Below are 115343 nucleotides of genomic sequence, written 5' to 3'. Positions count from 1 at the left end.
GTCCCGGTCGTCGCTCGATGTCGCGCTGGAGGCAGCGAACCCCGGGTTCCGGGACCGGGTGATCGGTCGCGGGGCCATCGAGGTGGCGCCCGACGCCGATGTGGTGCTCGACGACACCGCCGAGTTCACCGTCGTCGCCTGTCCGGTCTGCGGCGGCATTCTGAAACCGGACATCGTCTACTTCGGGGAGAACGTTCCGGCCCCGGTGGTCGCCGCCGCCTTCGCACTGCTCGACGAGTCGGATGCGCTGCTGGTGGCCGGATCGTCATTGACGGTGATGTCCGGGCTCCGATTCGTCCGGAAGGCCGCCGCACAAGGCAAACCCGTGGCGGTGGTCAACCGTGGCGCCACCCGCGGAGACGAGCTCGCCGAGCTGAAGATCGACCACCGCTGCGAGGTGATCCTGCCCGCGGCGGCGGCAGCGCTCACCTACCCCGACTGACCCGACCTTCGCCCTACTCCCCCGTATAGCGTCACTCACCCACGTATGCGCGCTCAGTGTCGCTATACGACGAGTCTGGGTCAGAGCATCAGAACGAGACCAGGTCGTCGGCGTGAATCACCGGGCGGCGCAGATCGGCGGGCAGTTCGTCGGTGGACTTCCCCACCATCTCGCGCACGTCGTGGGCGTCGTAGGAGACGACGCCCCGTGCACAGGTGACGCCGTCCGGTCCGGCGAGTTCGACGACGTCACCGTCCGAGAACTCACCGGACACCGCGGTGATGCCGGCGGCCAGCAACGACCGGCGACGATGCACGATCGCCTGTACGGCTCCGGCGTCCAGACCGATCCGCCCGTGGGTCTCGGCGGCGTGCCGCACCCAGAAGCGGCGCGCCGACAGCCGGTCCTCACGTGCGGCGAAGACCGTGCCGACCGACGCGCCGGAGAGCGCCTCGTCCGCCTGGGAGGCGGCGGCGAGCAGCACCGGGACGCCGGAGTCGGCGGCCAGCCGTGCCGCCGACAGCTTGGAGGCCATGCCGCCGGTGCCGAGTGCGCCGCCGGATCCCGCGATCACCCCGTCGAGGTCGTCGGGTCCGTCGACCTCCTCGATGAACCGCGCCGGCTGCCCGTCGGGGCCCGGCTTGCGGGGGTCACCGCTGTACAGCCCGTCCACGTCGGACAGCAGGATCAGCGCGTCGGCGCTCGCCAGATGGGCGACCAGTGCGGCGAGACGGTCGTTGTCGCCGAACCGGATCTCGTTGGTGGCGACGGTGTCGTTCTCGTTCACCACGGCCACGGCATGCAGGGCACGCAGGCGGTCCAGGGTGCGCTGGGCGTTGGCGTGATGCGCACGATTGGAGATGTCGTCGGCGGTCAGCAGCACCTGCCCGACGGTCCGGTCGTAGCGCGCGAACGACGTCCCCCACGCGTGCGCCAGCTTCAGCTGCCCGACGCTGGCGGCGGCCTGCTTGGTCGCCAGGTCGGAGGGACGCTTCTTCAGGCCCAGCGGCGCGATTCCGGCACCGATGGCACCCGAGGAGACGACGATGACGTCGGTCCCGGACTTCATGCGGGCCTCGAGGGCGTCGACGAGCCGGTCGAGGCGGTCGGTGTCCAGACCGGTCGTCAGATCGGTCAGCGCGGACGAGCCGATCTTGACGACAATGCTGCGGGCAGCGGCGATCCCCGACCGGGTCTCACTCATCGCCGGTCCATCCCAGCGACTCCTCGCTCTCGTCCTCGGCGCGGGTGCGCCGCAGGCGGCGGGCCTCCTTGCGCTCGGCGGCGCCGATGCGATCGTTGCGCTCCAGGCGGATGTCCGTGCCGCGGCCGGTCAGCGGCACCTCGTCGCCCATCGGCGTCGACGGTTCCCAGTCGAAGGTGACGTCACCGATGGTGACCGCGGCGCCGGGCCGGGCACCCTTCTTGACCAGTGCGTCTTCGACGCCCAGCCGGTTGAGGCGATCGGCGAGGTAACCGACGGCCTCGTCGTTGTCGAACTGCGTCTGCCGGATCCACCGCTCCGGGCGCTCGCCGCGCACGATGAAGCCGCCCTCGACGGCCGGGTCCTCGACGACGCTGAACTCGGTGCGGTCGACGGACTTCGGCCGGATGACGGCGCGACGCGCGACCGGCTTCTCGTGGTCGCGGCGGTACTGGGCGACCAGCTCGGCCAGCGCGAACTTCAGTTCCGGCAGCCCCTGATGGGTCACCGCCGAGATCCGGAACACCGGCCAGCCGCGTTCGGCGATATCGGCCTCCACCAGGTCGGCGAGATCAGCGGCGTCCGGGATGTCGGTCTTGTTGAGGATGACGATGCGGGGACGATCGGCGAGATCGCCGAGCGAGTGGTCGCCTTCGAGTGCGGGCTGGTAGGCGGCCAGCTCGGCTTCCAGCGCGTCGATGTCAGACACCGGGTCGCGTCCGGGATCGAGCGTCGCGCAGTCGACGACGTGGGCCAGCACCGCACAGCGTTCGAGGTGGCGCAGAAAGTCGAGGCCGAGGCCGCGGCCCTCCGACGCTCCGGGGATCAGACCGGGCACGTCGGCGATGGTGAACACCTCGTTGCCCGCCTCGACCACGCCGAGGTTGGGGACGAGCGTGGTGAACGGGTAGTCGGCGATCTTCGGCTTGGCCGCGGACAGCACCGAGACCAGCGACGACTTGCCGGCCGACGGAAAGCCGACGAGGCCGACGTCGGCGACGGACTTCAGTTCCAGAACGAGTTCCCGCTCGTCACCGGGTTCACCGAGCAGGGCGAAACCGGGTGCACGGCGCGCCTTGGAGGCCAGCGCCGCGTTGCCGAGGCCGCCGCGGCCGCCGTGGGCCGCCACGAACTCGGTGCCGGCACCGACCATATCGGCGAGGATCGTGCCGTCCTGATCGAGGACGACGGTGCCGTCGGGAACCTTCAGGACCAGGGACTCGCCGTTGGCTCCGTTGCGGTTGCCGCCTTCGCCGGGCTTGCCGTTGCCCGCCTTGGCGTGCGGGCGGAAGTGGAAGTCGAGCAGCGTGTGCACCTGGGGATCGACCACCAGCACCACGTCGCCGCCGGAACCGCCGTTGCCGCCGTCCGGACCGCCGAGCGGCCGGAACTTCTCCCGGAACACCGAGGAACAGCCGTGGCCGCCGTTGCCGGCGAGTGCCGTGATGGTCACCCGATCGACGAATCGCGACATCGTGTGCACCTCCTCGTGCTCAAGGGACTGGTCAAACGCAGACAGGGCGGGTCAGGATCGCTGTCGACCCTGCCCGCCCTGCCGGCGTGGTTTACGTGTGAACGTCCGGGTCAGACCGACGCCGAATCCGGGACGATGTTCACGGTCTTGCGGCCGCGCTTGGTGCCGAACTCGACGGCACCGGCAGCGAGCGCAAACAGCGTGTCGTCGCCACCGCGGCCGACGTTGACGCCCGGGTGGAACTTGGTGCCGCGCTGGCGGACCAGGATCTCGCCGGCGAGCACCTGCTGGCCGCCGAAGCGCTTCACACCGAGGCGCTGGGCGTTGGAATCGCGACCGTTGCGCGAGCTGGATGCACCCTTCTTATGTGCCATCTCATTGACTCCTTCGAAAAGTCCGGGTGAAGCGGATTACTTGATGCCGGTGACCTTGAGGACCGTCAGGTTCTGACGGTGACCCTGGCGCTTGTGGTAGCCGGTCTTGTTCTTGAACTTGTGGATCTTGATCTTCGGGCCCTTGACGTGCTCGACGACCTCGGCGGTGGCGTTGATCTTCGCCAGCTTGTCGGCGTCGGTGGTCAGGTTCGCACCATCGACGACCAGAGCGACCGGCAGCTGCACGCTGGTGCCCGGCTCGCCCTCGATCTTCTCGACCTTCACAGTGTCGCCCTCGGCGACCTTGTACTGCTTACCGCCGGTCTTGACGATCGCGTACGTTGCCATCGCTGATCCCTCTTACTCGTCTCATCGGGCCGCGACGCAGCTCTTCTGCGTCCGGCGAAAATCTTCGTTCGTGTGTCCCGGTCTCCCTCCGGGATTCCCTCACCCAGGGCGCGCACCAGCGCACTCCTCGGGGTGAAGGCGACCTGTCAAGGTTACGGCAGCGCCGATATCCAGGTCAAACCAGGCTCGCCGGGCACCGTGAGGCGCCGATCACTCCGCGGACGGGGCGCCGGGCGCACGCCGGGTGGCGCGACGCCGGGGCGAACGCTTCACCTCGACCACCGGTTCGGAAGCCTGCTCGGCCACCGTGGTGACCGGGGTGCGGTCGACGGTGATCTCGATCGGCTCGGCCGGGGCCGACGGCGCGGAAGCGCGGCGAGCGGTGCGACGGCGACGCGTCGTCACCACCGCGACCTCCGGCTCGGGTGCGGTCTCGACCTCGACGGCCTCCACCTCGACCACCTCGGCCTCAGGGGCCTCGGTCGTCACAGCGGTCTCGGCTGCCTCCGTAGTCTCGGCTGCCTCCGCGTCCTCGGACGCCTCAGCGGGCTCGACGACCTCCGTGGTCTCGGCTGCCTCGGTGTTGCGGGCACCTCGACCGCGACCGCCTCGGCGGCGGCGACGACCCGTGGCGGGTGCGTCGTCGGACTGCTCGGCGGCCGCCGGCGCGGCGTCGTCGGTGACGGTCTCGGCGCTCTCCTGCGGCCCGTGGCCGTCGGGGTGCTCGCCGTCCTCGTGATGGGCCATCGCCTTGAAGAGCGGATGCTCGGCGGCAGGCTTGTGCGGCGGGATCGACTCGACGGCCGGCTGTTCGGGCTTGTCGCTCTTGCGCTTGCCACGCTTGCGCTTGCCGCCGGTCTCGCCGCCGTCGCCGGAGCGGACCTCGACCGGAGTCTGATGCACGATCAGGCCACGGCCCTGGCAGGCGGTGCAGGTGGTCGAGAACGCCTCGAGCAGCCCGGTGCCCAGGCGCTTGCGGGTCATCTGGACCAGGCCCAGCGAGGTGACCTCGGAGACCTGGTGACGGGTGCGGTCACGGGACAGCGCCTCGGTGAGGCGTCGCAGGACCAGATCGCGGTTCGACTCGAGGACCATGTCGATGAAGTCGACGATGATCATGCCGCCGATGTCACGCAGACGCATTTGGCGGACGATCTCCTCGGCCGCCTCCAGGTTGTTGCGGGTGACGGTCTCTTCGAGGTTGCCGCCGGAGCCGGTGAACTTGCCGGTGTTGACGTCGACGACGGTCATCGCCTCGGTGTGCTCGATGATGAGCGTGCCGCCGGACGGCAGCCACACCTTGCGGTCGAGGGCCTTCGCCAGCTGCTCGTCGACACGGTAGGTCGCGAACGAGTCGGGACCGTTCGGTCCGTCCTTCTCGTAGCGGGTCACGCGCTCGGCGAGGTCGGGGGCGACGTTGCCGACGTACCCGGACACCAGATCCCAGGCCTTGTCGCCTTCGACGACGAGCTTGGTGAAGTCTTCGTTGAAGAGGTCGCGAACCACCCGGACCAGCAGGTCCGGCTCCTCGTAGAGGGCTCGCGTGGTGCCCGAGCCCTTCGAGGTGTGCTCCTCGGCGGCGGCCTCGATGGCCTTCCACTGGGCTTCCAGCCGGGCCACGTCGGCGCCGAGGTCCTCTTCGCTGACGCCTTCCGAGGCGGTGCGGATGATCACGCCGGCATCGTCGGGGACGACCTTGGCGAGGATCTGCTTGAGGCGCTTGCGCTCGGTGTCCGGGAGCTTGCGGCTGATACCGGTGGAGGTGCCGCCCGGCACGTACACCAGGTAGCGGCCGGCGAGCGAGATCTGCGTGGTCAGCCGGGCACCCTTGTGTCCGACCGGATCCTTGCTGACCTGGACGAGCACGTTGTCGCCGGGCTTGAGCGCCTGCTCGATCTTGCGGGAACCGCCGTCGAGACCGGCGGCCTCCCAGTTGACCTCACCGGCGTAGAGGACGCCGTTGCGGCCGCGGCCGATGTCGACGAACGCCGCCTCCATGCCGGGCAGAACGTTCTGGACGCGGCCCAGGTAGATGTTGCCGACCATCGACTGCGACGTCTCGGTGGTCACGAAGTGCTCCACCAGGACACCGTCCTCGAGCACCGCGACCTGGGTGTAGTCCTCGGTCGGGGCGTGCGGATCGGCGGCCTTCTGGGCCGGGTCGACCTGGTGCTCACGCACCACCATCACGCGTTCGACGGCTTCGCGGCGCGCCAGGAACTCGGACTCGGAGAGGATCGGCGGACGGCGACGGCCGGCGTCACGACCGTCGCGGCGGCGCTGGCGCTTGGCTTCGAGCCGGGTGGAACCGGAGATGCCCTGCACCTCGTCGCGTGCCCGCTTGGCGCGCGGCTCGCGTTCGTGCACGACGGTGTTCGGCGGATCGTCCGGCGACGCATCGTCGGCGTCACCGCCGCCCTTGCGCCGGCGCCGCCGGCGACGGCGCTTGCTGGACGGGGTGGTGTTGTCGTCGCCACCGGTCTCGTCACCGTCGTCGTCGGCACTGTCGGAGGACTCGGCCTCGGAGGACTCGCCGCCGTCGGCGGTGCCGGCGTCGTCGGTCTTCTTGGCGGTCTTCTTCGCGGCCGTCTTCCGCGGCCGGGAGCCGGCCGGCTTCTCACCGTCGGTGTCGGCGGCCTCGGTGTCGGAGCCGGACTCGGCGGCCGTCTCGTCCGCGGAGCCGTTCTCGTCGTTCTCGTTGTCCTCGGCACCTTCACCACGGCCACGCCCGCGACCGCGGCGTCCGCGGCGGCGACGGCGGGGACGTGCGGCGCCCTGGTCGTCGTCGGAGGCGGTGTCGTCGCCGGCCTCGTCGGTGCTGTCACCGTCGGTCTCGTCGGCGTCACCGGTGACGGCGGGCTCGACCGGAACGGCCTCGGCGGCACTCGGCGGCATGAAGAGCGGCGCCGTGGCGTCGACCGCAGCGGCCGGAACCGTCGGATCCTCGACGGTGACGGCGGAGAAGAGGGAATCGCCCGCCGCGGCAGCGGCCGGAGTCTCGGGTGCGGCGTCGGCGCCGGCGGCGTCGTCACCGGCGGTGACGTCGATGCCGGCGCGGTCGGCGACGGACTGCGCCTCCTCGCGGCTCACCGAGGACGACGCCGAGCGCGCCTCGATACCCAATCCCTCCAGGTGTGCCAGCACTTCCCTGCTGGTCAATCCCAGCGTTCGGGCGAGCGCGTGCACGCGAAGTCGGAGGGGAAACTGTTCTGCCGTCTGATCCGCCGAATCGGCGTCAACCGGCGACCCGTTTTCGGTCACGTGGTCTCCTTGGACCCCCGGGCGCGTCGGCTGGTCAGCCAGACGCGGCCACGCGAGGGCCGTTGCGTATGTGTGCGGCCGGAGAACCGGCCGGTGTTGTGTGGTCTCTGCGTCGTCTCGACGCCTTGCTTGTCACTATTCGGTGTTCTGGCGAACACCTTGGTTGTCTCGACGTCACCGCGCCGGCCTCTTGTGCCGTTCGCCTGGCGGTCGTGTCCGCTACGTCAAAGTGTGACGCGGCCGACCTGACGAGTATCCCACACGTTCACCCGGATCACCCACACGCCTGGCGAACCGGCCGGGGCGCAAGACCCCGGATCCGGCCGTTGATCAGGACTTCAGTGCCGGAAACCAGAGTGCGATCTCGCGCGCGGCGGATTCCGGAGAGTCCGAGCCGTGCACGATGTTGTACTGCGTTTCGAGTCCGAAGTCGCCGCGGATGGTGCCCGGAACGGCCTTCTCGACCGGATCGGTGCCGCCGGCCAGCTGACGGAACGCCGGGATGGCTCGCTCACCGGAGACGACCATGGCCACGACGGGCCCGGAGGTGATGAAGTCAAGCAGATCGTTGAAGAACGGGCGCTCGGAATGCTCGGCGTAGTGCTCGGAAGCCTCTTCCTTGGTCACCTGGCGGAGCTCGAGGGCATCGAGGCGCAGTCCCTTGCGCTCGATGCGGGCGATCACTTCGCCGACCAGGGCGCGCTGGACGCCGTCGGGCTTGATGAGGACGAGAGTCTGTTCAGTCACGAGGCATACGATAGCGGCCCCGGGTGGACGGACGGCCAACCGGACGGGTCAGCGCGGGCACCAGTGCCGGTCGATGGCCCAGAACCCGTAGTCGAACAGCCCGAATTCGGTGCTCGGATCGAAGATCAGCTGAATGCAGGCACCCGGGGTCTTGACAGCCTTGGTGAGTTCGCGCTTGAGTGCGGCGGCCATGAAGTCGTTGGACTGCCGGTACTGCGCCGGCACGGGCAGCGCCTTGATGGCCTGGTCGGGCTTGAGGGATGCCAGCCACAGCGTGGTGGGCCGGTTGAGGATCTGCGCGAGGGCGCCGGGCGCGACCGGCATCGGATCCGCCGGCGGTGTCTCGGGGTCGTCGATGGCGATCAGGTCCTCGCCGCCGGTGTCGATCACCTCGTCGGTGCCGGGCTCGGTGTGGACGCCGTCGGTCGAGTGCTCGACGTCGGCGAAGTGCCGCAGCGGGGTGGACGGTGACGCCATCGCGGGCGCCGCACTCGCCACGAGGCACGCTCCGATCGCGATCGCCGCTCCGATCGTCCGGACTTCACGCTTGTGCACCAACAGTTCCATTCTCAGCTCACGGGCCCCGTCGATCACCGGATGTGAACGCTCCGTTCACCGCAGCATAACTCACGTCACAGGCGTCACGGCAGGGTGGGATGAGTCACTCCCGGGGCGGCTGCTGGCTCGGCAGGGCACCACGCTCGATGCGTCGCTGCACGTCGCGCTTGATGTAGGCGATGTAGATCCAGACGCACAGGAAGATGACCCCGACCACTGCGATGGACCAGTGGAACAGTCCGCCGGCGATCACGAACAACTGCAGGATCAGGTCGATCTGCAGGGCCCGCGGGTGGCCCTGCCGGCCGGACAGCAGGATCATCACGACGAACAGCACACCCAGGTAGATCCCGGACACCCACGTGATGCCGTGGCTGCCGAGGGTGGCGACCACCGGGAAGGTCAAGCCGACGACGATCGCCTCCAGCACCAGGGTGCCGGCCATCACGCCGCGGAAGCCCTTCCACGGGTCGACGGCGGGTGCGGGGACGCCCTCGGTGCCTTGACTGTCGGTCATGACGGCTCCTTGTTGAACAGGGTGCGGCCCGCTCCCGCGGTGACGACGGATCCGGTGATCACGACGCCGGCGCCGGACAGGGTCTCGTCGTCGCCCTCTTCGGCCAGACCGATGGCCTGCGCGACGGCGTCGGGCAGGAAGGGTTCGGTGACGACGCGCTCCTCGCCGAACACCTCGACCGCGATGTCGGTCAGGGTGTCGGTGTCCAGGGCGCGCGGCGAGCCGTTGTTGGTGATGACGACGACGTCGAGCACCGGTTCGAGTTCGGTGAGCAGGCCGCGGGCATCCTTGTCGCCGAGGACGGCGATGACGCCGATCAGCCGGCGGAAGTCGAACTCCTCGGTCAATGCGGTCGCGAGCGCCCGGGCACCGTGCGGATTGTGGGCGGCGTCGACGAACACGCTGGGGGCGCTCCGGACCCGTTCGAGGCGACCCGGGCTCGTCACGGTGGCGAAACCCTCCCGGACGGTGTCGAGGTCGAGCTGCTTATCGACGCCGGCACCGAAGAACGCTTCCACCGCGGCCAGCGCGAGTGCGGCGTTCTCCGCCTGGTGCGCGCCGTGGAGGGGCAGGAACACCTCGTCGTACACGCCGCCGAGCCCCTGGATGGTGAGCAGTTGGCCGCCGACGGCGGTCGCCGAGTCGAGGACGGTGAACTCGGAGTTCTGCCGGGCGACGATGGTCCCCGCGTCGGCGGCGGCACGGAGCAGCACGTCCATCGCTTCCGGCTGCTGCACACCGATCACCGTGACCGGATCGTTGGGGACCAGGGCGTCCGGGTCGCCCTTCTTGATGATGCCGGCCTTCTCCCCCGCGATCTGGGTGAGCGTGTCGCCCAGATAGTCGGTGTGGTCGAGTCCGATGGGGGTGATCACGGCGACGGCCGAGTCGATGACGTTGGTGGCGTCCCAGCGGCCGCCCATCCCGGTCTCGACGACCGCCACCTCGACCGGCGCCTCGGCGAAGATCGCGTACGCCATGGCGGTGAGCACCTCGAACTTGCTCATCCGCGGTCCACCCTGATCGGTGGACGAGTCGTCGACCATGGTGATGTACGGCTCGAGTTCCCGATAGGCGTCCACGTAGGTGCGGGGTGACACCGGCGCGCCGTCGACGGCGATGCGTTCGGTGACCAGCTGCAGGTGCGGGCTGGTGATCCGGCCGGTGCGGCGATGGAAGGCGCGCAGCAGCGAATCGATCATCCGGGTGGTGGACGTCTTGCCGTTGGTGCCGGCCAGGTGGATCGACGGGTACGCGTTCTGCGGGTTGCCGAGCAGTTCCATCAGCGCGGTGATGCGGGACAGCGACGGCTCGATCTTGGTCTCGGGCCACCGGGTGTCGAGTTCCGCCTCGACGGCGGCGAGCTCGGCGAGATCGGATTCGCGGTCGGCCGCCGAGGCGTCCCCTCCGGCGCCGGTCACGAGGCTCCCAACGCTTCCAGCTTGGCCTGGAGGCGTTCCACCTCGGCCTCGGCGAGTTCCTTCCGGGCCTTGATCTTGGCGACCACGGCGTCGGGGGCCTTCGACAGGAACTGCTCGTTGCCGAGCTTGGCCGTGGTACCCGCGAGTTCCTTCTCGGCGGCGGCGAGGTCCTTGGCGGCGCGCTTGCGCTCGGCCTCGACGTCGACGGTGCCGGAGGTGTCGATGGCGACGGTCGGGGTGCTCGACGAGAGGCGGACCTCGACCGTGGCGGTGGCGGCGAAGTCGTCGTCGGCCGGGGTCAGCCGGGCCAGTGCGTCGACGTACGGGCGCAGATCCTCCAGGCCGTCGTCGAGACCGGTGATCTGCGCGGCGACACGCTGACCGGGGTTCAGACCTTGATCGGCGCGGAAACGGCGGATCTCGGTGATGAGCTTCTGCAGGTCCTCGATCCGGGTGGCGGCGTCGGTGTCGGTGTCGTCTCCGGACGGTTCCGGCCACGATGCGATGACCACCGACTCGCCGCCGGTGAGGGCCTTCCACAGCACTTCGGTGACGAACGGCATGACCGGCGACAGCGCGCGCAGCAGCTTGTCGAGCACGGCGCCCAGGACCAGCGCAGTGGTGTCCTGCCCCTGGTCGGGACCGCCGCTGATCTGGACCTTGGCGAGCTCCAGATACCAGTCGCAGACCTCGTCCCACGCGAAGTGGTAGAGCGCTTCACACGCCTTGGAGAACTCGTAGGATTCGAAGCCGGCGTCCACATCCGACAGCACCTGGTCCAGACGGTCCAGGATCCAGCGGTCGGCGACGGTCAGCCGGTCGCGGTCGGGCAGTTCACCGACCCGGGCGCCGTTCATGAGCGCGAACTTGGTCGCGTTGAACAACTTGGTGGCGAAGTTGCGGGAACTCTGGGCGTGGGACTCGCCCACCGAGATGTCGCTGCCCGGGTTGGCGCCGCGTGCCAGCGTGAACCGCAGTGCGTCGGCGCCGAACCGATCGACCCAGTCCAGCGGATCGATGCCGTTGCCCTTGGACTTGCTCATCTTGCGGCCGTGCTCGTCGCGCACCAGTCCGTGCAGGAAGACGTCCTCGAACGGCACGGCGGCCTTGCGGCCGGACAGTCCCGCGTCGTCGAGCTGCCCGACGAAGGTGCCGAACATCATCATGCGGGCGACCCAGAAGAACAGGATGTCGTAGCCGGTGACCAGCACCGACGTCGGATAGAACTTGTCGAGTTCGGGAGTCTCGTCCGGCCAGCCCATGGTGGAGAAGGGCCAGAGGCCCGACGAGAACCAGGTGTCCAGGACGTCGGGGTCCTGCTCCCAGCCGTCGGGAGCCGTCTCGTCCGGGCCGAAGCACTCGATCTCGCCGTCCGGGCCGTACCAGATCGGGATGCGATGCCCCCACCACAGCTGGCGGGAGATGCACCAGTCGTGCATGTCGTCGACCCAGCCGAACCAGCGCGGCTCCTGACTGGCCGGATGGATGACGGTGTCGCCGTCGCGGACGGCGTCGCCGGCGGCGGACGCGAGGCTGTCGACCTTCACCCACCACTGCATGGACAGACGCGGCTCGATGCTCTCACCGGAGCGCTCGGAGTGACCGACACTGTGCAGGTACGGACGCTTCTCGGCCACGATCCGGCCTTGCTCGGCGAGGGCTTCGCGGACCTTGACGCGGGCGTCGAATCGATCCAGGCCGTCGAACTCGGTGCCGGTGTCGGCGATCCGGCCGGCCTTGTCCATGATCGTGAGCATCGGCAGATCGTGCCGCAGGCCCATCTCGAAGTCGTTGGGGTCGTGCGCCGGCGTGATCTTGACTGCGCCGGTACCGAATTCGGGGTCGACGTAGTCGTCGGCGATGACCGGGATCTTCCGGTCGAGGAACGGATGATCGAGTTCGGTGCCTACCAGGGCCGCGTAGCGCTCGTCGTCGGGATGCACGGCGATCGCCGTGTCGCCGAGCATCGTCTCCATCCGGGTGGTGGCGACGACGATGTGCGGCTCGTCGTCGTTCATGGAGCCGTAGCGGAACGAGACGAGTTCGCCCTCGACCTCCTCGAACTTGACCTCGATGTCGCTGATCGCGGTCTGCAGCACCGGCGACCAGTTGACGAGGCGTTCGGCGCGGTAGATCAGGCCGTCGTCGTAGAGCTTCTTGAAGATGGTCTGGACGGCGCGGGACAGGCCCTCGTCCATGGTGAAGCGGTCGCGGCTCCAGTCGACACCGTCGCCGAGACGCCGCATCTGTCCCTGGATGGTGCCGCCCGATTCACGCTTCCACTCCCACACCTTGTCGATGAAGGCGTCGCGGCCGAGGTCTTCCTTGGTGATCCCCCGCTCGGCGAGCTGCTTCTCGACGATCGTCTGCGTCGCGATGCCGGCATGGTCCATGCCCGGCAGCCACAGCACCTCGTATCCCTGCATCCGCTTGCGGCGTGTGAGGGTGTCCATGAGGGTGTGGTCGAGTGCGTGGCCCATGTGCAGCGAACCGGTGACGTTCGGCGGGGGCAGCACGATCGAGTAGCCGGGCTTGTCGCTCTCCGGGTCGGCGGTGAAGTAACCGGCGTCTACCCAGCCCTCGTACAGGGATTCCTCATGCTCGGCGGGGTTCCAGGCAGCGGGAAGCTGGGCTGTCGGCGAGGCGCTCGCGTCAGGGGTAGTCACAGACTCGATTCTAGGGGCTGCGGTCAGATGGTCTGCGCCGGGCGTGGACACCGGGCCTCATCGTCTTCCCCTTTCATTCTAGCGCGTGGACCGGGGCTTGCGGCAAGGGCCGATGCGCGGTGCATAATCGCTGGTCATCGTCTACCGAGGAGCCGCCGAATGCCGCAGTCACCGTTCGCCGAACCCGGTCGTCTCGACCCCGGACTCGCCGCCGCGCGCACCCCGGACCCGCAGCTCGATCCGGGACCGTTCTTCCACGGCACCAACGCCGATCTGCAGGTCGGCGAGCTCCTCACCGCCGGCCGGCGATCGAATTTCGTTCCGGAGGTGACGATGAACCACATCTATTTCACCGCGGTCGTCGACGGCGCCGGCCTGGCCGCCGAGATCGCGACCGCCCTCACCGGCCGCGGTGCACCGCGCGTCTACCGGGTGGAACCGACCGGCCCGTTCGAGAACGACCCGAATCTGACCGACAAGAAGTTTCCCGGCAACCCGACCCGCTCGTACCGCAGCACCGCGCCGCTGCGCGTGATGGAGGTGGTCGACGGCTGGACGCGGCTGACTGCCGAACAGCTGCAGGCCTGGCGTGAGCGGCTGGCCGAGCGGGTGGAGGCCGCCGAGATCATCAATTGACGGTCAGCACGTCGGCGAGTTCAGCCGAACGGATGACGGCGGTCAGCCGACGGTGAAGGTGGCGCCGCCCGGGATCTGCCAGGGGCCGCCCTCGGCGCTGATGTTGATGGTGCCGATCACCTGCCCGGAGCCGGGATGCAGCACCACGCTGGTCGGGACCGACGAGACGGTGCCGCTGCACGGTTTGACGGTGCCCGAGCCGGTCTTGCCGGTGGTGACGTTGGTGTAGTCGAAACGCACCGTCTTGCTCGACACCCCGTAGCTGCTGCACTGCGCCCCGCCGGGTGCGCTGAGCTTCACTTCGCCGCGCTCGGACCCGGTGTCGATACGGATGGACGCCGTGTAGAGCCGCCAGTCGCCGAAGCTGTTGGCGACGATTCCGGTGGCCGGGACCTGCTGAACCCCGATCACCGCCGCCTGCGCGGTTCCCGCCGCCATGCCGGCCAGGAGTGTCGCGGTCGCCGCGGCACCTGCCAGGACCGTCACACGGCCCTTCCGAATGATCAATGCCATGACGAACCCTCCGGTCCGGCGGCGGGGTGCCGCCTCGTGACGGGTATATCGCTCCGCCGCAGTGTGTGTTACATCACACCGCACACGGGCGGTCAGGCGCCGGCACGCAGCCTATGCAGGTCTTCGGGAGCGTCGACGTTCGTCAGCCACGCAGGATCGCTGACGCCCACCCGGTAGGTAGTGACGGCCTCGAGCGCGTTGGTCATCAAGACGTCACCCGAATCGAGCTGCGCCTGCAGGGCGGGCAGGGCCCGCACCCGGTAGATGCCGGCCAGCGGATGGTCACGACCTCCGTCGTGCACGATCACCACGTCGGGTGCACTCGTCATCGCCCCCAGCAGCTCGTCGATCAGTTCGGGGGCGAGCAGCGGCATGTCGGTGGCGCACACGAAGGCGGCCGACGCGTCGGCCGCCTTCGCCGCTTTGAGTGCGGCCACGATACCGGCGAGCGGACCCTTGCCGACCTGTTCGTCGGTGATCCAGGTCAGTTCCGGATCGTCGCCGAGCTCGTCGTGGGCCTGTGACGAGGCGGGCGCCGCGATCAGGACGGGTTTGCAGCGCTCCCCGACCGCCTCGGCGATCACCTTCACCATCGGCCGCCCCTCCCAGTCGAGGGAGGCCTTGTCCTGCCCCATGCGGCGCGAGCGTCCACCCGCGAGAACGATTCCGGCCAGTCCGTGCTGCGTCGCCTCAGTCATGTCCGCCATTGTGGTCGAGCCGGCGGCCCGGAGTAGCGGATCGGACGAACCGGGCGGCGCCTGGACCCGATTCCCGGTTCCCTCAATACCCTCCAAAGTTTCGATTGAAACGTTGGAGCAATCCCCTCCCCGGGCGGGCCGGAAATTGTCGTAGGCCTTCGTAAACTAGAAAGTAGTCGAACACCTGTTCTAGTCAGCGAAAAAGGGGGTGTGGGCATGAGTCGGCGACGCAAGGCCTCGCGTACTCCGAAGCGCTGGCGTGATGCCGACCTGACACCCCTGGGCTTGGGACCGGTACCGGCCGGCCTGTCTGATCATGACGCTGATGTGGCAGCGATCAATCAACTGGTCGCGACCACCGAGGGTGAGTCGTATCTGATGTGGCGGCGCCTGAACGCGGTTGCTGACCTCCTCGAACGACGCGCACCGATTGATCCAGCAACCGCCGAGGACTCGGTCGAGTTCACCCGCTTGTGCGACCCGCGTACGAAACTGGCCACCAGTATCGCCACCACCCTGGCGATCAGCACGTACCTGGCCGAGAAACTGGTGACCGAAGGCGAAGCGCTGCGTCATCGCCTCCCACACACCGGGGTGTTGTTGAGGGATGGGATTGTGAGTCCGCGAGCATTCTCCGCCGTGGTGTTCGAAACCACCGCGGTCATCGACCCGGCCCTGATGGTGCAGATCGATCACCGGATCGCCGACGAACTCACTACCTCCGGCATACGCACCGTCACCGCCGTCGCCGACCTCGCCCGCCGGATCGTCGCCGACGTCGACGCCGAAGCAGCCCGCGCCGAACGCGAAGCAGCCAAAAAGAACGCCGGAGTCGTGAGCTATCCGATCCGCGGGGGCATGGCGGTTCTGGAAATCACCGACACCGCAGAACGGATTGCGGTCATGGACGCCGCGATCACCGCCGCAGCTCAAAAGACCGGCGAGACCGACACCCGCAGTAGTGGCCGCCGCCGCGCCAATGCCGCCTACGACCTACTCACCGGAGACGGCACTGGACCTGGCGCGAAGGTCATCGTCAACGTCATCACCGACAGATCCACTCTCGAAGGCGGTGATAAGCCCGGGCACCTCGACGGCCACGGAACCATCTCCGCCGACCACGTCCGGGACATCGCGTCGACGCCCGGCACCGTCGTGCGGCCCCTGGACTTGACCACGCTGGCTGATCACACTGCGCAAGCGGCGGATCCGTACCGGCCGACCGCCCTGCTGGACACAGTGGTGCGCGGCTTGTTCGGAACCTGCACCTGGCCGGGTTGTTCACGCCCCGCCAGCCGCTGCCAGCTCGATCACGTCACCGAATACAACCACCAGAACCCCGACGCGGGTGGTGCGACGTGTTGGTGCAACCTCAACCCCAAATGCGTCTTCCACCACCAGATCAAAACCTTCGCCGACGGCTTCCTCGACGATCAACTCATCGACGCCCACGGCCAGATCTGGACCGAAATCACCACCCCAGAAGGATTCACCACCCGAACCCGGGCACCCAACACCTGGCTACTCCCCGGCCTCGGATTGATTCCCTGCCGGCACGGACCACCGGGACTCCTTTCGACAGGCTCAAGGAGCGTTCAACCCCGCTCCTTGAGCTTGTCGAAAGGAGCCGAACCCACACGCGCCCGCACCCGCACGGAGGCCAAACACGCCTACCGGATGCAGCTGCGTGCCCAGAACCGGCGAGCTCGCTTCGACAGGCTCACCGAGCGGACGAATCAGCTCAACGAGCGAATCGATGAGCAGGCGACGATCCCGGCTTTCGCCGACGACGGGCTACCGCCGTTCTGACCCGACTGGTCAGGCCGACTTCTCGCTGCGCTCACGCGGAGGCTTGCGCGGGACGATGGTCGGCAGCACGTTGTCGCGCACGGTCTCGCCGGTGACGACGACCTTCGCCACATCGGTGCGGCTCGGGATGTCGTACATCACCGGCAGCAGCACCTCCTCCATGATCGCGCGCAGACCACGAGCACCGGTGCCGCGGTGGATCGCCTGGTCGGCGACCGCCTCCAGGGCGTCCTGGGTGAACTCGAGCTCCACGTTGTCCATGTCGAACAGCTTCTTGTACTGCTTGACCAGAGCGTTCTTCGGATCCGACAGGATCGACACGAGAGCGGTCTTGTCCAGATTCGTCACCGAGGCGATCATGGGCAGACGGCCGATGAACTCGGGGATCAGACCGAACTTGATCAGATCCTCGGGCATCACCTCGGCGAAGTGATCGGTGGTGTCGATCTCGTTCTTGCTGGGCACCTCGTTGCCGAAGCCGATACCCCGCTTGCCGACACGCTCGGACACGATCTTCTCCAGGCCCGCGAAGGCTCCGGCCACGATGAACAGCACGTTCGTCGTGTCGATCTGGATGAACTCCTGATGCGGATGCTTGCGGCCGCCCTGCGGCGGAACCGACGCCTGCGTGCCCTCGAGGATCTTCAGGAGCGCCTGCTGCACGCCCTCACCGGACACGTCGCGGGTGATCGACGGGTTCTCGCTCTTGCGGGCGACCTTGTCGACCTCGTCGATGTAGATGATGCCGGTCTCGGCGCGCTTGACGTCGTAGTCGGCGGCCTGGATGAGCTTGAGCAGGATGTTCTCGACGTCCTCACCGACATAGCCGGCCTCGGTCAGCGCCGTGGCGTCGGCGATCGCGAACGGGACGTTCAGCATCTTCGCCAGGGTCTGAGCCAGGTAGGTCTTGCCGCAACCGGTCGGGCCGAGCATCAGGATGTTCGACTTGGCCAGCTCCACGCTCTCGCCGCCGCGAGAGTCCTTCTTCTCGCCGGCCTGGATGCGCTTGTAGTGGTTGTAGACGGCCACCGCCAGGGTGCGCTTCGCCGTGTCCTGCCCGACCACATAGGTGTCCAGGAACTCGCGGATCTCGGCGGGCTTGGGCAGCTCGTCGAGCTTCACATCACCGCTGGTCTCGGCCAGCTCCTCTTCGATGATCTCGTTGCAGAGGTCGATGCACTCGTCGCAGATGTAGACACCGGGACCGGCGATCAGCTTCTTGACCTGCTTCTGGCTCTTTCCGCAGAACGAGCATTTGAGCAGGTCACCGCCGTCTCCGATACGTGCCATGTGCTCTGCACCCACTTCCTGGTCTGCGCGTACCACCAACGGTACTCGCGCTTGAGGCCCTGCACACGCTTTGCCACGCGTGTGGTCAGAGGGCTGAGAACTCCGAGATTACGGGGCGGACACGCCGTCGCGCGGCTGCGCGCACGGCGTGTCCGAAACCCTTCGCCTGAACCGCCGGATCAGGACTTGCGTGCCGACTTCTTCCGGTATTCGAAGACCTCGTCGACGATGCCGTACTCCTTGGCCTCCTGGGCCGACAGGATGTTGTCACGGTCGGTGTCCTTGCGGATCTTCTCCGGATCCTGGCCGGTGTGCCTGGCGAGGATCTCGTCGAGGCGCTGGCGGATGCGCTCGATCTCGGCCGCCTGGATCTCCAGATCGGACACCTGGCCCTGGAAGGCTCCGCCGGTGCGGGGCTGGTGGATCAGCACGGTCGCGTTCGGCAGTGCGGCGCGCTTACCTGGGGTTCCGCCGGCCAGCAGGATCGCCGCCGCCGATGCCGCCTCACCGAGGCACACGGTCACGATGTCGCAGTGCACGTACTGCATGGTGTCGTAGATCGCGAGCATGTCGGGCACGCTGCCGCCGGGCGAGTTGATGTACATGGTGATGTCACGGTCGGGATCCTGGCTCTCCAGGACCAGCAGCTGCGCCATGATGTCGTTCGCCGACGTCTGGTCGATCTGGGTGCCGACGAAGACGATCCGCTCCTCGTAGAGCTTGGCGTACGGGTCGTACTGCCGCTGCCCGTTCGGCGTGTTCTCGATGAACTGCGGCAGGATGTAGCGCGCCTCGATCTGGCTCAGCGCCAGGGCCGAGTCCGGGATGCCGGCACGCACGTCCGCCGGGAGTTCTGCGTAATGGTCGATGTTCATGGGTTCTCCGATGAGTTGTCTATGGCGGGCGGGGCCGGGATCAGGCGCCGGTCTTGGCGACGCTGGTCACCACGTGATCGACGATTCCGTAGTCCTTCGCCTGGTCGGCGGTGAACCACTTGTCGCGATCGGCGTCGGCCTCGATCTTCTCCAGCGGCTGCCCGGTGAACTCGCTGTTGAGGCGGTTCATCTCCTTCTTGGTGGAGGCGAACTGCTCGGCCTGGATGGCGATGTCGGCCGCGGTGCCGCCGATGCCCGCCGACGGCTGGTGCATCATGATCCGCGCGTGCGGCAGAGCGTGCCGCTTGCCCTTGGCGCCGGCGGCGAGCAGGAACTGGCCCATCGAAGCGGCCATACCCATCGCATAGGTGGCGACGTCGCACGGCGCGAGCTGCATGGTGTCGAAGATGGCCATGCCGGCGGTGACGCTGCCACCCGGCGAGTTGATGTACAGGTTGATGTCGCGTTCCGGATCCTCCGCGGCGAGCAGCAGGATCTGCGCGCAGAGACGGTTCGCGATCTCGTCGTCCACCTGGGTGCCGAGGAAGATGATCCGGTTCTGCAGCAGCCGCTCGAAGACCGAATCGGTCAGGTTGAGTCCGGCGACGCCCGACGCCATGGTGGGCGTGCTCAGAGCGGGCGGGGTGTAGAGAGTGCTCACTGTTTCGATGTCCCTATCTGTTCGATGGGCCCGTCGTCGTGCGGCGGGTCCCCGGCGCGAATCTTCCGCGAAGCTGTCACCGACATTAATCAAAATCCGGTCCCCGGGTGTTCCCCACACGCGGGGTATTCGCTGACAGCGGAAACCTTTCTCGGCCCGGCCGCGCACCCGCGGATGCGACGACGGCCGGGACCGGTGTTCCGGTCCCGGCCGTCGTGGCCGTCACGGTGCTGGTCGCACCCTGCGAACGCCTATTCGGCGTCCTTCTTCGGGGCGGCCTTCTTGGCCGGAGCCTTCTTGGCGGCCGTCTTGGTGGCGGCCTTCTTGGCTGGAGCCTTCTTGGCGGCCGTCTTCTTGGCGGCGGTCTTCTTGGCCGGAGCGGTCTTCTTCGCCGGCTCGTCGCCCGCCTCCGCGTCGTCGTCACCGAAGAACTCGCTGGTGTCGATGGCGGCACCCGTGGTGTCGGTGACGTCGGCGCCCAGGATCGCGGTCGCGAGCGCCTTGTTGCGGCGGACGTCGGCGTACAGCGCACCGATCTGGTTGGCGTTCTGCAGCTGCTGGATGAACTCCTGCGGCGGCATGCCGTAGCGCTGAGCCTGCATGACGATGTGCTGGGTCAGCTCCTCCTGGCTGACCTCGGTGTCGTCGGCATCCGCGATCGCGTCCAGCAGCAGCTGGGTGCGGACCGACTTCTCGGCCTCGGCCTTCGACTCGGACTCCCACTCGTCGCGGGTCTTGCCCTGCGCCTCGAGGAAACGATCGATCTGGGTGTCGTCGTGACCGAGGGCGTGGACGAGCTGGTGCTGGGTGGCCTCGACCTCGTCGGCGACGACCTGCTCGGGCAGCGGGAAATCGGCCTGTTCGATGAGTGCGTCGAGCACGGCGTCGCGGATGGCGCCGGCCTGCTCGTACTTCTTCGAGTCGGCCACGCGCTGCGAGACGTCGCCGCGCAGTTCGTCGACGGTGTCGAACTCGCTGGCGAGCTGGGCGAAGTCGTCGTCGAGCTCGGGCAGCTCGCGCTCCTTGACCGCGGTGACGGTGACGGTGACCTTCGCATCCTCACCGGCGTGGTCGCCGGCGATCAGCGTGGTGGTGAAGTCGGCCGACTCACCGCTCTTCAGGCCGACGACGGCGTCGTCGAGGCCGTCGATCAGGTCGCCGTTGCCGACCTCGTGGGACAGCCCCTCGGTGGTGGCGTCGTCGACCGGCTTGCCGTCGACGGTGGCAGACAGGTCGAGGGTGACGAAGTCGCCCTTCTTGGCACCGCGGTCGACGGCGACGAGGGTGCCGAAGCGCTGGCGCAACGCGTCGAGCTGCTCGTCGACATCCGAGTCGGCGACCTCGATCGGGTCGACCGAGACGGAGACCTTCGAGTAGTCCGGCAGGGTGATGTCCGGCCGCACGTCGACGGCCGCGGTGAAGGTGACGGGCTGGCCGTGGACCAGGTCGCCGACCTCGATCTCGGGCTGGCTGATGGCCTTCACGTCGGCCTCGGTGACGGCCTGCGAGTACTTGGCGGGCAGGGCGTCGTTGACGACCTGCTGCAGGACCGCGTCACGGCCGACGCGGGCCTCGATGATCTTGGCGGGCACGTGACCCGGGCGGAAGCCCGGGACGCGGATCTGCTGAGACAGCTGCTGGTAGGCGCGATCGAAATCGCCGGAGAGCTCCTCGAACGGGATCTCGACATTCAGCTTGACTCGGGTCGGGCTCAGCTGCTCGACAGTGCTCTTCACGACGTAGTGCTCCTTAGTTACGTACTTCGGTCTTCAGTGGCGGCCGGATCGTCGTCCCGTGTTCCGCCGGTCAGTCGGGATGACAGGATTCGAACCTGCGACCCTCCGCTCCCAAAGCGGATGCGCTACCAAGCTGCGCCACATCCCGGAAGCGACCTGTTCGCGCCGGCCGGAGCCGGCGCCGATTCGCAAGTCACGACCGACTGCACATAGTACGGGTCACCTGCGGCGCGACACGAACCCGGGCACGGTTTTGAGGTGGCGGGCACACCTGCCGTAGAGTCGTCCCCGCACGAGAAGAGAAGCCTCTTCGAACGCACGCGGGTGTAGCTCAATGGTAGAGCCCCAGTCTTCCAAACTGGCCACGCGGGTTCGATTCCCGTCACCCGCTCGCGGAGCGCATGAGCCGCGATGTCCCGTTCGGGAGCATCGCGGCTCATGTCGTCTTCTCAGTGATCTAGTTCATAACTCCATGTCACCTGCGGTCGGCCCCGAACGAATCGAGCGCTCACCTGCCCGTTTCCGGCGAAACGGTGAGCGCGGATCGCACCGGTACACCGCGACGCGACGCGCGAACCGCTTGGTGAATGGGCAACGGTTATGTAACGATGAGTTCCATGCGTCTCGGGGGACGCAGTCCATGACCACGAACGAAGGTTTTGACCACAGTGTTTTCAGCCAAGTCTTCGAGCCGACGTAAGAGCTTGACCGTCAAGGCAGTCGCTGTCGCCGCAGGCGCAGCGTCCCTGGCCGTGGCGGCTCCGGCAGTCGCCGACGCGAGCCCGGCCGCCAAGGTCACCGTGTTCCCCGGCGGACCCACCCTCGACGTTCCGGCCGTTCCCGAGCTCCCGAACATCGAGATCCCGGGCGTGCCGAAGCCGACCACTCCCAAGAAGTCGAAGCCGAAGGCCACCAAGGAGGCCCCGGCTGTTCCGGCCGCTCCCAACGTGAGCACCCGCACCGGCTACATCGGCCTGGCGCTGGACTCGACCCACACCCTGTACTGGTACAAGGACGGTCAGTTCATCAAGTCGATGCCGACCTCGATGGGCAGCAACGAGCACCCGACTCCGAACGGTGTCTTCCACACCATGGAGAAGTACCGCGACATGTACATGGACAGCTCCACGTACGGTGTCCCGGTCGACTCCCCGGAGGGCTACCGCACCTACGTCGAGTACGCCACCCGCCTGACCAACGACGGCATCTTCATCCATGCCGCTCCCTGGTCGGTCGCTCAGCAGGGCGTCACCAACGTCAGCCACGGCTGCCTGAACGTCAGCACCGAGAACGGCAAGTGGGTGTACGACAACATCGGTCGCGGCACACCGGTCGTGATCCGCGGCACCGTCGGCGGCCACGCCTCGAGCTAGGCTCCGACGCAAGACCCAGAGTGGCCCCTCCCGTTCGCGGGAGGGGCCACTCTTCGCATCGGGGCCGTCGTGCGAGGGGGTCAGGCGGCGCCCGGAAGATGGGCCGGCGGATGCGCCGGTGGATGCGGCAACGCGGTGAACGGCTCGTCGTGCAGCCCGAGGGTGGCCTGCACCTGCAGCCAGTGCGCGAGGTCTTCGCAGCCGGTCACGTCCGGATCGGTGAGCGGCGCATGCCCGTACGGTTCGCTGGCGTACGAGACGTGACGCCCGCCGAGCGGGTTCCGGATCATGCCGAGTCCGCGGGGCAGCCAGCCGCCCGCCTCGCGGGCGGCGGTCAGCAGACGGTGCACGTCGCGCCGCCACTGCTGCGGCGCGATCCGGGTCGACGTCGCGTTCTGCGTGGCCGCACCGAACGCGCGGGCCGCCGCATCGGACAGCCATTCGGGGAGATGGCGCGCCGACAGGGTGCCGGTCAGGTCGGCGAGGTCCCGGATCAGCGAGTCGGGGCTCGCGTTGCAGATGACGTCGTCGGGGGTTCCCACCCAGTAGGCGGGGACGTCTTCCGGGATCGCCGGTCCGGGTCCGGCCACTCCCCAGCCGTCGCAGCCCGGGACCACACCGGGCGGCTGGTGGGGATCGGCCACGAAGCCGACGGCCGCGATCCGCGAGCGCAGTCGTTCCGCGGACGGGTGCGACAGCAGGGTGCGGATGACCACGGCACCCTGCGAATAGCCGATCAGCATGACGGGGTGCTCACCGGAACCGGAGGCGGCGTCGATGGCGGCGGACAGGTTCGCGACACCGCGAGCCACCGACAGGCGGTAGCAGTCGGCGTCCCGGCCGCTGACGGGACCGTAGGAGGCCGGATAGGGCACCCAGCGGGCCGTGAACCGGTCGTCGAGGGCGTCGGTGACCGAGGAGAGCATGCCGCTCACCGTCGTGCGGGTGTCGTCGGGGTACGACTCCCCCGTTCCGCCGACGGCGAGAACGGTGATCTCTCGCGTGTTCATGTGTCCTACAGTGCCGACGGCTCCTGGGATCAGCCTGAGTCGCGCACTGAGGGATTTCTGAGAATCGCGGCTTCTGCCAGTGGGTCCTTCTGAGGATCGGACCCTTCGGGCGCCCGGGTCAGTGCTGACAGGCCGGGCACCAGAACAGGTTGCGGCCTTCCAGTTCACGCCCGGCGATCGGCCCGCCGCAACGCCGGCACGCCTCACCCGTCCGCCGGTACACGTAGGTGCGCGGCCGGTCGGCGGCGTAGGCGGGGGCACCGTGGTCGTCCTCGGGCCGCACGACGTGGATCGTGCCGCGGCGCACCCCGATCGGCATCAGCTCGACGAGGTCGTTCCACATCGCGTCGTATTCGTCGCGGGTGATGGTGGTGCCCGGCCGCAGCGGGTCGATGCCGTTACGGAACAGGACTTCGGCCCGGTAGATGTTGCCGACGCCGGCGATCACCTTCTGGTCCATCAGCAGAGACCCGACCGGGCGGCGGGACCGGTGGAGCCGTTCCCAGCCGGCGGCCGGGTCCGCGTCACCGCGCAGTGGATCGGGCCCCAGCCGCGCCACCAGGTCGTTCAGACCCTCCGGCGTGATCAGTTCGCACGTGTTCGGGCCCCGCAGGTCGGTGCCGTCGGCGTCGCCGACGATCCGCAGCCGTACCTGTCCGGTGGGCGGATCCATCGGTACCGGCGATTCGGTGAAGAACCCGTAGATGCCCAGGTGGATGTGGACCATCCGGCGGGGATCACGCCGCGGATCGCCGTCGTCGTAGAAGTGGACGAGGTGCTTGCCCCACGCCTCGGCGCGGCGGAACACGAGTCCGTCGAGGAGGGCCGCTTCGTCGCTGAATCGTCCCTGCGGGCTGCTGACGCGCACCCGCTGCCGGCCGAACAGCCGTGACTGCCGCCGCGCGAGACGGTGCAGTGCATGCCCTTCGGGCACGGCTCAGGACTCGGGGAGCTCGATCTTGCCGGTGTCCTCGTACTCGCTGAGGAGGTCGATCCGGCGCTGGTGACGCGGCTCCTCCGACCACGGGGTGGTGACGAAGGCGTCGACGATGGCCAGCGCCTCCTCCGTGGTGTGCATACGCCCACCGATCCCGAGCAGCTGCGCGTTGTTGTGCTGACGGGCGAGCTGCGCGGTCTCCACGCTCCAGCCCAGGGCGCAGCGGGCGCCCTTCACCTTGTTCGCGGCGATCTGCTCGCCGTTGCCGCTGCCGCCGAGCACGAAACCGAGGCTGCCCGGGTCGGCGACCACACGCTGCGCGGCCTCGATGCAGAACGGCGGGTAGTCGTCCTGCGCGTCGTAGGTGTGCGCACCGCAATCGATCACTTCGTGACCGGCGGCACGCAGATGTTCCGCGATCTCATTCTTGCGTTCGAATCCGGCATGGTCGGCACCCAGGTAAATCCGCATGACGGTCACTATAGATTGGAGGGGTGGACAGCCACGCGCCCATCCCCTCAGTTCCCGGCATCGACGACCCCGCGGTCCCGACGCCTCCCTCCGACGACCCCGGCCCCGGTGCCGTCTGGTTGCCGCCGGCACGTTTCGCCGGACCGCCGCAACGTCATCCGTGGGAGATCCCGATGCTGGTGATCGTCGCCCTCATCAGCGTCCTCGCCTACCTCGCCTGCGTGGTGTTCGTGGTGCTCGGCGACATCAGCGACTACGCCCTCCTGGCGTTGCTGCTGCCGTTGATCGTGTTCGCCTCCCGCGGACTCATGTACGCCTCGCAGCGCGTCAACGGCGTGCAGATGTCGCCCACCCAGTTCCCGGAGGGCTACCGGATCCTGGTCGAGACAGCGGCGCGCTACGGCCTCGAGTACATCCCGGACGCCTACGTGGTGACCGGCAACGGCCAGATCAACGCGTTCGCGTCCGGGCACGGCTTCCGCCGCTTCATCGTCGTGTACTCGGACCTGTTCGAGATCGGCGGCAAGGCCCGCAGCCCGGAAGCACTCAAGTTCATCATCGGCCACGAGGTGGGCCACATCGCCGCCGGACACGTGTCCTACTGGCGGCAGCTGGTGACGAGCACGGCCATGTCGATCCCGATCCTCGGATCCACGCTGTCGCGCGCCCAGGAGTACACCGCCGACAACCACGGCTACTACTCGTGCCCGGCCGGTGCGCCGCCCGCGATGGGGGTCCTGGCCGCCGGCAAGTACATGCTCGGGGCCGTCAACTTCGACGAGTTCGCCGACCGCGCGACGCATGAACGCGGCTTCTTCGTCACCGTCGTCAACGCCCTGGCCTCGCATCCGGTGCTGACCTGGCGGGCCGCCGCCCTGCGGGACCGCACCCGGGCCGGCGCCATGCTGCTGCGCCCGAAGCAGGTGACCCGCGGCACCGGCAGCGGCAACGCCGTGGTGATCCCGACTCCCCCGCCGCCCACCAGTGTGCCGCCGGGAAGCCTGCCGAACGGGCTCGGCGAGCCGCCGTCGTTCTAGTCGAACTGCGGATCCTCGTCGCGGGAGCGCTTGAGTTCGAAGAAGTGCGGGTAGCCGGCGAGGGCCACCACGCCGTCCCACACGGTGCCGGCGTCGTCGCCGCGCGGAATCCGGGACAGGACCGGGCCGAAGAACGCGACGTCGTTGACGTGGATGGTCGGGGTGCCGACGTCGTCGCCCACCTTGTCCATGCCCTCGTGATGGCTGGTCCGGATCGCCTCATCGAATTCGGTCGACGTCGCCGCAGCGGCGAGATCGGGTTCGAGCCCGGCCTTCTCCAGCGCGGTCGCGATCATCGAGGGCAGGTCCTCGTTGCCGTTGTCGTGCAGTTCGGTGCCCATCGCCGTGTACAGGCCGGCGAGCACCTGGTCGCCGTGGCGTGCCTGGGCGGCCGCCAGCACACGCACCGGTTGCATGGCGTCCTTCAGATGTTCTCGGTAGGCGTCCGGGATGTCTTTGCCCTCGTTGAGGACGGCCAGACTCATGATGTGGAAGTTCACGTCGATCGGACGGACCTTCTCGGCTTCCAGGATCCAGCGCGAGGTGATCCAGCACCACGGGCACAGCGGGTCGAACCAGAAATCAACACGATCAGCCATGCCCTCCATTCAACCACCGTTCGCGGGGCGACGATCTACCCTGGAATCAGGTCGGACAGACGTTTTAAAGGGAGGAAACGTCATGAAACGCCACACCACTCTCGCCGCGGTCGGTGCCGTCGCCGCCGCGACCGCCGTCACCGCGTCGATGCTCGCCGCGCCGAACGCGTCGGCGGGTCCCATCACGCAGATCCCGGCGGTCGGGTTCCAGGTCAGCGGCCTGGTGATTCCCGGTGCCGCCGTCGTCAACGTGTTCGCCACCCCGCTCGGGAAGGGCAAGACACGATTCTCCGCGCCGCTCGACCCCGGCACCTGCGCGTCGTCGGCCGGTGGCGCCCTGGTTCACATCGACTACGTCAACACCGGTTCGGGCCGGCGCGGCGGCGTCACCGTGAACCCGTGCCCCAACATCCGGGTCGGCTCCGCGACGGCGACCGCCACGACCGGCGCCGGTCAGGTGGTGACCACCTCCTTCATCCAGGGCAGCGGCTACAAGCCGAACGCGGGTCAGCCGTCGCTGCCGGGTGTGGGCACCTTCACGGCGCGCTGACGCTGCCACGTCACTACAGTCGTCGGTGTGACTGCACCGAATCTGACGCGTGCCGCCGCCATCGAGCGCGCCGCACTGCTTGACGTCCGCAACTACCGCATCGACCTCGACCTCACCACCGGTGGGGACACGTTCCGGTCGACGACGACGGTGACGTTCACCGCGACGCCCGGCGCGAGCACGTTCATCGAACTGGTGGCGCCGACTCTCGTCTCGGCGACCCTGAACGGGACCGAGCTGGACGTCAGCGGCTTCGACGAGTCGACGGGTCTGACGCTGCCCGGGTTGGCGGCGCAGAACGAGTTGACCGTGGTCGCCGACTGCGCGTACTCGAACACGGGTGAGGGACTGCACCGGTTCGTCGACCCGGCGGACGGCAACGTCTACCTGTACAGCCAGTTCGAGACCGCCGACGCCAAGCGCATGTTCGCGTGCTTCGACCAGCCGGACCTCAAGGCCACCTATTCGGTGACGGTGACCGCCCCCGAGGACTGGAAGGTCGTGTCGAACGGCGCGCCCACCGGGACGAGCGCCGGACCGAACGGGTCGGTGGTGCACGAGTTCGCGACGACCGAACCGATGAGCACCTATCTGGTGGCGCTGATCGCCGGAGCGTACGCCACCTGGTCCGACGAGTACACCGACGAGCACGGCACCATCCCGTTGGGCCTGTACTGCCGCGCCTCGCTGGCCGAGTTCATGGATGCCGACCGCCTGTTCACCGAGACCAAGCAGGGCTTCGGCTTCTACCACCGCACGTTCGGCGTCCCGTACGCGTTCGGCAAGTACGACCAGCTGTTCGTGCCCGAGTTCAATGCCGGAGCGATGGAGAACGCGGGCGCCGTCACGTTCCTCGAGGACTACGTCTTCCGGTCCCGGGTGACCCGCTACCTCTACGAACGGCGCGCGGAGACGGTGCTGCACGAGATGGCGCACATGTGGTTCGGCGATCTGGTCACCATGCGCTGGTGGGACGATCTGTGGCTCAACGAGTCGTTCGCGACGTTCGCGTCGGTGCTCGCGCAGGTGGAGGCCACCGAGTACACGAATGCGTGGACGACCTTCGCGAACGTGGAGAAGTCGTGGGCGTACCGGCAGGATCAGCTGCCGTCGACCCACCCGGTGGCGGCGGACATCCCCGACATCGCCGCGGTGGAGGTCAACTTCGACGGCATCACGTATGCGAAGGGCGCCTCCGTCCTCAAGCAGCTGGTGGCCTACGTCGGCCTGGATCCGTTCCTGACGGGTCTGCGCGAGTACTTCACCGAGCACCGCTTCGGCAACGCCACGTTCGCCGACCTGGTGGGTGCGCTGGAGAAGGCGTCCGGCCGCGACTTGAGCGGTTGGGGCGACCAGTGGCTCAAGACGACCGGCATCAACGTGATGCGGCCGGACTTCACCGTCGGCGACGACGGCGCCTTCACCTCGTTCACCGTGGTGCAGGAGGGTGCCGAGCCGGGTGCCGGCGAGACCCGCGTGCATCGGATGAAGATCGGTGTCTACGACGATCAGTGCGGCAAGCTGGTGCGCGCCCACAGCGTCGAGATCGATGTGGAGGGCGAACGCACCGAGGTGCCCGAGCTGGTCGGTGTCGATCGCGGCGCGCTGGTGCTGCTCAACGACGACGATCTGACGTACGCGTCGATCCGGCTGGATCCGGAGTCGCTCGCCACCGCCACCACCCGGATCGCGGACATCACCGATTCGATGCCGCGCACCCTGGTGTGGTCGGCCGCATGGGAGATGACCCGGCAGGGCGAGATGCGTGCCCGCGACTTCGTCGCGCTGGTCTCGGCCGGGATCGGTGCCGAGACCGAGGTCGGTGTGGTGCAGCGGGTGCTGCTGCAGGCCACGACCGCCTTGGAGAGCTACGCCGACCCGGAGTGGGCGGACCGGACCGGCTGGCCGCAGTTCTCGGCGCGTCTGCTGGACCTGGCGCGTGGTGCGCAGGCCGGTTCCGATCATCAGCTGGCATTCCTGAACGCCCTGCTGGGCGGGGTGATCACCACCGACCAGCACGCGATCTTCCAGTCACTGCTCAGCGGTGACGATCCGGCGAGCGCCGGACTGCCGGGACTGACGGTGGACACCGAGTTCCGCTGGCGTCTGGTGAAGGCGCTGGCGTCCGCCGGCGCGATCGATTCGGAGGACGCCGCCTCGACCCCGGTGATCGACGCCGAGGCCGAACGCGACAACACCGCGGCCGGCGCGCGGCACGCCGTCGCCGCCCGCGGGGCCCGCCCGCTGGCCGCCGCCAAGGAGCAGGCGTGGACCGCGGCCTTCGATGACGACTCGATCGCCAACGTGACGGTCCGGTCGATGGTCGAGGGCATCGTCCGGCCGGGCCAGGGAGCGCTGCTCGCGCCGTACACCCAGCGCTACTTCGATCAGGTGGGCGAGCTGTGGGCCCGCCGGTCCAGCGAGGTCGCGCAGACCGTGGTGATCGGTCTGTACCCCGGCTGGGAGATCAGCGAGGCCGGCCTGGCCGCCGCCGACGCATTCCTCGCCGGCGGGGACGTTCCGCCGGCGCTCGCCCGGCTGATCTCCGAGGGCCGGGACGGCGTCGCACGGTCGCTGCGCAACCGGACGGCCGACGCACAGGAATGATAATTCAGGGGCGGGCGACCGCGGTGGCCATCACGCGCAGGGCGGAGACCAGGCCGTCGACTAGCTGATTCTGCTTGAAGGAGCTCAGTGCGGCCGAGACGCCCAGTTCGGCGATGCGGTCGTTGACGCGGCCGGCGACCTGCGAACCGGACACCACAGCGATGTCCTTGCTGTTCGGCGACACGGCGATCAGCGCGGCGTGGGCGGGCTCGGGGGCCGCGGCCAGCACGTCGCGGGCGCCGGCGACGGCGTCCTTGCCGAGGTCACCGATGTACACCGAGAAACGCACGTCGGCCAGGTTGCTGGCGTCACGGAGCGCATCGTCGAGGGCGATCAGGTCCTCGCGGCTGAACGGAGGCGTGTCGAAACCCTCGCCGGGGAACAGTGCGCTCGAGATGCGGCCGCTGGCGGTGACGGCCGAGCCGAGAGGCAGACCGGAGGCACCGTCGACGCCGGTCAGGCCGCGGACGCCGGTGCTCTGCGAGATCTCACCATGTGCCATGTGCGGCACCTCCTTCGGTGTCGCTCGGCTCGAAGTGGCGAGCCAGAGCCATCGGTTCGATGTCGGTGGCGCTGAACAGCACCGGAGCGCGGTCCCACTGCTGGTCGAGGGTGTACTCGTCGTTCTTCGGACGCTTCACGCCCGACGAGAAGAACATCGACAGCACGCAACCCAGGACCGTGAGGACACACAGGACCGTTACGACAATGCCGACGGGGACAATCAAGCTCTCCACGTCTCGCCCTTTCCGCGCGCGGCTCACCGGTCTGCGAGCCGTCGTTACGCGTTCTAATCTAACCCACTGATCGGCCCGGTGTGCACGCAGGTCCGACAGCGCGTCGTACTTCGATGGACGGTGTCCGGTCGGCGCCGCTCGGCAACCGGCGATCCAATGGGATACTGCGATCATGAGCACGTTCTACGAGCAGGTCGGCGGCGAATCGACGTTCCGCGCGATCACTGAACGCTTCTACGCCGAGGTCGCCGAGGACGACCTTCTGCGGCCGATGTATCCGGAGGAGGATCTGGGTCCGGCCGAGCGGCGGCTGCGCCTCTTCCTGGAGCAGTACTGGGGCGGCCCGCACACCTATTCCGACGAGCGCGGACATCCGCGTCTGCGCATGCGTCACATCCCGTACAAGATCGGTCCGCTCGAGCGTGACGCCTGGCTCCGGTGCATGGACATCGCGGTCGCCTCGGTCCCGTCCAGCGTTCTGGACGACGAGCATCGGGCACAGCTGAATCAGTACCTGCACGCCGCCGCGAACTCTTTGATGAACAGTCCGGTGTGACAGAATCTCCCCTCGTGAGGGGAGAAGACGTGAACGAGTGGTGGCGGGACGCCGTCGTCTACCAGATCTATCCGCGATCGTTCTCGGACGAGAACGGCGACGGGGTGGGCGATCTGGCCGGCGTCATCGACAAGCTGGGCTATCTGGAGTTGCTGGGGGTCGATGCGATCTGGCTGTCGCCGATCATGCGCTCCCCGATGGCCGATCACGGCTACGACGTCTCCGATCCGCGTGACATCGACTCGCTGTTCGGCGATCTCGCGACGTTCGACGAATTGATCGAGGAGGCGCACGCCCGCGACCTCCGGGTCACCATGGATCTGGTGCCCAACCACACCAGCAACCAGCACGCCTGGTTCTCGGCGGCGCTGGCGGCGGGACCGGGCAGCCCCGAGCGGGATCGATACATCTTCCGTCCGGGCCTGGGCGAGGACGGCAAGCTGCCCCCGAACAACTGGACCAGCGTGTTCGGCGGTTCCGCCTGGTCGCAAATCCGGGAGGCCGACGGCTCGCCCGGCGAGTGGTATCTGCATCTCTTCGCCCCCGAGCAGCCGGACCTCAACTGGGACAACCCCGAGGTGATGGCCGATCTGGAGACGACACTGCGGTTCTGGCTGGACCGCGGGGTGGACGGCTTCCGCATCGACGTCTCGCACGGCATGGCGAAGGCCCCCGGGCTGCCCGACATGACCACGCCGGCGGTGATCCTCAAACACGAGGACGACGATCCGCGGTTCAACAACGAAGGCGTGCACGAGATCCATCGCCGGATCCGCGCCGTGATGGACGAATATCCGGGCACCGCGAACGTCGGCGAGGTCTGGGTGAACGCGAACGAGGAGTTCGCCAAATACGTCCGCCCGGACGAACTGCATTCGGGCTTCAACTTCCGGTTGGCCAGTGTCGACTTCGATCCGTCGGCGATCCGGGAGGCGATCGACGAGTCGATCGCCGCGGTCAAGACCGTGAACGCCACCCCGACCTGGACGCTGTCGAACCACGACGTGGAACGCGAGGTGACCCGCTACATGCCGGCCGCCGCCCCGGACGGCGTCACCGATCCGGACGAGGTGGCCCGCTTCCGTCTCGGCGTCGGCATGGCGCGGGCCCGGGCGATGGCGCTCGTGGAGCTGGCCTTGCCGGGCACCGTCTTCATCTACAACGGCGCCGAGCTCGGTCTCCCGAACGTCGACCTGCCGGATGAGGTGCTGCAGGACCCGGTGTGGCGTCGTTCCGGTCGCACGCAGCGCGGCCGCGACGGGTGCCGAGTGCCGATCCCGTGGGAGGGCGACGAGCCGCCGTACGGGTTCAGCACCAACCCGAAGACCTGGCTTCCCATGCCGAACGGCTGGGCGGGACTGTCGGTGGAGGCCCAGCTCGAGGACCTCTACTCGACGCTGTCGCTGTACCGGCAGGCCATCGAACTGCGGCAGACGCGTCCCGAGTTCGCCGGCGACGTCGCCTGGTACGACGACGCCCCCGACGGCTGCATCGCGTTCCGTCGCACCGGCGGGCCCGAGGGCGCCGGCCTGATCTGCGCGCTCAACACCAACGACACCCCGGTGCCGTTCCCGCCCGGGCAGATCCTGCTGGTGAGTCTGCCGCTGGTGGACGGCATGCTGGCGCCGAACTCGGCCGCCTGGCTGATCGGCTGACCCCGAACCGCCACGCCCCCTAGGACACGAACACGGTCAGGGCCGCACCGCGCTGATAGACCGAGCCGTAGCGGGCGTCGATCCGGATCCAGGAGGCGTTACGGCGCACCCGGACCGGTTCGGCCGGGTCGATCGCGTCGATCGATGAGTCCTCGGTGATCTCGTGGCCGTGCGCGTCGCGCACGAAGCCCATGGCGGTCAGGGCGAACACGGCGCGCATGCTGATCGCGGCACTGTCCGTTCCGTCATCGGTCGACACCTCCAGCACGTTCTGGTCGAGCAGCGAGTGGGCCGGACCGAGCGCTCCGGAGTCGTCGCGCGCCACCTGCGCTCCCTTACGGCTCAGGGCGATCACCTCGCGGGCCGGAACGTCGTCGAGATGGGTGAAGCCGCTCGAACCGGGCAGTGCCCCCTGCCAGGCCGCCGGCAGCGCGAAGCCGACATCCACCGGTTCGTCGCCCGCCGCCAGTGACGCCTGGGTGGTCGCGACGTCGCACACGACGTCCGTCGGTTCGCACGAACCGAAGACCGATCGGGTGGCGAGCACGTCGAATCCGGTCCGCACCCACAGCCCGATGCTGCCGTCGGGACGCTGTTTGACCCGGATGACGCCGGAGTCGTCGACGCGGGAGGCGCGTGCCAGGAAGGCACCGGCGTCCGCCCGGTCGTCGGCGGTGGCGAGTGCCAGTCCCCGGACCTCGACGGTCACTCCCGCACGCGCTTCGGACCGTCGACCCGGAGGAACGACTCCAGGTACTCCTTCTCCTCCGGCGGCATGCGGCGCGGCCGTTGCGTGTCGATGTCGAAGGACACGAGCTGGGTGCTGGCCACCACGGCCGGCTTGGAGTCCGGGTCGGCACCACTGGGGCGCACCTCGTAGCCGACGGTGAAGTCGCAGGCCCGAACCCGCTCGGTGAACATGGTGACCTGGATCGGCGACTCGTCGTGCCGCACCTGACCCTGGTACTTCACGTGAAGGTCCGCCACCAGGCAGCCCTCCCGCATGCCCGCCGTGGGCTTGTCGTCGTAGAACAGCCAGGGGATGCGCGCCTCTTCGAGGAGCGTGACCATGCGGGCGTGGTTGACGTGCTGGAAGACGTCCATGTCCGACCAGCGGACCGGTACCTCGACAACGTAGCCGCGGTCGGTGCGATGACCGCCGCCGGAGAAGAGTCGGCGATCCGCGTCGGAGTTCGTCACATCGGTCATAGGACAACCCTACGCAACGCTCCGACCGCCACCGTCAGTGCGGCGAGGTCCGGTTCACCGTCACCGGCCACCTCGTCGAGGAGCTCTTCGGCCCGTTTGAGGGCCACCCCGCGTGAGGACACCCAGTCGGCGATCATCTCGACGGCGGTCTCCCCCGGCATCGACGCCTGCAGGATCGCGAGGGTCAGTGCCCGGGTCAGATCGTAGAGGTCGCCGCGGAGCAGGGTGCGGGCCTGCCGCGGCCAGTGACCGGCGGTGTCGAGGTCGTCGACGGCGGTGAGCAGCTCGTCGATGCGGAAGTGTTCGAGGACCGCGAACGTCAGGTCGCCGACCTGCAGCGGGTCGCGCTCGGTGATCTCGGCGATGTCGACGATGTCCAGCAGCGGCACCTCGTGGGGCACGCGGGCGAGCGTCTGTGCGAGGTCGGTGGGGACGCCCCGGGCGCGGAGACCGTCGGCGGTGGCCGCCATCTGTCCGGCGACCCTCGGCCGCGCCCAGCTGTCGATGGAGTCGCCGAGTTCGCGGGCCGTCCGGTAGCGGCGGACCTCGGCGGCCACCGCCAGCGGCTGGGGCCGGTTGTGCAGGAACCAGGCCGACGCCCCGGCGTAGAGACCCCGCACCGTGATCGTCATGGCGTCGACGGTCGCCACCGGCACGGAGGTGTCGCGGATCCTCTCGATCAGCGCCGACAGTCCGAAAGCGCCGTCGGCGGCCATGGTGGCGCGCACCGCGTCCTCGGTGCCGGCGGAGGCCGATTCGGTGGTGCGGAACAGGTGTGTGGTGCCGGCGTCGTCGACGATCCGGTTGACCAGCACGGTGGCGACGATCTCCGGCCGCAGACGCAGCGCGGTCATGCCGTCGGCGAACCGGTCGCGCAGCGGCTGCGGAAAGTAGTCGACGACCATCGGGTCGAAGTATTCGTTGGCGAGCAGTCCGGTGGCGAGCAGGTCGCTCTTGGTGAGGAGTTTGACGTGCGCCATCACCGTGGCCAGTTCGGGACTGGTGAGGCCGCGGCCGGTGGAGTCGGCGCGATCACGCAGCTCGTCGGCGGTCGGCAGGGCGTCGAGCGCGAGCTCCACACCGCGGTCGGCGAGCCGGGTCAGCAGACGGCCGTGAAGGTCGACGTCGTGGTCGGCGCGGGCCCGCGCCGCGCCCAGCTCGGCGTTCTGTGCGATGTTGTCGGCGAGCACCAGCTCCGCGACCTCGTCGGTCATCGACTCGAGCAGGGCGGTGCGGTCCCCGGCGTCGAGCGCGCCGGCCGAGATCTGCGCGTCGAGGAGGATCTTGATGTTCACCTCGTGGTCCGAACAGTCCACACCGGCCGAGTTGTCCATGGCATTGGTGTTGATCCGGATACCGGCCAGGTCGGCTTCGACCCGTCCGAGCGCGGTGACCCCGAGGTTGCCGCCCTCCCCGACCACCCGGACCCGCAGGTCCCGGCCGTCGACGCGGACGGCGTCGTTCGCCTTGTCGCCGACCTGCTGATCCGATTCGGTCGACGCTTTGACGTAGGTGCCGATACCGCCGTTGAAGAGCAGATCGACCGGGGCGCGCAGGATCGCGCGGATCAGGTCCGGCGGCGAGAGTTCCACGACGTCGGCGGGCATGCCGAGGCAGGCCCGCATCTCCGGTGAGACGGGAATCGACTTCACCTCCCGCGACCACACGCCACCGCAGTCGCTGATCAAGTCGCGGCGGTAGTCCGCCCAGGACGACCGTGGAAGGGCGAACAGCCGTGCCCGCTCGTCGAACGACGACGACGCGTCGGGGTCCGGGTCGACGAACACGTGCCGGTGGTCGAAGGCGGCGACCAGCCGGGTGCATGGCGAAAGCAGCATGCCGTTGCCGAAGACGTCGCCGCTCATGTCGCCGATTCCGACGACCGTGAACTCGTCGCGCTGGATGTCGGTGCCCAGCTCGGCGAAGTGCCGCTTGACGGCCTCCCAGGCGCCCCGCGCCGTGATGCCCATCGCCTTGTGGTCGTAGCCGATCGATCCGCCCGAGGCGAAGGCGTCGCCGAGCCAGAATCCGTAGTGTGCGGCCACCCCGTTGGCGATGTCGGAGAAGCTAGCGGTGCCCTTGTCGGCGGCCATCACCAGGTAGGGATCGTCGCCGTCGCGGCGGACCACCGCCGCCGGGGGCACCACGTCGCCGGTGTCCGGGTGCAGGTCGTCGGTGAGGGCGATGAGGGCCGCCACGAACGCCCGGTAACAGGCGACGCCCTCCTCACGCTGGGCCGCCTGGCGTGCCGCGGCGTCCCCGGTGGCGACCGGCGGGCGGCGCACCACGAATCCGCCCTTGGCGCCGGCCGGCACGATGACCGCGTTCTTGACGGCTTGCGCCTTGGCGAGACCGAGGATCTCGGTGCGGAAGTCCTCGCGGCGGTCCGACCAGCGGCAGCCTCCGCGGGCGACCGCCCCGAAGCGCAGGTGCACGCCTTCGACGCGGGGCGAGTGCACGAAGATCTCGAAGAGCGGGCGCGGCTCCGGGGCGACGGTCAGCCGGTCGGTGGCGATCTTCACGGCGAGCACCGGCGAAAACTCGCCGTCGAGGGCCCGGCAGGCGGGGTCGTCGGCGCGGTAGTAGTTGGTTCGCAGGGTCGCCTCGACCGCCGCGGCGAGGGCGGAGAGGACGCGGTCGGCGTCCAGGCTCAGAACACCGGACAGCGCCTCGCTCAGGTGATCGGTCGCCGCGGCCGTCAGGCGGGGGCGGGCGGTGTCGTCGAGAGCCGGGTCGAACGAGGTGGTGAACACGCGGATCAGTGCCCGTGTCACGTCAGCATGTTCGCCGAGCACCTCGGCGGCGTGGGTGACGCTGCCGATCGCCTCGCACTGGCCGAGATAGCGGACGTAGGTCCGCAGCATCGCGACCTCGCGGGCGGTGGCGCCGGCGCCGAGGATGAGCCTGTTGAGATCGTCGACGTCGACCTCCGCCAGCCACATGCGGCGCAGACCGTCGGCCAGACGACCGGTGAGGTCGTCGCCGTCGGCCACCTCGACGCCGGGTGCGGGCCGGACGGCGAACTCGTAGATCCGGACGCCCACCCCGTCGGCGCGGTCGACGCGGAACGGGCGCTCGTCGAGCACCGTCAGCCCGAGACTGCCCAGCATCGGGAGGACGTCGGTGAGCGCGGCGTCGCGACCGGCCAGGTAGAGGGTGAGCGTCCACGGCTCGCCTTCGGCGACGGTGATGTGCAGACCGTCGGCGGCCAGTCCCGCGACGATCGGCAGGTCGCGAGCCGCCCCCGCCGGATCGCGTTCCTCCCGGTAGCGGTCGGAGACGGCGGGCAGGAGACCGGCGACGGACGAATCGGTGGCGGTCAGATCGCGGACGTCGTCGTCCCAGGACCGGACCGCGTCGATCACCGAAGCCTGCAGACCGGTATGCAGATCCGACCCGAACTCGAAGCCGGCGGGATCGGGAGTGCGCCGCAGCCGGACGGTCACCTGCAGCTGTGCCAGCGGCGCCTCGGTGATCCGGGTGGCGAACTGCGGGTCGGCGCCGTCGAGCGCCGTCGTGACCGAGTCGATCACCCGGTTACGGACGGTGCTGTCGTAGCGGTCGCGCGGAACGAACGCCATCACGCTGGCGGTGTGCCCGTCGGCGCACAACCGCAGGAAGAGCCGGACCGTGTGCTCGACGTTGGCGGCCAGCAGCTCGCTGACCCGGCGGGTGAGCGACGAGACCGGGGAGGCGAACAGTCCAACCAGCGGATAGGTCTGCAGGATGTCGATGGCGGCGAGACCGTTGAAGGAGTCGGCGGACACCCCGAGTGCCTTGAGCACACCGGCCACCTTGGTCCGCACGAGTGGAATCTCCTGCACCGACTGATAGGTGCCGGTGGGGGTCAGGGTGCCCACGAACTGGTGCTCGACCGATCCGTCCGCGAAGCGCAGAACCAGCGGATACCGGGTCCGCAGGACGTCGGTCTCCAGGTAGGCCCGGTCGATCACCGGGCGGCCCGGTGCGGCAACGGGCTGCAACCGGACGGTGTCGTCGCCGGACCAGACGCCCAGTCCCGGTCCGCCGTCGCTGGTCGCGTATCCGACGAGGTGGAAGTTCGCGGCTTCGGCGAACCATTCGATGAGCGCGTCGTATTCGGCGTCGTCGCCGCCGGCCGAACCGGCTCGCGCCCGCAGGGCGTCGCGCATGGCGTCGCCGTCGGCGGTCACCGCGTCGAGGGTGGCGACGGCCCGCCGGACGTCGGTGGCCAACCCTGCCGGGTCACAGGACGCGGAGGCGAAGGTGTGCACGCAGATCCACGACTCGTCGACCGCATCGTCGCCACCGAATCCGGTCAGCCGGCCGCGGCCGTCGCGCACGGCCCGCATGATCGGGTGGTTGATGCCTTCGACGGTGAGTCCGGCGTCGGCGATGACGGCGAGCACCGATTCGACGAGCAGCGGAACGTTCGCCGCGACGACGAAGACCTCGATGGTGCCGTCCGGTCGCCGATCCACGCCGACGCGGGTGCCGCTCGGTTCGCGGTCCTTCCCGACCGCCAGGTGCCGGGACAGCTGATCGCGATCACCCCCGTCACGGGTGTACGGGACAAGGGCTTCGTCGAGCAGCTTCCGGGTCATCGGCGCCTCCTGTCTCGGAGGCTAGTCCGGCACCACCGGAGAAGTCTCGGATCGGCCGGAGTGTCTCGAGGATTCGTCGTCACGTCCGATAGGCGCCGTGTCGGGCAGCGGACGCCACGCCAGCACCAGTGCGGCACCGAGGATGCCGAACACCGTGCCGACCAGGTAGCCGCCGAAGTTGGAGGCGGGGAACGCGACCAGAGCCACGACCATCGCACCGAGTCCGGCCGCCACCCGCGTGTGCAGCCAGAGCAGGGCTGCGACGCCGCACAGCGCCATGAGGACGCACAGCACGACGGTGGAGACGCCGGAGATGGTGGACACGGTGAGCACCAGGTCGCCGATCCGGGCGCCGTTGATCGCCGGGAGGGCCAGGAAGAGCGCTGAGATCAGCAGGCAGACGGCACCGGCGAAGGGCCGGCGGTGCGCCCATTCCCGGAATCGGTGCAGGCGCCTGGTCACGGCCGCGGTCCGCAGTGGTCGGTGTCGCGCTTCAACCGGACCTTGACGTCCTTGACGGTCACCGAACCGATACGGATGGCTTTGACGATGGTGCCCACGTCGACGGCGACCGCGGTGTCGGCGGAGATCGATGTGGCGAGCGTGCTGGAGGCCGGATCCTTGGAGGCCGTATCAGTGCCCACGACCACCTTGTTGAGCGTCGGTGTCGCGTCCACCAGGTCGACGTCCACCATCAGGTCGCTGGCGGTGGTGCCGTCACCCGGACCCTCGGCCACCAACACGAAGGTGCCGACTCCCGGAAGGTTGGGCGCCGGCATCGCCAGACACAGATCCTTCAGCTTCAGCGAACCGATCTTCGCGACCACCGTCGGCACCTTCCCGTCCTTGACGGTGTCCAGAGTGCGCGGATAGACCTCGATGTCGGAGATGTCGACGCGGGAGGCGGAGACGTAGAAGTCCTCGCCGGAGACCGCGAATCGCAGCGGAACGTCGCCGCGGACCATGCCGAAGCCCATCAGACCCGTGATGCCGAAACCGACCGCAAGCGCTGCGATCAGCACCCGCGGTCGGGTCTGCCGGAAGCGTTTCGGCTTCCCGTGTCGTCCGGTCACCGCGAGGATATTACCTGTTCAGGACATTCCGCGATATTCCGTCACGAGCGGGCACGGAACTTCGTATAGCGTCTCCTCTTGTCGCGGCCCGCCGACGCCACGGGCCGACGAACTACGCCGGATGGATGAGGTGCCCGATGTCGCAAGGACCCGCGGCCCACTTCGTCCGCCAGCTGCAACCCATCAGCGGTCACGGGCAGCAGGACATCACCGCGGAACTTCGCCGTGCGATCCTCAGCGGCCGGGTCCGCCCGGGCTCGCTGGTCGCCATTCACGCGGTCGCCGAATTCTTCGGGGTCAGTCCCATCCCGGTCCGCGAGGCTCTCAAGACGCTCGTCGGAGAAGGACTCGTCGAACATCGCGGCCGAGCGGGATATCACGTCACGCGATTCGGGTTCTCGGAGCTGGAGGAGCTGTACATCGCCTGTCAGGCACTCGAGCTGGCCGCCATTCCCCGAGCCCTCGCCCTGGCCGGACCCGACGACGACCTCCGGTTGCGGAGCGCGTTCCGGCGATCACAATCGGCCATCCGCGCCGATGAGGCGATCGAACTGCAGGCGGCGACGAAGGACTTCCACTTCGCCCTCGTCGCGCCGGCCCGGATGACGATGGTCGACGAGTTGCTCGAACGCGTCTGGAACCTGACCGAGCCCGGTCAGCCGATGCAACACAATGACCGCGAGCGCCGGACAATGCTTCAGAAGGAGCACGCCGACCAGCTCGACGCCTTCCTGACTCGGGATGCGGAACTGCTGCATCGGCTGACGATCGAGCACTACGACACACTCTTCGAGACGATCGCAGGGCTGCCGATGTTCGACAAACCCGAGTAACCGGGGCAGATTACGGTCCGGTTTCCGGGGCGGCGCGAAGTATATTCGCGGGCTCACGACCCCGAAACATTGCGCTTCTACGGTCACTGGCATGGATGTGACCAGGACAGCGCCCCGCACGAAAGCCGTGCGGTTCAGCGGAGTCGGCAAACAGTACGCCACGGGCGCGCCGGTGCTCGATGACATCGATCTCGACGTCGCACCCGGTGAGTTCGTGACCGTCGTCGGCCCGTCGGGCTGCGGGAAGTCGACGCTCCTCCGGCTCGCGGCGGGACTGACCGCTCCGTCGACCGGTGAGATCGAGGTGCCGTCCGAAGCGCCGGGCATGGTCTTTCAGGACGCCAGCCTGCTGCCCTGGCGGAGTGTGCTCGCCAATGTCGAACTGACCGGCGAGATCGACCGGCAGGCACGCGACGACCGGCGTCGGCAGGCGACCGAGGCTCTCACCACGGTCGGTCTCGCCGAATTCTCGGACCGGCTGCCCGCGCGGCTGTCCGGCGGGCAACGCATGCGCGTCTCCATCGCCCGGGCTCTCGTCGGAGATCCCGGCTTCCTGCTCTTCGACGAGCCGTTCGGTGCACTCGACGAGATCACACGCGAGACCCTGCAGGACGAACTCGCGCGCATCGTCGCCGATACGAACGTCGCCGCACTGTTCATCACGCATTCGGTGCCCGAAGCGGTCTACCTGGGCAACCGGGTGGTGGTGATGAGCGCCCATCCGGGCCGGATCGTCGCCGACGTCACTGTGGATGCTCCGACCCCGCGCGAACACGACTTCAGGTTCACCGCGCACTACGCCGACGTCTGCGGACAGGTCAGCAACGCGCTGGCGGAAGGACACCGATGACCATGACGATCACCGAGAAGACCTCCCCGACGCCGTCCGCCACCGCGGCAGCGTCACCGGCACGCGACGGCGTCCGCAGATACACGCCGTCCCCGACGCCGACCCGCCGCGGTTCGGCGTGGACCGCCGTCGTCGCGAAGGCTCCGTACGCCGTGTCCGCGATCCTCGGCATCGGGGCCTGGGAGATCGCCAGTCTGATCGTCGGTTCACGCTCGTTCCTCCTGCCGTCGCCGTGGAAGGTGCTGACCACCTCGTTCCTCGACTGGTCACACCTTCATCCGATGCTGGCGGCCCTCTGGCTGACCACGCGCATCGCGCTCGGCGGGCTGGCCATCGCGGCACTGCTCGGCGTGGTGGTCGCGATGATCATGAGCCTGTCCCCGATCAGCGAGAAGATCATCTACCCGTACGCGATCATCCTGCAGACGATCCCGGTGCTCGCCCTGGTTCCACTCATCGGACTGTGGTTCGGGTTCGGCGCCGCCAGCCGGCTGACGGTCGTCGTCCTGTTCTCGATCTTTCCGATCATCTCCAACACCCTGTTCGGATTGAAGACCGTGGAGCCGGGTGCGCGGGACTTCTTCCGGATCCGCGGCGCCTCCCGATGGCAACAGCTCACCACGCTGACGCTGCCCTCGGCACTCCCCTCCCTGTTCGTCGGCCTGCGGACCGCCAGCGGCCTCGCCGTCGTGGGAGCGATCGTCGGCGACATGTTCTTCGCGCAGGGAACACCCGGTATCGGAACCCTGGTCAACCTGTACACGGCGCGGCTCCAGTCCGCCGACCTGTACGCCGCGATCATCTTGTCCTCGCTCCTCGGAATCGCCGTCTTCGGGGCCTTCGGATTCCTCGCACACCGCGCCGTCGGTCCCTGGCACACCGCACATCAGGACATCGAGTGATCCGCCCGCCGCACGTCCGAGCCGTCGAATCGAGCTGCCGATGAGTACTCCGTTCACCATCCCCACCGTCGACATCAGTGCGCTCACCGGTGCTGGAACCGACGCACAGCGCCGGACCTGCGCCGACCTGTTGGACGCGGCCTGCCGGACCGTCGGCTTCATCCAGGTGGTCGGTCACGGCATCCCCGACGAGGTGATCGCCGGACTGACCGGCGCGATGGACGACTTCTTCGGCCGTCCGCTCACCGAGAAGAAGCGCAGCCGCCGCGACGTCGACGACAACCGCGGCTATTCGCCGCCACGGAGCGAGTCCCTCAGCCTCTCCCTCGGGGTGGAGTCCGCGGGCCTGATGAACGACTTCTTCGAAGCCTTCAACGTCGGGGAGCACTACTCCGCGCAGGTCCGCGCCAAGTACCCGCCGAACACCTACCCCGAGAATCTATGGCCCGAGATTCCCGGGTGGAGGGAGCGGGTCGAGACGTACTACGACGAAGCCCGTCGAGTGGCCCAGGCGCTCTGCATGGGCTTCGAGCTCGCGCTCGGTCTGCCCACCGGCTTCTTCCGGGACCGGACACGTGAGCCGATGAGCATGCTGCGAATGAACAACTATGCGTTGCCACCGGGATCGGTCCGGTTGGACGGCGACCTCCGTGGCATGGGAGAGCACACCGACTTCGACATCCTGACCGTGCTGTGGGCCGATCGTGTTCCGGGCCTGCAGGTTCTCGACGGTGAGGGACGGTGGCACGACGTCATGCCCGATGACGGCGCACTGCTGGTCAATCTCGGGGACACGCTGTCGCGCTGGACCAACGAGACGTGGCTGTCCACCCTGCACCGGGTGGCACCACCGGTCGTCGACGGCACGATCGTGCGTCGGCGTTCGGCCGCATTCTTCTTCGAAGGCCGCTACGACGCCGTCATCGAGGCGCTTCCCCAGTGCCTCGCCGAGGGTGAGTCGCCGAAATATCCACCCATCACGATCGGCGAGCACATCGCCCACAAGCTCGCCGGCTCACGCAGCGGGCAGAAGAACACGGTGGTGGGCGGCGAGAAGGATCGGCTTCTCGCGTCATTCGGACGATCGGGCACCCGATGAGGATCATTCTCGTTCACGGTGCCTGGGCCGGGCCCTGGGTGTGGGACGGCATGCGCGCCGAATGGGGCGATCGAACCGGCATCTCCGCCCCCGATCTGAGAACCGACCCGGCGACCGACGACACCGATCTGGTCGCACGGATCGTCGCCGAGATCGATTCGGCGAGCCGGCCCGCACTGCTCGTCGCCCATTCGGGTGGCGCGGCGCTGGCGCTGAGTGCGGCCGAACAGCGCACCGGCACCGTGCGCGGCCTGGTCTCCATCGCCGGCATCACGCCGACACCGGGATGCGATTTCGGCGACCTGCTGGCCGAGCTCGATCTCGACCTGTCGGTCGGCATCGGGTCCTATCTCGACCGGACACCGGACGGCTACGTGGTGCCACCGGAGGCCGCTGCCGCGGTGTTCTTCCACGACGCCGAGCCGGCCGATGCAGTGCGTTCCGCACGACGCATGGTGCCTCAGTCCGCCGGCGCACTGAGTCACCGGGCGCGATGGACACCGGGCGGCGCGGGACGGCTGCCCCACCTGTACATCGAAGCGACCCTCGACCGCACCGTTCCGTTGAACGTTCAACGCCATCTGCACCGGAGCGCCGGAATCGACGAGGTGGCGACCGTCTGCGGCGGCCACGCGCTCCCTCTGGTCCATCCACGCCGGCTGGTGCAGCTCATCACCCGCTTCGACAGCGCGATCACCCCGACCGATACCAACAGAAAGGCCGCACATGCATGACATCGTCGTCACCGGATTCTCGGCGGCATACATCGACCACGACACCGAGTTGCCCTCCGGCGGCTGGCTCGCGGTCACCGACGGCCGGGTCGCGGCCCTCGGTGGACCGGCCGACCCTCGCCCACCGGCGAAGCAGGTGATCGACGCGCAGGGCCAGGTCCTGACACCGGGTCTCGTCAACACCCACCACCACATCTTTCAGAACCTGACGCGCAGCTTCGGGCCCGCCGTCAACAGTTCACTGTTCGAGTGGCTGACGACGCTGTATCCGATCTGGTCCCGGCTCGACGACGAGGCCGTCCATTGGTCGAGCTGGGTCGGTACCGCCGAACTGCTGCTCGGCGGCTGCACCACCACGTCCGACCACTTCTACGTGCACCCCCGTGAAGGACTGATGGACGCGCAGATCGAGGCGGTGCGCCGCACCGGTATCCGCTTCTATGCCAATCGCGGCTCGATGAGCAAGTCACGCAAAGACGGATTCCTGCCGCCCGACGAAGCCGTCCAGAGCAGCGAGACCATCCTCGCCGACAGCGAGCGGGTGATCGAGAAGTTCCACGACCCGAAGCCGGGCGCCATGGTGCGGGTCGCGCTCGCGCCCTGCTCGCCGTTCACCGTCGACGAGGAGTTGATGGTCGAGACGGCCGGGATGGCCGAACGCTACGACGTCCGTCTCCACACGCATCTCGCCGAGGACGGCGACGAAGCGGCCTTCTGCCAGGAGACGTTCGGCAGGAGCCCGGTCGAGCATTTCGAACACGTCGGCTGGGCCTCGCCCCGCACCTGGGTGGCGCACTTCGCCTACCCCTCCGCGGACGAGGCCGAACGACTCGCGCACGCCGGGGTCTCGGCGACTCACTGCCCCAGTTCGAACATGCTGATCTGCGGGGCCACCGCCGACACCAGGAATCTTCGCAGTATCGGGATGCCCGTCGGTATCGGCGTCGACGGATCCGCTTCCACCGATCACGCCTCGATGTGGCTCGAGACCCGCAATGCCCTTCTCCTGGCCCGGTTGAAACGCGGACCGCAGGCGATGACGGCGCGCGACGCCCTCGACATGGCGACCCGCGGTTCGGCGGCCAATCTCGGTTGGAGCGACGAGATCGGTCACCTCAACGTCGGCGCGCTCGCCGACCTCGTGATCTGGCAGATGTCACCGTTCTCGCTGGCCGGCAGCGGATCGGACCCGATCGAGGCGCTCCTGCGCTGTGGGCCCGCCACCGCCTGGCTCACCATGGTCGCCGGCCAGGTTCTGGTGGCCGACGGCAGACTGCTCAATCCCGACGCACCGACCGCTCTGACCGAGCACGCACGCATCTCGCGTCGCCTCCAAGCCCTGGTATGAAACCGAAAGGAAATCCTATGAAGATCTCGATGACCGGCCGGGTGGCCGCGCTGGGGGTCACCGCAGCGCTGACACTCGCCGCATGCGGCAGCACCGATTCGGGGCCGGCGAGCACCGTGAAGCTCAATGCCTCGACGAATCCGGCCACTCAACTCGCGGGTGTCTGTCCGTCGACGGTGGTGGTCCAGCTCGATTGGGAACCGGAGGCCGACTACGCAGGCATCTTCGGCATGCTCGGCCCGGACTACACCGTCGACACCAACGGGAAACGGGTCACCGGCACCCTCGTCGATTCGGACGGCAAGGACACCGGGGTCAAGCTCGAGATCCGCTCGGGCGGCGCCGCCATCGGCTTCCAGAGCGTGTCGTCCCAGATGTACACCGACAAGAGCATTCTGCTCGGCACGATCTCCACCGACCAGGCGATCACCGCCGCCGCGGCAGGCCAGTCGGTGGAACAGGTGTCCGCTATTCAGCGCTGGAGCCCCTACATCCTCTTCTGGGATCCGAAGACGTATCCGAACGTCAAGACGATCGCCGACCTGGGCAAGTCACCGGCGACGGTGGTGGTCGCCAAGACGACGGCCTACCAGGACTGGCTCGTCGGTACCGGGCTCATCCCCAAGGAGCATCTGGACACCAGCTATGACGGATCGCCGACCCGCTTCGTCGCCGATCCGAAGGTCGCGGTGGAAGGCTATGCGACCAACTCGCCGTATGAACTGGAACACGAGACGCCGGCCTGGAACAAGCCGGTGGCCTACCAGCTTCTCAAGGATGCCGGCTACGAGATGTACCCGTCGGCGCTGGCCGTCCGGAGCGAGGACGTGAAGGGCAAGGCCGACTGTCTGTCGAAGCTGATCCCGATCCATCAGCAGGCGCTCAAGTCGTACATGGCCGACCCGTCGCACGTCACCGACACCGTCGTCGACCTGGTGCAGCGCTACCAGACGTCGTGGACCTACTCGAAGGCGCTCGCCGAGTACGCCTACACGCAGTTCCGCGAGCACGATCTGATCTCGAACGACACCGACGGAGCGGTCGGCAGTTTCGATCCGCAGCGGCAGAAGCGGAACTTCGACAGCTTCAGCACCGTGATCACGAAGTCCGGCGGCACCATCCCGGCCGGGGTGACCGCCGACTCGATCTCCACCAATCAGTTCATCGATCCGAAGGTCTCGCTGCCCTGACCCTTTCGGTCTGCGGAGAATCAGTCGCGGGTCAGCTTGCGGTGCGTGACGCGGTGCGGCCGGGCGGCGTCGGCGCCCAGACGCTCCACCTTGTTCGCCTCGTAGGCCTCGAAGTTGCCTTCGAACCAGAACCACTGCCCCTCGGAGACGTTGCCCTCCCACGCCAGGATGTGGGTACAGGTGCGGTCCAGGAACCAGCGGTCGTGCGAGATGACCACGGCGCAGCCCGGGAACTGCTGCAGCGCGTTCTCCAGCGAGCTGAGGGTTTCGACGTCGAGGTCGTTGGTCGGCTCGTCGAGCAGGATCAGGTTACCGCCCTCTTTGAGCGTCAGCGCCAGGTTGAGGCGGTTGCGCTCACCACCGGAGAGCACCTCCGACGGCTTCTGCTGGTCGGCACCCTTGAAACCGAAGGCGCTCAGGTAGGCGCGTGACGGCATCTCGTTCTGACCGACCTCGATGTAGTCGAGTCCGTCGGACACGACCTCCCACACCGACTTCTTGGGATCGATGTTGGCGCGGTTCTGATCGACGTAGCTCAGCTTGACGGTCTCGCCCACCTTGACGGTGCCCGAGTCCGGCTTCTCGAGCCCGACGATGGTCTTGAACAGGGTGGTCTTACCGACACCGTTCGGGCCGATGACGCCGACGATGCCGTTGCGCGGCAGGGTGAACGACAGATCCTTGATCAGCAGGCTGTCGTCGAATCCCTTGTCGAGGTGTTCCACCTCGACCACCACGTTGCCCAGTCGCGGCGGCGTCGGGATCTGGATCTCCTCGAAGTCGAGCTTCCGCTGCTTCTCGGCTTCCGCGGCCATCTCGTCGTAGCGGGCCAGACGCGCCTTGTTCTTGGTCTGGCGGGCCTTGGCGCCCGACCGGACCCATTCGAGCTCCTCTTTGAGGCGCTTCTGCAGCTTCTGGTCCTTCTTGCCCTGCACCTGCAGGCGTTCGGCCTTCTTCTCGAGGTAGGTCGAGTAGTTGCCCTCGTAGGGGTGCAGCTTGCCGCGGTCGACCTCGCAGATCCACTGGGCGACGTGATCCAGGAAGTAGCGGTCGTGGGTGACGGCCAGGACCGCGCCCGGGTAGGTCGCCAGGAACTGTTCGAGCCACAGCACCGATTCCGCGTCGAGGTGGTTGGTGGGCTCGTCGAGCAGCAGCAGGTCGGGCTTGCTCAGCAACAGCTTGCACAGCGCGACGCGACGCCGTTCGCCACCGGACAGGTGGGTGACCGGCGAGTCGGCGGGCGGGCAGCGGAGCGCATCCATGGCCTGCTCGATCTGGCTGTCCAGGTCCCAGGCGTCGGCGTTGTCCAGGTCTTCCTGGAGCTTGCCCATCTCCTCCATCAGTTCGTCGGAGTAGTCGGTGGCCATCAGCTCGGCGATCTCGTTGTAGCGCGCGAGCTTGGTGGCGATCTCCCCCATGCCCTCGAGCACGTTCTCCTTGACCGTCTTCTCCTCGTTGAGAGGCGGCTCCTGCAGCAGGATACCGACGGTGGCCTCGGGATCGAGGAAGGCTTCGCCGTTGGACGGCTGGTCGAGACCGGCCATGATCTTGAGGATCGACGACTTGCCGGCACCGTTCGGGCCGACCACACCGATCTTCGCGCCCGGGTAGAAGGACATGGTGACGTCATCGAGGATGACCTTGTCGCCGTGCGCCTTGCGCACCTTCTTCATGGTGTAAATGAACTCGGCCAACGCCCAACCTCTCACTGCAATGCCAACGGCCTCCCAGTGTAGAGGTGCCCGGACCGGCGGGGCACGCGAGGAGAGGTCGCGCTAGGAGAGGTCGCGGAAGGCCAGCGCGAATCCGGCGATCGCCAGAGCGGCGGCGATCACGTATCCGATGGCCGACCACCATCCGACGTGCGCGTAGGCGGTGATCGCGGTGACGGCGATCGCCGCGAACACCATGAACATGCCGTACAACGGCGGCCGCGCCGCATACCTGTTGCGCGCCATGATCACCCACTCCTTCGCGGACTTCTTGCGGACGTTCGGCGGATTCGCCACCACCGGCAACGTCCCCGTGTAGCCGTCGCGGAGTTGAGCCGCCTGGTCGACCCGGCCCCGCACCGCGTACCAGCCGAGGATCAGCGCCGGGATGATGACGATCAGCGTGGCGACCGTCCAGGTGCCGATCGGATAGTCGAATCCCATCAGCACCAGCACTGTGGCCAGGAACACCAGCGTCAGGTAGCTGGTCCAGGGCGCGAACGGCATCCGGAACTTGGGCCGGGTCATCCGGCCGGCGTCCGACCACTGCTTCAGCCGGATCTGACACAGCACGATGGTCGCCCACGACGAGAGGATGCCCAGGGCCGAGACGTTGAGAACGATCTCGAACGCCTGGCCCGGGAAGAACGCGTTGAGCACCACACCGAACAGACAGATGACCGCGGTGAGCAGGATGCCTCCGTACGGGACACCGTTGCGGGACATGCGTGCGGTGAACTTGGGTCCGCTGCCGTTCATCGCCATCGACCGCAGAATGCGGCCGGTGGAGTACAGGCCCGCGTTGAGGCTGGAGAACGCCGCTGTCAGCACCACCACGTTCATGATGTCGCCGGCCTCGGAGAATCCGAGCTTGGAGAAGAAGGTGACGAACGGGCTCTCCTTCTCGCTGTAGTCGGTGTACGGGAGCAGCAGCGCCAGCAGCAGCACCGAGCCCACATAGAAGATCGCGATTCGGGCGACCACCGAGTTGATGGCGCGCGGCATGATCTTCTCCGGGTCCTCGGTCTCGCCGGCCGCGGTGCCGACCAGTTCGACGGCCGCATAGGCGAACACCACACCCGAGGTGACGAGGACGAGCGGCAGCACTCCGGTCGGCAGGAAGCCACCGTGGTCCGACCACAGGTGAAGGCCCGTGCTCTCCCCCTGGATCTTGTAGCGCCCGCCGAGGAAGATCGTGCCGATCACCAGGAACGCGATCAGCGCGACCACCTTGATGAGGGCCGCCCAGAACTCCATCTCGCCGAACAGCTTCACCGAGATGAGGTTCACCGACAGGACGATCGCCAACGCGATCAGCGCCAGCAACCATTGCGGTACCGGCCCGAAGAGCTTCCAGTAGTGGAAGTACGTGGCGATGGCGGTGGTGTCCACGATCGCGGTCATCGCCCAGTTCAGGAAGTACATCCAGCCGGAGACGAACGCCGCCTTCTCGCCGTAGAACTCACGGGCGTAGGAGACGAAGGAGCCGGACGACGGCCGGTGCAGAACCAGCTCGCCGAGGGCCCGCAGGATGAGGAAGACGAAGACGCCGCACACGGCGTAGACGAGGAACAGGCCCGGGCCCGCGGAGGCCAGACGTCCACCGGCTCCGAGGAACAACCCGGTGCCGATGGCTCCGCCGATCGCGATCATCTGCAGCTGCCGGGGTTTCAGGCCCTTGCTGTAGCCCTCGTCCTCGAGCTGAAGTCCGGGATCGGTCGTCTCGGCCGGAGGTGGAGTCGTCATCGAAGCCTCGTTCTCACGCGGGTGAACATGTCGTCGAGCGGTATCCAAGTGTGCACCACGTCGCGCCGGATCGAGGCGGGTTCAGCCCGAGACCGGCTCCGGCGCCGCCGTTTCGGGATCGATGACGGCCGGTTCGGGGACCGGATCCGATTCGGGCCGGCGGTGCGCCAGATCGAGTCCGAGGGAGGTGGCGGTCATCTCCAGATCGGAGCGTTTGATGCCCTCGGCGGTGACGTACTCGTTGGTCTTGAGCTGTCCGTGCACGATGATCGACGCCCCTTTGACGACGGCGGCGGCGACGGCCGGAGCGAGGCGGCGCCAGCAGACGACGGTCAGATAGAGCGCGGGCCCGTCGATCCAGTCCCCGGTCTCACGGTCCCGGCGCCGCGAATAGCTGGCCAGCCGGAACGAGGTGACGTCGCCGTGTGCGCCGGTCTCATGCCGGCGCGGTTCGGTGATCACTCTGCCCATGACGGTCGTATAGGTCTCGAACATCTCTCCCCCTGTGGTCGGGCGCGACGTCCGCGCCTCTTCGAGGGTCTCCCCTGCCACCGACGTGGCGATACCGGTGCCGCCTCCGGCTGTGGACAACGTCCCCGACGACCGGCCGGTGCCCACAGATCGCGGTGGGCTCTTGCGCCGGGACCTTCGGCCCCACTTGCAGCCACCCACACCAACCAACTGATAACGATCGTTATCAGAACTACGCTCGAGGGATGGACAGCAGGGTCGACGAGCGCCGCACGCTCCGGCTGCCGATGGTGCACCGTCACCTCGGCGACAAGCGGTTCGCGTACACCCTTCCCCGCGCACTGGCCTTGCAGATCCTGGTGCCCGGCAACGCATCGGCACTCGTACAGCACGTGCACGGCGGACTGTGGGCGCACAAGAACCGCGCCGTCAGCGAGATGGTCTACATCGCCTACAGCAACCGCGACCTGCGCACCGTGATGCGGACCGCACACACGCACGTGAAGGGCGTGGACAGCCGAGGCCACCGCTACCACTCCCTCAACCCGGAACTGTTCTTCTTCCAGCACGCCACCTACGTCGACACGCTGATCACCTCGATCGAGACGTTCCACCGGCCGCTGTCGTTCGACGACAAGTCCGAGCTCTACCGCGAATGCCGGCTCTGGTACACCAAGTACGACATCTCCGACCGCGCCCAACCGGCCACCTACGGGGACTTCGTCGACTACTTCGACGACTACTGCGCGACCCGCCTGGAGACCACCCCGGACACCGCCCTCCTGGTCGACGAGACCCTCCACCCGACGACCTGGCTACCACGGAAGGTGCCGCCGTCGGCGATCCGCGCGATGCTGCACCCGCGTGCCGCCGAACTCCTGGAGATCGACGTCCGGCCGGCCGATCGTGCCGCCCTCCGGCTGTTCGCGGCCCGGACCAGGACGGCGATTGCCGCGACACCGGCCCGCTACCGGCTGATGCCGGCCGCCCGGCACGACCCGGACGTCTGATCCGCCGTATCCCGACGGGTCGTCTACGGGCCGTCCTTCTTCATCTGAGCGAGCATGGCGTTGTAGCTCTCCAGCTCTGCGTCCTCGTCACGCTCCTCCTTGCGGTCGAAGCGACGGGCCTGCCGGTCGTCCTGGCGGCGCCACTGGATGAGCAGCGCCATCATCACCAGCATGAGCGGGAACTCGCCGGTGGCCCAGGCGATGCCGCCGCCCACCGTCTGATCGTGCGCCAGATCGGTGTGCCACGGCAGTTGCAGGGACGTGTACCACTTCTCGGCGATGATGCCGCTGGTCATCATCAGCGCCACACCGAAGAAGGCGTGGAACGGCAACGACCCCCAGACGATGCCGAGCTTGGCGACCGGCGACAACTGACGGGGCGCCGGATCGATGCCGATCACCAGCCAGTAGAAGAGAAAGCCGCTCACCAGGAAGTGCAGGTTCATCGCCAGGTGCGCCGAATGGTGCGGCACCAGGACGTCGAACAGGCCACCCAGGTACAGAACGTAGAAGCTGCCGACGAAGACGGTCACCACGATCAGCGGATGGGTGACGACCTTCGCGTACGTGGAGTGGATCGCCGACAGGACCCACTCGCGCAGCCCCGGGGGCGCGTCGCGGCCGGCGGGCGGGATCGCACGCAGCGCCAGCGTCGCCGGGGCGCCCAGCACCAGCAGCACCGGCACCAGCATGGACAGCATCATGTGGCCCATCATGTGGACGCTGAAGACGGCCGGCGAGTACTTGCCCATGCCCGACGACGTGGCGAAGAGCAGCGCCAGACAGCCGAGCAGCCAGGCGACGGTACGGCCGGCCGGCCAGGCGTCGCCCCGCTTGTGCAGTCGCCACACGCCCCGCAGGTAGACGATGGCGGCCACGATCGCGAACGTGCCGAAGATCAGATCGAATCGCCAGTCCAGGAAGATCCGGGCCGCAGTGGGCGGGCCGTCGAGCGTGTATCCGAGCTCCGCCTCGGCCTGGGTGAGGTCTTTGGTGGCGAGCACCGGCGGCGGGGTGCGTGAGAGTCCGGCGGCCAGTCCGAACGCGACGGCGAACACCAGGGTCTCGACGGCGGCCAGGCGTACGAACAGCGACCGCTCCGGGCGGGCGTCGTCGTCGAGTGCCTTCAACGTCCGGCTGCGGTGGATCGCGCCGAGACCTCCGGCGATCAGCAGGGCGGCGATCTTGCCGAGAACGATGCGCCCGTAGGTGGTGGTGAACAGTTCACCCGGCGACAGACGCACCAGAACGTTCACGACACCGCTGAGTGCGACGACGATCAGGCACCAGAACGCCGCGCGCGAGTAGCGGCGCAGCGCCAGCAGCCGCCATCGGCCCCGGCCGAAGGCGTAGGCGAGGACCGCGACCAGGCCGCCGGTCCACGTGGCCGCCGCGACGATGTGCAGGATCAGGCTGTTGGTGCCGTAGTCGTGGTCACCGCCGGCCGACGAGTGGCCGAGCAGCGCCGACGGCATCAGCGAGAGGAAACCGACCGCGATCACCAGCACCGTCCAGCCCCATTTGAGGGCGACGGCGGCGAGGACGGCGGCGACGACCGCGAAGACGGCGGTCCACAGCCAGTAGGCCGAGTCGGCGACAGTGCCGCACTTGCCGAGGACCCCGCCGCGGCCGATCGTGCTCACACACTGACCGACGGTGTCGCCGAAACTCTTGCCGCTGACCGACGACGCCGACAACGGAATCATCAGGATCGCGGCGACCGCCCAGCCGGCGAAGGCGGCAGCCGACCAGCGGAGCGCACGATAGCCGCCGGCGTCGAGGTCACCGGAGGCCTGCGGAGGCACGAAGAACGCCGCGAAGATCGCACTGCCGAAGCCGATCGCCGCCAGAAGCTGGCCGACGACGGTGACCGCGGGCAGTCCGTAGTTCGTCACCCACCCCGGGTCAGGGACGCCGAGCAGCACCTGCGCGGTGTCCAACGACAGTGCCGTGGCTCCGGTCGCGGCGACCACGCCGAGCAGCAGTGCCACCCCGATCAGGAGGCGGCGGACCTGTGACGGATCTCGGAGGCGGTCGCGGCCGGTGTCGGCCGGCTGCGGCGAGATCGTCGTGCTCATCGCTCCACTGTAGGTCGGGATACACTGACGCCTGCCGTCGGCTGCCGACGGCGACGCCTCCGTAGCTCAGGTGGATAGAGCAAGAGCCTTCTAATCTCTAGGTCGCAGGTTCGAGTCCTGCCGGGGGCACCACCATTGACCTGCGGCGATTCGACTGACAGACGACCGTAAGCTCCACGCAAGGTCTCCGGCAGACACCGCTCCTACCTTGATTCTCATCGCCGACGAACCGCGCCGACGATGAGAGATGAAATCAAGTCGAAGGAGACGAGATGCCGAATCAGCACGCACCGCAGAACAAGCAGGGACGACAGGGCCGCCAGGGCCCGGCCCGCGGACAGCAGCAGCCGCGTCGCCGTCGGCGTCAGCGCGTCTGGAACCGCCGGACCCACCGCTGGATCTGGCAGTGGGTCTGATCCCATAAGACCCGGTGACCTCCCGAACCGAGGTCACCGATCCGCCCCGCCCGCGGCGAGCCGATTCCCCCGACATCGACTCCCCGCGGGCGGGGCACTGTCCGCGTCGTCCGCCCTCGAACCCGGAGGATCGTTGTCCCCTCGCAGCGCCATCGCCCGCTTCCGTCCCGAACTGACCGCGCAGCGGCCGCGCCTGCTCGGAGCCGCCGCCCTGCTGCTGCTCGCCGCGGCGTCCGACGCGGTCGGGGTCTTCGTGCTGGCCGACCTCGTCGACGGCGCACTCCATGCGCACACGTGGTGGGGCTTCGGCAGGCTCGCCCTGCTGTGGATCGGACTGACCGCCGCGTCGTCGGCGGCCGACTACTTCGGCGCCCTGCTGTCGACGGCCGCCTCCGAACGGATCGTGCTGTCGCTCCGGTCCCGCGTGTTCGCCCACGTGCAGAAACTGTCACCGGTGACGCACCGCCGGCGCGGCCTCGGCGATCTGGTGGTCCGGCACTCCTCCGACCTGGAGGCGCTCGAGCATCTCATCGCTTCGGGGCTGCTCGGACTCGTCGTCGCGTCGGTCAACATCGTCGGCCTGGTGATCGCGGCGTTCCTCATGAACCCGATCGTCGCCGGCGTCGCCCTCGCCTCGGCTCCCCTGCTGTGGGCGCTGTCGGCCCTGTTCAGCCGCCGGCAGGTGCGGATCACCCGGGACGAACGCACGGCCAGCAGCGACATCGCCGACTCGGTGAGCAGCGCCCTGTCCGGGCACGAGACGACCGTGGCCTACAACCAGGAGAACCGGGAGGCCGGACGGCTGGCCCGCCACGGTCGCGCATGGGCGCGCGCCCGGATCGGCGAGACACGTCTGGAGGCCGGCTTCGGCGCCACGCTGGGATTCGCCGAAGTACTGGTGACACTGGTCGTCACGATCACCGGGGTCTGGCAGGTCCGGACCGGCGGCCTCACCGTCGGACAGCTGCTGGCACTGACCGGATATCTCGCCATGCTGTACCCGAAGATGCAGGAGCTCGCCGAGATCCGTCTGTCGATCGCGTCCACCGCGGTGAGCGCCGACCGCATCGCCGAACTCCTCGACGAACCCGCACACCTCGAGGACGCCCCCAATGCCGCGGCGCTGCCCGCCGCGTACGGCGCCGTCAGCCTGCGCGGTGTCACCTTCCGGCGCGGTGACACCACCGTGCTCGACGGCGTCGATCTCGATCTGGAACCCGGGCGGATCGTCGCGCTGGTCGGTCCGAGCGGCGTCGGCAAATCCACGATCGCCGCCCTGATGACCGGAATGGAGAAGCCTGACGCCGGCACCATCCGGCTCGACGGTCACGACTATGCGGGCCTGCGCGGCGCGTCGATCCGCGACCACGTCACCCTGCTGCCGCAGACCCCGACGATCAAGGACGGAACGGTCGCCGAGAACATCGCCTACGGCCGCCCCAATGCCGAGCGCGCGCAGATCGTCGCCGCCGCGACGGCCGCCGGAGCCGACGGCTTCGTCGCCGCACTCCCGCACGGCTACGACACTCCGCTGGCGGACGGCGGACTCGAACTCTCCGGCGGACAGCGTCAGCGGCTCTGCATCGCCCGGGCGATCCTTCGTGACACTCCGGTGCTGATCCTCGACGAACCGTCGTCGGCGCTCGACGACGACTCGGTCGACGAGATCATCGCGGTGCTGCGCCGGTTGACGGCCGGGCGCACCACGCTGCTGATCACCCACGATCCCCGGCTGACCCGGATCGCCGACCGGACCCTGACCTTGCACGGGGGACGGATCGCGCGCCCGGGCGGGCGCCACCGCCGGCCCGTGCACGAGGTGCCGATCGATCAGTCGCTCGTGTACACGCCCAGTGCGTCGCCGACGATGGTGCCGAAGTACAGCGTGCCGTCGCGCTCGGCGACGCCGGTCACGAACGTGTAGTCCACGCCGTCCGGGCGAACCGAGTGGACGGTGGCGCCGTCGAAGTCGAAGGCCATCACCCACACCACGTCCTCCGGGTCGGGGCCGAGGCCTTCGGGTACCCGGGCCAGGATCCGGCGGGCCCGGTCCGGGAGCCGGTGGATGCGTTCGAGTGTGGGGTTGCGCGGCGAGGCGAGCGCGCACCAGACCAGTCCGTCGCTGCCGACCGACAGATTGTCCGGATAGCCGGGCAGGTCGTCGATCAGGACCTCCGATTCACCGGTGCGGGCACCGGCCACCCAGTACCGGGTGATCCGGGACGCCCCGGTCTCGGCCACGAGGACGTGCGACTCGTCGGGTGCCAGCACGATGCCGTTCGCGAACTGCAGATCGTCACGCAGCACGTGGACCGCGCCGTCGGGATCGCGGCGCATCAGGCGGCCGGTGGCGGAGTGCTCGATGAGGTCGCTGCGCCAGTGATCGATGCGGAATCGCTGCGAGGAGGCGGTGAAGTAGATGGTGCCGTCGGATGCGGCGGCGGCGTTGCTGGCGAAGTGCAGGGGCCGGCCGTCGACGGTGTCGACCAGAACCGTCGGCCGCCCGCTGCCCGCGTCCAGACGCAGCAGGCCGCGGTCGTGGTCGCAGATGATGACCGCGCCGTCCGGGGCCACATCCAGGCCGAGCAGATGTCCGGCGGTGTCGGCGAGCACCTCGATGTCGCCCGAGTCCGGATCGATCTTCAGGAGCCGGCCGTCATCGAGGCCGGTCAGCACGTGACCGTCCGGAAGGCAGACGACGTCTTCGGGACCGTTGCCGGGAAGGGCGATGCGCCGAAATCGGTTCACGGTTCTTTCCTATCAGCTTTGACGGCCGTGCGCGCAGGGCCGTTGGTCTCGGTTCGGCAGACCCATCGATAGGTGCACTGTTGCATAACACCATGATGCATTGGTAGGTTGACGTCATGGCCCTCGAACACGCCATCCTGGTGTCCCTCGCCGAGCGACCCGGGACCGGATACGAGATCGGACAGCAGTTCCAGCGTTCGATCGGACACTTCTGGTCGGCCACCCATCAGCAGATCTACCGAACGCTCAAGAAGCTGCACGACGAAGGCCTGGTCACCTACCAGGACGTCGCCCAGGACGGGCGCCCGGACAAGAAGGTCTACACCGTCTCCGACGCCGGCCGCGCGGTACTGCGGGAGTGGTCGATGAGCCCGACCCCCGCACAGCCGCTCCGCAGCGACCTGGGCGTCAAACTGCGCGCCGCCGAGTTCGGCGACCTGGCCACGATCATCGGCGAGATGAAGGCCCATCGCGACGAGAACCAGGCCGTGCTCGACCTGTACCGCACCTGGGAGCAGGAGTACTACCCCGATCCCGCCGCCCTGACCGGACGCAAGCTGCACCAATACCTCGTGCTGCGCGGCGGCGTCCGGGCCGCCCAGGCCACCGTCGACTGGTGCGACGAGACCACCACCGCCCTGCAGCGCGAACTCGACGCCGAAAGCCGCCGGGACCACAGCACGGCCCTCACCCGAGGGTGACCCACGAATCCTCTCCGATACCGACCCCGACGACAGAAAGGCCGCGCGATGTCAGCCCCATCGACCGCCCCCAACACCCACTACCCCCTGCTCTTCGAGCCGCTGCAGATCGGCGGCATGACGATGAAGAACCGCGTGGTGATGGGATCCATGCACACCGGCCTGGAGGACCGCCTCTGGGACACCCCCAAGCTCGCGGCGTACTACGCCGAGCGCGCCCGCGGCGGCGTCGGCCTGATCATCACCGGCGGCTTCGCGACGTCCCGCACCGGTGAGCTGCTGCCGTTCGCCGGCAAGATGACCAACCACGCCGACGTGCTGCGTCACCGCGAGTTCACCAAGGCCGTGCACGCCGAGGGCGGCAAGATCGCGCTGCAGCTGATCCACGCGGGCCGCTACGGCTACACGCCGCTCAAGGTGGCTCCGGGCACCGATCCGTCGCCGATCCACCCGTTCAAGCACCTCAAGATGACCGACCAGATCATCTGGCACGTCATCCGGACGTTCGGTGAGGCCACCAAGCTCGCCCGTCGCGCCGGCTACGACGCCGTCGAACTGATGGGCGGCGAAGGCTATCTGATCAACCAGTTCCTGTGCCCGCACACCAACGACCGCACCGACAAGTGGGGCGGCTCCACCGAGAACCGTCAGCGTTTTCTGGTGGAGATCGTCAAGCAGATCCGTAAGGACGTCCCCCGCGACTTCCCGGTCATCCTGCGCCAGTCGGTCGCCGACTTCGTGAAGAAGGGTCAGACCTTCGACGAGATCGCCCTGCTCGCCAAGAAGGTCGAAGCCGAGGGCGTCGACGCCATCAACACCGACATCGGCTGGCATGAGGCGACCGTCCCGACGATCGTCACCTCGGTGCCGCGCGGCGCGTTCGTGAAGTTCACCGAGCGCTTGCGCGACGTCGTCGACATCCCGTTGATCGCGTCGAACCGCATCAACACGCCCGAGTGCGCCGAGGAGATCCTCGAGGGCGGCAAGATCGACGCCGTCTCGATGGCGAGGCCGCTGCTGGCCGACCCCGAGTTCGTGAACAAGGCGCAGGAGGGTCGCGCCGACGAGATCAACACCTGTATCGGCTGCAATCAGGCCTGTCTCGACCACGCGTTCGTCGGCAAGAAGGTGTCGTGCCTGCTGAATCCGCGCGCCGGCCGGGAGACCGTGCTGACGCTCGGTGAGACCCGGCACGCCAAGCGTGTCGCCGTGATCGGCGCCGGTCCGGCGGGTCTCGCCGCCGCCGTGTCGTCCGCTCAGCGCGGTCACCGCGTCGATCTGTACGAGGCCGGCGACTCGATCGGCGGCCAGTTCTCCATCGCCGCCCGTATCCCGGGCAAGGAGGAGTTCAACGAGACGATCCGCTACTTCACCCGGCAGCTGGAGATCAACCACGTCACCGTGCATCTCGGCACCCGGGTGACCGCGCAGGACATCATCGACGGCGGCTTCGATCAGGTGATCGTGGCGACCGGCGTGACTCCGCGGATCCCGGCCATCGACGGGATCGACCACCCGATGGTGATGTCGTACGCCGATGCCGTCCTCGGCCACCGCGAGGTCGGCAAGCGGGTGGCGGTGATCGGTGCCGGCGGCATCGGTTTCGACGTCACCGAGTTCCTGACCACCGACGAGTCCCCCACCCTGAATCTGAAGGAGTGGGAGCAGGAGTGGGGTGTGTCCGAGGAGCTGGACGTTCCCGGCTTCGTCACCAAACCCCGACCGCTGCCGGCCACCCGTCAGGTGTACATGGTGCAGCGCAAGCCGGGCAGCCAGGGCAAGACGCTCGGCAAGACCACCGGCTGGGTGCACCGCGCGACGGTCAAGATGAAGGGCGTGGAGCAGATCTCCGGCGCCACCTACGACAAGATCGACGACGACGGTCTGCACATCACCGTCCACGACAAGGAGGGCAACGAGACCGGCAAGCGGGTTCTCGAGGTCGACAACGTCGTGGTGTGCGCGGGCCAGGAGTCGGTTCGCGATCTGGTGGATCCGCTGACCGAGGCCGGCGTCACGACGCATGTGATCGGCGGCGCCGATCTGGCGTCCGAGCTGGACGCCAAGCGGGCCATCCGTCAGGGCACCGAGGTGGCCGCCGGACTACCCTGACCTAGGATCGAGGGCATGTCTGTTCCCGCTCCGTCGCCGTCCGCCCATGCCGTCGTCACCGGCGCCTCGTCCGGTATCGGCATGGCCCTGTCCCGTTCGCTGGCCCGCCGCGGTCACAACCTGATCCTGGTCGCCCGGCGCGGCGAGATCATGGAGGACCTGGCGACCGAGCTGCGGAACGCCCACGGCGTGGACGTCGAGGTCCGGGCGACCGACCTGTCGGATCCGGAGGCCACCCGGCGGCTGTGCGACGAGCTGGCGGCCCGTGAGGTCTCGATCCTGTGCAACAACGCGGGCATCGCGACGTTCGGCCCGGTGGCCGACCTGGATCCGGACTATGAGCGCGCGCAGGTGCTGCTGAACGTCAACGCCGTGCACGACCTCACGCTCGCGGTGCTGCCGCAGATGGTGAAGCGCCGCAGCGGCGGACTCCTGATGGTGGGGTCGGCGGCCGGCAACATGCCGATCCCCAACAACGCGACCTATGCGGCCACCAAGGCGTTCGTGAACACGTTCAGTGAATCGTTGCGCGGCGAGCTGAAGGATTCGGGCGTGTTCGTGACGTTGCTGGCACCGGGCCCCGTGCGCGACGAGACCCCGTCGAACACCGAGGCCACGAACGTCGATCAGGCGGTGCCGGATTTCCTGTGGCACAACACCGACAAGGTGGCCGACATGACGCTGGACGCGCTCACCCGCAACAAGAATGCGTGTGGTTCCGGGCGCACTGTCGAAGGCGATGTCGGTGGCCGGCGGGTACAGCCCGCGCGCCGTCGTAGCGCCGATCGTCGGGAAGTTCTACGCGAAGATGGCCGACGGCTCGTGACCGTCTGACGGGCCGGCCGTACCGGTCAGGCCCGGACGTCCCGCCACCGGCGTTCGAACGGCAGCCGCCAGGCGTGCGGGGCGATCAGCTGGTGGATCTGGTTCGGCCCCCAGGATCCGGGGGCATACGGCTTCACCGACGGCGGATTCTCCAGCAGCGGGATCGACCGTTCCCACAGCGATTCAATGCCCTCGGCCGTGGTGAACAGCGTGTGGTCGCCGTTCATCGCGTCCCAGATGAGCCGCTCGTAGGCTTCCAGCACGTCGCGGGTGCGGTTCGTCTCGGCGGTCGAGAACTGCATGGACAGTTTGTCGAGCTTCATGCCGGGGCCCGGACGCTTCCCGTAGAACGACAACGACACCCGGCCTTCGTCGGCGAGGTCGAAGGTGAGGTGATCGGGTCCTTCGGTGCCGATCCCGGAGCCGGTCGGGAACATCGATTTGGGCGCCTCTTTGAAGGCGATCGAGATGATCCGCTGGCCTTCGGCGAGGCGTTTGCCGGTGCGCAGGTAGAACGGCACGCCGGCCCACCGCCAGTTGTCGATGTGGGCGCGCAGCGCGATGAACGTCTCGGTGTCCGATTCCGGATCGACACCCTCTTCACCGCGATACCCGGTGTACTGGCCTCGCACGACGTGTTCGGGCAGCACCGGTTCGAGGGACCGGAACACCTTGTTCTTCTCCTCGGAGATCGCCCGCGGTTCGAGGGCGGTCGGCGGTTCCATCGCCACGAACGCCATCACCTGGAACAGGTGCGTCACCACCATGTCTTTGTAGGCCCCGGTGGGTTCGTAGAACGCGGCGCGGGCGTCGAGTCCGAGTTCTTCGGGGACGTCGATCTGGATGTGGTCGATGAAGTTGCGATTCCAGATCGGCTCGAACAGACCGTTCGCGAATCGGAACGCCAGGATGTTCTGCGCCGATTCTTTGCCGAGGAAGTGGTCGATGCGGAAGATCTGGTCTTCGGCGAACGTCTCGTGCAGTTCTCGATTGAGGGACATCGCGGTCTGCAGGTCTTCGCCGAACGGCTTCTCCATCACCACCCGCGACCGGTCGACGAGGCCGGCTTCGCGCAGTGTCGAGATCACGGCGGGCGCGATCTTCGGCGGGACGCTCAGATAGTGGAGCAGGCGCGCGCCGCCGCCCAATCGTTCTTCGGCTTCGGTGACCTTCTTGGTGAGTGCTGCCGGGCCCTGGGAGGTGGACACGTAGTGCAGGCGCGGCGCGAACCGCTCCCATTGTTCGTCGGTCAGCTTGCGGGCGCCGACGGCGTCGATCGATTCGCGGGCGAAGGTCCGGAACTCGTCGTCGGTGAGGTCGTCGAGGCTGGTGCCGATCACTTCGATGTCGGGGGTGATGTCCAGGCAGGTGAGGTAGCCGAGCCCGCACAGCAGTTTGCGGCGCGACAGGTCGCCGGTGGCACCGAACAGCACGACCACCACCGGATCGCCGGCCGAATTGCGTCTGCTCTGGGCCTCCGGGCTCGGGTAGGCGATGGTCTGTGCCGGCCCGGAGGCGTCGGCTCCGGTGAGGTCCTCGCGTGGAGTCATGGCGTGATGGTCACACCGAATGCGGTCGCTCGCCACTCGAGCGAGCCCTCAGGCTGCGGCTGGTGGTCCTGTGGCGGGTGGTGCGAGCTGTTGCGGCTCGAGTCTGTCCGGGTGATGGATGGGGTTGGTGTGCCAGGGTCCGTCGCGGCCGGCGGGCCGCCAGCCGACCCGGCCGGCGTGAGTGCCTGTGGCCTGGATGGCCGTCTCCCATTGTCCGGGGTTCGTGCCGACCGACCGGTTGTGCGTTCCGCAGGCGGCGCCGAGGTCGTCGATGTCGGTGCTTCCGCCGTCGGCCCAGTCGAGCAGGTGGTGGGCTTGGGTGTGGACGAACGGGCGTCCGCAGCCCGGTGCGGTGCATCCGCGATCACGGGCGAACAGGGCCAGGCGTTGAGCGTGGTTGGCGAACCGGCTGGAGCGGCCCAGCCACAACGGCTGCCCTTTGCTCTTGGAGAACACGGCCAGATACGGGATCGCGTCGGTAGCCAGCTTCACCAGATCGGCGATCGGGAGCAGGGTGCCGGTGGCGGTCCACGCGACACCGGCGCCGCCGGCGAGGTCTTCGTCGGTCACGGTCACCACGATCTGGGAGCCGATCGCCCCGCTCGTGCCGGCACCGTGCCCGGAGGCCTCCCGCTCGAAGGCGAGAAGTGCGAGTAGCGCGTCGTGCTGGCGTTGCGGCACGGTCCGGGTATCGCGTTCAGCTGCGGCGGCCAGAGCAGCGGTGTCGATCCCGGGTGCGTCGTCGGCGCCGCGGGGTGAGTCGGGGTCGTCCGGGTTGTTCATCCCGCGGGCAGCCCAATGCAGCAACGTGATTTCGAACGCGGCCGCCGCGACCGGCGTGAGGCTTCCGGTGATCGATCGCATCAACTGGCGGTCTTGGGGTCCGAGTTGCAGGCCGCGACGGCGTTCCCGGTCCTTGTCATCGGCCAGAGTCCCGTCGGGATCGAGGTGCGCCAGGATGTGTGCGCCGGCCTTCATGACTCCGTCGGGTGCCAGGGACCGCGCGGCGGCGGCGAGCATGGCTTCGGCCGATTCCCGGTCGTCGTGGGCGACGGCGGAGGGAATCCTGTCCATGATCGTGCTGATCGCGATCACGTGTTCCCGGCCGATGTCCCCCTCGGCCACCGCAGACGCGGTTTCGGGGAGGACGGGGTCGCGACGTTCTCCGGTCATGGTGGTGAACCGGCCGAGCCCCGAGGCGGCGACCTTGCGGCGTCTGGCTTCGCCGCCGCCCAGCCGCAGACCGTGCGCATACAGGTGGTGGATGGTGGGTGCGCCGGCTTTCCGGAACACCTGCCGATCCGAGATCTCCACGTACAACGCCGCGTCGAAGACGTCACCGCGCCGCCGGGTCTGTTCACGATGTTCGAGCGCATCCAGCAGATCGTCCTCGGACATCGGAGAGAGCACCGCGTCGGCAAGACGACGTTCGGCCGCGTCCTGCACCGCCAGCAGTGTCGCGATGTCCAGGCCCTCGAGCAGCGCGACCGGGTCGATGTCGGACCCCATGGAGACACCCATCCCGATCACCCCCTCCGCGCTGGTCAAAGCCGGTTCCAACCTTTGACCACACTGTATCTCCGGGGTACGACAAGATCGGTGTCCCTCCCGCCCACGGAGAACCCGACTGGGACTAGGGTTGTCCGGGTGGAAGACAAACTCGTCTGGATCGACTGCGAGATGACCGGTCTGGACACCGGCTCGGACAAGCTCATCGAGATCGCTGCCCTGGTGACCGACAAGGATCTGAACATCCTCGGCGACGGTGTGGACGTGGTGATCCACGCCGACGACGACGCTCTGGCGAACATGCCGGACGTGGTCACCAAGATGCACGCGGCATCCGGCTTGACCGAGGAGGTCCGCGCGTCGACGGTGACCCTCGCCGACGCCGAGAAGCTGGTCCTGGACTACCTGCGTTCGGTGATCCCGGGCCCCGGCGCGGTACCGCTGGCCGGCAACTCGATCGCCACCGACCGCGCGTTCATCGCCCGGGACATGCCGGAGCTCAACGAGTACCTGCACTACCGGATGGTGGACGTCAGCTCGATCAAGGAACTGTGCCGTCGCTGGTTCCCCGCCATCTACTTCGGGCAGCCGGAAAAGGGTCTCGCGCACCGCGCTCTCGCCGACATCCGGGAGTCGATCCGCGAGCTCCGCTACTACCGTGCCGCCGCGTTCGTGCCCGAGCCCGGACCCGACGCGGACACGCTCACGACGATCGTCGACGGCCTCGGACCCGCCTAGCTCCACGATCCGCATATGGATTGGATATTGGCGGCACTGTCCGACTAGAGTGAGTGCCTGGTTCGCGAGAGGTCTCCACGGCCTCGATCGGACCGAATGGTGAGTGTAGTTCAGTTGGTAGAGCACCAGGTTGTGATCCTGGCTGTCGCGGGTTCGAGTCCCGTCACTCACCCCCAAGAAGAGGCCCCGACCGTTTCGGTCGGGGCCTCTTCCGTTCGACGTTAGGCTTAGGCGGATCACGTCGCCGACCGGGAAGGATGACGGTGTCGTTCGTCTCGCGCTTCGACGACTTCCAGCGCCGCCATCCGAAGGCCGGCTATCCCCTGGCCGTGGTGTACAAGTTCTTCGACGATCAGGGCGGCTATCTCGCGGCGCTGATCACCTACTACGGGTTCCTCTCCCTCTTCCCGCTGCTGCTGCTCTTCACGACGGTGCTCGGGATCGTGCTGCAGCATCACCAGGGGCTGAAGGACGAGATCATTCACAAGACCCTCGAATACATTCCGGTGGTCGGCGAACAGTTGCAGGAGCCGCAAGGGATTCACGGCAACACGGTGGCAATCGTCATCGGCCTGATCGGCGCCGTCTACGGCGGTCTCGGGGTGTCGGTGGCCGTGCAGAACGCCATGAACGCGGTGTGGGCGGTGCCCCGCAACAGCCGGCCCAATCCGATCGTCGTCCGCGTGCGCGGGTTCGGCATGCTGATCACCGTCGGCGTGACCCTGGTGCTGCTGGTCGGCATCAGCATCGTCACGTCGGCGATGAACCTCGGCGGCGACACCGGCCGCTTCCTGACCGTGCTGGGTTCGGGGATCCTGCTACTGATCGTGTTCATCGCGGCGTTCCAGTTCGGTACGGCCCGCGAGGTCAGCGTCGCGGACGTCTTCCCCGGCGCCCTGGTCGCCACCGTCGGCTGGCAGGTGCTGCAGCATTTCGGCGGCTACTACGTACAACACGTCGTCGCGCGCACCGATCACGTCAACAGCGTGTTCGCCGCCGTCCTCGGCCTGATCGCATTCATCTGCCTCGCCGCCGTCCTGATCGTGTTCGCGCTCGAGATCAACGCGGTGCGCGTCGACAAGCTGTATCCGCGAGCGCTCCTCACCGAATTCACCGACGACGTCGACCTGCAACGCGGCGACGTCCGGACCTACACGCGTCTGGCCCAGGCTCAGCGCAACAAGGGCTTCGAGACGATCGACGTGAGCTTCGACAACCCGCGCGACCGGACCGACGACCAGGAGACCGAGTCCGACCCGCCGACGTGACAGGTCGACACCGTCGTACATGTGTTCGATTCTGTCGGCCGGATGTGCCAGAGTGGGTACAGACCCACGACCAGGAGGACACCTCATGGCTTCGCGCCGCCGACCGGCCGCCCATCTGACCGCCGAAGAGCTCGAGACGCTCGCCGCGGCCGTCGCCGAAGGTCGTCGTGCCACTGTGTACCTGCGGGAAGCGGTGCCGAGCCTGAACCTCGATGCGGGCGCCTCCGCGCGCGTCGTCTCGGTGTCCGGCGGCACCGTGACGGTCAAGCCGCGTGGCATCGACGACGAACTCCCCTACGAGGCCGACGAGCTGCGGTTGAGTAAGAACCCGCCGCCCGAGCCGTCGGCACGTCCGGCCGCGAAGCGGAAGAGTGCTCCTTTCGACAGGCTCAAGGAGCGGGAACAAGCTACGGAGCAGGAACAGACGTCGAAGCGGAACACAGCCAAGGAGCAGGGTGAACGGGAGCAACCCGCGGCATCCGCGAAACCCCAGGCTCGCCGACCCAGTGCCGCCCGCAAGACCACGAGCCCGGCGAAGTCGGTGACGGTCACCGTGTACGGCTCCACCGACAATCAGTGGACGGTGGCCGTGACGCGCGGCGCGAACAAGCCGCCGCGCTCCCGGCCGGTCAGCCCGGAGGCCGTCGAGGCCGCCGTCGCCGATCTCGGCGACGAGATCGCCTCCGACGCGGTCACCTCGGTGCTGCACGCCGCCCGCGAGCAGGCGCAGCGCCGCGTCGAGGAGTTGAGCGCCGAACTCGAGGCCGCCAAACGTGCACTGGCCGAACTGGACGGTCGCTGAGCACACGGCTCGGCGAGCCGCCGGTCAGTCGCGGGCGAGGAAGTCCTGCTGGAAGATCGCCATCCGGGTGGCGTCCTGGTACTCGCCGTCGGCGAAGTACTCCTGCTTGAGCACGCCTTCCACCTGGAAGCCGGCCTTCTCGTAGACGTGGATGGCGCGAGCGTTCTTGTTGTCGACCTCGAGATACACCTTGTGCAGGTTGAGATCCCGGAACGCATAGCTGAGAGCGTCCTGCGTGGCCTTGCCGGCGTAGCCGTTGCCCTGAGCGTCGGGCGCCACGATGATCTGGAACTCGCAATGCCAATGCTTGGGATGGATTCCGACGAGTTCGACGATCCCGCAGCGCCGGCCGCCGTCGTCGATGACGAAGCGCCGCCAGCTGTCGTCGAGCACGCGCTGGTCGTAGGTGCTTTCGATGGCGGCCAACGATTTGGTGGGTTCGACGAACCAGTAGCGGACGACCTCGGGGTCGTTGAACAGCTCATGCACGAAGGGCAGGTCCGCCCGTTCCATGCTGCGCAGTACCGCCGACATCGCCGTCCCTTCGTCGTCCACCCCGCGCTCTGCGGGCCGTCCCATCCACCCTATCGGGCGGTGACGGGCGATCAGATGTCGTCGAAGAAACCGCCCCGCCCAGGCGCGGCATTCACAATGGTGATTGTTGAATCAGAGTTTTTAGACGTCGACTCAGCTCGGTACGCAGCACGGATCTTCCCGCAGTGCCTACTCCATATTCCACGGATCGGATTGATCTCAAGTCGAACGGCTGGTCCTCTCGATCCTGCGTGATTAGAATCGTTTTTCGCGGCAGGGCATGCGCGAGTCCGAGCTCGTAGAAGACGTTAGTATTCCGACCTGTTAAGTCTGCGATAACGATTTGCGCTTGCCACAAGAGTGACAGCACATCACCCATCACGTGGTCGTTCTCCCAAATATCATCGGCTCGCACGCACGTTAGTCCTGAGTCTTCCGCCGCTTTCCGGATTGTCTCGTACACGATGTCGAACTCGGGAGCGAACGGCATCATGACCGCAACGAGCCCGGAATCCCGAGGCGTGTCCACAGGGAACTGCACTGCGCCAGATTCGTGAAAACTACCCGCGGATCCTAGACGCTGCGCTGTTTGGTGTTCTAGCAAAACCTGGTACAGGTCAACGTCCTTTACTGCCCAGTGTGTTCGGTCAAACTCTTCCCAGCGGTCCGCATCAATCTCTAGTTTGTCGGCGAGAGTCCGAATCGTCTCGGCTGGTATCGGTTCGATACTCAGATTGGTCGTGAACTTGAACGCCTGACCCCATCGGGTATTATGAGATCTCGCGATAGTACCAATCCGCGCTACCTTTCCGGAGCTATCGTCTTGAATCTCAGGCATCGAGAGCGTCGGCAACAACGTAAGTGCTGGAATGTAGTCCATGCCCAGATCGTCGCGCACAGCATCGTCGGTATATTCAAACATTCGGTCGCCCGGTACGATCTCATCGTCGTCGCCATAACCGACCAACAGGTTAAACACGTGATAACCCTTCCTGCTCGCAACATCCCGTATCGCCAAGCGTATCCACTGGATCAACGTCAATGCGCGAGCTGCAACGAAACGTGCTCCTCTGGGTTGGAGCCCTCGCGCGACCGATACCAGTCAGGCAAGGGTTCCCGAATCGCATGCCCCCGGCGCATCGGCTGTGATGTCACGGGTCAGACGAGACCACGTCAGCGCCAGCCGAGGGCCGGCGCCACGTACTTGAGGATGGATTCGAGGACGTGAACGTTGTAGTCGACGCCCAACTGGTTCGGAATGGTCAGCAGCAATGTGTCGGCGGCGGCGATCGCCTCGTCCTCGCGCAGCTCGTCGATCAGCTTGTCCGGTTCGGCGGCATACGACCGCCCGAAGCGGGCCGCACCACCGTCGATGTGCCCGACCTGGTCTTGGGTGTCGCGGCCGCGGATACCGAAGTAGGCGCGATCGCGATCGTCGACGAGCGCGAAGATGCTGCGACTGACGGAGACCCGCGGTTCCCGCTGGACGCCCTGCGCCTTCCACTCGTCGCGGAAGCGCTGGATCTGTTCGGCCTGCAACTGGTGGAACGGCACGCCGGTGTCCTCGGTCAGCAGTGTCGAGCTCATCAGGTTCATGCCCTGGCGCGCGGTCCATTCGGCGGTGGCGCGGCTGCCGGCACCCCACCGAATGCGGTCGCGCAGGCCGGGCGAGTGCGGTTCCACGCGCAGCAGTCCGGGCGGGTTCGGGAACATCGGCTGCGGGCTGGGCTGTGCGAAGCCGTCACCCTCGATGACCTTGAGGAAGACCTCTGAGTGGGTGCGTGCCATGTCGGCGTCGGTCTCCCCCTCGGCGGGCACGTAGCCGAAGTACTTGTAGCCGTCGACCACCTGCTCGGGTGATCCGCGTGAGAATGCCGAGCTGCAGTCGACCGTCGGCGATGAGGTCGGCCGTGCCGGCATCTTCGGCCATGTACAGCGGGTTCTCGTACCGCATGTCGATGACGCCGGTACCGATCTCGATGGTCGACGTCTTGGCGCCGACCGCCGCGAGCAGCGGGAACGGGGAACCGAGCTGGCGGGCGAAGTGGTGCACCCGGAAATAGGCGCCGTCGACACCGATCTCCTCGGCGGCGACCGCCAGGTCGATGGACTGGTGCAGAACGTCCGACGCGCTCCGCGTCTGCGACCCCGCACCCTGCGACCAGTGGCCGAACGAAAGGAATCCGATCTTCTTCATAACCATCTAAACGTACCGCAGTCCGTTTATATTTCGGGCATCGCCACGGACAGCATACGAGCGGCGGTCAGTTCTGAACCGCCACCGCTCGACGACGAGCGGAACCGGCACGGCGGCGCACGACGCTCGTCTAGTGTGCGGAGAATGACGAGCCACGAGGCCGAAACACACGCGCTCGGGCGCAGGGTGACGGCCGGCTACGCCGCCGGAAGCGTCGGTACCGGCGGGTTCGGGGTTCTGCCCGGGCTGGTCCTGGCCTACTACCTGACCGACACCCTCGCCGTCGGCGCACTGCTGGCAGCGGTGATCGTGGTGATCCCGAAAGCCATCGACGTGGCGATCAACCCGGTGATCGGTGCCCGCAGCGACAAGGACGCGCACACCTCGGCCGGCCGCACCCGGCTGATGTGGATCGGTTCGGCCGCGATCATCCCGCTCTTCATTCTCACGTTCTGCGCGCCGACCGCCGCCGGCCCCGGACTCGGAGCACTGTGGGTACTCGTCTTCTTCTCCCTCACCGCGATCGCCTACGCCTGCTTCCAGGTGCCGTACGTGGCCCTGCCCGCCTACCTCACCGGCGACTACCACGAACGCACGCGCCTCATCTCGGTCCGAATCGCCGTCCTGGCGCTGACCATCCTCATCGTGGGTGCCGGAGCTCCCGCGATCCGCGACGCCTTCGGCGGCGGCGCAGCCGGGTACGCGGTGATGGCCGTCTGTGCCGCACTCCTGATCGGCGGCGGAATGGCCGCGTCGACGGCCACCGCCGGACGCGCGGCACAATCGGCCGGCGAGCCGACCGCCCACCGCCCGCGCGACGGATTCGTCGCCCTCCGCGACAACCACCACTACCGGACACTGCTGACGGTGTTCGTCGTCCAAGCCCTCGCGACCGCGGTCATGCTCGCCGGCGCCCAGTATCTGGCGACGTACGTCCTCGACGACAAGTCGGCACTCACCCTGGTGTTCGCTTCACTCGTCGGCCCGGCACTGATCGTGATGCCGCTGTGGGTTCGCCTCGGCCGACGCTGGGGCAAACGGCGGGCACTGCTGGCCGCATCGGCCCTGTTCCTGATCGCTTCGCTGGTCCTGACCGTCGCGATCTGGGCACCCGGCGGCTGGATCTTCGCCCCCATCGCCCTGTGCGGCGTCGCCTACGCCGGACTCCAGACGTTCCCACTCGCCATGCTGCCCGACGTGATCGACGAATACAGCACGCAGACCGGCCGCAACCAGGGTGGAGCACTGTCGGGGCTGTGGACCGCCGGCGAGACCCTCGGACTCGCCCTCGGCCCGGGCGTCTACCTGCTGGTGCTCGCGGCGACCGGATTCCGTTCGTCCACGGCGGATCAGACCGTCACCCAATCCGACACCGCGGTCGCCGGCATCACCGCCGGGTTCGCGCTCGTGCCCGCCGTCCTGATCGCGATCAGCATCGCCGTGCTGTCCCGCTACGAGAGGAGCACCCGCCGATGAGCCTGTCCCCCGACGCCCGGCAGGTGCTCGACGAGCTGCGCCGGTTGCGCGCCACCGACGCCCCCACCCACGGCGGGCACATCCTCAGCTACGTCTACGACTCCGGAATCGCCGAACTCGACGAACTCGCCGGACAGGCCGCCGCCCTCGTTCAGCCGGTCAACGGTCTCGACCCGACCGTGTTCGGGTCGGTGGCGGCGATGGAACGCGACCTCATCGCGTTCTCCCGGGACGCCTTCGGTGATCCGACGGCCGTCGGATCGGTGACCTCCGGCGGCACCGAGAGCTGCATTCTCGCTGTGAAAGCGGCCCGCGACCACGCCGGGGTCGCCCCCGGCACCGGATCGATCGTCCTGCCGTCCACCGCGCACGCCGCGTTCGACAAGGCCGCCCGCCTGCTCGGTGTCCGCGCCGTCCGCGTACCCGTCGACCCGACCACGACGGCGGTCTCCGTCGACGCGATGTCCGAGGCCGTCGCCGACGACACCTTCCTGCTGATCGGTTCGGCCCCCAACTATCCGACCGGCACACTCGACCCGATCGAGCGACTCGGCGCCCTCGCCGTCGACCGCGGGATGCCGCTCCACGTCGACGCATGCCTGGGTGGCTTCGCGCTCGCCTGGTGGCCGGACCCGCTGCCCGCCTGGGACTTCCGCGTCCCCGGTGTCAGCAGTATCTCCGCCGACCTGCACAAGTACGGCTACGCCCCCAAAGGCGCGTCGGTGATCCTGCACCGCGACCGGGATCGGCACCGGGCCGGATTCTTCGCCGTCACCGACTGGCCCGGCTATCCGGTGGTCAACCCCACGCTGCTCGGCTCACGATCGGCCGCCGGCCTCGCCGCGGCGTGGGCCATCGTCCGCTATCTGGGCGCCGACGGCTATGCGGGACTGGTGCGGAAGATCGCGACGGCCGCGTCCGCCCTGCGCACGACCGTCGGACAGATCGAGGGTCTGCGCGTCACCGGACACCCGGAGGGCCCGGTGTTCGCGGTGGTCGCCGACGAGACGGCCGACCATCCGATCGACCCGCACCGCTGGTCGTCGGCGGTGGCGGCGCACGGTTTCACACTGCAGGCCCAGCCCCGCTACGACCAGTCCGACGGCACCGTGCTGCCCGCGAGCACGCATCTCACGATCACGCCGGTCACCGCCACCGTGCAGGACGAACTCAGCGCGGCTCTGGTCGCCGGGGCCGACGATGCCCGCGGCCTGCCGGCGGCCACCGCACCCGACACGCTGGCCGGTCTCGGCGACGCGTTCGCCTCCGGAGCCATCACCGTCGCCGACGCCCTCGCCCTGCCCTCCGAAACGGTCGAGGCGGCGCTCGTCGGCGCCGGGATCGACCCGCACACCGACCCGTCGCAGGCCGCCGAAGCCCTCGACATGCCGGCGGTCATCGCCGCCATCGAAACCCTGCCCAGGCCGGTGACCGCGAAGATGCTCGCCGAGTTCCTCGCCGCGTACACGAACCCCTGAACGACGAGGAGCCGGCCACCGAACGGTGACCGGCTCCTTTCGACGGGCTCAAGGAGCGTTGGGGCTCAAGGAGCGTGAGGGCGTCGACTCACAGGGAGCGGGAGATGATCTCCTTCATGATCTCGTTGGTGCCGCCGTAGATCATCTGGACGCGCGCGTCCGCCCACATGCGGGCGATCGGGTACTCGTTCATGTAGCCGTAGCCGCCGAACAGCTGCAGGCAGGTGTCGGCGATCTGCTGGGCCTTCTCGGTGGTCCACCACTTGGCCATCGCCACGGTCGGGATGTCGAGCTGACCCTGGATGTGCTTCTCGATGCAGTCGTCCAGGAAGACGCGGGCGATCCGCGCCTCGGTCGCGACCTCGGCCAGCTTGAACTTGGTGTTCTGGAAACCGAAGATCGGGCGGCCGAACGCGGTGCGCTCCTTGGTGTATTCGAGGGTCTTGGCGAGAGCGGTCTCCATGCCGGCGACCGCCGCGACGGCGATGATCAGACGCTCCTGCGGCAGCTGCTGCATGAGCTGCACGAAGCCCAGTCCCTCCTGGTCGCCCAGCAGGTTCTTCTGCGGGACGCGGACACCGGTGTAGTTGAGTTCGGCGGTGTCCTGGCCGCGCATGCCGACCTTGTCGAGGATGCGGCCGCGGCTGAAGCCGTCGGTGGCCGTCTCGACGGCGATCAGCGAGATGCCCTTGGCGCCCTCACTGGTGTCGGTCTTGGCGACGGTGATCACCAGGTCGGCCTGTCCACCGTTGGTGATGAAGGTCTTGTTGCCGTCGATGACGTAATCGTCGCCGTCCTTGACCGCCTTGGTCTTGACGTTCTGCAGGTCCGAGCCGGTGCCGGGCTCGGTCATCGCGATCGCACCGACCCACTCGCCGGAGGCCAGCTTCGGCAGCCAGGCCTTCTTCTGCTCGTCGTCGCCGTACGCCAGGATGTAGTGCGCGACGATGCCGTTGTGCAGGCTGACGCCCCACGACGAATCGGGCAGCTTGGCCTGCTCCTCGATCAGGACCGCCTCATGGGCGAAGGTGCCGCCACCGCCGCCGAACTCCTCCGGGATCGACATGCACAGCAGGCCGATGTCACCGGCCTTGTTCCACAGGTCGCGGTCGACGTGGTGCTGCTCGATGAAGCGCTCGGTGTTGGGAGCGATCTCCTTCTCGCAGAATCCGCGCGTCATGTCGCGAAGCGCGGACAGTTCATCGGTCTCCCAGGAGGGACGTGCCATGGTCTAGCCACCTAACTATGAGGTCTTCGATTACCGCGCAGAATCGTAACATCGGACGATGGCATCGTCGGCGCTGGGACCCCCGATCAGGCGTTGCCCTTCGACCACTTGGACCACGGCATGTTCCAGTCGCCGAGGCCGTCGTTCCACGGCAGTTCGGGGCCGATGGTGTTGCTGACCGTCACCGGGTCGCCGCGCAGCGTGTTCTGGGTGACCCAGAGTGCGTCGTCGGGACTCAGGTTCAGGCAGCCGTGGCTGGTGTTCGTGTTGCCCTGCGCCCACATCGACCACGGCGCCGAGTGCAAGTAATGCCGCTGTACGACATCTGCGTGGCGTAGTCGACCGGGGTGCGGTAGCCATCGGGCGATCCGACCGGAACACCGTAGGTGGACGAGTCCATGATGATGTGATCGAGGCGGTCACCGATGATGTAGACACCGTTGTCGGTAGGCGTTCCGTCCTTGCCCATCGAGGTCGGCATCTCCCGGATCACCTCGCCGTTCTTCTTGACGACGACGGTCTTGGTGTTGTCGTCGGCGTACAGCTCCATGGCGCGGCCGATCTCGAACGCGTACGACGAGTTGTCCTCACCGAACAGGCCGTCGCCCAGATCAATGCCGTAGATGTTCACGTCGACCTTGACCTTGGTGCCCGGCTTCCAGAAGTGTTCCGGACGCCACCGCACCTCCGAGTCGCTGATCCAGTAGAACGCGCCCTGCACACCCGGGTCGGTCGTGATCTTGATGGCGTCCTGGGCCTTCTTACGGTCCGGGATGGCCTCATCGAAACGCACACCGATGGTCGTGGCGATACCGGTGACCTTCTCGTTCGGCGAGATGTACGCCTTGGTCACGTTGTTGGGGGCACGCGTGGTGAACTGCTGCGAGGTGGTGGTCTTGCCGCCCACACCCACGGCCTCCGCCTGCACCGTGTAGGTCTTGCCGAAGCCGAACGGCTCAGTGCTGGTCCAGGTCGCACCGTCGTCGCTGAACTCACCCTTGATCGGGGTGCCGTCGGCCTTGTCGATGGTCACACCCGTCAGCGCACCCTCGGTGGCCTTCACCTGGATCGGCAGGCCCGGCTGCACACCGACGGCGTCCTTGTCCAGCGGCTTGCCGCCGTCGTCGGCCAGCGAGATCGCCGGATTGATCATGTCGGTGAACTCGCCGGATGCCTTCACATCGGTGCTGTACCGGCTGCATGAGCTCATGACGAGCATCGCCGCGATCAGTGAGACGACAGCGGCCACCTTGATGTGGGGTCGTGCCATGGGGGTAATCCGCCTATCTGGGGTCAATCAACGGTTTCCGGACAATCGTAACAATCCTCGGTGTCGACGACGAAGTCGCCGGACCGTCCCCGGACTCATCGAGATGCCCCGAGGCGCAGATGCGGCGACGGCCGGCTCCGAATCGGAGCCGGCCGTCGTCACGGGAGGTGCGGGTCGCGTCAAGCGTTGCCCTTCGCCCACTGTGCCCACGGCATGTTCCAGTCGCCCAGGCCGTCGTCCCACGGCAGCTCGGGGCCGACGGTGTTGGTGACCGTGATCGGGTCGCCGCGCAGCGTGTTCTCACGCACCCAGAGCGCGTCGTCGGGGCTCAGGTTGAGGCAGCCGTGACTGGTGTCGGTGTTGCCCTGTGCCCACAGCGACCACGGCGCCGAGTGCAGGTAAATGCCGTTGTAGGCCATCTGGGTCGCGTTGTCGACGTCGGTCTTGTAGCCGCCGGGCGAGTTGACCGGCACACCGTAGGTGGACGAATCCATGATGATGTGCGGGACACGGTCGCCGATGATGTAGATGCCGTTGTTGGTCGGGTTCGCCGGCTCACCCATCGAGGTCGGCATCTCCTTGATGACCTTGCCGTTCTCCTTGACGACCACAGTCTTGGTGTTGTCGTCGGCGAACATCTCCAGGTCGCGGCCGATCTCGAACGAGTACGACGCATTGTCGGCGCCGTAGAGGCCGTCACCGAGGTCGATGCCGTAGATGTTCACGGCCACGTTGATCTTGGTGCCCGGCTTCCAGAAGTGCTCGGGCCGCCAGCGCACCTCGGAGTCGCTGATCCAGTGGAACGCGCCCTGCACGCCCGGGTCGGTCGTGATCTTGATGGCGTCCTGGGCCTTCTTACGGTCCGGGATGGCCTCGTCGAAGCGCACACCGATGGTCGTGGCGACGCCGGTGACCTTCTCGTTCGGCATGATCGACGCGTTGGTGACGTTGTCCGGTTCCTTGGTGGTGAACTGCTGCGTGCTGGTGGTCTTGCCACCGACGCCCACAGCCTCCGCCTGCACCGTGTAGGTCTTGCCGAAGCCGAACGGCTCAGTGCTGGTCCAGGTCGCACCGTCGTCGCTGAACTCACCCTTGATCGGGGTGCCGTCGGCCTTGTCGATGGTGACGCCGGTCAGCGCACCCTCGGTCGACTTGACCTGGATCGGCAGACCGGGCTGGATGCCGACGGCGTCCTTGTCGAGCGGCTTGCCGCCGTCGTCGGACAGGGTGATCGCCGGGTTGATGAGGTCGGCGAACTGGCCGGTCGCCTTCACATCACTGGAGTACCGGCTGCACGAACTCATCGCGAGTGCCGCCGCGATGAGCGCGACCACTGCCACGACTTTGGTCCAGGCGCGATGATCGCGCAGTCGGGTACTACTCATGACTCTCCAACCCTGCATTTCTCTACGACTCCCGGTGCGGGTGACACCGAAGCCTCCGCAATAAGCGGACCGGTCTCCCAGTTATTACGACATTGATTGTACGAGCGCGGACCCCGAAACGCACCCATTGGCTCGCATGACGATCTTCACGGTTCGACGGTTGTCCGATCGAACAAGAATCACGCGAACGACAGCGTTACGGTACCCGATCATCGTCACCTCCGACCAATCGGTGAGAACTGAATCACACTCTTGTGACGCGAACTTCCCGAACCGGACAAACAAGCCACTGACCTGCCGATTTTCTTTCTCAGCCGTTCTCCTGTTACTGTTTCTTCTCGCAACACCGAATGGCGTCGAGCCACTCGTGAGCACCGGCGCCATTAGCTCAATTGGCAGAGCAGCTGACTCTTAATCAGCGGGTTCGGGGTTCGAGTCCCTGATGGCGCACTCCACGAGACCCCGTCACTTCCGGTGACGGGGTCTTTCGCATCCGAGGCAGCTCACAGCCGGTTCAGCACCTCGCGCGCGGCCCGCTCCCCCGATCGCACGGCACCGTCCATGTAGCCGGTCCAGTAGTCCGCGGTCTCGGTGCCGGCCCAGTGGATCGGGCCGACCGGGGCACGCAGCGCCGGGCCGTAGCGCGTCAGGGTGCCCGGCCTGCTCACCGCGACCGGGCCGCCTCGCGACCACGGCTCCAGATCCCACCTGAGGTTGCCGTAGTCCAGGTAGTCGTGCGCCTCACGACCGAAGTACCGGGCGAAGCTCTCGATGCACTCACGCACCAGCTGCGACTCGGGCGCATGGTCGAGGCGGCGCATGGCGTCGGCGGAAATGAATCCGAGCAGGATGTGACGGCCGCCGGTGTGGGCCTCGAAGGTCACGTCGATCGGACGTCCGTCGCCGTACACCTGACCGGACAGACCCTTCTCCCGCCAGAACGGCCTGCGGTAGATCGCGGCGAACTTGCTGATCGCCCCCATGTGGTAGCCGTGGGTCAGGCCGATCCGGGACGCCGGCAGTCCCGGGCGGTAGTCGATCAGCCCGCTGATGGCCGGCGACATCGCGACGATTACCCGCCGGCCGGCGAACGTGCCGGCATCCGAGGTCACCACCGCATGGTTCTGCTCGGTGCTGATGCGCCGCACCGGAGCGTCGTAGACCATCGCGCCGCCCAGGGCGTGCGCCATCCGCAGCGGAATCAGTGCCGCACCACCGGAGAACATCCGCTCCTGGGCGCCGCCGTCGGAGCTGAGCAGCCGGAGCATGGTGCCCGGATTGTGTTCGTCACCGGCCGCCGCGATGTAGTTCAGGTAGTAGAGCGCCGAGATCTCGTCGCTGCGCACCGACACCGTCGCCGACATGGCGATGTGCGCCAAGTTCAGGCCCACCGGCGACGACGTGGTCTGCCGGACGTACTGCTCCCAGGTGATCGAGTCGAGGTACTTCGCGTTCGGGTGCCGCCACGGCTCGCCGACCGGAAAGCCCTCCAGCGCCTCGACGGTGGCCCGCACGAACGCCGGTGCCGCGTCGATCACCCCGGCGTCGACCGGAATGGGCAGGCCGGACGCCACCCGCTGACCGTGCCCACGGTTCCAGAAGATGCTGTCTCCCCCGTTGTAGGTGGGGACGGTCGCGACCCCGTATTCACGAGCCAGTGCCGCGATCCGGTTCTGGGTCGGTCCGATGAATTCGGCGCCGGCGTCGAGGGTGGCGCCCAGCCGCGGCGTGGTGATGTTGTGGACGCGCCCGCCCGGGCGATCGCGGGCCTCCAGCACCACCACCAATGCACCGGCCGACCGCAGGGCCCGGGCCGCCGCCAGTCCCGACAGCCCGCCACCGACCACGACCGCGTCGTACACGCCGCCGGGCCCCGGACCGTCCGCCCGCGCCGTACCCGGCAGCACACTCGCCCCGGCGACGGCGCCGGCCGCCGCCAGCGCGCCCCCGAGAAACGTTCGTCTGTCGATGTCTCGCCGCATGAGGTGAAGTTATCCCCGCACCGTTACCGCCCGATGCGGAATCGATGACGATCCGGTGACCGGCGATGCGCAGCGCCCCTCACCCCGAACGGGGTGAGGGGCGCCGTGGGAGCCGATTCAGCGTCGGCGGCGGAAGATCTTGCGCACCACCAGCAGCACGGCCACCGCGGCACTGCCGATCAGCGAGTACTTGACCGGCGGACGGTTGACGAAGGCAACCGCCTTGGTCTTGGCGTCCGCGGCCAGATGCTGCGGGTTGGCGCGGTCGGCGATCTGGTCGAGGGTGTTCGCCAGATCTTCACGCGCCTGCGCGATCTGCTGCTCGATACGTTCGGTGTCGTCGGCCACGCCGTCCTCCACTGTTGTGCTGACTCTGCTCAGGCGAGTGAAGCCCACATGGGGGAAACACCCGCGACTCGTCGAGCCTACCCACCCCTGCCCGATAGGGTGGAGCGCATGGCTGCCAACGGACGACTCGAAGTCGGAGACACCGCCCCCGCATTCACCCTGCCCGCCGCGAACGGCTCGACGGTCTCGCTGTCCGATTACGCCGGCCGGAAGGTGATCGTCTACTTCTACCCGGCCGCGATGACGCCCGGCTGCACCAAGCAGGCGTGCGACTTCACCGACAACCTCGCCGAACTGGGCGACGCCGGAATCGGCGTGGTCGGTATCTCGCCGGACACCCCGGAGAAGCTGCAGCAGTTCGCCGAACGCGACGAGATCACCTTCCCGCTGCTGTCCGACCCGGACAAGACCGTCCTGTCCGCCTGGGGCGCATTCGGTGAGAAGAAGCTGTACGGCAAGGTGGTGACCGGTGTGATCCGCTCGACCTTCCTGGTCGACGAGAACGGCGTCATCGCCCTCGCCCAGTACAACGTGAAGGCGACCGGTCACGTCGCCAAGCTCCGTCGCGACCTGTCCGTCTGACCTCTATCGACATGCCCGAATCGGCTGAGACCGAACCGCTGGTCCCCCGGCGCCGACCGACTCAGGAACGCAGTCGCCGCACCTTCGATGCGCTGTTGACAGCCGCGCGGGAACTGCTGGTCGAAGACGGTTTCGACTCCCTGACCTGCGAACAGGTCGCTGCGCGGGCCGACGTTCCGATCGGCACCCTGTACCAGTACTTCGCGAACAAGTACGTCATCGTGTGCGAATTGGATCGGGCCGACACCACCGGAATGAGCAGTGAACTCTCGGCGTTCGCCGCCGAGATCCCGTCCCTGCAGTGGCCGGCCCTCCTGGAGAAGTTCCTCGACCACCTCGCCGACCGCTGGCGCGACGAACCGTCCCGCCGCGCGGTCTGGCTGGCTGTGCAGTCCACGCCGGCGACCCGTACCACCGCCGTCCTCAACGAACGGATCCTGGCCGACCAGGTCGCCGGGATCCTCGCCCCCCTGTTTCCGCACCAACCCGAACGCCGCGCCCGCATGGCGCAGGTCATCGTGCATACGTCGTATTCGCTGCTCAGCTATTCGGTTCAGGACGACCACGACCACCAGGCGATCGTCACCGAACTCAAACGCATGCTCGGCGGATACCTACTGTCCGTCCAGTGATTCCAGGACGGCGACCGCCCCCGCCGTGTCGCCGTCGTGGGTCAGCGACAGGTGGATCGTCACGTCCGACAGGTAGCGGGCGAGGTCGCCGTGCAGCCGCACCCGCGGCCGGCCCCAGGTGTCGGTCAGCACTTCGACGTCGTTGACGGCGGTCTCCGGCAGAACCGGCGGCTGAGCGAACCGGCTCGACGACCACGCCTTGATGACGGCCTCCCGGGCAGCCCACCGGACGGCCAGATGACGGGCCTCGCCGTCGGGCCGGTCGGCGGCGTCCCGGCGCTCCCCGACCCGGAAGGTGTGCAGGATCGTCGATCCGGGCTGCTCGAGCTGGACGGCGAAGTCGGGCACGTTCACCAGGTCCAGTCCGACGCCGATCACGCTCACCGGTAGGCGCCCTGGACGTCGAGCCGCACGTCGTCGTGCAGAAGCAGTGCGGCTTCGGCGTCGTGTTCGTCGGCGGTCTCGTCGAACCGGCGGCCCTTCGGCCGCTGGTAGGCCGGGGTGCCGCCGCACATCGCCTCGAGGAGACGCTGCCGGCCGGCGCGCAGACGTTCGGCGGCCCGTTCCCGGTAGGCGGCACGCTCGGTGTCGGGCAGCGCGGCGACGAAGGCGTCCGGGTGCGCGACCGCGATCAGCCCCGAGACGTGTCCGAAGCCGAGGCTGGTCAGCAGGCCCGCCTTGAGGCCGAAGCCCTCCCCCAGTCGCAGCGGGGTGCGCGGCCACACCAGGTGCGGGTAGCGCTCCATGGCGTCGTCGACGCAGTCCAGGCTGCGGTTCGGCGGGATCACGCCGTGGCTCAGCACCTGGCACAGGCCGATCAGCTGGAACGCGGCGGCACCGCCCTTCGCGTGGCCGGTCAGCGATTTCTGCGAGACGACGAACAACGGGGCGCCGTCGGAGCGGCCGATGGCCGCCGCGAGACGTTCGTGCAGTTCGGCCTCGTTGGGGTCGTTGGCCCGCGTCGACGTGTCGTGCTTGGACACCACGGCCACGTCGTCGGGGGTCAGCCCGAGGTTCGCCAGCGCCGTCGCGAGCGGCGAGTCCTGGGCGCCGCGGGCCGCCCCGAGCGCCCCCAGGCCCGGTGCCGGGATGGAGGTGTGGACGCCGTCGCCGAAGCTCTGTGCCCAGGCCACCACGCCGAGCACCGGCAGTCCGAGCCGTGCGGCGACGTCGCCGCGGGCCAGGAGCACGGTGCCGCCGCCCGCGGACTCGACGAAGCCGCCGCGGCGCCGGTCGTTGGCCCGGGAGAACCGTTCCGGTGCGATTCCGCGCGCCTCCATGGCCGCCGAATCGGCGGTGGCCGACATGTCGCCGAAGCCCACGATTCCCTCGATGCCGAGGTCGTCGAAGCCGCCGGCGACGGCGAACAGCGCCTTGCCGAGCCGGATCTTGTCGACGCCCTCCTCCACCGAGACCGCGGCCGTCGCGCACGCCGCGACCGGATGGATCATCGCGCCGTAGCTACCGATGTACGACTGCACGACGTGGGCGGCGACGACGTTCGGCAGCGCCTCCTGGAGGATGTCGTTCGCCTTCGATTCGCCGAGCAGGGTGTCGATGTACAGCGACCTCATGGAGCTCATGCCGCCCATGCCGGTGCCCTGGGTGTTCGCCACGAGCCCCGGGTGCACCCAGCGCATGAGTTCGGCGGGGGTGAATCCGGCGGTCAGGAAGGCGTCGACGGTGGCGACGAGGTTCCACAGTGCGACGCGGTCGACCGATTCGGCCATGTCGGCCGATACGCCCCAGCGCACCGGGTCGAAGCCGGTCGGGATCTGGCCGCCGACGGTCCGGGACAGGGCGAAGCGGCGCGGCACCCGGATCTCGGTTCCCGCGAGCCGGGTGACCGTCCAGTCGCCGGACTCGGGGTCGGGTGCGATGCGGGTGCGTTCGGGGTCCGACGAAGCGAAGGCGCGCGCCTGCGCCTCGGTCGGGACGCTGAAGCTCAGATCCCGGTCGAGGAACACCGATTCGAGCAGCGGCGCCGAGTTGTCGGCCATGGCGCCGTCGTCGGTGTACCGCCGGATGCCGCAGCGCTCGAGGACGGCGTCGTGATAGCGGTCGGCGATGTCGGCCTCATCGACCGGATCGCCGGTCTGCGCGTCGTACCAGCCGGGCGACGGTGTCGTCTCCCAGGTGACGAGTCCGGTGTTCCAGGCCAGTTCGAGGACGCCGGCGGCCGAGAGCCGGTCGTCGACCTCCATCTCGAAGCGGGTGCGCGAGGATCCGTACGGGCCGACCTCGCCGGCCCCGACGATCACCACGAGGTCCTCCGGTCGCGCCGCGACGTCCGGCCAGTCGATCCGGCCGGCCTGGTCGCCTCGGGCCGGCGACGGCAGCGCCGACACCCGGGTACCACCGGTCGGCGACGTGTCGCGTGCTCCGGTCCGGGCGGTCGTGGCCGTGCCGGCCTGCTCGGCGAGCGCGGCCAGATCCAGCGAATCCGACAGCCCTGCGGTGAGATCCTTCTCCACCGGCACCGTGCGGGCGGCGATCCGTTCGGCGGGCGCGCACAGGCCGAGGAGTTCGGCGGCCATCTCGTCGGTGCTCCAGGTGCGGACCCTGGCGGATTCGACGGCGTCGACCATCGGATCGTTGCCGCCCATCAATCCGGTGCCGCGCACCCAGCCGATGAGGGCATGAGCCAGCGTGACCCGCTCGTTCCACGAGCTCTCCGAGCGCCAGCGCCGGACGAGGGCGTCGAGTGCCGCCTTGCTCTCGCCGTAGGCGCCGTCGCCGCCGAACATGCCGCGGTTCGGCGAGCCGGGCAGCACGACGTGCAGCCGGGACTCGAGGTCGGTGTCGGCGCCGATCGCCGACAGTCCGGCGATCAGCCGCTCCACCGACCACAGCAGTACCTTCATCTCCAGTTCGGCGCGGGCACCGGCGTCGACGGCGTCACCGGCGACGCGGGGCGCGGCGAACGGGAACAGCAGCGTCGGGCGCAGCGCGGGCTTGAGCACACCCGTGGTGGCACCCAGGTTCTCCGTCTGCTCACTGCCCAGCCAGTCGGTGAGGGCATCGACGTCGGTGTACGACGCCATGTTCGCCGGGACCGCCCACAGCGTGGCGCCGCTGCGCGCGTTCGTGCGGTACAGGTCCTTGTAGAAGGCCAGACGATCGCTGTCGAGGCGGGAGGTCGTGACGACGACGGTGGCGCCGCCGGCCAGCAGTCGTGCGGTGACCGCGGCGGCGATCGACCCCTTCGACGCACCCGTCACCACCGCGACGTCGGCACCGTACCGGGCCGGGTCCGTCTCGACGGCGGTCCGCGCGATGCGTTCGTAGAGGGCAGCATGGACCACGCGGTCGGCGGCTGCGGACCGCTCGTGCCACCAGGAGGCGTGCGCGGCCACCACGGCACCGGCGCCGGTGAACCGGTCGGCGGTGCCGGAGACGTCGAGTTCCTCCTCGTCGGCGGTCCACAGGCGGGCCAGGTCCTCGCGGAGCGTCGCCCAGCGGTCGTCGATCAGGACCGCGCGGTCGGCGTCGAAGACCGGTGCGACCGCCCGCTGCCAGTCGGCGCCGAGTTCGGCGCTCACCCGGTCGGCGAGGCCGTCGTCAGCGGTGCCGGCGGACGCCGTCGGCGTCGTCGACAGTCCCAGCCGGTCCAGCACGGTCTGCGCGGCCGCCGCGAGCACACCGTCCGGTCCGGTGATCTGTTCGGTGAACTCGGCGAGTGCGGCGGCATCGATCTGGGCGCCGGCACCGCCGTCGGAGGACGGGAGGTCGACGGCGATGCCGTGGGCGGCGCCGACGCCACGCACGGCACGGTCGATCGCCGCGTCGAGCGCGGCGAGATCGGTCACCGGGCCGTCGAGGAGTTCACCGAGGTCCCCGCCGCGCACACTGGCACCGTCGCGAGTGCCCAGGGCCAGCGCGAGCTGGGTGTGCAGTGCCCAGCCCGGTCCGAGATCCCAGACCCCGTTCACCCGATCGGCGACGTAGGACGGGCGTTTGCCCCTCGGTCCGGCGATCTTGCGGAGCTGGTCGGCGACGGCATCGGAGAGCACTTCGCCGAGCGGCCGGTAGCCGCGCGCCAGTGAGTTCACGGTGTTCTCGAGTGCCGCCACGTCGGCTTCGGCGGCCCCGTCGATCGCACCGAGCCCGAGCTCGGCGCCGATGTCCAGCAGAAGCTGGTTACGGCGCGACGACACCCCGTCGCAGAGCGTCTCGATCGAGTCGACGGCGCCGATCTGGTCCGGTCGCATCTTGGTCCAGAGGGCGATGACGCCGCGGACCGCGTCGGCCGGCGCGAAGGCCAGGTCGTCGGGGCGAGGGGCACCCGGCGCCGCGGACGGGGCGGTCGGTGCGGTCGTCGCCGCGGGTGCGGGTGCCGGCGTCGAATCGACGGCGGCCGGTTCCGGGGACTCCGGGTCGCTGCCGGCATCCTGCGCGAGCAGGACCGCGGCGTCGGACTCGACGTTGACGACCTCGGTCGTCGAGGTGGCGTAGCCGGGCAGACGCAGCGTGTTCCGGGCCAGGCCGGTGAGGGTGGGGGCGGTCTTGACGCCGACTTCGACGAATCGCTGGATGCCCGGTCCCCCGCGTTCGGGGCCGGCGAACAGCAGTTCCTGGGTCTCGATCCAGCGGACCGGGCTGGCGAACTGCCAGGCGAGCAGCTCGATCAGCACGACCCGGGTCAGTTCGGCGGGCCGGGCCGCCCAGTCGTCCCAGGCGGCCAGCACGTCGGCCAGCGGCTCGGACGGCACCAGGTCGGCGATCTCCTGCACGAAGGACCGGTCCAGGGTGAACAGCCGGGGCACCAGGTTCGGGATGTACCGGCCGACCAGAACGTCCGGGTCGATGGTCGCCGGCAGCAGGTCATCGAGCTTGCCCCGGAATTCGGGGACGCCGGCCCGCAGCACGCTCGAATGGAACGGCACGTCGATGCCGGGCACCAGGATGAAGGCGCGTTTGCCGCCGTGCTCGGCGACGCGGCGGGCCACCTCGGTCTCGAGGGCGTCGAGTCCTCGCACGGTTCCCGCGATCGCGTACTGCGAGCCGAGGAGGTTCAGATTGACGACTTCGAGGTATTCGCCGGTCCGTGCGGAGATCTCCGCGACGAAGTCCTGCACGTCGGCGTCGGCGAGCCCGAACTGGCTCGGGCGGATGGCCGCCATCCGGTAGTCGGAGCGGCCGTTCTCGTCGCGCGGCACCAGGTGGTGCATGGCCGAGCCGCGCTGGAACACCACTTCGAGCACCGCTTCGAGCGGAAGGACACCCGCGCAGGCGGCGAGGGCGTTGTATTCGCCGACCGAATGGCCGCAGGTGATCGCGTCGGTGACGAAGCCGCCGGCCTCGCGGAGTTCGGCGACCTGGGCGACGCCCAGTGTGGCCATCGCGACCTGTGTGAACTGGGTCAGGAACAGGACGCCGTCCGGGTGGTGGTAGGTCTCGCCGCGGGCGACGAGGGTGGTCGGATTGTCGCGGACCACCGCCAGGATGGAGAAGCCCAGCGCCGTGCGGGTGTGGGCGTCGGCGCGGTCCCAGACCTCGCGGGCGGCTTTGCTGCGGGCCCGGGCGTCCAAGCCCATGCCCTTGCTCTGGATGCCCTGGCCGGGGAAGGCGTACACGGTGCGCGGTGCCTCCAGGAGACCGGTCGCGGCCATCACCAGATCGTCGCCGACCTTGGCGGTCACCTCGATCACGTCGCGGCCGGCGTCGATCCCGACCCGGTCGACGCGCACCGTCACCTCGTCGCCGAGGCGGACCATGCCGAGGTAGCGCGCGGTCCAGCCGAGCAACGGACGCGGTGACGGGACCGGAGCGCGGGTGTCGGCCGCGGTCACCGCCTGCTGGGCGGCCGCCGACAGCCACATGCCGTGCACGATGGGCTCGCCCAGACCGGCGAGCCGGGCCGCGAGGACGTCGGTGTGGATCGGGTTGCGGTCGCCGGACACGACGGCGAAGCCGGTCATGTCGGCGGGGGCCTGCACGGTCACGGTGCGCAGGTGTTTGCGGGTGCCGGACCGTTCGTCGTCGAGGGCACCGCCCGCGCGGACCGGGTCGGCGGGTTCGCTCGCACCCGGCCGGCCGCGGACCGCGAACCGTTCGGTCAGCGTCGCGACCGGTTCCGTCGCACCGTCGCCGGTGGCACGTGCGACGTCCACGCCCACCTCCACGACGCGGCCGTACACCGAGTCGTACACCGCACCCTGTCGGGCGGTGACGGTCAGACCGGTGACCTCGCTCGGCACCGGCCCGGTCAGCGCGACGGCGTGATCGAGGTGCACCAGGTCCAGCAGACCCTCCACCACCGGGGTGCCGTCCTCGGTGCGGGCCTGTCCGAGCACGCTGAACACCGCCGGCCAGCAGGCGGCCACGAGGTTGTCGGGCACGGCGCTGCCGAACGGCGAGGCGGGTGTGACGGGGCGCAGCGTGGCCGGGAGGCTCGACGCGGTGGCACCGCTGTGATCGGCGACCAGGTCCGGGTCCCAGGCGACGTCGACCGTCACCACACCGTCCTTCACGGTGGCGAGTTCACCGCCGGCGGCGACGGTCAGCAGCTCCCGCATGGCGGTGGCCGCCTCGTCGATGCCGATGCGCGGCACGCCGCCGTCCAGGGTGGTGTCGTCGACGATCAGGGGCAGCACGATATGGGTGCCGGCGACCGGCACCGTCAGTTCGAAGCGGGCGGGCGACTCCCCGTCACCGCTGACCCGGTTCAGCCGGGAACCGGTGGCGGTGTGCTCGGCCCGGTCGACGTCGTGCACGTCCCAGGCGTCGGGGTCGCCGAGCTGCGCGACCGGATTGTCGGTGATGCGTCCACCCCACGAGACGTCGCGCGCCTCCAGGAGCACGCTGATCGGTCCGGCGGAGGGCACCGAGCCGACACGGCGGCGCGCATCGGCGGGCCACGGGTGCTCGCCGTCGCGGCGCAGGTCGGCGACGACGCGGGCCTCGAACCGGTCCAGGAGCGCGCCGACGGGCTCGTCGACCTCGGTGATACCGGCCACGGCCACCGGCCCCGGGATGATGCAGACCTCGTCGGCGCGGTAGCGGGGATCGTGCGCCTGCCACAGCGAGTCGCTGCGCCACCAGCGGCGCACCTCCTTGTCGATGACCGGCACGAAGTTCACCGGCTTGCCGGGTGTCCGGCACAGTTCGAGGAAGAATGCGACGTCGGCCGGATGCAGGACGTCGTCGGCGGCCTCCGGGTAGCGGATGATCAGGGAGTCGACGGCGGCGTGCGCGTCGGTCACCGAGTCGCCGAAGATCGACGTGAACTCGCCGCGATCGAGGCGGTGCAGGCGGGCTTCGGCGCGGTGCAGCATCTCGACGAAGCGCCGTTCCCAGCTGATGTCGGCCCACGGCAGCGCGCCGGTCCGGTCAGCGCCGACGGCCAGCTCGGCGTAACGCCGCAGCCACTGCTCGTAGGTCATCGCGGCGACGTCCCCGAAGTACGGCTTGGCCGTGGCGGCCATGGCCGCGATGATCTCGTCACGGCGCTCGTCCACGGCGTCGGCGTCGCCGGCGACCTCGTCGAGCAGCCGGCCGCAGCGGGAGGCGGCGTTGTCGATCTCATGGATGTCGGCGCCCAGCTGGCTGCGGCCGGATGCCATGCCGGCACGGCTGTGTCCGGCGCCGATCCAGCTGTCGCAACCGGCGGTGTCGACCAGCAGACGCTTCACGTCGGGAGCGGTGGTGGCCTCCTTGGTCGCCATCGCGGCGGTGCCGACCAGGATGCCGTCGAGCGGCATCAGCGAGTAGCCGTGACGGCGGGCCCAGGTGCCGGTCAGGTACTCGGAGGCACGCTCGGGGGTCCCGATGCCGCCGCCGACGCACACCACGACGTTCGGCCGGTCGCGGAGTTCGCCGTAGGTGGCCAGCAGCAGGTCGTCGAGGTCCTCCCACGAGTGGTGGCCTCCGGCGCGGCCGCCCTCCACCTGCACGATGACCGGGTATTCGGGCACTTCGGCGGCGATCCGCACGACGGCGCGGATCTGTTCGACGGTGCCCGGCTTGAAAGCGATGTACGGGATGCGGGCGTCGATCAGTTCGCGGACCAGATCGACGGCGTCGTCGAGTTCGGGGATGCCCGCGGTGACGATCAGGCCGTCGATCGGGGCGCCCGCGGCGCGAGCCTTCTGCACCAGGCGCTTACCTCCGACCTGCAGCTTCCACAGGTACGGGTCGAGGAACAGCGAGTTGAACGCGACTTGGCGGCCGGGCTCGAGGAGTCGCTGCAGTCCGGCCAGATTCGCCGCGAAGATCTCTTCGGTCACCTGGCCGCCGCCGGCCAGTTCGGCCCAGTGGCCGGCGTTGGAGGCGGCGGCGACGATCTCCGGGTCGACGGTGGTCGGGGTCATGCCCGCGAGGAGGATCGGCGACCTGCCGGTCAGCCGGGTGAAGGCGGTGTCGACGACGGTGCGGCCGTCGGGCAGTGCGGCGAGCCGTGGCGCGTACAGGGCCCACGGCGCCGCCACCTCGGGCGCGTTGCCGGGCACGAACAGATTGCGCTGGCCGCCCCGGGTGGCGGCGGGAACGATACCGATCCCCTGCCCGCGCACCAGCGGTGCGGCCAGCCTCGACGCGATGTCGGACGGTCCCAGGTCGATGAGCCAGCGGGCGCCGCTGTCGCGCACCTCGTCGACGCGCGCCACCCAGTCGAAGTGGTCGACCAGCAGGGATCGTCCGTACCGGCGCGCGAGTCCGACGTCGATGCCGCAGTCCTGGGCCCATCCGGCCATCAGCTCGACGCCGTCGATCATGTGCGGGTGGTGGAACGGCACGGTGCTGCGCACCTGATCGAAGACCGGTGCGAACGGCGCTCCGCCGGTCTCCTTGCGTGTGCGGGCCTGCGCGGATGCGGCGGCGCGTTCCTCGAATAGCGCCCGGAAGGCGGCGAGATGGCGCGGGGCGCCGGCCAGCACCACCGCGCGGCGCGAGTTCAGCACGGCCACGGCCGGCACACCGATCGACTGGCTCTCGTCGACGCCGGCGGCGTAGTCGGCGAGCAGCGCCTCGATGTCTGCGGGCGCCGCGTGCGACACCGACAGCATCGCCGGAGCGTCGATGGTGCCGAGGATGCCGAGACGGCGCGCGGTCACGGTGGCGGCCGACACCATGAGGTGTCCGAGCGCGAGCAGGTGCGCGTCGTCGATCTCCGGGCCGTGTTCACCGATCAGTTCCGCGGCGACCATGCCCTGCGAGTGACCGATCGTGGCCGTCGGCGGAAGCGCATCCGTGTCCAGGCCCTGTTTGCGCATGAGTTCGACCGCGGCCAGCTGCGTGAGGAGCACTCCGGGCCCCGACAGCGTCGCGTCGGCGAGTTCCGCGTCGGTCGGCACCGGCCGGCCGTCGTCGAGATCGCGAACCCACTGCAGAGGTGTGAACTCTCTCGCGCCCACACGCGCCAGGTCGTCGGCGATCGGCGCCAGGATCCCGCGGGCGTCCTCGACGGTCTGGGCGAGACCGGATTCCAGGTCGCCGTCGATGACCAGTTCGGCCAGCGTCGGCAGCCACGGGCTGCCCTGTCCGGCGAAGCAGATCGCGTACGGCTCTCCGGCGGCCAGACGGTCGAGCAGGCTCGATTCTCCTCCGTGGGAGTGGTCGGAACGCTGGGCGGAACGGTACTGGTCGAGGGTCACGGGTACTCCTGGGTCTGCCGGCGGCATGGGTGGGAACGCGAGGTTCGAAACGCGGTCCATGCTGCCACAGAAATATGAGGCAACCCTCATGTTTTGTCCCGACCGTCGGGTATACCCGCCGGTAGACGCGTCGGTAACCGCGCCGGCCTGCGGTTTCTCCACCCGCATTTTCGTTATCATTTCGTTATCATCAGGGTGTGGCGTTCGGGTCTGCGGCCCCGGAATCCGCACCGGCCGCTAGGGTCTCCCCATGTCCGACTGCGTCTTCTGCGACATCGTCGCCGGCACCGCCCCGGCGCGGATCGTCTATGCCGACGATCACCTCCTCGGCTTCCTCGACATCCGCCCGATCACCGCCGGACACACGCTGCTGATCCCGCGCGAGCACTCGACCGGACTGGCCGACCTGCCGCCCGAATCGGGCGCGCGTCTGTTCCAGGCCGGCCAGCGCGTGGCCGCGGCGATGAAGACGTCGCTCGGCGCCGACGGCGTGAACCTCGCCCTCAACGACGGCCGGGCCGCATTCCAGACCGTCTTCCACACCCACCTGCACGTGCTCCCGCGCCGCAACGGCGACCGGCTCGACTTCGCCAAGGGCTTCATCACCCGGCGCGGCAAGGATCTCGACCGGGTCGCCGCCACCCTGCGCGGCGCCCTGGCCCAGGACACACCGTGACCGTCGACCACGACGCCCTCGCCGAGGCCTCCCGGCTCATCGCCGATGCCCGTGACGTCGTCGTGTTCACCGGTGCCGGAATGTCCGCCGAGAGCGGAGTCCCGACGTTCCGGGATGCGATGACCGGCACCTGGTCGCGCTTCGACCCGCAGCAGCTCGCCACCCCGGAGTCCTGGCAGAACGATCGGGCCCTCGTCTGGTCCTGGTACGCCGGGCGCGCCGCCGACGTCCGGAGGGTGGAACCGAATGCCGGGCACGAGGCGATCGCACGCCTCGGCGAGCGCAAGGCCGCCGACGGCGGGTCCGTTGCGGTGGTGACGCAGAATGTCGACGACCTGCACGAACGCGCAGGGTCACCGGTGGCCAGCCACCTGCACGGCAGTCTGTTCGCGCCGCGCTGCGATGCCTGCGAAGCCCCCGGATCCTCCGACGCGGCGCTCGATCCCGAACTCCAGCCCTGCCGGCTGTGCCCCGACGGGGTGCTGCGCCCGGGCGTCGTCTGGTTCGGCGAACCGCTGCCACCCGGCGATTGGTCCGCCGCCGAGCGGTCCTTCCACGACGCCGACCTGGTTCTCGTCGTCGGAACCAGCGGTGTGGTCTATCCGGCCGCCGAACTGCCGATGAGGGCGGCGTTCCGCGGTGTGCCGGTGATCGAGATCAACCCGGAGCCGTCGGAACTCGCCGGCGTCCTGCTCACTCTCTCGGCGACCGCCTGCCAGGTGCTCCCCGGACTGGTCGGCTGAACCGATCGTCCGGACGGCTCACGCAGCCGCCGGCACCACCGTCTCATCGACCGGATGCACGACCTCCTCGACCAGGCGCCGGCGCTTGAGGACCGCTCCGCCCAGGAGCAGATAGCCGATGACGATCCACACCGCGAGGGCGACGAACGCGAGACCCGCGCCGGCACCGATCAGGCTTCCGTGACCGAAGAAGGCCGCCGATCGCAGCGCCGTACCCGTCGCACCCAGCGGGAGCCACTGACCGAGGTGACCCCAGATCCCGGGCAGGAACTGCGGAGGGCTCGCGATACCGGCCAGCGGCATGCCGATCAGCATGAACACCAGTGCCGCCACACCCATCCCGGCCATGCCGGTGTCCGGACCCGCCATGCGGGCCTTCCTCCGGTCGGCGGTGACCGACGAGGCGACCGCCGCCGCATTCGGCGAGTTCGCCTCGTCGGAGATGCTCCCGCTGGTCGTGGAGGAGTCGGGCCTCAGTCACGACACCGCCCGGGTGCTGGCCAGCATCCTGTTCGGCCTGGGCACCATGCGCGGTACCTGGTGAAGGCGCCGGCGTTCACCGGACTGTCGACCGACGATCTCGTCGCGGTCTACGCACCCCGCGTGCAGGCCGTCATCGACGCCGACTGAGCGGCGGCGCTATCAGTCCCGGCCGCGGCCGGCGACGCGCGGCGGGCGCTTACCCCACGAGTCGCCGCCCTTGCGATGACCCTGGCCACCCTTGCCCTTGAAGCCGCCCTTGCCCTGGTAGCCGCCGCTCTTGCGGCCGCCGCGCTGTCCGGGCGGGCCCAGATCCTTACGGATGTCGATCGGATGCTTACCGATCCGGGTGTGCTTGAGCATGCCGAGGGTCTCGGAGTCCAGGTCGTCCGGGAGCTCCACGAGACTGAAGTCGTCACGGATACTGATGTTGCCGAAGTCCCCGCGAGTCAGACCGCCCTCGTTGGCGATCGCACCCACGATGGCACCCGGCGACACCTTGTGCTTGCGGCCCACCGCGATGCGGTAGGTGGCGAAGTTGCCGCCGCCCTTGCGCTCGCGCTCACGCCGCTCGGGGCGCTCACGACGCTCCCCCTTCGGCGGATCCGGCGACATCAGGAAGCCGCCGTCGCGGGTCTCCAGCGCCAGCGCCGCCGCGATGTCGGCCATCGCGACGTCGTTCTCGCTCGCGTACTTCTCGACCAGACCGCGGAACATGTCCAGGTGATCCGAGCCGAGGTTGTTGGTGATCGACTCGCCGAACTTCACCACGCGCTGGGCGTTGACGTCGTCGACCGACGGAAGATCGATCTCCTGCAGCTCCGAACGGGTGGCCCGCTCGATGGCGCGCAGCAGATGACGCTCACGCGGCGACACGAACAGCAGCGCGTTGCCCGAGCGGCCGGCCCGGCCGGTACGCCCGATGCGGTGCACGTACGACTCGGTGTCGTGCGGGATGTCGTAGTTGACGACGTGCGAGATCCGGTCGACGTCCAGACCACGGGCGGCGACGTCCGTCGCCACCAGGATGTCGATGGACCCGTCCTTGAGCTGGTTGATCGTGCGTTCACGCTGCGCCTGCACGAGGTCGCCGTTGATCGCCATCGCGGTGTGACCGCGCGCCCGCAGCTTCTCGGCCAGCTCCTCGGTGGCCGACTTGGTGCGGACGAACACGATCATGCCGTCGAACGGCTCCACCTCGAGGACCCGGGTCAGCGCATCCAGCTTCCGCTGATGGGAGACCTGCAGGTAACGCTGGGTGATGTTGTCCGAGGTGGTGGTCTTGGTCTTGACCTTCACCTCCTGCGGATCGTTCAGGTACTTGCGCGCCAGGCGACCGATGGCCGACGGCATGGTGGCCGAGAACAGTGCCACCTGCTTGCTGTCGGGGGTGTCGGCGAGAATCCGCTCGACGTCCTCCGCGAAACCCATGGTGAGCATCTCGTCGGCCTCGTCGAGCACCAGGAACTCGAGCTCGGACAGGTCGAGGGTGCCCTTGTCGAGGTGATCGATCACGCGGCCGGGGGTACCGACGATCACCTGCGCGCCGCGGCGCAGGCCGGACAGCTGGATGCCGTAGCTCTGGCCGCCGTAGATCGGCAGGACCTTCACCTCGGGCATCTTCGAGGAGTAGCGACCGAACGCCTCCGCCACCTGCAATGCCAGCTCACGCGTCGGCGCCAGCACCAGGGCCTGCGGCTTCTTCGCGGTCACGTCCAGACGGGACAGGATGGGAATCGCGAACGCGGCGGTCTTGCCGGTGCCGGTCTGGGCCAGGCCGACCACGTCGCGGCCGGTCAGCAGCGGCGGAATCGTCGCGGCCTGGATCGGCGACGGGGTCTCGTATCCGACCTCGTCGAGTGCGGCGCGCACCCGATCGTCGATGTCGAAGTCGTCGAAGGTGACCGACGGTGTCGTCACGTCGGCGGGGTCTGAACTGGGGGTTTCCCGGGCGCTCATGAGCGCGTACTCGTAGTCATCGAGGATTGATTCTACCTTGAAAAACGGCTGTGACGGACGCCACGCGGCCACTGATAGAGTGGCGTTTACGAGGTTCGTCCGAACCTGTTCGCGCCATCACTTCGCAAGGGAAACGATTACGCATGCAGGAGTACACCACTCCGTCCGATCTGGTCGTCGACGAGAAGGCCACCACCATCACCCGGATCCAGAAGATCCGTCAGGAGCGGCCGACGCTCCCGGTGTTCAAGCGGAAGGGCGACTCGGGTCACTGGATCAACGTGACCGCCCGGCAGTTCGCGGACGAGGTCGATGCCGTGGCCAAGGGCCTGATCGAGTCGGGTATCGGCTCGGGCGACCGTGTCGCACTGCTGTCGTCGACCCGCTACGAGTGGAGCCTCATCGACTACGCGATCTGGCGGGCCGGTGCCACCACCGTCGCGATCTACGAGACCTCGGCACCCGATCAGGTGGAGTGGATCCTGGGCGACTCGGGCACCACCATGCTGATCGTCGAGAACGCCGACCAGTACGCCAAGCACAAGGACGTCATCGACGCGGCGAAGGCGCTCAAGGAGACGCTGGTCATCGAGGACGGCGCCCTGCCGGAGCTGCGCCGTCGCGGCGAATCCGTCGACGATGCCGCGCTCGACGAGCGTGAGGCCGCCGCACGCTCCAGCGATCCGGCCACCCTGATCTACACCTCGGGCACCACCGGACGCCCGAAGGGCGTCGTGCTGACGCACGCGAACTTCCTGGCCGAGACCGAGGCGGTGAAGACCTCGGTGGCCGGCGGTCTCGAGGAGGGCAAATCCACTCTCCTGTTCCTGCCGCTGGCCCACGTCTTCGCCCGCGTCGTCGCGGTGGGCTGTGTGGAGAACGGCGTGGTCCTGGGCCATACCAACGACATCCCGAACCTGGTCGAGAACCTGGGCGTGTTCAAGCCGAACTACGTGCTGTCGGTGCCCCGCGTGTTCGAGAAGGTGTACAACTCCGCCGAGCAGAAGGCCGTCGACGGCGGCAAGGGCACGATCTTCCACAAGGCCGCCGAGACGGCCATCGCCTACAGCGAGGCGATGGAGAAGGGCGGCGCCGGGCTGGCGCTGAAGGCCAAGCACACCGTCTTCGACAAGCTGGTCTACGGCAAGCTCCGCGATGCGCTGGGCGGCAAGTGCGAGGCCGCCGTGTCGGGCGGTGCACCCCTCGGCGCCCGGCTGGGGCACTTCTTCCGCGGCGTCGGCATCCCGGTGTACGAGGGTTACGGTCTCACCGAGACCACCGCCGCGGTCACCGCCAACAACGAGGACCACACCAAGATCGGTTCGGTCGGACGTCCGGTGCCGGGCGTCTCGGTGGGGATCGCCGACGACGGCGAAGTGCTGCTCAAGGGCCCGGTGGTGTTCACCGGCTACTGGCAGAACACGGCCGCCACCAAGGATGCGCTGGTCGACGGATGGTTCCACACCGGCGACATCGGGCGCCTCGAGGACGGCTACCTGTTCATCACCGGCCGCAAGAAGGAACTGATCGTGACGGCCGGCGGCAAGAACGTCTCGCCGGCGCAGCTCGAGGACACCATCCGGGCGCACCCGATGGTCAGCCAGTGCCTGGTGGTCGGCGACAAGAAGCCGTTCATCGGCGCGCTGATCACCATCGACCCGGAGGCGGCGCCCGGCTGGTGCGAACGCCACGGACTGCCGGCCGACACCTCGATCGCGGAGCTGGCGAAGAACCCGGATCTGCGGGCCGAGTTCGCGGAGGCCGTCGCGGACGCCAACAAGAAGGTGTCGGCGGCCGAGGCGATCAAGAAGTTCGAGGTCCTCGACTCGGACTTCACCATCGATACCGGCGAACTGACGCCGACGATGAAGCTCAAGCGCAACGTCATCCACGACACGTACGCGAAGGCCATCGCCGACCTCTACAGTTGAGGTCCGGGGAGAGCATGCGGCGCGCCGTTCCCGATCGGGAACGGCGCGCCGTAGTCTTGCCACCCATGGGCCGTGATCTCGCCATCGACGCCACCCGTGGCCTCGCGATCTGGAGCATGATCACGCTGCACTTCGCGTCGGGGATGTGGATCGCCAAGCCCACGCACATCTATCCGACCGTGGACGGGATGAGCGCGTTCATCCTGCTCTCGGGCTGGTTCTGGGGCTGGTCTACCGGCGCTGGATCGACCGGTTCTCGCTGCGATACGCGTATCGGCGGCTCACCCGACGGCTCGTGGTGCTCTACGTGGCGCAGGTCTGCATCTCATTGGTCGCGGTCGTCGCCTGCGCGGTGCTGACCGCCCAGCAGTTCCGTACGGTCACCGGACTGCCCGCGCGTCTCACCCTCGGCGAGCAGTTGTCGTGGACCTTCACCCTGCGCTTCCTGCCGAGCGGCGGCAACGTGCTGATGGTCTACCTGGTTCTGATGGCGTCCGCCTACGTCGTCTTGCCGATGCTGCGCGCGAACGCGTGGATCGCCGTGCTCGGCGGATCCATCGCCGCCTATGTGATCAGTCAGTGCAGCGACGTGTCGTGGACGACGGTCCACACGTATCCGGGGCACGGGCCGGTCCAGAACTGGCTGGCGTGGCAGGTGCTGTTCGTGCCGGCGATGGTGATCGGCTGGAAGTGGACCGACTGGCGGGTACCGCAGCGTCTGGATGCCGCGCTCGGTTACCTCCTGGTCACCTCGGCGGTGCTCTGGGCGGTACTCAAGCATGGTCAGCGGGTCGGCGATTGGCTGTACGCCGAGCCTTCTCTCACCGACAAGGTGGACCTCGGGGCGGTCCGGGTCTTCACCGCCTGGCTGGTGATTCCAACTGTTTACGGGGTGTTCCGCCGGCTTCTACAGTGGGCTCGACGGGACTGGCTCAGGCCACTGGTTCTGGTCGGGGCCCGCAGCCTGGACTCCTACGTGATTCAGGCGGTCGCCCTGATCGCGATCCCGACGTGGATCGTCATGCGGCCGTGGAACCAGTCTCTGTCGACGGTGATCGTGCTGACGGTCTTCGGGATCTGCTGGGGCTGGGCCCTGTGCCGGGAACGGCTGCGGATCGACCGGCTGCACCGGCTACCGCTGATTCTGAGCGAGGCCGCCCGGAACACCCCGTCGCGGCGGATTCACGCCTGAGTCGCCGCGCGGGGACCCTCCGGCGGCGAGGAAGGGTGAGATGACGCGACGACAGGACGGGCCGCGGCCCGACAAGCATGTCCCGGAGAGTCTGGGCTTCGGGACGCTCAGCGTGCACGGCGGCAATGAGCCGCTCGGCGACGGCGGCGACGGCACCCCGATCCGGACGTCGATCACGATGGCGAACTCGTATCACCTGCCCGAGGATCCGTCGACACTGGACTGGTCGGACCCGAACCACCTGATCTACACGCGCAACACCGGCGTCAACCAGGTCGCCCTGCAGCGCAAGCTCATCGCGCTCGAGCACGGCGAGGCGGCCGTCGCCCTCGCCTCGGGCGTGGCCGCCCTGCACGCCGTCTACTTCTCGCACGTCGACAGCGGCGAGCACGTGATCGTCTCGGATACCACCTACGAGGCCACCTACAAACTGTGGACCGACCTGCTGCCACGCAAGTACGGGATCGAGGCGACCTTCGTCGACATCACCGACCTCGATGCGGTGGCCGCGGCGGTCCGCCCGAACACCCGCCTCATCACCACCGAGGTCATCGCCAATCCGACGACCAAGGTCGCCGACATCGCCGCCCTCGCGCAGATCGCCCACGACGCCGGCGCTCTGCTGGTGGTGGACTCCACCTTCACGCCGCCGCCCCTGTACCGGCCGCTCGACGACGGCGCCGATCTGGTGGTGCATTCGCTCACCAAGTACATCAACGGCCACGGCGACGCGATGGGTGGTGCAGTGATCGGCACGGCCGAGGCGGTCGAACCGGTCCGGGCTCAAGCCATGGTCGACGTCGGCGGCGTCATCTCCCCGTTCAACGCCTGGCTCATCGTCCGCGGCTCGGTGACGTTGCCGCTGCGCCTGGCCCGGCATCAGGACACCGCGCTCGAACTCGCCCGATTCCTGGAGGCCGACGACCGGATCGCCTACGTCGCCTATCCCGGATTGGAGAGCCACCCGCAACACGATCTCGCCGCCCGGCAGCTCGGCGGCCGCGGCTTCGGCGGGATCATGGCGTTCGCGCTCAAGGGCGGACCGGACCTGCAGAACCGCTTCGTCGGCGCCCTCAAGGTGATCACCTCGGCCGTGTCCGTGGGGCACGACGAATCGCTGATCGTGCATGTCGGTACGAGCGGCCCACGGGTCGCGGCCTACCCCGAGGGGTTCCGGACCTACGGGCATCTGCGGTTCTCGGTGGGACTCGAAGACGTCGACGATCTGAAGGCGGACCTGTCGGCCGCACTCGACGAAGCGTGGGCGCAATAGCGGCGAGACCGACATCTCGCCTGGTCTCGGCGTCGTTGACAGCGGGCTTTGCGCTACTTCACAGCTGATCCCAATGTTCGGTGACCACCGTGGGCTGGCGTCACGGGCCTGTGGAGACTCACAGCCCGCCGACAGCCCCGTTGAAAGGAACGATCCTATGAAGCACTCCCTCGCACGCACCCTCGTGATGACCGCCGCCGGCGTCGGCGCCGCCTCGGTTCTGGCCGCCGGAGCGGCCGGAGCAGCCCCCGCGAAGACCGAGCCGACCGCCCATGTACCCGGAACTCAGTGCAGCGTCGCCCAGGTCGAACGCGCCCTCGCCAAGGAGGATCCGGCGATGTGGAAGAGCATCGACAAGAACGACAAGAGCCGGGCCCGTTTCGAGAAGCGGATCACCCAGACGCCCGAGCAGCGCAAGGCCCAGCGCGAACAGCGGAAGGCCCAGCGCGAGCAGTGGAAGAAGAATCATCCCGAGCAGGCCAAGAAGCGCGAGGAGAAGCGCGCCGAGCACAAGAAGGCCCAGCAGACGAAGACCACGCCCGCACAGCGCGCGCAGCGCAAAGCCGAGCGCAAGGCGAAGATGGAGCAGATCAAGACCACCTGCTCGAAGTACTGAGCGGCATAAGTCCGTGAGCGGCGTCTACTCGGCCTCGTAAAGGATCCCGCGGCCGACGGCCTCCCGAATCACCGGGAGTGCCGCCTCCGCGAGCGCATCCGGGTCGACGTCGTGAACGTCGGCCAGGAGTCCGACGAGCACCGACAGCGGCAGCACACCGCGGCTGCCGGCGAGAAGTGCGGTCATCACCTCGTCGACCGGCAGCACCGCACCGGGGCCTCCGGGGCGCGTGACCAATGCGGCCACCTGCTGCCAGCCGTCCGGACCCGGCAGCGATTGGGTCTCGAGGAAGACCGGTGCCGTGGTCAGCCGGGCGGCGAGCAGTTCCTCGTCGCTCATCGCGGCCAGATAGTCGCGGCGTGCCCAGTAGGCCTGGGCTTCGAAGCCGGTGACCTCCTGTCCGGCGTCGAGGATCTCCTCGATCACCACGTCGGGCTCGCCGCTGCGCGTCTCCGGCTTACGCAGAGTGACCAGTCCCATTCCGATACCGGCGATCTTCTCGCGCTCGAACCAGTCCAGCCAGGCGGTGGCCCGATCGGCCGTGGCGCGCAGGTTCTCCCCCGCGTCGGCCGTCCAGAGCGACACGTACGAGACGGGGTCGGCGAGTTCGCGCTGCACCACCCAGGCGTCCAGACCGGTGCCCTCGACCCATCCCCGGATGCGCTCGTCCCACCGTTCGGGATCGCGCACGATCCAGTTCGCGAGCAGTTGGGCGATCCCACCGGGTTCGAGATGATCGGCCATCTGCTCGATCAGCTGCCGGCTGACGCCGTCGCCCTCGATTCCCGAATCGCGGTAGATGTAGTCCTGGGCGCCGCTGCCCACGACGAACGGCGGATTGGCGACGATCAGATCGAATCGTTCGCCGGCGACCGGCGCGAAGAGACTGCCTTCCCGCAGGTCCCAGGCCAGGCCGTTGAGCCGGGCGGTCGCGGAGGCCAAGGCCAGGGCCCGCGGGTTGGTGTCGGTGGCGACCACCTCGTCGCAGTGGGTGCTCAGGTGCAGCGATTGGATGCCACAGCCGGTGCCGATGTCCAGCGCCCGCCGAAACGGCGTGCGGATCACGGCATGCGCGAGTGACAGTGACGCGGCCCCGACTCCGAGGACGTGCTCATGGCTGACCGTTCCGGGATGCAGGAGCGAATCCTGGTCCGAGATCACGAGATAGTCGTGGTCGTCCGCTCCGTGCGGCCGGATGTCGAGCAGAGCGCGGACGCCGTCCTCGGTGCGCGTCACCACTCCCTGGTCGACGAGTTCGTCGACGGTGATTCCCGGTAGCGCGGCCGCGACGTCGTGGTCCGTCTCGGTACCGCCCAGGACGAACAACCGGACGAGCACCGCCAGAGCCTGCTGGTCGGCCGGTGCCTGCCGCGTCGCGCGCAATGCCGGCCACCACGTTCCGGCCGCCAACGCCGTGCTCGCGCGTTCTCCGAGCAGTTCCCCGATCCCGTCACCGGTGAATCCGGCGCCGGTCAGAGCCGTGCCGAGTCGATCGATCACGTCGTCCGAGGTCAGAGGCAGGCTGTTCACGGGTCCGAGATTACCGGGGACCACGCGGCGCCCCTGGGCTTGACTCTCCGCAATGTTCATAGGATATCCTTAGTTCTCGTTCAGGAACGTCGGGGTAACTGGAGCGAATACGACAATGCGGTCATCGAACGACGGCGGATACAACAAGCGTCTGGCACTGCGCTTCACGACCATCGGACTGCTGGGCGCGTTCGTCGCCCAGGCCGCGGTACCGGATGCCCGCGCGGCGGACGTCGTGACCGCGCACAGCAGTCCGCGGGCCGCGCACGTGGCGAAGAAGACGCCTCCGAAGACCCGCACGAAGACGCCCGCCGAGACGTACCCCGAGCGGCAGAAGCGGATCGGCGAATCGACCCGGTCGCTGCTGCCTCCACTCCACGAGAACGAGGGCAAGGACACGACCTGTGTCAGCGCCGAGTTCACCACACTGTCGGTGGTCTACGACTCGATCGTCGAACAACTGGCGCCGAGCCTGCCCGCGTCCGCACAGGCCGCCCTGGCGAAGAACCGGCGCGACGTGCAGCGGTGGATGCGCAACGTCCACGTCTCCACGCTCGCCGTCTCGAGCCACCCGTACACGCGGGGAGCCGACGGCGACGACCCGTCGTACCGGTCGCCGATCTCCCAGTTGGTGGTCGAGAACCTCCTCAAGATCCGCGACGGCAAGCAGGACGAGGCCATCCCGGTCGCCAACATCACCCTCAGCCAGGCCGTCGAGTCCGCATGGCTGTACACGTTCGTCGGCGTTCTGGCGCCGCTGAAGGCCGGCACCGCGTTCCTGCCCGGCCTGGGCAGCCCGTTCACCGACACCCCGCTGGCGGCGGCCGAGAGCTATGTGACGCACAACGTGCTGATCAGTCTCGCGCTGACCGGCAGTCAGCTGGCCCTGCAGTACCTCTATCAGGGCACCAGCAGTGCGGTACTCAACCAGTGCGTGGCGCGGGTGACCGACGAGCAGAAGGCGCAGGCCGGCAGGCCCAGCGATCGCGTCCGGTTCGACATCCCGATCCACCCGCTCCTGCAGGGCGCCGCCGATCAGCTGGCTCTCGCGGACGCCGACACCTGCGCACCGATCGGCGATCAGTCACTCGGCCGGATCCTGCGGCGCACCGCCGACTACGCCAAGGCGACCGCGCCGAATGCGGCGGCCAAGCGGCGGATCGACATCGAAGCGACCACCGTGCTGCGGCAGATGAAACGCACACCCGTGCCGCACAATCTGATTCCGGCCGATCCCGCCGACTTCAGCACCGCCGAGACCATCGCCTCCTTCGTCGGTTCACTGATCCCGTACGTCGGCGGTGCACCGCTCGACATCGCGATCGGGCTCGGACACAACATCGGGCAGGGCGACGATCTCTCGGAAACCGTCAGCGCGTACGACCTGACCGTCACGAAGTCCCTCACCGCCGCCTACTACTCGTACTACTTCGCTCTCTACCTGTTCACGACGGTCGGCGCACTGCTGGTCGAGCCGGTGCGCGTGGTTCCCGGCACCGAAGGGACCATCGGCATGCTCAATCCGATCCGGCCGATCGGCATGATCCTGGGACTGCCGCTCACCTACGGGCTCGTGACGTTCCACAACGTCGTGCGGTCGATGTGCTTTCGCGAGGACGACACGACCGGGACCGGATTGGGCGCCGAGGCGAACCGTGTGGCGCCGGAGAAGCACGACGAGGCCGTCGAGAAGGCGAAGACCGAGAAGGCGCAGGCCGAGAAGACGACGCGGAAGCAGAAGACGAAGCGGAAGCCGACCACGACGCAGAAGCCGGCCCAGAAGAGGTCGACGCCGACAGCCACCGGGCGGGCCACGACGGGACGGTAGCCTGGGCGCTGACGCGCGAGTGGCGGAATTGGCAGACGCGCTGGGTTTAGGTCCCAGTGCCCTCACGGGTGTAGGGGTTCGAGTCCCCTCTCGCGCACTGTTCATCGCGCGCCGTCCTCGGTAGGGTCGGGCGCATGCGACGACTCGTGGCTTCGACCGCCGCACTCGGCCTGGTGACGGCCGGGGCGACCGCCTGCGGCTCCCACGCCACCCCGGTCGACTCCGATCGTGTGGTGAGCGCCAGCCGTTCCTACCCGGCCGGGAGCGAGCAGGCCCGCCGCGCGCGGCTGTCCGATCTCCGTACCTTCGTGGCCCGCCGCGCGTGGGCCAAGACGTCGGCGTTCTACACGCCGCGCTGCCAGGCGCAGGCGTCGGTGGCCGAGCTCGCCCGGCAGGCGGAACAGCTGTACGGGCCGACGTCCGGGCGCGACATGGCCGGCACCCACGAACACACCATCCGGATCGATCGCGATGTCGCGACCGTCATCACCAAGGCCGACGGCGCCTGGGAGACCGCGCCCGGTGTCCATTGGGCGCTGGTGAATAGTCTGTGAGGCATCGACGACTGCACGGTCGTGACGCCGACGGTCGCACCCACCGCCGTCGTGCCGCAGCCGGCACTGCCGCCGCCGGTGGAGCCCAACACCGTCGACGTCCCCACCACCACCGATGACGACGACCTCACCGAGTTCCTGGACCCGAAGCCGCCGATCACTCCACCGAGCTCGACCGAGGATCCGTCGAGCCCCGAGTCGGGGGAACCCGATGCCGGCGACACGGACTCGACCACGACGCCCTCCACCCGGCCACCGCTGCGTCCGCTGGACGGCGGTGCCGACAGCGATCACGACGGCGGCACGACCCCGCAGAACCAGAACCCGGGTGCCTGACGGCCCGCGGGATGCGGGCCGTCCCGGCGGGCCGGGTACCGTCGAAGGCGTGGAGAAGAGCCCCGAACGCCGCACGCGCCGCCATCGGCCGGCGCTGATCGTGCTCGTTCTGGTGGCCGCCGTCATCTGCCTGCTGATGGGCTGGTGGCAGTGGGACCGGTACGAGTCGGCGTCCGGCACCGCGCAGAACCTGGGCTATGCGCTGCAGTGGCCGCTCTTCGCCGTCGCCTTCGTGTGGGCGTACCGCCGGTTCGTCACGATGGAGGCCGACCCGGAGGAGGCCCGCAAGGCGGTCCGCCCGTCGAGCGGCCCCACCGAGATCCCCGCCGGACTGCTCCCCGACCGGCCGACCGCCGACGACCCGACGGTCGCCGCGCTCTCCACCGCCGACGACGACCCCGAACTGGCCGAGTACAACAGGTACCTGGCAGGGCTCGACAAGCCCACCCCCGACAACGCCGCGACGACCGCGAAGGACACCAAGTGACCGAGACCGAACCCACCACCACCGGCGACAAGGCCGTCACCGCGTCGATCGAGTCGATCAAGAGTTCGCTGACCCGCTACCGCGTGCTCGCCTGGATCACCGGCATCCGGCTACTGGTCCTGGTGCTGGAGATGATCCTCAAGTACGGCTTCGACAACGACAGCCTCGTGTGGGTCGGGCCGGTGCACGGCGCCATCTACTTCCTGTACCTGCTGATGACCATCGACCTGGCGATGAAGGTGCGGTGGCCGCTCGGCAAGACCGTGGTCACGCTGATCGCCGGCACCATCCCGTTCGTGTCGTTCTGGATGGAGCACGTCCGCACCAAGGACGTGAAGGCGCAGATCGGCCTCAGCTGATCGGGCCGCCACCGACACTGCCAGAAGGTGGCGACCTGGCCGCCTCCGAGGGAAGATCGCCCTCGGCGTGCCCGTGAGCGCCACTCGGTGGCGGCGTCAGTCCTGCTCGGCCAGGGCGTGCAGCGCCGGCACCAGCATGGCGAGCGCCTTGCCCCGATGACTGAGCGCGTCCTTCTCCTGCGCCGACAACTCGGCTGACGTGCGTCCGGCAGCCACCTCGTCGTCCGGAAGGAACAGCGGGTCGTAGCCGAACCCGTTCGCGCCGCGCCGCTCGGCGAGGATCCGGCCGCGCCATTCGCCGTGGGCGACCGCCTGCTCGCCCTCCGGGGTCACCAGCGCGCACACTGACACGAAGCCGGCACCGCGACGCTCCTCGGGAACATCCGTCAACTGCGCGAGCAGCAAGTCGTTGTTGGCCTCGTCGCCTTTGCCGCCGCTCCAGCGGGCCGAGAGCACACCCGGCATGCCGTTGAGCGCGTCGACGGCCAGCCCGGAATCGTCGGCCAGCGACGGCAGTCCGGTCGCGGCGACCGCGGCACGCGCCTTGATGAGCGCGTTCTCCTCGAAGGTCGCTCCGCTCTCCACCGGTTCGGGGTAGGCGGCGACGTCGCCGAGACCCAGCACGGTCAGTCCGGTGATGCCTGCCGCCTCCACGACGCGCCGCAGCTCGGCGAGCTTCTTCGCGTTGTTGCTGGCCAGCAGCACGACGCGCTGCGCGTCCGCCACGGCTACTTCTCTTCGGGCGTGGGCAGTCCGCCCGGGTACGGTTCGGCGAGCGCCTTCCGCTGGGCGGCGACCAGTTCGTCGATGCCCTGGAGCGCGACGTCCAGCAGCTTGTCCAGGGTGCCCCGGGGGAAGGTGGCGCCCTCACCGGTGCCCTGCACCTCGACGAAGGTGCCTGCGTCGGTGGCGACGACGTTCATGTCGACCTCGGCGCGCGAATCCTCCTCGTAGGGCAGATCCAGTCGCACCCGGCCGTCGACGACGCCCACGCTGACCGCCGCGATGACGCAGGACAGCGGCTGCGGGTCGGCGAGCTTGCCGGCCGCTCCCAGCCAGGTGACGGCGTCGGCCAGCGCGATGTAGGCGCCGGTGATGGCCGCGGTCCGGGTGCCGCCGTCGGCCTGCAGGACGTCGCAGTCGATGGCGATGGTGTTCTCACCGAGTGCGGCGAGATCGATGCAGGCGCGCAGCGAACGGCCGATGAGGCGGCTGATCTCGTGGGTGCGGCCGCCGACCTTGCCGCGCACCGACTCACGACTCATGCGCTCGTGGGTGGCGCCGGGAAGCATGGCGTATTCGGCGGTCAGCCAGCCCAGGCCGGAGCCTTTGCGCCAGCGGGGCACACCCTCGGTCACCGAGGCGGTGCACATGACGCGGGTGTTGCCGAACTCGACGAGGACCGAGCCCGCCGGGTTGGAGGTGAATCCGCGGGTGAACTTGATGGGCCGGAGCTGATCGTCGGCGCGGCCGTCTGCACGTGTCGTCACACCTGAACCCTATCGGTCCCGGGCCGTGTGCACACCCGCGCACTCCGATCGGGTGGCGACGGATTACGTTCGCATCATGGACGGCGTGACCCAGAGCTATTTCACCCGCGACGGCGACGACGCCTTCGTCCCCACCGAGCACGCCGGCGGCGCCTGGTACGACAACGATCTGCACCTGGCGCCGGTCGCCGGACTCGTCATCGATCACCTCGAACGGTGGCGTCTGGCGAATGCCCCGGGCATGGTGTTCAGCCGGCTGAGTCTGGACGTTCTGGGCATGATCCTGCGCGACCGCATCACACTGAGCGTCGACGTCCTGCGCCCGGGGCGCACCATCGAGCTGGTGCAGGCGACCGCCGTCATCGACGGTCGTTCGGTGATCCTCGCGCGCGGCTGGCTGCTGCAGAGCTCGGACACCACCGAGGCGGCCGGTGATGCCGTCGAACCCTTCCCGCCTCCCGGATCGTTCACACGGGAGTCGTGGATCAAGCGCTGGCCGGGCGAACTGATCGACAGTGTGGACGCCACACAGTCCGACGACACACGGCCGGGTCGCGCCAAGGTGTGGGTGACCTCTGACGTCGACCTGGTCGCCGGCGAGGAATCGACGGCGCTCGGCGAGTGGGCGAAGTTCCTGGACTGCGCCAACGGCATCTCCTGGCGGCAGGACCCGAACGTGTGGATGTTCCCGAACGTGGACCTCACCCTGCATTTGTTCCGTCAGCCGGCCGGCCGGTGGATGGGTTTGGACACCCGTCAGGACTTCGGTGCCGGGGGTCTCGGCCTGACCAGTTCCGTGGTGCACGACGAGCACGGCCCCGTCGGGGTGCTCGCGCAGTCGCTGACCGTCCGCAAGCAGCCGGACTGAGTGCCTCCATCGAGGCGTCAGTGCCTACGAGCCGACCAGCTGTGCCGCACGCTGATAGGTCACACCCAACACCTCCCCGATGTCGCGTGCGGTCACACCACCGAGATTGCGACGTCACCGGGGGCACTGTCGGTGACGGTGCAGATGTAGTCGATCGCCTCACGCTCGATCTCGGCGAACCGACGAGCCTGGGTGAGCGCCTGCCCGGGCCAGCGGCCGGCGTTGTATTCATCGAGCGCGGGAACGTGGATCATCCACCAACCTCCGTCTCGGGTCACGTGCACGGTGTAGTGGCTCATCACGTCAGTCGACCGCGTAGACAGAGATCAGTCAAGCCGAATGGATAACGGTGTGACCGGCAGCGGACTGCGCGCCGACCTCATCGGCCCCGTCCCTTCACTAACCGGCCGCCACCACCCGACGCTCGATGAGCTCGACGATCCGGGCCCACGGCACGTCGCGGCGGAACGCCCCACATTCACTCGACGGATTCGGCCCGTTCTCCTCCACGCGCCGAACTGCGGCGCGCAGCACGCCCGCATCTTCACCGAGTGCTTCAGCCAGCCATAGCAGGCCCGGCTCACAGCGGAAGTGGTTGTAGAACGCCTTGCCACTGGTCGAGGGATTCTTGCGGCCATACGCACCCGAGGTGTTGTACTCATCGAGCCAACCGAGGAGGTGTTCCTTCTGCCGACCGCTGAAGCCTCTCCGCAGGTCTGCCGTACGCGCCTCGTACTCGTCGGTGATCGGCTGCGCGGCGGGCAGTTCCTTCACCAGACTGCGGAGGTCGTCAACAGTGATGTCGCCGGTTCGGACCTCTGGACGCTTCTTACGCTTGAACATCGAACACCTTCATCACTTCGTCGCCGTAATCGTTGATCACCTTGACCGCGATACGCCCGCTGTCGGGACGCGCGAACGGGCGAGACTCGGTCCGGTACAGGGTGGCCCAAGCGTCCGTGTCGATGTCGGCCTTGAGAGCCGTTTTCAGCTTCTTGTAGGGGTCGTTGCCACCCGTGAAGTAGCAGTGCCGGACGAAGAAGGACTCGCCGTCGTAGTCGGTGTCGATCATCCACATCGCGATCTGATCCGTGTCCGCACTGCGCACCGTCCCGGTGGTCGGGTCGTAGACGTCGACACCTCGAAGATCGACGACGAGCTGGTCGCCTTCTTCACGGATGTCGATGTCCGGTTCGCCGAAGACGGTGAACAGGTTGCCGGCACCGGTCTTCTTCAGTTCCTCGCCCATCAGAAGGTCAGAGTTCATCCGCACCAGGAGAACCGGGAGCCGACCGAGCTTCCGCTCCCCCGCGACCTCGGCGAATCCTTCGGATGACGCATCGATCGTCATCCCGTCTTCCGTGGTCGCGGTCGTGGCCAGCGGATCGAACGCGAATGCCAGTACACAGAGAAGGCCGACGTCCGGGTTGGCGAGTGCCTCCTTGGCCGCAGACTTGATGAACGCTGGACTGACGGTTCCGTATTGGGGACCCAGCGCGAGCGCAACATTGGTCACGATGCCGTTCTCGTCCGGGGTGGACTCGCCGATCGCCTGGACGTACTCGCCGGCGTGGTCGCTGATCGCCGCGAACTCGATCCGTTCCGACCGCTTACCGTTCTGGATACCGGCCTGAGCGAGGTTGTCGAGAATCGACCGCTCGAAACCTTCACCGTCGGCATCAACCACATGGCTATCGCGAATCGATTCGCGATCCGACTCCGTCTCGTCCGGCTCGAAGCGGATCGAGCGGTGTGGCGACAGACTCTCAACCGTGAACGGTCCGGTCACGCGAACCTTGCTCTTGTCCTCATAGGGCTTGTCGTACAGGTTCTCGAAGTCGGCGTGCCGTTTGATCGCCGCGTCGATCTCGTCGCGACTCATCCCCTCGACGATGTCGGGATTATTTGCGATCGACTTCAGCGTGATGTGCTGCACCCGCTCGTAGACGAAGCCGTGCCGAATATCGCCGGTGGTGGGCAGGTTCGGGTCGGCGGCGACGCCCGAGAGCTCAGCTTCTTTCGCCTTGCCGGCGGGCGTGTCCGCCATCAGGTAGTAGGGGTATCGGGCGCCCATGATTCGTTGACGGGCCAGCGCGAGAGCGACTCGGGACGTGTCGATCGTGATCCATCGACGGCCCCACTGTTCCGCAACAAACGCAGTAGTTCCGGATCCACACGTTGGATCAAGCACCATGTCCCCCGGATCAGTGCACATAAGCATGCACCGCTGCACGAGGACTGGCGCCGTCTCGACGACATAGGATTTGTCCCTAGCTCCCCCGATATCCGACCAGATCTCGGTGTACGGAAAGACTGGGAAGTCATCAAGGAAACGGACATAGGCAGGACGGTCCTTACCCGGCGCAACTCGCCCGGCTGCGAGCAGCCGTGACATTCCTTCCGCATTCGTCTTCCAGCGCGAGTTTCCCGGCGTATAAGTCCTTCCGTCCAGGTGAACCGGAAACCAGGACGCCGCACCCTCACCCTTGTCCCGACCCATCGACTGGCTGGTCAGGTTGTCGTGGCGGAAGGGCCTACCTCCGACAGGAGGGCTCCCAGTCGCAAGCTCAACCTTCGTGAGCGGTCGCCGACTTCCATCTGCGAGTTCAACTCGTGTGTACATTGAAGCGCCCGCTCCGCCGAAGTCTTTTGGGCGGTACAGATCGCGAAACTTCACACTCTCGCGATCACGCGCGTACCAGTGGATGTAGTCGGCGGTGCCACCCGGGAAATCGGATGTCGAGCTACTTGTCTTCGTCACAGCAAAGGTCGTGATCCAGTTCTCCGGCCCAAAGACTTCATCCAGCAGACTTCGCACAACGTGGACGTTCTCGTCGCCGATCTGAACGAAGCACGAGCCACTTTCAGTCAACAAGTCCCGGGCTGCGACCAATCTGTCTCGCAAGTACGTCAGGTAAGTGTGGATTCCATCTGCCCAGGTGTCGCGGAACGCCTTGATCTGCTCGGCCTCCCGAGCAGCATGGTCAAGCTTGCCGTCCTTGACATCCCGCTTCCGTGTCGACACCTGCCAGTTCGAGTTGAATTTGATGCCGTACGGCGGGTCGATGTAGACCATCTGCACCTTGCCACGCAGCGACTCACGTTCCGCAAGCGACGCCATGACCTGCAGCGAGTCGCCAAGAATCATCCGGCTCGACCAGTGCGCCTGATGCTGATAGAACTCCACCTGCGAGAGTTCATCGAGGCCGTCGAAGTCGTCGAAGAGCGCGAGCTCCGGCTCGTCCTCCGGCTTCTCAGCGGTTCGCCGTAGGTTCTCGATCAGAACCCGCGGATCGACCTTCTCCTGGATGTAGATCGGCGGTGCGTCCACCACCAGGTCCTCGCCGTCGAGCTCGTCCTTACCCCGCCAGACGAGTTGGGGGTCCAGCGCCGGGTCTCGCGGGTACCTGACCGGTTCGGGCTGCTCGGATTCGTCGACGTAGACCGCGGCGTCAGCTGTCGGAATGTTGGTGCGGGTCTCCCTGTGATCGATGGCCTCGACCGGTGTCGGGCCGGCCGGCTTCTTGGTGCGAGCCACTTACAGATCTCCTCCGATGAGGGACTCCAGGGAGTCGAGGCGGTCGGGGTCTCCACTGAGCAACCCCCGATAGAGGCGGTCGATCGCGTCGTTCAGGACTCTCGGCACAGTCGTCGGATCGGTGATCTCGATGTAGTCCCAGATCCCGAATCCGCCACGGTTGTTGACGCCCTGGCACCATCGGTTCCGAGCCGTCTCCGCCTTCTCCTTGGTGGGGCCGGGGCTCTTCTGACCGCCGGACACCTCGACGATCAGATGTCGGTCGACATCGTCGTCGGCCTTCGCGAGCCGCAGGATGAAATCGGGCACGTAGGCGTGACTCCGGCCGTTGTGGACGTACGGGATCTCGAAGCCGAGATGGTCGTTCTTCACCCACGCCGCAACGCGACCGTTGAGCTCGCATTGCTGGGCCATGATCTGCTCCCAGGTGTTGCCGCCCTGGCCGTCCAAGACGCAATGGCTGACCTGAGACTTCTCGGCCTCAATCGCCGCCTTCCGAGTGAAGAAGGAGACATCTGCCGACGTACCCACCGGGTCGAAGGCGCGCAGCAGCACACGGACTCGGGCTCGCGGGCTGCCCGGATAGGTGCTGATCAGGTTGACGATCTGCTCGCAGGCCCTCGCACGAAGCTCACTGAGCGAGAGCAACGCCGCGGCCGTGCGGCCATCCTCCTCGACCACGCACTCTCGCAGCCACTTCGCCGCGATGTCCACCAGCTGCGGGAACAGCCAAGGCCGCCGATCATCGACACTCTGGTAGTGGTTCTCCAACAGATCCTTTGCGAGAGCGAATGCGATCTCCTTGTCCCGGACCGCAGTTCGGTCGCCCATCTCATCGCGTTCCGGCACTCCGACCACACCGGCCGACACCGTCCAGGTGGGCACCTCGCTTGCGCCGATCACGAACTTCTCGGCACCCGACACCTCGAAGTGGAGCTCCGGGTCCGGCAGTTCGAGTCGATAGCCGTCGACCCATGGAAACTGAATTTCCAGGTCTTCCCGACCCGGCACCGCATGCACATGCAGCGTCGGCTGCGGCGGTTTGGGATCAGTCGTCGGGGTGTCCGTCGGAATAAAGGAGAACGGGATTCCGTAGACGTTCGCATACTCCGGAGCGAACAGTCCATCGTCGTCGACGACGTACGAACGGCGCCTCAACCCACGGCCGACCACCTGCTCGCACAGGAGCTGCGACCCGAAAGCGCGGACACCCAGAATGTGGCTGACGGTGTTCGCGTCCCATCCCTCGGTCAGCATGGCGACGCTCACGACGCACCGGACATCGGCACCGAGCATGCCCGGCTTGCCGACCGTGTTCATCACCTCGCGAAGAATCTCTTCGTCGGTGATCTTGTCGACGTCTGCGCCGGGATGGTCGATCCTGTACTGCGCCTTGAAAGCGGCGATCTCTGGTCCAGCCACCTTCTTGAAGTCGTCCTTCAAACCTTCCCCGGATTCCAGCTGTGCGGAATCGACGAGGATCGTCCGCGGCCGAGCCAAGGCACGACCCCCGGGGTAGTTGTCGAAGAGCGCCAGTCGCCCCGGTTGCGGCACGACCATCCCATCACGCTCGGCCTCCCACCCGCCGATCCATTCGAAGACGAGCTTCGACACCGAGGTGTTCGGACAGACGACGATGAATACCGGCGGAGTCTCTCCGAACGGTGCCAGTTCACGCTGCCAGTGGTCGTAGCTCTTCTGATAGCTGCTGTACAGGCTCTGCAACGCACCTTCGAGCACCTCCGGGAGCGGCCACTGATCGAGTGTGAGCTTGAGCCCCTTACGTTTGGGCAGCTTGTCACCGATCTGGTCCCACAGGTGCAGGTACGACACCTGGTCGCCGGCAGCATCGTCATCGACCGGTGTCCGGGGAATCTTCACGATCCCCGACTCGATGGCGTCCATCAGGGAGAAGTCACTGACGGTCCAGCCGAACAGTGTCCCCTGGTGATGTCCCGAGCCGCTCAAGAAGTACGGCGTCGCCGACAGATCGAAAACCTGCTTGACGCCCACCCGTTTCGCCACAGCCAGAACGCCCTTGAACCAGACGCGTGCTTCGACGTTCGCCTCGGCCTCTTCCTTGGTGACCTCACTCGATGTCATCACCTTGTCCTGATAACAGTGGTGAGCCTCGTCGTTCAGGACCACGACCTCACCCTTCGCGCTGCCGAAATCGCGAAGGACCCGCGCGACGACCTGCTCCTCGGACTCCTTGAACACCGCCGCGGACTCCCCGGGACGAAGAAGCTTCTTCGTGTTGGCCGCGACGCCCTTGAACTCCTTCGCCTCACGTGGCAGAAATGCGTGATAGTTCGTCACCACCACCTGGGCGCGATCGAGCATGCCTTCAAGATCAGCCGGAATCAGGTCGCGGAGCTTGTAGTAATTTCCGGGATCGCTCGGCTGCAGTACCCGCAGCCGGTCCCGGATAGTGATGCCGGGCGTGACGACAAGGAACTTCGTCGTGAACCGCGCATCTCGTGGCGTCTGAACCTTGTTGAGCGTCTGCCAGGCGATCAGCATCGCCATCACGACGGTCTTTCCGGAACCCGTCGCCATCTTCATCGCGATACGGGGCAGACCGCTGTTGTATTCGTCGTTCACCGGATCCAGGCGACGACGCCAATCCGTGTAACCATGCCGGCCCGCCACCTCGGCCAAGAAGATCGCGGTCTCGACCGCCTCACGCTGACAGAACAGCACCCGGTTGTCGCGACTCGGATCTGCCCAATGCTGCAGCAGCTTCCGGCTGATCGGTGTCACGCCGTCGTAGTGACCGCTCATCCGCCATTTGGCGACATCGCGCCGAATGCTGTTGATGAGCGTGTTCTCCTCGATCCGCTCCCCGGTACCGAAGTCGAGTGTCTGCTGTGCCGCCTTCCCCTTCGCCTTGCGCTCGGGAGCGATCGGAATGAACGACTGGCTCGGGCGACGTCCAGGTGCCGTCTCATCGCGTGGATGTCCGTCATCACCGATGACGAAGTGCCTGCTCGGCGGCTCGTACGGCGAATTGATCACGGGGTTCGTGATCTGCGCGTCTGCCACTAACAGCCTTCCCATGTAAACCAGGTTTTCCCATGTATACATGGTGGTTCTGACAGCGTCTCGGCAAGACCCTTGATTGGTGTCAGATTCCGGTGCCGAAGAGTTGCTTGCCCAGCAGCTTGGACGGCACATCGCCCAGCTCAGAGTGGCGCGCGGGCTGAGCCAAGAGGCACTCGCTCACAGGGCGAAGATCAGCAACAACCATGTACAGCTGCTCGAGAGCGGACTGAGCGACCGCCAGAAGAAGTCACCCGCGAACCCGCGCCTCGGCACACTGCTCTCCCTCAGTCGTGCACTCGACGTGCCGCTCGCCACGCTTCTCGACGGAATCGGCTGACCGGGACCGCACACCCTGTCGTACCCGGGGTGCAGTCTGTGGCCATGACTGAATATCCGCCGCCGCCACCGGAGATCCCGAAGCCACAAGACGTCCACTTCAGCGACGACGTCTGGAACCAGGTGCTCACCCATATGCCCGACACCGACGAAAGTCTCCGCGAGAAGGCGGAAGCCGCTCAGCGAACCCAACAATTGGTTGAGGAACTCGTTGCCGCACAGGAGTATCCGCTGCGGCCACTCGAATCAGTGAGAAGGCTGGTCGAACCTTTCGTCGGGGCCGAGATCGCCGGCGTCAACACCGCCTGGGACGGTCGGCTCTTGATCGACTGGCGCGGTGACGGGAAACAGACCACTTCCGCAGAGTCACCCGATGGCCGCTCGGAAACCCTCGATATTTCCCTCTTCCAGCACTCCGTCGACTACGTGATGCCGCTGCCCTCCGGGAACTGGCTCAGATACCAAGCACGGGTCACGCCGGAGGTGGACCGAACGCTCACTCCCGCCCAACGAGCACGAACCGCTCACACCCCGGACTCTGCGTGGGTGATCGATACCTCCGGGCACGTCATCGCCTCGGGCAGTCTCGGTGATGCATGTTTGGAGGCGTCCGTCGGTTCCGCTGGCCAGATCTGGGTTCCGTACTTCGACGAAGCGCCACAGCGCGGTCTCGCGGGGATCTGGGAGCGCAATGCGCACGGCGACATGGAGTTCGTTGAAGACTCAATAGTCCCCACAGAGTCCGTGGCAGAGGACAGCGGGTACGGCAGGTTCACGGCCGGCTACACGGGAATGACCATTTTCGATGAGAATCTGCGCGTCGTCGGCCGCCACGATCGCGAGAAGTCCGATACCGACATCTGCGAGGTCTATATGTCCGCGACCGACGGTGAACGGTACTGGTACTTCTCCTATCCCGACTGGAACATCGACTGCGTCGGCCCAGAAGGTCAGGCTCCACCAATCCACGACGACCGACACAAAGCCGGTTTTCTCATCGCAGCCGGAGAGCAGATCGCCTTCTTCAGTGGGCCTGGACCCGATCGCGACTCGCTCTTCCTTCGCAAGTCAGACGGAAGCGAGGAGATGTCGATCGTCACCATGCCGAATGGCGCAGCCCTCACGCCGGGCATGGTGGCAGCCTGGGGAGGCACTCTCCACTACGTCGCCGACAATGTCTGGTACCGCGTCGACGCGCTCACTTCCCTGGCTCCGGAGTAGGTCGGCCCATGTGGAGCGTCGTCATTCGAGTAATTGGCGCAGCGGCGGAGGCAGCCAATCGGGTACCGACGTCGCTCGACGGAGCAGTCCATGGTCGAAGCGCGCAACCTGCACCATCTCGTCGAGGGTGTTGTCGTAGATCATCGCAGCGTCGGCCATCGTGATCGCACGGGCAACCAGCGGCCAGAGACGCTGGTACCGTCCGCGAATCTTGTTCTCGGGAACCGAGTGCCCGCCGGCGGCGACGCGTTTAGCGACTCGCTGAACTGTCAGGTCCTCAGGGATGACAACGGCTCGCACGAACACGCGGAAACCTGCGTCCTTGGCATTGGTGATCAGGTCGAGCTTCGACTCGTGCGAGAACACGGTCTCCGCAATGAACGAGACTCCAGTGTCGACGAACTGACGGCGCAGCGCCTCGGCGATCCGCGCAGCCTCGTACGACCGCCCCTCCGGGTCGCCAGGAAACAAGGTGCCGGCGATGTCATCAGCGTTCACCAGGGCCGAACCTGGGATCACTTCCTGCAGAATCTGCCGGATCAACGTCGACTTACCTGCGCCATTGCTTCCGACCACCAAGTCGAGTCGCGGGTTGCTCACGGTTCGACGGTAGACACCGTGACAGTCCGGCCGTCAGGAAGCGTGTAGACAAGACTCCCATCCGGACCACGCGCATACCCGGGGTTCGGCTCGGGCCTGCTGTGCGACATATCGGTGACTGGGAGAGCAGCCTCGATCCGCGCCTCGACTTCCGCGTCGAAAAGCACCGCTTCCTCCACAGTCAGAGACTCCGATGGCAGTGAGCCCTTCAGCGCATGCTCGATGCGGCTGCGCGAACGATCCGAAATGTCGTCCATCGCCCGCCCGATCCGCGCCCAATACTTCGAGCTGCTGGCGCGCCGAACGGTGCGCCGGGACCGCGGCTGCTTCCGCCTCGGCGTACAACTCACCAGACACCCTGGTCATCTTGTCTGCGGCCGTCATCACTCCCCCTCTATCGTGTAACACAATGTTACAGCGATTTCGGCCGACGGTCCAGAACCCTTCCGGCGCGAAACGAGTCAGCCGGGGAACGGCGGCCGGACCTCGATGACCTGCCCTTGGTGGACCAGCTGCAGCGGTCCGGTGTACTCGGCGCGGGCCTCGTCGAGGATCGCGTCGGCGTCGGTCCACGGCACGATGTGTGTCAGGCCGAGGGACCGCACTCCCGCCTTCTGCGCCACCTGGCCGGCCTCGGTGCCCGACAAGTGCAGGTTCGGCGGACGATTCTCCGGGTCGTGGGTCCAGGACGCCTCGCACAGGAACAGATCCGAGTCGCGGGCCAGCTCCACGACCTCATCGCAGACACCGGTGTCGCCACTGTAGGTGAGGACGGCGCCGTCCGGGCCGGTGATCCGCAGGCCGAACGTCGACGGCGGGTGGTTGACCTTGAACGGCTCGATGACCAGTCCGTTCAGTTCCACCTTCCGGCGGTCCTGCCACTCCTGGACGTCGTAGGTGTCGCTGATGTCGTCGACCTCGCCGGGATACTCCGAGGAGGCGGCACCGATCCGCACCGCGGTGCCCGGCGGACCGACGAGCGGCGAACGCCCGGTGGCCGGTTCCGGTGCCCAGCGCCGCCACACGAGCATGGCCGCCAGGTCGACACAGTGGTCGGCGTGCAGGTGCGAGAGCAGGACCGACACGGTGTTCGGATCGGCGTGGGCGAGCAGTTCGCCGAAGACGCCGTGACCGCAGTCGATCAGGACCGGATCGAAGCCTTCGGCCTGGACGAGGTACCCCGAACACGCCGCACCGGGTCCGTTCACACTCCCCGCACAACCCAGCACCGTCAGTCGCATGGCTGCCATCGTGCCACGCCTCCGCATCGGCGTGTCGCGAAACCCCCGCGGCGTGTCCGTCCCGTT

At 68.0% G+C, this 115343-nt stretch carries 94 protein-coding genes, 6 tRNA genes and 5 pseudogenes (1 of these 105 only partly in view); 49 read left to right on the top strand and 56 right to left on the bottom strand.

Annotation, left to right across the window (positions count from 1 at the left end):
• Window positions 1-442 carry the 3' end of an NAD-dependent protein deacetylase gene (locus tag QM774_RS02725; protein ID WP_414974419.1) on the top strand. Its footprint begins 473 nt before the window's first position, so only the last 442 of its 915 coding nucleotides appear in the window; its start codon lies beyond the left edge, outside the window; it ends in the stop codon at window positions 440-442.
• 88 nt (window positions 443-530) lie between these two features.
• On the opposite strand, the gene proB is transcribed toward QM774_RS02725, so the two are convergent.
• From proB to QM774_RS02675, 10 genes are all read right to left on the bottom strand, one after another.
• A complete protein-coding gene (proB, locus tag QM774_RS02720) occupies window positions 531-1646 on the bottom strand; it encodes a glutamate 5-kinase (RefSeq protein ID WP_414974418.1) in 1116 nt (371 codons plus the stop codon).
• The gene (obgE, locus tag QM774_RS02715; protein ID WP_414974417.1) at window positions 1639-3120 is read right to left on the bottom strand and encodes a GTPase ObgE; all 1482 of its coding nucleotides are present in this window, start codon (window positions 3118-3120) and stop codon (window positions 1639-1641) included. Before obgE ends, proB begins: the two co-directional genes overlap by 8 nt.
• 110 nt (window positions 3121-3230) lie before the next feature.
• Entirely contained in the window at window positions 3231-3494 is a 264-nt protein-coding gene (rpmA, locus tag QM774_RS02710; protein ID WP_414974416.1) for a 50S ribosomal protein L27, read from the bottom strand.
• Window positions 3495-3530: 36 nt separating this feature from the next.
• The gene (gene rplU, locus QM774_RS02705) at window positions 3531-3842 is read right to left on the bottom strand and encodes a 50S ribosomal protein L21 (protein WP_414974415.1); all 312 of its coding nucleotides are present in this window, start codon (window positions 3840-3842) and stop codon (window positions 3531-3533) included.
• A 210-nt stretch (window positions 3843-4052) separates the two neighbouring features.
• Entirely contained in the window at window positions 4053-7103 is a 3051-nt protein-coding gene (locus QM774_RS02700; protein WP_414974414.1) for an Rne/Rng family ribonuclease, read from the bottom strand.
• Window positions 7104-7433: 330 nt separating this feature from the next.
• Window positions 7434-7850 carry a nucleoside-diphosphate kinase gene (gene ndk / locus QM774_RS02695; RefSeq protein WP_414974413.1) on the bottom strand — a complete coding sequence of 139 codons (417 nt, stop codon included), beginning with the start codon at window positions 7848-7850 and terminating at the stop codon, window positions 7434-7436.
• 48 nt (window positions 7851-7898) lie between these two features.
• Window positions 7899-8417: a hypothetical protein gene (locus QM774_RS02690; protein ID WP_414974412.1), complete on the bottom strand. Its 519-nt coding sequence runs from the start codon at window positions 8415-8417 to the stop codon at window positions 7899-7901.
• A gap of 94 nt (window positions 8418-8511) precedes the next feature.
• Window positions 8512-8925 carry a DUF4233 domain-containing protein gene (locus QM774_RS02685; protein ID WP_414974411.1) on the bottom strand — a complete coding sequence of 138 codons (414 nt, stop codon included), beginning with the start codon at window positions 8923-8925 and terminating at the stop codon, window positions 8512-8514.
• On the bottom strand, window positions 8922-10346 hold the full coding sequence (gene folC / locus QM774_RS02680; RefSeq protein WP_414974410.1) for a bifunctional tetrahydrofolate synthase/dihydrofolate synthase: 1425 nt from the start codon (window positions 10344-10346) through the stop codon (window positions 8922-8924). Before folC ends, QM774_RS02685 begins: the two co-directional genes overlap by 4 nt.
• Window positions 10343-13012, bottom strand: coding sequence for a valine--tRNA ligase (locus QM774_RS02675; RefSeq protein ID WP_414974409.1), 2670 nt, complete (start codon window positions 13010-13012; stop codon window positions 10343-10345). The genes folC and QM774_RS02675 overlap by 4 nt, the downstream gene beginning before the upstream one ends.
• 159 nt (window positions 13013-13171) lie before the next feature.
• Between QM774_RS02675 and arr the strand changes: the two genes are divergently transcribed.
• Window positions 13172-13648 carry an NAD(+)--rifampin ADP-ribosyltransferase gene (arr, locus tag QM774_RS02670; RefSeq protein ID WP_414974408.1) on the top strand — a complete coding sequence of 159 codons (477 nt, stop codon included), beginning with the start codon at window positions 13172-13174 and terminating at the stop codon, window positions 13646-13648.
• A 42-nt stretch (window positions 13649-13690) separates the two neighbouring features.
• On the opposite strand, the gene QM774_RS02665 is transcribed toward arr, so the two are convergent.
• A complete protein-coding gene (locus QM774_RS02665) occupies window positions 13691-14161 on the bottom strand; it encodes a hypothetical protein (RefSeq protein ID WP_414974407.1) in 471 nt (156 codons plus the stop codon).
• 92 nt (window positions 14162-14253) lie between these two features.
• Window positions 14254-14859 (bottom strand): molybdenum cofactor guanylyltransferase, encoded by a 606-nt coding sequence (locus QM774_RS02660; protein WP_414974406.1) that lies wholly within the window; start codon window positions 14857-14859, stop codon window positions 14254-14256.
• Window positions 14860-15075: 216 nt separating this feature from the next.
• Here QM774_RS02660 and QM774_RS02655 point away from each other — a divergent pair, with 216 nt between their 5' ends.
• Window positions 15076-16668 carry a DUF222 domain-containing protein gene (locus QM774_RS02655; protein ID WP_414974405.1) on the top strand — a complete coding sequence of 531 codons (1593 nt, stop codon included), beginning with the start codon at window positions 15076-15078 and terminating at the stop codon, window positions 16666-16668.
• Between the two features lie 9 nt (window positions 16669-16677).
• On the opposite strand, the gene clpX is transcribed toward QM774_RS02655, so the two are convergent.
• The 5 genes from clpX to QM774_RS02630 all read right to left on the bottom strand — a co-directional run bounded on the left by clpX (window position 16678) and on the right by QM774_RS02630 (window position 21378).
• Window positions 16678-17958 (bottom strand): ATP-dependent Clp protease ATP-binding subunit ClpX, encoded by a 1281-nt coding sequence (clpX, locus tag QM774_RS02650; RefSeq protein ID WP_414974404.1) that lies wholly within the window; start codon window positions 17956-17958, stop codon window positions 16678-16680.
• A gap of 179 nt (window positions 17959-18137) precedes the next feature.
• A complete protein-coding gene (locus QM774_RS02645) occupies window positions 18138-18833 on the bottom strand; it encodes an ATP-dependent Clp protease proteolytic subunit (protein ID WP_414974403.1) in 696 nt (231 codons plus the stop codon).
• A gap of 40 nt (window positions 18834-18873) precedes the next feature.
• Complete coding sequence (locus tag QM774_RS02640; RefSeq protein WP_414976569.1) at window positions 18874-19452, bottom strand: ATP-dependent Clp protease proteolytic subunit; 579 nt, start codon at window positions 19450-19452, stop codon at window positions 18874-18876.
• 293 nt (window positions 19453-19745) lie between these two features.
• A complete protein-coding gene (gene tig, locus QM774_RS02635; protein WP_414974402.1) occupies window positions 19746-21230 on the bottom strand; it encodes a trigger factor in 1485 nt (494 codons plus the stop codon).
• Window positions 21231-21304: 74 nt separating this feature from the next.
• A tRNA-Pro gene (locus tag QM774_RS02630) sits at window positions 21305-21378 on the bottom strand.
• Window positions 21379-21550: 172 nt separating this feature from the next.
• On the opposite strand from QM774_RS02630, the gene QM774_RS02625 reads away from it, so the two are divergent.
• Together QM774_RS02625 and QM774_RS02620 are read left to right on the top strand one after the other, a co-directional pair.
• A tRNA-Gly gene (locus QM774_RS02625) sits at window positions 21551-21621 on the top strand.
• 277 nt (window positions 21622-21898) lie between these two features.
• Window positions 21899-22603, top strand: coding sequence for a L,D-transpeptidase (locus QM774_RS02620; RefSeq protein WP_414974401.1), 705 nt, complete (start codon window positions 21899-21901; stop codon window positions 22601-22603).
• A gap of 80 nt (window positions 22604-22683) precedes the next feature.
• Here QM774_RS02620 and QM774_RS02615 read toward each other — a convergent pair whose 3' ends face one another.
• From QM774_RS02615 to QM774_RS02605, 3 genes are all read right to left on the bottom strand, one after another.
• A complete protein-coding gene (locus tag QM774_RS02615) occupies window positions 22684-23613 on the bottom strand; it encodes a PE-PPE domain-containing protein (RefSeq protein WP_414974400.1) in 930 nt (309 codons plus the stop codon).
• Between the two features lie 118 nt (window positions 23614-23731).
• Window positions 23732-24547, bottom strand: coding sequence for an Fpg/Nei family DNA glycosylase (locus QM774_RS02610; RefSeq protein ID WP_414974399.1), 816 nt, complete (start codon window positions 24545-24547; stop codon window positions 23732-23734).
• 3 nt (window positions 24548-24550) lie between these two features.
• On the bottom strand, window positions 24551-25021 hold the full coding sequence (locus tag QM774_RS02605; RefSeq protein ID WP_414974398.1) for a ribose-5-phosphate isomerase: 471 nt from the start codon (window positions 25019-25021) through the stop codon (window positions 24551-24553).
• A gap of 23 nt (window positions 25022-25044) precedes the next feature.
• Between QM774_RS02605 and QM774_RS02600 the strand changes: the two genes are divergently transcribed.
• The gene (locus QM774_RS02600; RefSeq protein ID WP_414974397.1) at window positions 25045-26058 is read left to right on the top strand and encodes a M48 family metallopeptidase; all 1014 of its coding nucleotides are present in this window, start codon (window positions 25045-25047) and stop codon (window positions 26056-26058) included.
• Here QM774_RS02600 and QM774_RS02595 read toward each other — a convergent pair.
• Complete coding sequence (locus QM774_RS02595) at window positions 26055-26657, bottom strand: DsbA family protein (RefSeq protein WP_414974396.1); 603 nt, start codon at window positions 26655-26657, stop codon at window positions 26055-26057. The two genes, QM774_RS02600 and QM774_RS02595, sit on opposite strands and share 4 nt — an antisense overlap.
• An 82-nt stretch (window positions 26658-26739) precedes the next feature.
• Between QM774_RS02595 and QM774_RS02590 the strand changes: the two genes are divergently transcribed.
• The gene (locus tag QM774_RS02590) at window positions 26740-27207 is read left to right on the top strand and encodes a hypothetical protein (RefSeq protein ID WP_414974395.1); all 468 of its coding nucleotides are present in this window, start codon (window positions 26740-26742) and stop codon (window positions 27205-27207) included.
• A gap of 27 nt (window positions 27208-27234) precedes the next feature.
• The gene (gene pepN / locus QM774_RS02585; protein ID WP_414974394.1) at window positions 27235-29814 is read left to right on the top strand and encodes an aminopeptidase N; all 2580 of its coding nucleotides are present in this window, start codon (window positions 27235-27237) and stop codon (window positions 29812-29814) included.
• A gap of 4 nt (window positions 29815-29818) precedes the next feature.
• On the opposite strand, the gene QM774_RS02580 is transcribed toward pepN, so the two are convergent.
• Window positions 29819-30316, bottom strand: a complete 498-nt coding sequence (locus QM774_RS02580; RefSeq protein WP_414974393.1) for a DUF5130 family protein — start codon at window positions 30314-30316, stop codon at window positions 29819-29821.
• On the bottom strand, window positions 30303-30551 hold the full coding sequence (locus QM774_RS02575) for a hypothetical protein (RefSeq protein ID WP_414976568.1): 249 nt from the start codon (window positions 30549-30551) through the stop codon (window positions 30303-30305). Before QM774_RS02575 ends, QM774_RS02580 begins: the two co-directional genes overlap by 14 nt.
• Window positions 30552-30723: 172 nt before the next feature.
• On the opposite strand from QM774_RS02575, the gene QM774_RS02570 reads away from it, so the two are divergent.
• Both QM774_RS02570 and QM774_RS02565 read left to right on the top strand, forming a co-directional pair.
• Window positions 30724-31107, top strand: a complete 384-nt coding sequence (locus tag QM774_RS02570; RefSeq protein ID WP_414974392.1) for a globin — start codon at window positions 30724-30726, stop codon at window positions 31105-31107.
• The gene (locus QM774_RS02565; protein ID WP_414974391.1) at window positions 31104-32762 is read left to right on the top strand and encodes a glycoside hydrolase family 13 protein; all 1659 of its coding nucleotides are present in this window, start codon (window positions 31104-31106) and stop codon (window positions 32760-32762) included. Before QM774_RS02570 ends, QM774_RS02565 begins: the two co-directional genes overlap by 4 nt.
• 19 nt (window positions 32763-32781) lie before the next feature.
• On the opposite strand, the gene QM774_RS02560 is transcribed toward QM774_RS02565, so the two are convergent.
• The 5 genes from QM774_RS02560 to QM774_RS02540 are packed head-to-tail and all read right to left on the bottom strand — an operon-like array spanning window position 32782 to window position 39627.
• On the bottom strand, window positions 32782-33471 hold the full coding sequence (locus QM774_RS02560; RefSeq protein ID WP_414974390.1) for a hypothetical protein: 690 nt from the start codon (window positions 33469-33471) through the stop codon (window positions 32782-32784).
• Window positions 33468-33971: an acyl-CoA thioesterase gene (locus QM774_RS02555; protein ID WP_414974389.1), complete on the bottom strand. Its 504-nt coding sequence runs from the start codon at window positions 33969-33971 to the stop codon at window positions 33468-33470. The genes QM774_RS02560 and QM774_RS02555 overlap by 4 nt, the downstream gene beginning before the upstream one ends.
• A complete protein-coding gene (locus QM774_RS02550) occupies window positions 33968-38554 on the bottom strand; it encodes an NAD-glutamate dehydrogenase domain-containing protein (protein ID WP_414974388.1) in 4587 nt (1528 codons plus the stop codon). Before QM774_RS02550 ends, QM774_RS02555 begins: the two co-directional genes overlap by 4 nt.
• A gap of 21 nt (window positions 38555-38575) precedes the next feature.
• Entirely contained in the window at window positions 38576-39016 is a 441-nt protein-coding gene (locus QM774_RS02545) for a DUF6114 domain-containing protein (RefSeq protein ID WP_414974387.1), read from the bottom strand.
• Window positions 39013-39627 (bottom strand): DUF6230 family protein, encoded by a 615-nt coding sequence (locus QM774_RS02540; protein WP_414974386.1) that lies wholly within the window; start codon window positions 39625-39627, stop codon window positions 39013-39015. The genes QM774_RS02545 and QM774_RS02540 overlap by 4 nt, the downstream gene beginning before the upstream one ends.
• Before the next feature lie 137 nt (window positions 39628-39764).
• On the opposite strand from QM774_RS02540, the gene QM774_RS02535 reads away from it, so the two are divergent.
• From QM774_RS02535 to QM774_RS02505, 7 genes are all read left to right on the top strand, one after another.
• Window positions 39765-40460 (top strand): GntR family transcriptional regulator, encoded by a 696-nt coding sequence (locus tag QM774_RS02535; RefSeq protein WP_414974385.1) that lies wholly within the window; start codon window positions 39765-39767, stop codon window positions 40458-40460.
• A gap of 91 nt (window positions 40461-40551) precedes the next feature.
• Window positions 40552-41310, top strand: a complete 759-nt coding sequence (locus tag QM774_RS02530; RefSeq protein ID WP_414974384.1) for an ABC transporter ATP-binding protein — start codon at window positions 40552-40554, stop codon at window positions 41308-41310.
• A gap of 2 nt (window positions 41311-41312) precedes the next feature.
• Window positions 41313-42212, top strand: coding sequence for an ABC transporter permease (locus QM774_RS02525; RefSeq protein WP_414976567.1), 900 nt, complete (start codon window positions 41313-41315; stop codon window positions 42210-42212).
• Between the two features lie 40 nt (window positions 42213-42252).
• Window positions 42253-43311, top strand: coding sequence for an isopenicillin N synthase family dioxygenase (locus tag QM774_RS02520; RefSeq protein ID WP_414974383.1), 1059 nt, complete (start codon window positions 42253-42255; stop codon window positions 43309-43311).
• Entirely contained in the window at window positions 43308-44045 is a 738-nt protein-coding gene (locus QM774_RS02515; protein WP_414974382.1) for an alpha/beta fold hydrolase, read from the top strand. Before QM774_RS02520 ends, QM774_RS02515 begins: the two co-directional genes overlap by 4 nt.
• Window positions 44038-45393, top strand: coding sequence for an 8-oxoguanine deaminase (locus QM774_RS02510; protein ID WP_414974381.1), 1356 nt, complete (start codon window positions 44038-44040; stop codon window positions 45391-45393). Before QM774_RS02515 ends, QM774_RS02510 begins: the two co-directional genes overlap by 8 nt.
• A gap of 17 nt (window positions 45394-45410) precedes the next feature.
• Window positions 45411-46583: a nitrate ABC transporter substrate-binding protein gene (locus QM774_RS02505; RefSeq protein ID WP_414974380.1), complete on the top strand. Its 1173-nt coding sequence runs from the start codon at window positions 45411-45413 to the stop codon at window positions 46581-46583.
• A 20-nt stretch (window positions 46584-46603) separates the two neighbouring features.
• Here the strand turns inward: QM774_RS02505 and ettA are convergent, their stop codons facing one another.
• From ettA to QM774_RS02490, 3 genes and pseudogenes are all read right to left on the bottom strand, one after another.
• Window positions 46604-48277, bottom strand: coding sequence for an energy-dependent translational throttle protein EttA (ettA, locus tag QM774_RS02500; RefSeq protein ID WP_414974379.1), 1674 nt, complete (start codon window positions 48275-48277; stop codon window positions 46604-46606).
• Between the two features lie 300 nt (window positions 48278-48577).
• Window positions 48578-50041: pseudogene (locus tag QM774_RS02495) on the bottom strand (amino acid permease); the annotation flags it as partial.
• An 81-nt stretch (window positions 50042-50122) separates the two neighbouring features.
• Window positions 50123-50536 (bottom strand): single-stranded DNA-binding protein, encoded by a 414-nt coding sequence (locus QM774_RS02490; RefSeq protein WP_414976566.1) that lies wholly within the window; start codon window positions 50534-50536, stop codon window positions 50123-50125.
• Between the two features lie 221 nt (window positions 50537-50757).
• On the opposite strand from QM774_RS02490, the gene QM774_RS02485 reads away from it, so the two are divergent.
• Window positions 50758-51522, top strand: a complete 765-nt coding sequence (locus tag QM774_RS02485) for an oxygenase MpaB family protein (RefSeq protein WP_414974378.1) — start codon at window positions 50758-50760, stop codon at window positions 51520-51522.
• Window positions 51523-51545: 23 nt separating this feature from the next.
• Here the strand turns inward: QM774_RS02485 and QM774_RS02480 are convergent, their stop codons facing one another.
• Window positions 51546-53600: a cytochrome c oxidase assembly protein gene (locus QM774_RS02480; RefSeq protein WP_414974377.1), complete on the bottom strand. Its 2055-nt coding sequence runs from the start codon at window positions 53598-53600 to the stop codon at window positions 51546-51548.
• A gap of 55 nt (window positions 53601-53655) precedes the next feature.
• Between QM774_RS02480 and QM774_RS02475 the strand changes: the two genes are divergently transcribed.
• The 3 genes from QM774_RS02475 to QM774_RS02465 all read left to right on the top strand — a co-directional run bounded on the left by QM774_RS02475 (window position 53656) and on the right by QM774_RS02465 (window position 55940).
• A tRNA-Arg gene (locus QM774_RS02475) sits at window positions 53656-53732 on the top strand.
• Between the two features lie 140 nt (window positions 53733-53872).
• Complete coding sequence (locus QM774_RS02470) at window positions 53873-54016, top strand: hypothetical protein (protein ID WP_414974376.1); 144 nt, start codon at window positions 53873-53875, stop codon at window positions 54014-54016.
• A gap of 133 nt (window positions 54017-54149) precedes the next feature.
• On the top strand, window positions 54150-55940 hold the full coding sequence (locus tag QM774_RS02465) for an ABC transporter ATP-binding protein (RefSeq protein WP_414974375.1): 1791 nt from the start codon (window positions 54150-54152) through the stop codon (window positions 55938-55940).
• Here the strand turns inward: QM774_RS02465 and QM774_RS02460 are convergent.
• Window positions 55847-56764, bottom strand: coding sequence for an SMP-30/gluconolactonase/LRE family protein (locus QM774_RS02460; protein WP_414974374.1), 918 nt, complete (start codon window positions 56762-56764; stop codon window positions 55847-55849). The two genes, QM774_RS02465 and QM774_RS02460, sit on opposite strands and share 94 nt — an antisense overlap.
• A gap of 116 nt (window positions 56765-56880) precedes the next feature.
• On the opposite strand from QM774_RS02460, the gene QM774_RS02455 reads away from it, so the two are divergent.
• From QM774_RS02455 to cmrA, 3 genes and pseudogenes are all read left to right on the top strand, one after another.
• Window positions 56881-57465, top strand: coding sequence for a PadR family transcriptional regulator (locus tag QM774_RS02455; protein WP_414974373.1), 585 nt, complete (start codon window positions 56881-56883; stop codon window positions 57463-57465).
• A 48-nt stretch (window positions 57466-57513) separates the two neighbouring features.
• Window positions 57514-59577 (top strand): FAD-dependent oxidoreductase, encoded by a 2064-nt coding sequence (locus QM774_RS02450; protein ID WP_414974372.1) that lies wholly within the window; start codon window positions 57514-57516, stop codon window positions 59575-59577.
• 15 nt (window positions 59578-59592) lie between these two features.
• Window positions 59593-60403 (top strand): annotated as a pseudogene (cmrA, locus tag QM774_RS02445) (mycolate reductase).
• 25 nt (window positions 60404-60428) lie between these two features.
• On the opposite strand, the gene zwf reads toward cmrA, so the two are convergent.
• Together zwf and QM774_RS02435 are read right to left on the bottom strand one after the other, a co-directional pair.
• Window positions 60429-61952, bottom strand: a complete 1524-nt coding sequence (gene zwf / locus QM774_RS02440) for a glucose-6-phosphate dehydrogenase (RefSeq protein ID WP_414974371.1) — start codon at window positions 61950-61952, stop codon at window positions 60429-60431.
• A gap of 48 nt (window positions 61953-62000) precedes the next feature.
• Window positions 62001-63461, bottom strand: a complete 1461-nt coding sequence (locus QM774_RS02435) for a DUF222 domain-containing protein (RefSeq protein ID WP_414974370.1) — start codon at window positions 63459-63461, stop codon at window positions 62001-62003.
• 138 nt (window positions 63462-63599) lie between these two features.
• Here QM774_RS02435 and orn point away from each other — a divergent pair, with 138 nt between their 5' ends.
• From orn to QM774_RS02415, 4 genes are all read left to right on the top strand, one after another.
• Window positions 63600-64199, top strand: a complete 600-nt coding sequence (gene orn / locus QM774_RS02430) for an oligoribonuclease (protein WP_414974369.1) — start codon at window positions 63600-63602, stop codon at window positions 64197-64199.
• Between the two features lie 98 nt (window positions 64200-64297).
• Window positions 64298-64375, top strand: a tRNA-His gene (locus QM774_RS02425).
• 87 nt (window positions 64376-64462) lie between these two features.
• Window positions 64463-65467 (top strand): YihY/virulence factor BrkB family protein, encoded by a 1005-nt coding sequence (locus QM774_RS02420; RefSeq protein WP_414974368.1) that lies wholly within the window; start codon window positions 64463-64465, stop codon window positions 65465-65467.
• An 85-nt stretch (window positions 65468-65552) separates the two neighbouring features.
• Window positions 65553-66269 (top strand): DUF6319 family protein, encoded by a 717-nt coding sequence (locus QM774_RS02415; RefSeq protein WP_414974367.1) that lies wholly within the window; start codon window positions 65553-65555, stop codon window positions 66267-66269.
• Window positions 66270-66293: 24 nt separating this feature from the next.
• Here the strand turns inward: QM774_RS02415 and QM774_RS02410 are convergent, their stop codons facing one another.
• From QM774_RS02410 to QM774_RS02400, 3 genes and pseudogenes are all read right to left on the bottom strand, one after another.
• Window positions 66294-66803, bottom strand: coding sequence for a GNAT family N-acetyltransferase (locus QM774_RS02410; RefSeq protein WP_414976565.1), 510 nt, complete (start codon window positions 66801-66803; stop codon window positions 66294-66296).
• Between the two features lie 112 nt (window positions 66804-66915).
• Window positions 66916-67782, bottom strand: a complete 867-nt coding sequence (locus tag QM774_RS02405; RefSeq protein ID WP_414974366.1) for a hypothetical protein — start codon at window positions 67780-67782, stop codon at window positions 66916-66918.
• A 194-nt stretch (window positions 67783-67976) separates the two neighbouring features.
• A pseudogene (locus tag QM774_RS02400) lies at window positions 67977-69000 on the bottom strand (LLM class flavin-dependent oxidoreductase).
• Window positions 69001-69144: 144 nt separating this feature from the next.
• Here QM774_RS02400 and QM774_RS02395 point away from each other — a divergent pair.
• Complete coding sequence (locus tag QM774_RS02395) at window positions 69145-70476, top strand: MFS transporter (RefSeq protein WP_414974365.1); 1332 nt, start codon at window positions 69145-69147, stop codon at window positions 70474-70476.
• The gene (locus tag QM774_RS02390) at window positions 70473-71954 is read left to right on the top strand and encodes a pyridoxal phosphate-dependent decarboxylase family protein (RefSeq protein WP_414974364.1); all 1482 of its coding nucleotides are present in this window, start codon (window positions 70473-70475) and stop codon (window positions 71952-71954) included. The genes QM774_RS02395 and QM774_RS02390 overlap by 4 nt, the downstream gene beginning before the upstream one ends.
• 88 nt (window positions 71955-72042) lie before the next feature.
• Here QM774_RS02390 and QM774_RS02385 read toward each other — a convergent pair whose 3' ends face one another.
• The 3 genes and pseudogenes from QM774_RS02385 to QM774_RS02375 form a co-directional block, all read right to left on the bottom strand.
• Window positions 72043-73182, bottom strand: coding sequence for an acyl-CoA dehydrogenase family protein (locus QM774_RS02385; RefSeq protein ID WP_414974363.1), 1140 nt, complete (start codon window positions 73180-73182; stop codon window positions 72043-72045).
• 86 nt (window positions 73183-73268) lie between these two features.
• Window positions 73269-74452: pseudogene (locus QM774_RS02380) on the bottom strand (L,D-transpeptidase).
• Window positions 74453-74631: 179 nt separating this feature from the next.
• Entirely contained in the window at window positions 74632-75837 is a 1206-nt protein-coding gene (locus QM774_RS02375; protein ID WP_414974362.1) for a L,D-transpeptidase, read from the bottom strand.
• 377 nt (window positions 75838-76214) lie between these two features.
• Between QM774_RS02375 and QM774_RS02370 the strand changes: the two genes are divergently transcribed.
• Window positions 76215-76287: transfer RNA gene (locus QM774_RS02370), tRNA-Lys, on the top strand.
• A 53-nt stretch (window positions 76288-76340) separates the two neighbouring features.
• On the opposite strand, the gene QM774_RS02365 is transcribed toward QM774_RS02370, so the two are convergent.
• Together QM774_RS02365 and QM774_RS02360 are read right to left on the bottom strand one after the other, a co-directional pair.
• Window positions 76341-77819, bottom strand: coding sequence for a flavin monoamine oxidase family protein (locus QM774_RS02365; protein ID WP_414974361.1), 1479 nt, complete (start codon window positions 77817-77819; stop codon window positions 76341-76343).
• Between the two features lie 117 nt (window positions 77820-77936).
• Window positions 77937-78167 (bottom strand): DUF3618 domain-containing protein, encoded by a 231-nt coding sequence (locus QM774_RS02360; protein WP_414974360.1) that lies wholly within the window; start codon window positions 78165-78167, stop codon window positions 77937-77939.
• A 108-nt stretch (window positions 78168-78275) separates the two neighbouring features.
• On the opposite strand from QM774_RS02360, the gene bcp reads away from it, so the two are divergent.
• Window positions 78276-78749, top strand: coding sequence for a thioredoxin-dependent thiol peroxidase (bcp, locus tag QM774_RS02355; RefSeq protein WP_414974359.1), 474 nt, complete (start codon window positions 78276-78278; stop codon window positions 78747-78749).
• Window positions 78750-78760: 11 nt separating this feature from the next.
• Window positions 78761-79381: a TetR family transcriptional regulator gene (locus QM774_RS02350; RefSeq protein WP_414974358.1), complete on the top strand. Its 621-nt coding sequence runs from the start codon at window positions 78761-78763 to the stop codon at window positions 79379-79381.
• Here QM774_RS02350 and QM774_RS02345 read toward each other — a convergent pair.
• Together QM774_RS02345 and QM774_RS02340 are read right to left on the bottom strand one after the other, a co-directional pair.
• Window positions 79364-79765, bottom strand: coding sequence for a holo-ACP synthase (locus QM774_RS02345; RefSeq protein WP_414974357.1), 402 nt, complete (start codon window positions 79763-79765; stop codon window positions 79364-79366). The two genes, QM774_RS02350 and QM774_RS02345, sit on opposite strands and share 18 nt — an antisense overlap.
• The gene (locus tag QM774_RS02340; RefSeq protein ID WP_414974356.1) at window positions 79762-88974 is read right to left on the bottom strand and encodes a fatty acid synthase subunit beta domain-containing protein; all 9213 of its coding nucleotides are present in this window, start codon (window positions 88972-88974) and stop codon (window positions 79762-79764) included. The genes QM774_RS02345 and QM774_RS02340 overlap by 4 nt, the downstream gene beginning before the upstream one ends.
• 250 nt (window positions 88975-89224) lie before the next feature.
• Here QM774_RS02340 and QM774_RS02335 point away from each other — a divergent pair, with 250 nt between their 5' ends.
• Complete coding sequence (locus QM774_RS02335; protein WP_414974355.1) at window positions 89225-89650, top strand: HIT family protein; 426 nt, start codon at window positions 89225-89227, stop codon at window positions 89648-89650.
• Complete coding sequence (locus QM774_RS02330; RefSeq protein ID WP_414974354.1) at window positions 89647-90393, top strand: NAD-dependent deacylase; 747 nt, start codon at window positions 89647-89649, stop codon at window positions 90391-90393. The genes QM774_RS02335 and QM774_RS02330 overlap by 4 nt, the downstream gene beginning before the upstream one ends.
• An 18-nt stretch (window positions 90394-90411) precedes the next feature.
• Here QM774_RS02330 and QM774_RS02325 read toward each other — a convergent pair whose 3' ends face one another.
• The gene (locus tag QM774_RS02325) at window positions 90412-90762 is read right to left on the bottom strand and encodes a hypothetical protein (protein ID WP_414974353.1); all 351 of its coding nucleotides are present in this window, start codon (window positions 90760-90762) and stop codon (window positions 90412-90414) included.
• On the opposite strand from QM774_RS02325, the gene QM774_RS02320 reads away from it, so the two are divergent.
• Window positions 90761-90937: a hypothetical protein gene (locus QM774_RS02320; RefSeq protein WP_414974352.1), complete on the top strand. Its 177-nt coding sequence runs from the start codon at window positions 90761-90763 to the stop codon at window positions 90935-90937. The genes QM774_RS02325 and QM774_RS02320 overlap by 2 nt on opposite strands.
• 98 nt (window positions 90938-91035) lie before the next feature.
• Here the strand turns inward: QM774_RS02320 and QM774_RS02315 are convergent, their stop codons facing one another.
• The gene (locus tag QM774_RS02315) at window positions 91036-92832 is read right to left on the bottom strand and encodes a DEAD/DEAH box helicase (RefSeq protein ID WP_414974351.1); all 1797 of its coding nucleotides are present in this window, start codon (window positions 92830-92832) and stop codon (window positions 91036-91038) included.
• Window positions 92833-92975: 143 nt separating this feature from the next.
• Here QM774_RS02315 and QM774_RS02310 point away from each other — a divergent pair, with 143 nt between their 5' ends.
• The 4 genes and pseudogenes from QM774_RS02310 to QM774_RS02295 all read left to right on the top strand — a co-directional run bounded on the left by QM774_RS02310 (window position 92976) and on the right by QM774_RS02295 (window position 97844).
• On the top strand, window positions 92976-94763 hold the full coding sequence (locus tag QM774_RS02310) for an AMP-dependent synthetase/ligase (RefSeq protein ID WP_414974350.1): 1788 nt from the start codon (window positions 92976-92978) through the stop codon (window positions 94761-94763).
• Between the two features lie 14 nt (window positions 94764-94777).
• A pseudogene (gene opgC / locus QM774_RS02305) lies at window positions 94778-95955 on the top strand (OpgC domain-containing protein).
• Between the two features lie 40 nt (window positions 95956-95995).
• Window positions 95996-97228 (top strand): trans-sulfuration enzyme family protein, encoded by a 1233-nt coding sequence (locus QM774_RS02300; RefSeq protein ID WP_414974349.1) that lies wholly within the window; start codon window positions 95996-95998, stop codon window positions 97226-97228.
• 157 nt (window positions 97229-97385) lie between these two features.
• Window positions 97386-97844 (top strand): hypothetical protein, encoded by a 459-nt coding sequence (locus tag QM774_RS02295; RefSeq protein ID WP_414974348.1) that lies wholly within the window; start codon window positions 97386-97388, stop codon window positions 97842-97844.
• A 24-nt stretch (window positions 97845-97868) separates the two neighbouring features.
• Here the strand turns inward: QM774_RS02295 and QM774_RS02290 are convergent, their stop codons facing one another.
• Entirely contained in the window at window positions 97869-99434 is a 1566-nt protein-coding gene (locus QM774_RS02290) for a methyltransferase (RefSeq protein ID WP_414974347.1), read from the bottom strand.
• Between the two features lie 55 nt (window positions 99435-99489).
• Between QM774_RS02290 and QM774_RS02285 the strand changes: the two genes are divergently transcribed.
• From QM774_RS02285 to QM774_RS02260, 6 genes are all read left to right on the top strand, one after another.
• Window positions 99490-101202 (top strand): hypothetical protein, encoded by a 1713-nt coding sequence (locus QM774_RS02285; protein ID WP_414974346.1) that lies wholly within the window; start codon window positions 99490-99492, stop codon window positions 101200-101202.
• Window positions 101203-101215: 13 nt separating this feature from the next.
• Window positions 101216-101299, top strand: a tRNA-Leu gene (locus QM774_RS02280).
• A gap of 37 nt (window positions 101300-101336) precedes the next feature.
• Complete coding sequence (locus tag QM774_RS02275) at window positions 101337-101756, top strand: hypothetical protein (protein ID WP_414974345.1); 420 nt, start codon at window positions 101337-101339, stop codon at window positions 101754-101756.
• Window positions 101757-101777: 21 nt separating this feature from the next.
• The gene (locus QM774_RS02270; protein WP_414974344.1) at window positions 101778-102092 is read left to right on the top strand and encodes a hypothetical protein; all 315 of its coding nucleotides are present in this window, start codon (window positions 101778-101780) and stop codon (window positions 102090-102092) included.
• A gap of 49 nt (window positions 102093-102141) precedes the next feature.
• Window positions 102142-102579 carry a transcriptional regulator gene (locus tag QM774_RS02265; RefSeq protein WP_414974343.1) on the top strand — a complete coding sequence of 146 codons (438 nt, stop codon included), beginning with the start codon at window positions 102142-102144 and terminating at the stop codon, window positions 102577-102579.
• Window positions 102576-102938: a DUF3817 domain-containing protein gene (locus QM774_RS02260; RefSeq protein ID WP_414974342.1), complete on the top strand. Its 363-nt coding sequence runs from the start codon at window positions 102576-102578 to the stop codon at window positions 102936-102938. Before QM774_RS02265 ends, QM774_RS02260 begins: the two co-directional genes overlap by 4 nt.
• Before the next feature lie 96 nt (window positions 102939-103034).
• Here the strand turns inward: QM774_RS02260 and rdgB are convergent, their stop codons facing one another.
• Both rdgB and rph read right to left on the bottom strand, forming a co-directional pair.
• Window positions 103035-103664 (bottom strand): RdgB/HAM1 family non-canonical purine NTP pyrophosphatase, encoded by a 630-nt coding sequence (gene rdgB, locus QM774_RS02255; protein ID WP_414974341.1) that lies wholly within the window; start codon window positions 103662-103664, stop codon window positions 103035-103037.
• Between the two features lie 2 nt (window positions 103665-103666).
• On the bottom strand, window positions 103667-104428 hold the full coding sequence (gene rph, locus QM774_RS02250) for a ribonuclease PH (RefSeq protein WP_414974340.1): 762 nt from the start codon (window positions 104426-104428) through the stop codon (window positions 103667-103669).
• 76 nt (window positions 104429-104504) lie between these two features.
• Between rph and QM774_RS02245 the strand changes: the two genes are divergently transcribed.
• Entirely contained in the window at window positions 104505-105296 is a 792-nt protein-coding gene (locus QM774_RS02245; RefSeq protein ID WP_414974339.1) for a thioesterase family protein, read from the top strand.
• A 92-nt stretch (window positions 105297-105388) separates the two neighbouring features.
• On the opposite strand, the gene QM774_RS02240 is transcribed toward QM774_RS02245, so the two are convergent.
• From QM774_RS02240 to QM774_RS02225, 4 genes are all read right to left on the bottom strand, one after another.
• Window positions 105389-105595, bottom strand: coding sequence for a hypothetical protein (locus QM774_RS02240; protein ID WP_414974338.1), 207 nt, complete (start codon window positions 105593-105595; stop codon window positions 105389-105391).
• Between the two features lie 100 nt (window positions 105596-105695).
• Window positions 105696-106139: a hypothetical protein gene (locus tag QM774_RS02235; protein ID WP_414974337.1), complete on the bottom strand. Its 444-nt coding sequence runs from the start codon at window positions 106137-106139 to the stop codon at window positions 105696-105698.
• The gene (locus QM774_RS02230) at window positions 106126-108834 is read right to left on the bottom strand and encodes a site-specific DNA-methyltransferase (protein ID WP_414974336.1); all 2709 of its coding nucleotides are present in this window, start codon (window positions 108832-108834) and stop codon (window positions 106126-106128) included. The genes QM774_RS02235 and QM774_RS02230 overlap by 14 nt, the downstream gene beginning before the upstream one ends.
• Window positions 108835-111879, bottom strand: a complete 3045-nt coding sequence (locus QM774_RS02225) for a BPTD_3080 family restriction endonuclease (protein WP_414974335.1) — start codon at window positions 111877-111879, stop codon at window positions 108835-108837.
• Window positions 111880-111958: 79 nt separating this feature from the next.
• Between QM774_RS02225 and QM774_RS02220 the strand changes: the two genes are divergently transcribed.
• Window positions 111959-112216 carry a helix-turn-helix domain-containing protein gene (locus QM774_RS02220; protein WP_414974334.1) on the top strand — a complete coding sequence of 86 codons (258 nt, stop codon included), beginning with the start codon at window positions 111959-111961 and terminating at the stop codon, window positions 112214-112216.
• Window positions 112217-112260: 44 nt separating this feature from the next.
• The gene (locus tag QM774_RS02215) at window positions 112261-113436 is read left to right on the top strand and encodes a hypothetical protein (RefSeq protein ID WP_414974333.1); all 1176 of its coding nucleotides are present in this window, start codon (window positions 112261-112263) and stop codon (window positions 113434-113436) included.
• A gap of 21 nt (window positions 113437-113457) precedes the next feature.
• On the opposite strand, the gene QM774_RS02210 is transcribed toward QM774_RS02215, so the two are convergent.
• Both QM774_RS02210 and QM774_RS02205 read right to left on the bottom strand, forming a co-directional pair.
• On the bottom strand, window positions 113458-114036 hold the full coding sequence (locus tag QM774_RS02210; RefSeq protein WP_414974332.1) for a zeta toxin family protein: 579 nt from the start codon (window positions 114034-114036) through the stop codon (window positions 113458-113460).
• A 461-nt stretch (window positions 114037-114497) separates the two neighbouring features.
• A complete protein-coding gene (locus QM774_RS02205; protein WP_414976564.1) occupies window positions 114498-115277 on the bottom strand; it encodes a cyclic nucleotide-degrading phosphodiesterase in 780 nt (259 codons plus the stop codon).
• Window positions 115278-115343 lie beyond the last annotated feature (66 nt).

Source organism: Gordonia sp. (in: high G+C Gram-positive bacteria) (assembly GCF_047600565.1).
Lineage (GTDB): Bacteria > Actinomycetota > Actinomycetes > Mycobacteriales > Mycobacteriaceae > Gordonia.
The sequence above is the reverse complement of the archived record's forward strand: the minus strand, read 5'-3'. Positions and strand labels throughout refer to the sequence as shown.

Excerpts from the sequence above, each read along its gene's own strand:
- QM774_RS02685 (WP_414974411.1), bottom strand. The coding sequence starts at position 8,925 with ATGACCGACAGTCAAGGCACCGAGGGCGTCCCCGCACCCGCCGTCGAC.
- QM774_RS02415 (WP_414974367.1), top strand. The coding sequence starts at position 65,553 with ATGGCTTCGCGCCGCCGACCGGCCGCCCATCTGACCGCCGAAGAGCTC.
- QM774_RS02605 (WP_414974398.1), bottom strand. The coding sequence starts at position 25,021 with ATGCGGATTTACCTGGGTGCCGACCATGCCGGATTCGAACGCAAGAAT.
- QM774_RS02485 (WP_414974378.1), top strand. The coding sequence starts at position 50,758 with ATGGACAGCAGGGTCGACGAGCGCCGCACGCTCCGGCTGCCGATGGTG.
- QM774_RS02385 (WP_414974363.1), bottom strand. The coding sequence starts at position 73,182 with ATGGCACGTCCCTCCTGGGAGACCGATGAACTGTCCGCGCTTCGCGAC.
- zwf (WP_414974371.1), bottom strand. The coding sequence starts at position 61,952 with ATGACTCCACGCGAGGACCTCACCGGAGCCGACGCCTCCGGGCCGGCA.
- QM774_RS02550 (WP_414974388.1), bottom strand. The coding sequence starts at position 38,554 with ATGACCCGGAAGCTGCTCGACGAAGCCCTTGTCCCGTACACCCGTGAC.
- QM774_RS02515 (WP_414974382.1), top strand. The coding sequence starts at position 43,308 with ATGAGGATCATTCTCGTTCACGGTGCCTGGGCCGGGCCCTGGGTGTGG.
- QM774_RS02365 (WP_414974361.1), bottom strand. The coding sequence starts at position 77,819 with ATGCGGCGAGACATCGACAGACGAACGTTTCTCGGGGGCGCGCTGGCG.
- QM774_RS02660 (WP_414974406.1), bottom strand. The coding sequence starts at position 14,859 with ATGACTGAGGCGACGCAGCACGGACTGGCCGGAATCGTTCTCGCGGGT.
- QM774_RS02435 (WP_414974370.1), bottom strand. The coding sequence starts at position 63,461 with ATGGGGTCCGACATCGACCCGGTCGCGCTGCTCGAGGGCCTGGACATC.
- QM774_RS02480 (WP_414974377.1), bottom strand. The coding sequence starts at position 53,600 with ATGAGCACGACGATCTCGCCGCAGCCGGCCGACACCGGCCGCGACCGC.
- QM774_RS02455 (WP_414974373.1), top strand. The coding sequence starts at position 56,881 with ATGGCCCTCGAACACGCCATCCTGGTGTCCCTCGCCGAGCGACCCGGG.
- obgE (WP_414974417.1), bottom strand. The coding sequence starts at position 3,120 with ATGTCGCGATTCGTCGATCGGGTGACCATCACGGCACTCGCCGGCAAC.
- QM774_RS02205 (WP_414976564.1), bottom strand. The coding sequence starts at position 115,277 with ATGCGACTGACGGTGCTGGGTTGTGCGGGGAGTGTGAACGGACCCGGT.
- QM774_RS02395 (WP_414974365.1), top strand. The coding sequence starts at position 69,145 with ATGACGAGCCACGAGGCCGAAACACACGCGCTCGGGCGCAGGGTGACG.
- QM774_RS02390 (WP_414974364.1), top strand. The coding sequence starts at position 70,473 with ATGAGCCTGTCCCCCGACGCCCGGCAGGTGCTCGACGAGCTGCGCCGG.
- QM774_RS02470 (WP_414974376.1), top strand. The coding sequence starts at position 53,873 with ATGCCGAATCAGCACGCACCGCAGAACAAGCAGGGACGACAGGGCCGC.
- QM774_RS02300 (WP_414974349.1), top strand. The coding sequence starts at position 95,996 with ATGACGCGACGACAGGACGGGCCGCGGCCCGACAAGCATGTCCCGGAG.
- QM774_RS02375 (WP_414974362.1), bottom strand. The coding sequence starts at position 75,837 with ATGAGTAGTACCCGACTGCGCGATCATCGCGCCTGGACCAAAGTCGTG.
- QM774_RS02320 (WP_414974352.1), top strand. The coding sequence starts at position 90,761 with ATGCGGGCCTTCCTCCGGTCGGCGGTGACCGACGAGGCGACCGCCGCC.
- QM774_RS02520 (WP_414974383.1), top strand. The coding sequence starts at position 42,253 with ATGAGTACTCCGTTCACCATCCCCACCGTCGACATCAGTGCGCTCACC.
- QM774_RS02505 (WP_414974380.1), top strand. The coding sequence starts at position 45,411 with ATGAAGATCTCGATGACCGGCCGGGTGGCCGCGCTGGGGGTCACCGCA.
- proB (WP_414974418.1), bottom strand. The coding sequence starts at position 1,646 with ATGAGTGAGACCCGGTCGGGGATCGCCGCTGCCCGCAGCATTGTCGTC.
- QM774_RS02335 (WP_414974355.1), top strand. The coding sequence starts at position 89,225 with ATGTCCGACTGCGTCTTCTGCGACATCGTCGCCGGCACCGCCCCGGCG.
- QM774_RS02555 (WP_414974389.1), bottom strand. The coding sequence starts at position 33,971 with ATGACCGATGTGACGAACTCCGACGCGGATCGCCGACTCTTCTCCGGC.
- QM774_RS02590 (WP_414974395.1), top strand. The coding sequence starts at position 26,740 with ATGAAACGCCACACCACTCTCGCCGCGGTCGGTGCCGTCGCCGCCGCG.
- QM774_RS02690 (WP_414974412.1), bottom strand. The coding sequence starts at position 8,417 with ATGGAACTGTTGGTGCACAAGCGTGAAGTCCGGACGATCGGAGCGGCG.
- QM774_RS02245 (WP_414974339.1), top strand. The coding sequence starts at position 104,505 with ATGGACGGCGTGACCCAGAGCTATTTCACCCGCGACGGCGACGACGCC.
- QM774_RS02615 (WP_414974400.1), bottom strand. The coding sequence starts at position 23,613 with ATGAACACGCGAGAGATCACCGTTCTCGCCGTCGGCGGAACGGGGGAG.
- clpX (WP_414974404.1), bottom strand. The coding sequence starts at position 17,958 with ATGGCACGTATCGGAGACGGCGGTGACCTGCTCAAATGCTCGTTCTGC.
- arr (WP_414974408.1), top strand. The coding sequence starts at position 13,172 with ATGCCGCAGTCACCGTTCGCCGAACCCGGTCGTCTCGACCCCGGACTC.
- QM774_RS02525 (WP_414976567.1), top strand. The coding sequence starts at position 41,313 with ATGACGATCACCGAGAAGACCTCCCCGACGCCGTCCGCCACCGCGGCA.
- QM774_RS02595 (WP_414974396.1), bottom strand. The coding sequence starts at position 26,657 with ATGGCTGATCGTGTTGATTTCTGGTTCGACCCGCTGTGCCCGTGGTGC.
- QM774_RS02350 (WP_414974358.1), top strand. The coding sequence starts at position 78,761 with ATGCCCGAATCGGCTGAGACCGAACCGCTGGTCCCCCGGCGCCGACCG.
- QM774_RS02410 (WP_414976565.1), bottom strand. The coding sequence starts at position 66,803 with ATGTCGGCGGTACTGCGCAGCATGGAACGGGCGGACCTGCCCTTCGTG.
- QM774_RS02240 (WP_414974338.1), bottom strand. The coding sequence starts at position 105,595 with ATGAGCCACTACACCGTGCACGTGACCCGAGACGGAGGTTGGTGGATG.
- QM774_RS02450 (WP_414974372.1), top strand. The coding sequence starts at position 57,514 with ATGTCAGCCCCATCGACCGCCCCCAACACCCACTACCCCCTGCTCTTC.
- QM774_RS02535 (WP_414974385.1), top strand. The coding sequence starts at position 39,765 with ATGTCGCAAGGACCCGCGGCCCACTTCGTCCGCCAGCTGCAACCCATC.
- QM774_RS02645 (WP_414974403.1), bottom strand. The coding sequence starts at position 18,833 with ATGAACATCGACCATTACGCAGAACTCCCGGCGGACGTGCGTGCCGGC.
- QM774_RS02580 (WP_414974393.1), bottom strand. The coding sequence starts at position 30,316 with ATGGCACATGGTGAGATCTCGCAGAGCACCGGCGTCCGCGGCCTGACC.
- QM774_RS02285 (WP_414974346.1), top strand. The coding sequence starts at position 99,490 with ATGCGGTCATCGAACGACGGCGGATACAACAAGCGTCTGGCACTGCGC.
- bcp (WP_414974359.1), top strand. The coding sequence starts at position 78,276 with ATGGCTGCCAACGGACGACTCGAAGTCGGAGACACCGCCCCCGCATTC.
- QM774_RS02290 (WP_414974347.1), bottom strand. The coding sequence starts at position 99,434 with ATGAACATTGCGGAGAGTCAAGCCCAGGGGCGCCGCGTGGTCCCCGGT.
- QM774_RS02640 (WP_414976569.1), bottom strand. The coding sequence starts at position 19,452 with ATGGCGTCGGGCGTCGCCGGACTCAACCTGACCGATTCGGTCTTCGAG.
- QM774_RS02570 (WP_414974392.1), top strand. The coding sequence starts at position 30,724 with ATGAGCACGTTCTACGAGCAGGTCGGCGGCGAATCGACGTTCCGCGCG.
- QM774_RS02235 (WP_414974337.1), bottom strand. The coding sequence starts at position 106,139 with ATGTTCAAGCGTAAGAAGCGTCCAGAGGTCCGAACCGGCGACATCACT.
- QM774_RS02655 (WP_414974405.1), top strand. The coding sequence starts at position 15,076 with ATGAGTCGGCGACGCAAGGCCTCGCGTACTCCGAAGCGCTGGCGTGAT.
- QM774_RS02510 (WP_414974381.1), top strand. The coding sequence starts at position 44,038 with ATGCATGACATCGTCGTCACCGGATTCTCGGCGGCATACATCGACCAC.
- QM774_RS02325 (WP_414974353.1), bottom strand. The coding sequence starts at position 90,762 with ATGGCGGGTCCGGACACCGGCATGGCCGGGATGGGTGTGGCGGCACTG.
- rpmA (WP_414974416.1), bottom strand. The coding sequence starts at position 3,494 with ATGGCACATAAGAAGGGTGCATCCAGCTCGCGCAACGGTCGCGATTCC.
- QM774_RS02665 (WP_414974407.1), bottom strand. The coding sequence starts at position 14,161 with ATGGCATTGATCATTCGGAAGGGCCGTGTGACGGTCCTGGCAGGTGCC.
- rplU (WP_414974415.1), bottom strand. The coding sequence starts at position 3,842 with ATGGCAACGTACGCGATCGTCAAGACCGGCGGTAAGCAGTACAAGGTC.
- QM774_RS02530 (WP_414974384.1), top strand. The coding sequence starts at position 40,552 with ATGGATGTGACCAGGACAGCGCCCCGCACGAAAGCCGTGCGGTTCAGC.
- QM774_RS02215 (WP_414974333.1), top strand. The coding sequence starts at position 112,261 with ATGACTGAATATCCGCCGCCGCCACCGGAGATCCCGAAGCCACAAGAC.
- QM774_RS02315 (WP_414974351.1), bottom strand. The coding sequence starts at position 92,832 with ATGAGCGCCCGGGAAACCCCCAGTTCAGACCCCGCCGACGTGACGACA.
- QM774_RS02490 (WP_414976566.1), bottom strand. The coding sequence starts at position 50,536 with ATGTTCGAGACCTATACGACCGTCATGGGCAGAGTGATCACCGAACCG.
- QM774_RS02275 (WP_414974345.1), top strand. The coding sequence starts at position 101,337 with ATGCGACGACTCGTGGCTTCGACCGCCGCACTCGGCCTGGTGACGGCC.
- QM774_RS02295 (WP_414974348.1), top strand. The coding sequence starts at position 97,386 with ATGAAGCACTCCCTCGCACGCACCCTCGTGATGACCGCCGCCGGCGTC.
- QM774_RS02310 (WP_414974350.1), top strand. The coding sequence starts at position 92,976 with ATGCAGGAGTACACCACTCCGTCCGATCTGGTCGTCGACGAGAAGGCC.